The sequence below is a fragment of the Aquamicrobium sp. LC103 genome, assembly GCF_001014615.2.
Lineage (GTDB): Bacteria > Pseudomonadota > Alphaproteobacteria > Rhizobiales > Rhizobiaceae > LBCQ02.
In genome coordinates this window covers 284,108-396,568 of sequence record NZ_LBCQ02000002.1, presented here as the reverse complement: position 1 = coordinate 396,568, position 112,461 = coordinate 284,108, and the positions used below count along the sequence as shown (strand labels likewise).

The following is a 112,461-nucleotide window of genomic DNA, read 5'->3' as shown; positions in this document are numbered from 1 at the left end:
TCCATGGCCGGATCGGCCTACGCGAACGCCAGGGTACGCGATCTCCTCGACATGACCGTCGACCTCGATTTCGACGAGGCCTATCTCGACGCCGGCGGCGCCTTCGACCGCTACCGGCGGGCAATGCTCTGGAATCCCGAGCGCGGGGATTCCCCGCCGGAGACGATGGAGCAGTTTCTCGCCACGCTCGCCACCCGGGGCGGCGGACATGGCGAGCGCTTCTACTACGCCTCTCCCGACACCGATCTGCTCGGCATCGTCGTCGAGCGGGCGACCGGCACGCGCTATCACGCCTACCTCGCCGAAAAGCTCTGGCGCCCGATGGGCGCCAGGGGTGCGGCCTATGTGACGGTCGAACGCGTCGGCAGCGCCAGGGCCGCCGGCGGTGTCTGCGTGACGACGCGCGATCTCGCGCGCATGGGGCAGCTCGTGCTCGACGGCGGCCGCAACCGGAGCGGCGAAAAGGTCGTTCCCGTCGAATGGCTGCGCGACCTGCACGCGAACGGCGACAGGCAGGCCTGGATCGACGGGAATTTCGCCGACATGTTCGCGAACGGCCGCTACCGGTCGTGCTGGTACGATGTCGGCGACGGGCGCGGCAGCTTCTGCGGCGTCGGCATCCACGGCCAGTGGCTGTGGGCCGATCCGCAAAGCCGGGTCGTCCTCGCCAAGACCTCCTCGCGGCCCGATCCGAGCGACGACGCGGCGACCGCGGTGGAGATATCCATGCTCGGCCAGATCGCACGGGCCTACCAGGCTCGCTGACGCTTCGGGCGAGGTTCCATCTTCCATCCGGAGCCGCGCGAGGCTAATCCTCCTTCGACAAACCGCTCATACGGCCGAACCGACATGTCCAAGCGTCCTTCCCTCACGCCCCTCGCCCAGTCGCTTCCCGCCAGCGTGCCCTTCGTCGGGCCCGAGGCGCAGGAAAGGGCGCGCGGCGGCGCCTTCCGCGCCCGCATCGGCGCCAATGAGAGCGGTTTCGGCCCTTCTCCCCGCGTGCGCGAGGCGATCGCGGCGGCGGCCGGGGACGTCTGGAAATATTGCGATCCCGAAAATTTCGAGCTGAAGCAGGCGCTGGCCGCCCATCTCGACGTCGCGCCGGAAAACATCGTCGTCGGCGAAGGCATCGACGGGCTGCTCGGCCTGATCGTGCGGCTCCATATCGAGCCGGGAAAGCCGGTGGTCACCTCGCTCGGCGCCTATCCGACCTTCAACTATCACGTCGCGGGCTTCGGCGGCGAACTGGCCACCACACCCTATGTCGACGACCGGGAAGACCTGGAGGGCCTCATCGCCTTGGTCCGGCGTACCGATGCGCCGCTCGTCTATCTCGCCAATCCCGACAACCCGATGGGAAGCTGGTGGGAGGCGGGCGAGATCGGCCGCTTCATCGAGGCGCTGCCCGAAACGACGATGCTCATCCTCGACGAAGCCTATGGCGAGACCGCGCCGGCCTCGGCCATTCCGCCGCTCGACGTGTCGCGCCCCAACGTGCTCAGGATGCGCACCTTCTCCAAGGCATACGGGCTGGCGGGCCTCCGATGCGGCTACGCCATCGGCGAGACGGAGACGATCCGGGCCTTCGACAAGGTCCGCAACCATTTCGGCGTCAGCCGCATGGCGCAGGCGGCGGGGCTCGCCGCGCTCGGGGACCAGGCCTATCTCGCGGAAGTGGTCGACAGGGTCGCGGCCTGTCGCGACCGGATCGGCGCGATCGCCGACGCCAACGGGCTGACGCATCTCCCCTCCGCCACCAATTTCGTCGCCATCGACTGCGGCGGCGACGGCGCCTTCGCGATGAAGGTGATGCAGGCGCTCATCGAGCGCGACATCTTCGTGCGCAAGCCGATGGCGCCGGTGCTCGACCGCGGCATCCGGGTCAGCGCCGGCCTGCCGGGCGAAATCGACCTCTTCGAGGAGATGCTGCCCGAGGCGCTGGCCGCAGCACGCGCGGCTTGACCGCCACCTAGCGATCGCCGGCCGGCACACCGGACTTATCGTGCGCCCTTCGAGGCTCGCTTCGCTCGTAGCTCAGGATGAGGGCGGTCATGCATCGAGTTCACGGCCGGTGGGTTCGACAAACCACCGCCCTCATCCTGAGGTGCTCCCCGAAGGGGAGCCTCGAAGGACGCACCTAGTCACCCCCTGCCCCACAAGAGGAGCGCGATCCACGCCCTCCTCCGCGCGTCCTTCACCCCGCTCCGCAGGAGAGAAGCCGGCGCCGAACAGGCCTTGATTTGTAATGTTATTACATTTAATAGCGATTCAAATCCCTGGAGAGCCTAGCCCATGACCCCATCCGCCCGCCTTCCCGTCACCGTGCTTTCGGGCTTTCTCGGAGCCGGCAAGACCACCCTTCTCAACCACGTGCTCAACAATCGCGAGAGCCGGCGCGTCGCGGTCATCGTCAACGACATGAGCGAGGTGAACATCGACGCGGCCCTCGTGCGCGACGGCGGCGCGAACCTTTCGCGCACCGAGGAACAGCTCGTGGAGATGACCAATGGCTGCATCTGCTGCACGCTGCGCGACGATTTGCTGAAGGAGGTGCGGGAACTGTCGCGGGAAGGCCGCTTCGACCATCTGCTGATCGAGGGAACCGGCATCGCCGAGCCGCTGCCGGTGGCGACCACCTTCGATTTCCGCGACGAGAGCGGCGAAAGCCTGTCCGACGTGGCCCGCCTCGACACCATGGTCACCGTGGTCGACGCCGCCAATCTCCTCAAGGACTACTCCTCGCGGGATTTCCTGCGCGACCGCGGCGAGGTCGCCGGCGACGGCGACGACCGCGCGCTGGTCGACCTTTTGGTCGAGCAGATCGAATTCGCCAATGTCGTCGTGCTCAACAAGGTGTCCGACACCTCCCCGGCCGACCTCGATCTCGCGCGCAAGATCGTCCGCTCGCTGAACCCCGACGCGGAGCTGGTGGAGACCGATTTCGGCCGCGTGCCGCTGGCCAAGGTCCTCGACACGGGGCTCTTCGACTTCGAGAAGGCGCAGCGGCATCCGCTCTGGTTCAAGGAACTGAACGGCTTCAGGGACCATGTGCCGGAGACCGAGGAGTACGGCATCCGTTCCTTCGTCTATCGCGAAAGGCGGCCCTTCGACCCGACGAGGCTCCACGCCTTCGTCAACCGCGCCTGGCCGGGCGTGGTCAGGGCGAAAGGGTTCTTCTGGCTGGCGACACGGCCTCACCATGTCGGCGAGATCAGCCAGGCGGGCGCGCTGGTCCGCACCGGCAAGCGCGGGCTCTGGTGGGCGTCGGTTCCCAGATATCGATGGCCGGACCACCCTGAATGGAAGGCCGCCATGAAACCCTATCTCGACCCGATCTGGGGCGACCGGCGGCAGGAGATCGTCTTCATCGGCTGCGACCCCATGGACGAAGCAAGGACCCGCGCCGAACTGGACGCCTGCCTCGTCCGCGAGACGGATTTCATGCCCGGGCGCTGGCGCGACCTGCCCGACCCGTTCCCGCGCTGGGAAAGATAGCGGCATGAAGCTCGACGACATCAGATGGGCCGTGCGGATATTGTTTTCGCCGGCCGCCCACGGCCCGGATTGCGGTTGCCCGCGCCATGTGCGCCTCGCCGACAAGCCGCGCGACGGCGTCGGACAAAGCGGTTTTCCGGCATGCGACGAGCCGGAGCCGCGTGTCCCGATGCCGCCCGGCCGCGTCACCTCATAGCGCGTGGCGCGGGGAATTCCGGCGGCGAGATCCCGCGAAGCCGATCGTTGACGGCGGCGGCGTCCTCGATCACACTCGCAGACGGGAATTTCTGCAAGCGATGATGGCTTCGCCTTGAATTAATTGAACGTTCGTTTTATTAATGCGGCAGGAGGATCCGCATGGCTCGGACGGTCGGCTCGGACGGTGAGAAGACGCATGCCGCGATACGCGAGGCGGCTGTGAACCTCATCGCGCGCCACGGCTTCGAGGCCGTGACGATGCGGCAGCTCGCCGGCGAGGTCGGCGTGCAGGCGGCCGCCCTCTACCGTTATTTTCCGACCAAGGAAGACCTGCTCTTCGTGCTGATGCGCGAGCACATGGAAGCCCTGGCGGAAAGCTGGTCGACGGCGAGGCCGTCGAGCGCCGATGCGGCGGTCCGGCTGGCCGCCTTCGTGCGCAACCACATCGAATTCCACGTCGAGCGCCGCCACGCGACCCATGTCAGCAACATGGAGCTGCGCAGTCTCTCGGCCGGGCGCCTCACGCAGATCCTGCGCCTGCGCGGTGGCTATGAGAAGGAACTGCGCCAGATTCTCAGGGATGGCGCCGAAAGCGGCGATTTCCTCGTCGAGGACGTCACGCTGACGGCGATGGCGATCATCCAGATGATCACCGGCGTGATCGTCTGGTTCCGGCCCGACGAAAGGCTGTCGGTCGCCGAGGTGACCGACACCTATCACAAGATGACCATGCGCCTCGTCGGCGCCAGCGAGAACAGGGAGGAACGCAATGTACGTCCACACGATGAATTTCGGACTTGGTGAGGACGTCGACGCGCTGAGGGAGACGGTGCGCCGCTTCGCCAAGGAGCGGATCGCGCCGCTGGCGGCCGAGATCGACCGCTCCAACGAATTTCCCGCGCATTTGTGGAAGGAAATGGGCGAGCTCGGCCTGCTCGGCATGACGGCGGACCCCGATCATGGCGGCACCGGCATGGGTTATCTCGCCCATGTCGTCGCCATGGAGGAGATCAGCCGCGCCTCCGCCTCGGTCGGGCTTTCCTACGGTGCCCATTCCAATCTGTGCGTCAACCAGATCAATCGCTGGGGCACGCCCGGGCAGAAGACAAGATATCTGCCCGCGCTCTGTTCCGGCGAGGCGGTGGGCGCGCTGGCCATGTCGGAACCCGGCGCCGGGTCCGACGTCGTCTCGATGCGGCTGCGCGCCGACAAGAGGAACGACCGCTACGTCCTCAACGGCTCCAAGATGTGGATCACCAACGGCCCCGCGGCGGACACGCTGGTCGTCTACGCCAAGACGGAGCCGACGATGGGATCGCGCGGCATCACCGCCTTCCTCATCGAGCGCGGGATGAAGGGCTTCTCGGTCGCGCAGAAGCTGGACAAGCTGGGCATGCGCGGCTCCGACACCGGCGAACTGGTCTTCGAGGACGTCGAGGTGCCTTTCGCGAACGTGCTCTACGAGGAAGGCAAGGGCGTCGAGGTGCTGATGTCCGGGCTCGACTACGAGCGGGTCGTGCTTTCCGGCGGGCCGCTCGGCATCATGGCCGCCGCCCTCGACGTCGCCGTGCCCTACACCCAGGAGCGGCGACAGTTCGGCCATGCGATCGGCGAGTTCCAGCTCGTCCAGGGCAAGCTCGCCGACATGTACACCACGATGAATGCCTGCCGCGCCTATGTCTACGCGGTCGCGGCGGCCTGCGACCGCAAGGAGACGACGCGCAAGGATGCCGCCGGCTGCATCCTCTATTCCGCCGAGAAGGCGACGCAGATCGCCCTCGACGCGATCCAGCTTCTCGGCGGCAACGGCTACGTCAACGAATATCCCGCCGGCCGCCTGCTGCGCGACGCCAAGCTCTACGAGATCGGCGCCGGCACCAGCGAGATCCGGCGCTGGCTAATCGGGCGCGAGATGATGGGTGAAAGCGTTTGAATGTCATTGATTGGCAGATTTGCCATGTTTTTCCGCTTATGGCATTATCTTCCCTTCAGCCATACGAAGGACGAGTTCCATGAGCCGGGCACGGGAACGGAAGGGCTTCGCGGAGCAGCCGCAACATTCTTATAGCGCGGAACTGCGCGACGAACTGTTGCGCAAACTGCCGCGCCGCGAGAAGCTGAAGCTGGCGGATGGAGGACGGATCGTCATACCCGCCGCCATGCGCGAGGAGATGGGCGTCAAGCCCGGCGATACGCTGGTGGCGCATGTTGAGAATGGGGAGTTGCGGCTGATTTCCCGCAGGATGGCGCTGCGACGGGTGCAGGAGAAGGCAAGGCAGCGAAAGGAACCGGGAGAAAGCGTGGTCGACGAGTTCCTGGCGGAACGCCGGGCCATGTGGGGTGAATCGTGATCGTCGCCGATTCTTCAGCGATCCTCGCGCATATCTTCAGCGAGCAGGGAGGCGAGTGGTTCGACACGGAAGACCGTGACATCGTCATCTCCACGGTGAATGTCACGGAGGTCGTTTCCAAGTTGCTCGAAAGAGGCTGGGCGCTTCAGGAAGCCGTCGACGACCTCGAAATGCTCGGCTTGCGCGCAGCGGAACACTCGGTGCATCACGCCTATGGCGCGGCTGCGTTGCAAGCGGTCACCCGCCACAAAGGTCTGTCACTGGGGGACCGTGCCTGCCTCGCCCTGGCGATTCGCGAAAACGCCACCGTGTTCACCGCGGACCGCGACTGGGCCGACCTCGACGTCGGCTGCACGATAGAACTCATCCGCTAAGGGAGAAGAAATGCCTGTCATCCGTTCCCAGATCTCCCCCTCCTCCGACGCTTTCAAGGCCAATGCGCAGCGCATGCGCGAGCTCGTCGGGGACATCGCCGAGAAGGCCGCGCTGGTCGAGCAAGGCGGCACGGAGGAAGCGCGCCAGCGTCACGTCTCGCGCGGCAAGCTCCTGCCGCGCGAGCGCCTGGCCCAGCTTCTCGACACCGGTGCGCCCTTCCTGGAGATCGGCCAGTTCGCGGCCTGGGGCATGTATGGCGACGAGGTGCCCGGCGCCGGCATGATCGCCGGCATCGGCCGCATCGAGGGCCAGGAATGCGTGATCGTGGTCAACGACGCCACCGTCAAGGGCGGCACCTATTTCCCGCTCACGGTGAAGAAGCATCTGCGCGCTCAGGAAATCGCGATGCAGAACGACCTGCCCTGCATCTACCTGGTCGATTCCGGCGGCGCCAACCTGCCCAACCAGGACGAGGTCTTTCCCGACCGGGAGCATTTCGGCCGCATCTTCTACAATCAGGCGAACATGTCGGCGGCCGGCATTCCGCAGATCGCCTGCGTCATGGGTTCCTGCACGGCGGGCGGCGCCTATGTGCCGGCCATGTCCGACGAGGCGATCATGGTGCGCAAGCAGGCCACCATCTTCCTGGGCGGACCCCCGCTGGTGAAGGCGGCCACCGGCGAGGAGGTGACGGCGGAGGAGCTCGGCGGCGCCGACCTCCACACGCGCGAATCGGGCGTCGCCGACCATTACGCGATGGACGACGAGCACGCGCTGGCGATCGTCCGGCGCATCGTCAGGAACCTGAATCGAAACAAGACCATAGGCCTGAAGCTTCAGAAACCGATTCCGCCGCTCTATGCGCCGGAGGAAATCTACGGCGTCGTGCCGACCGACCTGCGCCAGCCCTATGACGTGCGCGAGGTGATCGCCCGCGTCGTCGACGGCTCCGAATTCGACGAGTTCAAGCAGAACTACGGCACCACGCTCGTCACCGGCTTCGCGCATCTCTACGGCATGCCGGTCGGCATCATCGGCAACAACGGCGTGCTGTTTTCCGAGAGCGCGCTGAAGGGCGCGCATTTCATCGAGCTCTGCTGCCAGCGCGGGATCCCGCTCGTCTTTCTGCAGAACATCACCGGCTTCATGGTCGGCCGCAAATACGAGGCGGGCGGCATCGCCAGGGACGGCGCCAAGCTGGTGACGGCGGTCGCCACCGCGCAGGTGCCGAAGGTGACGATGATCATCGGCGGCTCCTTCGGCGCCGGCAATTACGGCATGTGCGGACGCGCCTACGCACCGCGTTTCCTGTGGATGTGGCCCAATGCGCGCATCTCGGTGATGGGCGGCGAGCAGGCCGCCACCGTGCTCGCCATGGTCAAGCGCGAGGGCATCGAGCGTCGCGGCGAGACCTGGCCGGCGGAGGAGGAGGCGAAGTTCAAGAAGCCGATCCTCATGAAATACGATCACGAGGGCCACCCGCTCTATTCCTCCGCCCGGCTCTGGGACGACGGCATCATCGATCCGGCGAGAACCCGCGACGTCCTCGCCCTCAGCCTGTCGGCGGCGCTCAACGCGGAGGTCAGGGAAACGAAGTTCGGCGTGTTCAGGATGTAGTGTTCATCGAGCCATGGCCGTCCGGAGGAGCTTGGGCATGCCCGCGAATTCTGAACCGACCGCCAAGGCGCTCGAAAAATTCCTCGTGCACCAGGAAAAATACCAGGCCGCGGTGCGCCGGCAGCACGTTCCCACCGCAAATCGCGAAATCCTCAAGGTCGGGGCAGCGCTGGGCCAGTTGACCGCCACGCCGGAGGGGCGCGACATCCTCGAGAACATGCTGCGGAACCCTTCCGCCTATTTGCGGCTTCGCGCCGCAGGGAAGGTCCTGGCGTGGGCGCCCGACAGGGCCCTCCCCGTCCTGGGCAAGCTGCTGGTCGAGAGCCTCGGCGAAGAGACCAGCGTGGATGAGCGCATCGGCATACGCGTCGAGGCGGAAGGCTGGCTCTTCCAGCATTTCGGCATCCGGAATTTCGACCCCGACAGGCTGATCGAACCGATGCGCGCCTACGGCGTCGAGCTTCCGCGCCGCAAGCAGTGGGAGACATGATAAGGATCGTGAGGGAAACCGCGTTCAGCTTGAGGGATCAGCCATGGCTCGACGAATTTCCAGCCTTTCCACCGACGAGCTGATCGCGGTCTATATCGACCACCTGGAACTGCGCATGGAAGCCGTTTGCAATCTGTACGTGGGCGGTGCCAATCGCCACTTTCTGAAGGCCCACCGCGCCAGGGACAAGCTGGTCGCCACGGCGGAAGGACGGTCGGCGCTCGAAGGATTGCTGTCTCATCCGACCCTCCACGTCCGCGTCAGCGCCGCGGCCGCGGTCATGACCTGGGATGCCGAGCGGGTCATCCCCTTCCTGGGAGGCCTGCTCGACGCCGATCTCTCGGCAATCCCCTCGGTCGACGAGCGCCTGGAAATACGCATCACGGCCATGGACCTGCTCTACATGCATTTCGACGTTCGCAGCTCCGACCGCAACGACCTGATCGAGCCATTGCGCGCCTATGGCGTCGAGCTTTCCTACCGCGACCACTCGCTATGGCAGTAGCGCTAGCTCCGGGCTTGCCTTTCTCCCGCCGCGAGGGCATCGAGACAGCCGGATCGTTTTCGGAGCTTATTCATGGCCGCTTCCCAGACCAGACTTCGCATCGCCGTGCTCTTCGGCGGGCGCTCCGCCGAGCATGACGTCTCGGTGCTTTCGGCGACCAATGTCATGCGCGCGCTCGATCCGGCGAAATACGACGCCATCCCGGTCTTCGTCACCCGGGACGGGCGATGGCTCTTGGCCGGGTTCGAGGACGGAGCGCTGGCGAGGCCTTCGGCCGGCACGGAAGTCTGCCTGGTGCCGGGCGGGCGCGGACGGATGCTGGCGATCCCCGCCGAAGGCGCCGGCGGTGGCGGCGGCGCGCCCCGTGAATTGCCGGCGATCGACATCCTGTTCCCGGTCCTGCATGGCCTCCATGGCGAGGACGGCGCGGTTCAGGGGCTCGCCGAGGTGGCGGGCGTGCCGCTCGCCGGCTGCGGCGTCCTCGGTTCCGCGGCCGCGCTCGACAAGGACGTCGCCAAGCGCCTGTTGAAGGAGGCCGGCCTGCCGGTCGCGCGCGCGATCACCATCCAGCCGAACGCCGCGCCGGCCTTCGCCGAGCTGCAGAGCGCGCTGGGATCGCCGGTCTTCGTCAAGCCGGCCCGGCAGGGCTCCTCCGTCGGCGTCAGCAAGGTCTCGACCGAACGGGACTACAAGACCGCGCTCGAGGAAGGTTTCCGGCATGACCGCAAGCTGATAGCCGAGGAATTCGTCGACGGCCGCGAGATCGAACTGAGCGTGCTGGAAGACCCGCAGGGCGGCCTCTTCGTGTCCCGTCCGGGCGAGATCGTGCCGGCGCAAAGCCACGGCTTCTACAGCTACGACGCCAAATATGTCGACGAGGACGGCGCGGCGCTGAAGGTGCCCGCCGAGCTGCCGCGGGAGGTGGAGGACCGCATCCGCGACGCCGCCGCGAAGGCCTTCCGGGCGGTTGGCTGCGACGGCATGGCGCGCGTCGACTTCTTCGTCACCGCCGACATGCGCTTCCTCGTCAACGAGCTCAACACCATTCCCGGCTTCACCGACATCAGCATGTATGCCAAGGCGATGGCGGCGAGCGGCGTAAGCTATCCCGAAGTGATCGACCGGCTGGTCGCGCACGGCCTCGCCCGCGCCGCCCGGGAGGCCTGACGGCCGGAGAAGCACCCCGGACGAAACCTGCAACGACCAAGGGCGTTTCCAGATGAACCACGCTGTCCTTCAGGGCGAGCCGCTTGTCTGGCCCGTCCTTCGCCACCCGCTCCGCGGGGGAGGTGGCCCGAAGGGCCGGAGGGGGCCTTTCAGTGATTGCCCGGAAACGACCTAGCCGCTCGCCGCCAGCGGCGCGCCGGGCAGGTAGAGCAGGATCGGCCGGATCTCATAGCTCGCGGTCGGATTGGCGCGTTGCAGGTCGCGTGCCGCGGCGACGGCCTCGTCGAGCGTCGGAAAATCGACGACGTAGAAGCCCAGCAACTGCTCCTTGATCTCGGCGAACGGGCCGTCGGTGACCGCGCCGGCGCCCTTCCCGCGCAGCGTCACCGCCCCCTTGGTCGGGCCGAGGCGGGCCGCCGGGCCCATATGCCGCGCCTCGACGAGGCGGTCGTTGACCGCGAGCAGGTCGTCCATCAGCGCCGCGTCCTCCTCCTCGCTCCAGGATTCGACTATTCCCTCCTCGTGATAGGCAAGGATGGCGAAATGCATGGGATCGTTCCTCCTCTTGGATCATCGGCGGAGCGAAATTCACCGCAGATGGCTCCCGATGTCCAGCGCCAATCGTCCGCGCTTCCCATCGACCGGCGGCGCCTGGCGGCAGCCTCCCAGCCCGTGCGAACGGAGCGGCCCCGATCAGCCGTCCGCGTGACCGAGCACCCAGCGGGCGTAGCGGCGGACATGCGGTTTCGGGCTCGACAGGCATGCCGTCCCGGCTTCGGCCGCCCTGCCGGGATCGAGCTGCATCGCAAGGCGCAGCTGGTCCTTGAACTGTTCCGAGAACGCGCCCGTCGAAAGCCGCCGCAGGATGCAGGCCACCAGCAGGTCGCGGTGGGCGCGGCCGAGCCCGTGATGCTTCAGCCGCCGGCAGATCTTGGCGCGGGCGCGCCCGTGCCAGAGGCCCCGCGTCTCGGCGAGCACGAAGCGGACGCTCCGGTCGACGACGACGGGATCGGGATCGCCAAGCAGTTCGTCGGCGAGCCTGCGCAGCTCAAGCCTGCCGATGCGCTCGAACTCCGCGTGAACTTCCATCGAAACGTGGCTCGCCGCATGCATGGCATCTCTCCTTGACGCGGGGTCGTCAGCCGGACCGCCAGAACCGGGCGAGGCGATCGTCGGCCGCGGGCAGGCCATCCGCCGGCGCCGCGTCCTCGGAACCCGCCGACCGCTCCCTCGCGGCCGGCCGGATGCATAAAGCCCGGAACGTCTCTCCTCCCGGCCCCGGGGCGAGATTCAGCGCAGAACGCATGCGCTGTCCAGACCCGATGCGAAAATCGCGTTCCGGCCGCGAAGCGGAAGGTGCGCCGGCATGCAATCGACAAGCGGCCGTCCGCTCGCGACCCCATTGCTGCCGTTCGGGGTTCTACTTTCGCTGCCCGAAACCTGCCACTTGTTCGGCACCACATGGACGGGAAAGCCGGGGCCGAAGACTGCTTTCAGCGAATTTCAACAGCGGCGGAGTATGACGTGCGGATGCTAGCTAGACGGGCGTCATCGTTGGCAGATGATGGACAATGGCCTCAACCACTCCCGGTGCCATCCTATTCCGCAATGTCCGCGTTAGCCAACTTTCGAAGTCCTTCTGCCGACAGGACTTCAGCTTTGATGCCGCAAGAGCAATTAAGCCCTTGTTATCATAGAGGGTCAGCAATCGCGAAAGATCACGTTCCACAATTGCTCGCCTGATCTCGTCTTTGAACCGTTCGGTAAGTCCGCGAACGTCAAGTTCTCCTGTTCTATGCTTGTATTCATTCTCGATCTCATCGGTCGTCCGAGCGCCGCTCAAATCGAGCTTCTTCAAAATCCTATCAATGCGCCGCTTGGCATACCTGACAGCAACTTTTTCGATTGCCTCGTCGGAGTCGACACTCTTGAAAATATCATCAGCAAGCGCCGCGATTCGTTGTTTCAACTCCTCTCCGCTGAACCCTTCAGACTGAGCTATGGCCATGCTTACTTCCGGCAACAGGATGACATTCTCAATCTCCGAGACTGGCAGGGTTTCGATTCCGAGTTCGCGCAAATAGCTCCTGTCGTCCTCGTCGTAGTGATCTGCATCGACGATACCCGAGCAAGTTATGCGGGTGAGATCGGCGTTGGCGCGCATTGTGACGACTGCGTGAATTACTTCAGTGCACGAGGAACGAGGAACCACCGTCCATTCTGGATAGCAGCATCTATACAGCGCCAAATCCAAACTGGATCGGTCGCCTTCGACGAACAAAATTGGTCGCCGACTGCCTAAGATTAAGGTGGCCAGTTCTTCGTCGAAGCCGGTATCTTCTGGAACATCGTCGATGGCCCAACGAGGAGCGGGATCGTAGTCCCGAATGACATATTTTCTTGCTGCACGCGCGGCTGCAAAGTCAAGATCATGGGTGATGAATACGAACGCACAATCAGCCCTGGCGGCTTCAAGTTCGTCCCAAAGCTTTGACATGATCGAACGATGAACATGCAACTCAGGCTCATCCACGATCAGTAATTGATCTGCTTCAGCCACAAGGGCCTGCCCTATCATGTAGAATATTGCACGCTCCCCATCGCTCATATCAGATGCTTTATAATTAGCGTCTGACTCCGGAACGGAAACAAGTATGTCATCTCCAGAGATATTTAATATCCTGTGCGGGAGAAGACGACTCCAAATATCTTTCAATCTATCAAATTTTGTAAGCTCAAACTCTTCTTTCGACTCTTCCGATCCCGGCTTATGTTGATTATATGCCTTCAGAGACGTGTTGGATTGCTCAGCAAATAGTGCCTGAATTAAGAAATCGAAATCATTTAGAAGCATTACCGCTGCATTTTGACCCCAGCGATGAATTTCACGTTGATTGATTGGCGCATCTTCTTTCGCATTTCCAGTTCGAAGACCTGCAAGCGCCTTCTTCTCACTAATCTTTGCGACGTCAGCATTTAATTTAAGAGCGCGGTGTGCGGAAATGCGGTGGGCAGAAATGCCCAGTTTCTTCTCTATCTGGACAGCTAGCCTTGTTTTGTCGCCACCGTTTGCGCCAACAAAAATTACTGCGGTCCCCGGCTCAACATCAAACTGTCTCTCGCCTTCCATGCACGGAATTGAAAACTTGAATGCCAACTTGTCCCCCTTGCTACTTTCTATCGAGTTAGCCACGCAGACTTTACCACAACCGGGGCATTCTTGGGCAGGGTTGCCGACGCCTTCACCTTCGCGCCGGTCCAAATTGGCCGTGACAAGCCCGTGACGGCCATGCCGTAGATGACGTAATCCAGCGACTCGGACCGACGCCCGGGAATCCGTTCCCATAGGCGGACGGGCGCACCGCGCACATAGCGCATGATCAGCCATTCGGATGCCGGTTCCCCATAGACGGGGTTTCCAGTGTGTCGCTGAAGGTCGCCACATGAATGGCCGCTTTCCCTACTCAACCGCCCAAAAGCGGTCCGGCGAGAATCCACCCCAACGCTGCCGTTCTGATCCGGCCAGCGGCACGATTGCAACCGAACAACTCGCGACCTGGCGCGACAAAACTCACCCACCCCCCAAAATTCTTTATCCACACCCCTCTCCGCCTGCCTTACCCTCGTCCCTGCCCTTTCTGCGGGAACGCCGGTCATGACGGTGATCTGCGGGGATGGGACGACGTCGGCGGGCGGGCCCGAACGTGGGGCAAGACCGTCGACCGGGACAGACCCGCGAAGGGGGTCGCTGAATGTGAGGCTGGGTCGTTCGGTAACGCGGCGCTCCGGCTGAACCTCCGCCCCGACAGGGATGGAGGGCGACCCCCGGTGACCGCGCGCCGCAAGGCGCGCATTCACCAGGAAGACGGCCACTTGCCTGCGGGACCCGGAAAAAGCGTCGGCGGGGCGCGAGGTTCGCGCCGCGTATATCATACCCGGAAGGCACGGCCCTCGCGCCCCGCTTCCCGATCCCTCACAATGGCCAGACCGGCAAACGGGGCGTGGCAACGGTGAAGCGCGAGCGACGAGGAGCCGATGGCCGCGCGACGAGGAACGAAAAGCCCGCCGGCGGACATGGAGGTTCCCGGAGCGCCCTCGGGCTTCCACCGTCTCGCCGGCATCGGGCCGCCGGCGCGGCCGGCGCCGCCCTCACCCGCCATTCACCAGCGCCAGCACGAGCTGGTGCACGTTGCCGCCGTCGGAGAGTTCGACGCGGTCGAATTCGCGGCTCTTGCGGCGCTGCTCCTGCGACAGCGCGCCGAGACGGGTCTGGAGCTCGGCGCGCACCTTGTTGCAGTCGGGATCGTTCGGCGCGGTCAGGCCTATCGAGGTCGCCTCGATCGCCTTCACCATCTCGACGATGATCTCGCCATGCACCTTCTCGTGCGCCGTCACGCCGGCGATGAAGGTCCGCCAGTTGCCGCGCACGGGCTCGGGCATGTCGCCGGACGCCTTCGGCAGGCGGTAGGTGATGGTCAGGCTCGGCCGCGCGCCGGCGAGCACGCAGGAGCCGTCGGCCTGCGGGCGGTAGTCGCGCGACCACAGGAGCTTGAAGTCGGTGAAGGCGATGGCGCGTCCGACGCCCGCCTTCGGGCCGTTCTCGCCGATCGAGCGGTAGAGCTCGATGCCGGAGCGGCCGGAAACGCGGTAGTGCTCGATCTTCTCGACCGGCTGCCAGTCGGCCAGCGCCGGCAGCGGAACGGCCGCCGCCAGCGCAAGCGCCAGCGTGGTCAGGGTTCGTCTCATCATGGCTCCCGGCGGTTTCGTCGCGACGCGACGATAGGTGCAAAGCGTGTCGCATTTCAACCGCCGGCACGCCGCGCAAGGGGCGAAAACCGGCAGAATATGATGGCCAAAATCCGCGCCGGATGCTCTAAGGATGAAGCATTCGAGGAGGTGTTGAATGTTTGCAAGGATCCTGATCGCCAATCGCGGCGAGATCGCGTGCCGGGTCATCCGCACCGCGCGCAAGATGGGCGTGCGGACCGTCGCGGTCTATTCCGACGCCGACCGCGGCGCGCTGCATGTCGCCATGGCCGACGAGGCGGTGCATATCGGCCCCTCCCCGGTCGGCGAAAGCTATCTCCTCGGCGACCGCATCATCGCCGCCGCGAAGGCGACCGGGGCCGAGGCCATCCATCCGGGCTACGGCTTTCTCTCCGAGAATCCCGGCTTCGTCGACGCGGTCGAGGCGGCGGGGCTGGTCTTCATCGGCCCCTCGGCCAAGGCGATCCGCGCGATGGGGCTGAAGGACGCGGCCAAGCGGCTGATGGAGAAGGCCGGCGTGCCGGTGGTGCCCGGCTATCACGGCGAGGCCCAGGAGATCGTCATCCTCGCCTCCAAGTCGCGCGAGATCGGCTATCCCGTGCTGATCAAGGCGCGCGCCGGCGGCGGCGGCAAGGGCATGCGCAGGGTCGACCATCCCGACGATTTTCCCGAGGCGCTGGCGGCGGCCAGGCGCGAGGCCAAGGCCGCTTTCGGCGACGACCGCGTGCTCGTCGAAAAATATGTCGAGAAGCCGCGCCATATCGAGGTGCAGGTGTTCGGCGACAATCACGGCAACGCCGTCCATCTGTTCGAGCGCGACTGCTCGGCCCAGCGCCGCCACCAGAAGGTGATCGAGGAGGCTCCCGCCCCCGGCATGACGCCGGAAATGCGCGAGGCGATGACCGGCGCCGCGGTGACGGCGGCGCGCGCCATCGGCTATTCGGGCGCCGGCACGATCGAGTTCATCGTCGACGCCTCGGAAGGCCTGCGGCCGGACCGCTTCTGGTTCATGGAGATGAACACGCGGCTCCAGGTCGAGCATCCGGTGACCGAGATGGTGACCGGCATCGATCTGGTCGAGTGGCAGTTGCGCGTCGCCGCCGGCGAGGAACTGCCGAGGACGCAAGCCGGGATCGAGCTCGACGGCCACGCCTTCGAGGCGCGCATCTATGCCGAGGATCCGACCCGCGATTTCCTGCCGGCGATCGGCACGCTGCACCATCTGCGCTTTCCGGAGACGGCGCCGAGGGGCGCCGAGATCCGCGTCGAGACCGGAGTTCGCGCCGGCGATGCGATCTCGCCCTATTACGATCCGATGATCGCCAAGCTGGTGGTCAGGTCGGGCGACCGGCAGGCCGCGCTCGGTGCGCTCGTCGACGCGCTCGGCCGCACGCAGGTGGCGGGCTCGGTGGTCAACACGGCGTTTCTCGCCGCCCTCGCCGCCGATCCGGATTTCGCCGCCGGCGACGTCGACACCGGTTTGATCGCGCGCAAGCAGACCGAATTGACGGCGACCGTGTTGCCGGATGCGGAGGTGGTCGGCGCGGCCGTGCTCGGCGCGGCCGACGTCGCGCCGGTCCGCGATCCCGACGATCCATGGTCGGCGATCGCCGGCTACGGCCATTTCCACCGGCTGTCGAAGCGGGTGTCGCTCGGCTATGGCGAGGAAAGGATCGTCGCCCGCCTCAGGACGGCGGCCAACGGCAACATGGAGGTGAGCGTCGGCGACGTCGCGCTTCCCGCCGGCAGCGGTGCCGCGACGGCGCGCTGGCCCGGCCACGTCACGGTGTTTTCCGGCGTGCGCAGCCACACCTTCACCGTCGCCGATCCGTTCGAGAAGGCGGAGGAAGCGGCCGGCGGCGGCGACGCGTTGCGCGCGCCGATGCCCGGCCTCGTCAAGGTCGTGCGCGCGAGCGTCGGCGACACGGTGGTGAAGGGCCAGCCGCTGCTGGTGCTCGAGGCGATGAAGATGGAGCATACGATCACCGCGCCGCACGACGGCCTCATTGCCGAGATCGCTCCGGAGGGCGCGCAGGTCACCGACGGCACGGTGCTCGTCCGCTTCGAGGAAGGCGCGCAGTAGCGTGGGGCGGATCGGCAAAAGGAAAAGCCGCGCCGGCCTTATGATGGCTGGTCGCGGCTTTCCTGCCTTTTGGCAAAGCCCCCGATGCCCCCGCACCGGCTTCGCCTTCCCTGTTTGCTGCCGGCGGCTCTAGCGGCCGCTCGGTCCCCTCAGTGTGTCGTCATCCATTCGCGCGCTTCGCGCAGCGCCTTGGCGATCTCCGTCTTCGGCATCGTGGCCGAGAGTTCGGCGCGAAGCCTTGCGGCCCGGTCGGAACCGCGGATCGCGGCGATGTTGAACCATTTGTGGGCGGCAACCAGGTCGACGTCGCAGTCGCGGCCGGTGGCATACATCATGCCGAGTTCGAACAGAATTTCCGCCTGGGCGGACGAGCCGATGCCGGCTTCGAGCATTTCAAAACGCGCCATTTTCAAGTCCCCTGTTTCAGTCCCGAGAGCCGGTGTCCGGCGTTGCTTTCTATGCTTCCGAGAATGCCGGGGAGCCTTGAATCCGCCGTTAAGCGGCTTGCTTAATTTGAGCCAAACAAAGTTCAAACATTCGGTAAACCACGGATTTTGTTAAGGATACGATCGCCGGAATTCCAAGGGCTCCAGGAAAAATTCGATGAAAATTCTATCGGCGCAAGGAAAGCTTTCGCTAACCACGAAAACGTAACGCCGCGCTTCTTCCCGACGTAAATATACCGCGATCTCCCGCCGAAACCCGCCTCAAACACCCGCTTTCGTTTTCCCCGCGGCTGAGTTACGCTTACGTTTGCGTAAGGCAAGCGGCGGCACAGCCGCCGGTACGCACAAGGGAGGATCTTGAATGTTTCTGAAAGCGACGGTCGCGCTTGGCGCGATCCTGATGATGGCGGGCTCCGCACTGGCGGCCGAACCGATCGAAGGCACCTGGAAGCGCAGCAATGGCACGGTGATCAAATACGCGGCCGCCGGCAGCGGCAAGTTCTGCGGCACGGTGCTGAACGGCGAATACAAGGGCCAGTCGATCGGCTGCATGAGCGGATCGGGCAAGTCCTACAAGGGGCAGGTCAACAAGCTGGACGAGGGAAAGACCTATTCCGGCAATGCGAGCGTGAACGGCAACTCGATGAAACTCGCCGGCTGCGTGGCGATGGTGCTCTGCAAGTCGGAGACGCTGACGCGCCAGTAGCGGCCTCCGGATACCCCATGAAAGAGGGCGCCGCGGCGATCACGCGGCGCCCTTTGTCGTTCAATCCCTGGCGCGCTGGCCGAACAGCACCTTCTGGGCGTCCTTGTCCTCGGCGATGTTGCGGCGATGTTCCTGGCCGACCTGGAGCGCCCTGTCGACCGCGGGGCGGGCAAGCATCGTCTCGAACCAGCGCTTGAGATTGGGGAATTCGTCCAGATCCTGGCCCTGGTTCTTGTAGGGCTTGACCCAGCCGATGCAGGCCATGTCGGCGATCGAATAGTCGCCGGCCAAAAACTCGCGGTCGGCGAGACGCTTGTTCATGACGCCGTAGAGACGGTTGACCTCGTTGGTGTAGCGGTCGATGCCGTAGGCGATCTTCTCGGGCGCATATTGGCGGAAGTGGTGCGCCTGCCCGGCCATCGGGCCCAGGCCGCCCATCTGCCAGAACAGCCATTGCTCGACCTCGACGCGGGCGCGCTCGTCGCTCGGATAGAACCTTGCGAACTTGCGGCCGAGATATTGCAGGATGGCGCCGGATTCGAAGACGGAGATCGGCTCGCCGCCCGGCCCTTCGGGGTCGACGATCGCGGGCATGCGGTTGTTCGGGGAAATCTTCAGGAACGAGGGCTCGAACTGCTCGCCCTTGCCGATGTTGACGTATTTCACCTCGTAGGGAACGCCGAGCTCCTCGAGCATGATGGTGATCTTCCAGCCGTTCGGCGTCGGCCAGTAGTGAAGTTCGATAGGTTTGGTCTGGCTGGTCATTCGCGACTCCTTGGTGAGGCAGGCGAGGAAAGCACATCGCGCCGGCCACGCCAACTCGTCCGGCCCGTTAACCTGGCTGAACGCCCGATGAATGCCCCCATCAGAAGCGGTTCAGCGGCGATGTTGCATTGTCTGCCCACGATCGAGGGAGACACGAAATGCTTGCCCGCCGCTTCACCATAGTTTGCCTTCTGACCATGATCTTCGGAATGGTTCTCGCGACCGTCGTCGCGCAGGAAGGCAGGACGAAGCGGAGCGCGGATTTCGATGGCTCGCCCTTCATGCAGCACCGCCTGAACTAACCGCAACCGGCAACCGTCAAGGAAAACGACGATGACCCGCCAGTCCTTCAGCCTTCGAGCCTTCGTCCGCGCGCTTCCCCGCATCGCGCTGCTGGTGGCCGTGCTCGGCGCCCCGCTGCTCGCGGTCCAGAAGGTCGAGGCGGGCGCCACTTCGATCATCGAGGGCGTCCACAAGCGTTCGAGCGGCGCCGGACTGGTGATCGTGGTCAGCCTGCAGCGTGCCTGAGGCGCCACCCGGAATCCTGAACGCCCCTCTCGAAACGGCCCGGACAAATCCCTATAATGAGTCATGGAAAAGAGAATCTACCCAGAACCCATAGAATCGGTCTCCACGCCGGAGCCGTTTTCGCGTCAGAGCTTCACTGACGCGCGCGAAGCAGTGGAAGCGCTCAAGGCGCTCTACGAGCGCAATACGAGTTTCCTGCGGGACGCCTTCGCCCATGTCGCCAAGGGCGCCGACCGCCAGCAGCGCTACCGCGCCTACTATCCGGAAGTCGGCGTCTCGACCTCCTCCTTCACGCAGATCGATTCCCGCCTGGCCTACGGCCACATGCCCGCGCCGGGCCATTACGCGACGACGATCACCAGGCCCGATCTCTTCGAAAGCTACCTGACCGAGCAGCTCGCGCTGATCATGCGCAATCACGGCGTGCCGGTCACCGTCGGTGAATCGGAAACGCCGATCCCGCTGCATTTCGCCTTTCTCGAAGGCACCTATGTGGAGGCCTCGGCCGCCGACCGCATCAAGCGCCCCTTGCGCGACATGTTCGACGTGCCGGACTTGAACGCCACCGACGACCACATCGTCAACGGCACGTTCGAGGCCGCGCCCGGCGAGCCGATGCCGCTGGCGCCCTTCACCGCGCAGCGCATCGACTATTCGCTGCACCGGCTGTCCCACTACACCGCGACGAGCCCGCAGCATTTCCAGAACTTCGTCCTGTTCACCAACTACCAGTTCTATATCGACGAGTTCGCCGCCCATGCCCGTAACCTGATGGCGGAAGGCGGCGGCGGGTATGACAGCTTCGTGGAGCCGGGCAACATCGTCACCCGCGCAGGTGAAACGGCGCCGCTCGACGGCGTGACGCTCACCCGCCTGCCGCAGATGCCGGCCTACCACCTCACAAAGCCCGACCATGGCGGCATCACCATGATCAATATCGGCGTCGGCCCGTCCAACGCCAAGACGATCACCGACCATGTGGCGGTGCTGCGGCCGCACGCCTGGCTGATGCTCGGCCATTGCGCCGGCCTGCGCAACACGCAGGCGCTGGGCGACTACGTGCTCGCCCACGCCTATATGCGCCAGGACCACGTCCTCGACGACGACCTGCCGATCTGGGTGCCGCTGCCGGCGCTCGCCGAAATCCAGGTGGCGCTGCAGGAGGCGGTCGCCGAGGTCACCGGCTTTTCCGGCTACGACCTGAAGCGCATCATGCGCACGGGAACCGTCGCGACGATCGACAACCGAAACTGGGAGCTGCGCGACCAGCGCGGGCCGGTGCAGCGGCTTTCGCAATCGCGCGCCATCGCGCTCGACATGGAATCGGCGACGATCGCGGCCAACGGCTTCCGCTTCCGCGTGCCCTACGGGACGCTGCTGTGCGTTTCCGACAAGCCGCTGCACGGCGAATTGAAGCTCCCGGGCATGGCGACCGATTTCTACAAACGGCAGGTGGCCCAGCATCTCACCATCGGCATACGCGCCGTCGAGAAGCTCGCGGCGATGCCGGCGGAGCGGCTGCACTCGCGCAAGCTGCGCAGCTTTTCGGAAACCGCGTTCCTTTAGGAGGCCGGGTCTGTCGTTTGGCCGAAGGATCGTCCGAATTCGTTAATCGGACGGACGTATCATCGTCTTGATCGCGCCCCATTCGTGCGGCTAGAGGTTCGGCCATGATGAAAATTCGGGGTCTACTGCTTCTGCGGCTTGCCGCGCTCGCCGTGCTGCTCGGCGGCGCGGCCGCGCTCTCCTTCGGTTATCTCGGCTGGGCCCATCCCGCCTTCGATTCCTTCTCGCATTTCCGCGTCCATCTCGGCGTGCTGATGGCACTGTTCGCCCTGCCGCTGCTGCTGCTGCGCTTCTGGGGCGAAGCCGTCTTCGCGCTTGCGGTCGGCGCGGCCGCCGTGGTCGGCACGGTCGGCCCGGGCTTCGGCCCGGCGCTGACGACGATGAGCGCCGAGGCAAGCAACGAAAGCCCCGCGAACGGCGCGGTCTACCGGCTGCTCCACCTCAACCTGCGCTACAACAACGCGCAGCCTGAGCTCGCCCTCTCGCAGATCGGCCGGATCAAGCCGGACGTGATCACGCTCAACGAGGTCTCGGAGCACTGGGTCCCCCGGCTGGAAGTACTGAAGAGCGCATACCCCTATGGCATCTACTGCCCGCTCGACGCCGTGATCGGCGGCGTGGCGATATTGTCGCGGCGGCCGCTGGCTCCCGGCACCGAGCCCTCCTGCGGCGATCGGGGCTCGTTTGCGACCGCCATGATCGACTTCTCGGGCCGCCCCGTCGAGATCGCCACGGTCCATCTCGGCTGGCCCTGGCCGTTCGATCAGCAATGGCAGGTGCCGATCGTGGCGCCGCTGGCGGCGAAGCTTTCCGACACGGCCATTCTCGCCGGAGACTTCAACGCCGCGCCATGGAGCAACACGGTGCGAAGCATTGCCGACGCCGGCCAGCTCAGAGTGGTGCGCGGCATCGGGCCGACCTATCTGGACGGCGCTTTCCCCGACGGCCTGCGCCGCTCGATCGGCCTGCCGATCGACAATGTCCTGGTGAAGGGCGGCGTTCTCACCGGCAATATCGCGACGATGGAGGATGCCGGATCGGACCATCTGCCGGTTCTCTACGAATTCTCGGTCCTGCCGGCGGAAAAGCCGGCCGCGGTGCAGCAGGCGTCGCTGCCGTAGAGACGGCGGACATGATCGAGGCTGGAAACCGGGGCCGGAAACCGGATCCGACTTGAAAAGCGTCCTAAATCGTGATGCTCGTCAGGACGAGATAGAGAAATCCGCCGACCACCCCGGCGATCAGCAGGACATGCATCCAGGCCGACGAATTTGCGCGACGCGGTTTCAAGTCGGGAACCTCCCTATGATTTTCTATGATTTGGCGCGGGGGCGATTGCGCGTCGCGGGTTCCTTTACGGGCGCGGCGACGTTGTCGTTCGATTCTTTCTGCAGGCGCGCGCGGCGAAGCCTCGCCGTCTTCGCTTCCCTCGATGCCACTTCCGCGTCGATTATCGATCGCGCGACCTTGGTGGTGACGTCGGCCTTGGCCTCGATCCGTGACGGCGCCGGCTTGAAGACGTTCTCCTTGGTAGGAATGCTGGCCATGGCAATGACTCCTTCCTGAAAAGAAAAAGGCCGGGGGATCCCCGACCTTCTCACAGACTGCCTCAACGGTCAGTGCCAGTACATCCGTGGTCAAAGACCGAAGGCAACCGATTATGCAATCTGCAGGTTCTCCGCAGCGCTCTTGCCCGAGCGATTGTCCTTCACGACATCGAAGCTCACCTTCTGACCCTCGGCGAGCGTGCGCAGACCTGCGCGCTCCACCGCAGAGATGTGGACGAAGACGTCGGGATTGCCGTTGTCCGGCGCGATGAAGCCATAGCCCTTGGTGGCGTTGAAGAACTTCACGGTTCCAGTGTTCATGACGATTTCCTTTTCGATCGACATAAGTATTCATGACTTCGTGCCGAATGCACGACGCCTCAGTTCATCGATTTTGAAAGAGAAGATCGTCGGATGCGCTTTGGCGCAGAAACAAGTTCGACAAGCAAGATCGATATCAACCATATAGGCGCTGGCTGTGTTCAAAACAAGGCTCGTCGGTTTCTTTTTTCCCAGATTCCAGAGCGCCGCGACAGCGGCGTTTTATGCCGGCATCGGGGAACCAAGTAGCGCCAGGGGAATTACCAAAATACCTTTTAGGCGAGCACCGCAGTGCATGGACAGATTCAGCAGCGATGAAATGTCGAGACTCGATGACATCGAGGCGCTGCTCCTTACCGCACGCGGCTTGATTCACCGGCTGGCCCGTTCGGAACTCGCCGAGGCCAGAAGGTCGATCAACAAATCGATCGCAGCCGTCGAAGCGGCAAAGCGTCTGGGCAAGTCCGACTGACCCATTTCGCCATTCAAGGGCATACCGGCGATTTCCTTTGATACCACGCAGGTTCGTCGGTTCGCGCCATCAGCTCACGCTGAAGAAAGGCAGCCATGCCGATCAAAAGCCTCATAGAGAAATTCCGCATCGATCCCGCGGATGCCGTCGTGCTCGAGAGCCTCTACAATCAGGGCACGATAGCGGGCGAAACGCGCCAGGCGCGCCGCGACAGGGCGAGAATGCTGGTCGAGCTGTTCGCCTCCGGGATCAGGGACCGCGAGGCCCTGATAAGGGCATTGACCCGGAGAACCGAGAAACACAATGAAGGGGCGTGATTGCGGCCTGCCACGCTGATGGCCATGGCCAGCGCTTACCGCTCCCCTGCGGAAGCGATGAAGCCCGCGATCTCCTCGACGACCTTTGTGTCCAGCGGCAGGTTCGGATCGGAATAGGTGGCGAAAGGCTGCCCCGGCACGTCCTGCTTGAGCAGGTGCGTGACGCCCGGCAGCAGCTTCAGCCGGGCACGGGGCGCGGCCCCGGCGAGCAGTTCGGCGTCCACGGACGTGACCTGAGCGTCCCTGTCACCCTGAAGGATGAGGATGGGCAGCATCACGTCCTTTGCGATCTCCACCGGATCATAGGCGAAAAGCTGAATCATGTAGCGTTGCAGGCCGATCCGAAAGAACGGCCGCAGCGGCGCGCTGATCGTCTCGGGATCGCGGGTCTCGCCCGCTTCGAGGGCCGCGACCAGCCCGTCCAGTTCATCGAGAAAGGGAGCGTTCGCCGGATTGCGCCGGAACTGCTCGCGCATGAGATCGCCGATGCGCCGTCCCGGCGTCGAAAGCAGGATCAGCCCGCAGGGCGAAGCGCCGCGGGCGGCCGCGACCAGCGCCACCAGCCCGCCCTCGCTGTGGCCGGCAAGCCAGACGCAGTCCGTTCCGATCCGTTGCGAAAACGCCGAGAGCCAGAGGTCAACGTCCTCGGCATAGTTCCGGATCGTCACGTCCTCCGGGTCGGAGACGGCTTTGGCGCTGCCGAAAAAGCCGCGCTTGTCGATCCTGAGCGTGCTCACGCCGGCCTCGGACAAACCCTCGGCCAGAAGCTTGTAGCTGTCGCTGCGCAGTCCCTCGGGGCTGTTGCCGTCCCGGTCCGTCGGTCCGGAGCCCGGCACGATCACGATGCCGGCCCTGGCGTCCGGCACCAGGATCATCTCGCCTTCGAGAGGGCCGCTCGGGCCCGGCACCGTCAGCGGTTCAGCGGCGGCGGGCTGCGCCATGAGGGTCAGCAGCATCGCCAGAAAGGGAAAGGCGATCCGGGCCGGCGGCCGGTTCAGGCGGAATGGTGCCTTCAGGGATGCCATGCCCGTCACAAGTTCGGATAGACCGGTCCTTCGCCGCCCTGCGGCGGCACCCAGTTGATGTTCTGGTTGGGGTCCTTGATGTCGCAGGTCTTGCAGTGGACGCAGTTCTGCGCGTTGATGACGAAGCGCGCGTCGACATCCGGCCGATCGGCGGCGGCGTTTCCGTCCGCATCCACCCATTCGTAGACGCCGGCCGGGCAGTAGCGCGAGGACGGTCCGGCATAGACGTCGTGTTCGGAGCGCTTCTGGAGCTCCATGTCCTTGACCTGGAGATGGATCGGCTGATCCTCCTCGTGGTTGGTGTTGGACAGAAACACCGAGGAAAGGCGGTCGAAGGTGAGCACGCCGTCGGGCTTCGGATAGTCGATGCGCCGGTGCTTGTCCGCCGGCTCGAGCGCGGCGGCGTCGGTCTTGCCGTGCTTCAGCGTGCCGAAGGGCGAGAAGCCGAACAGCGTGTTGAGCCACATGTCGATGCCGCCGATGCCCACGCCGATTATCGTGCCGAAGCGCGACCAGAGCGGCTTGACGTTGCGGACCTTCTTCAGATCCTTGCCGATGTCGCTGTCGCGCCAGGCGGCTTCATAGGCGGCGAGCTCGTCATTGGTGCGGCCGGCGGCGAGCGCGTCCGCCACATGTTCGGCCGCCATCATGCCGGAGAGCACGGCATTGTGCGATCCCTTGATGCGCGGGACGTTGACGAAGCCCGCCGAGCAGCCGATCAGCGCGCCGCCGGGGAAGGAGAGCTTCGGAACCGACTGCCAGCCGCCCTCGGTGATGGCGCGCGCGCCGTAGGAGATGCGCTTGGCGCCCTCGAAGGTGCCGCGGATCGCCGGATGCGTCTTGAAGCGCTGGAACTCCTCGAAGGGCGAGAGATACGGGTTCTTGTAATTCAGGTGCACCACGAAGCCGACGGCCACCTGATTGTCCTCCAGATGGTAGAGGAAGGAGCCGCCGCCGGTTCTGGTGTCGAGCGGCCAGCCGAAGGAATGCTGGACGAGGCCGGGCTTGTGGTTTTCGGGCTTGACCTGCCACAGCTCCTTGAGCCCGATGCCGAACTTCTGCGGCTCGCGGCCGTTCGAAAGCCCGTATTTGGCGATGAGCTGCTTTGCGAGGGAGCCGCGTACGCCCTCGCCGATCAGCACGTATTTGCCGAGAAGCGCCATGCCCGGCGCGTAGTTCGGTCCATGCGAGCCGTCGCGCTCGACGCCCATGTCGCCGGTGACGACGCCGGTGACGGCGCCTTCGTCATTGTAGATGAGGTCGGCGGCGGCGAAGCCCGGGTAGATCTCGACGCCGAGCGCCTCGGCATGGCCGGCGAGCCAGCGGCAGACGTTACCGAGCGACACGATGTAGTTGCCGTGATTGTTCATCAGCGGCGGCATCAGGAAGTTGGGCATGCGAAGCGAGCCCGCCGGTCCGAGCACGAGGAAATGGTCGTCGGTGACGGGCGTCTTGAAGGGGTGATCGCTTTCGGAACGCCAGTCGGGCAGCAGGCGGTCGATGCCGATCGGATCGACGACCGCGCCCGAAAGGATATGCGCTCCGACCTCGGCACCCTTTTCCAGAACGACCACGGAGAGCTCGGGATTCAACTGCTTGAGGCGTATCGCGGCGGCAAGACCGGCGGGACCGGCGCCGACGATCACCACATCGAATTCCATGCTCTCGCGTTCAATCTCGCTCATACCATCCTCCGCGCCCGCTCTCGAGATCATTCTAGACTGCAGCGCTCTTAGCGTATCGAAAGACGGTTAGAAACCGCCCCGCGACGTATCACCTCACCCTGCACGAAAAAAACCGCACCTTTGCCGGGTACATAACGTTGACGTAAACGTCAACATACCATCGTTCACGCGAAATCTGCTGCGGCAACGACATCAATTTCGCGCGGGAGATGCTTCTATTGAGGCGGCAAAAGCTTTACCTTTCGCTAAAAGATGGGAACGCTGCCTTGGCCAGGATGATCCCGCTTGCCCTGCTCGTGATGACCATGCCGGTCTCGGCGCCAGCCCAGCCGGTGGACGATCTGGGACGGTGGCACGCCGGGGCCTATTCCTACTCCCATGAGCTCGGCGGCTTCGCGATCGTCGGAATCTCCGGCGAAGGAACCGAGAGCGACCCCGTCGTGCTCACCCAGGAATTCCTTTCCGCCAGTCCCGTCACGCTGGTGATCCGCGCCGAAAGGCCAATACGGTCGCCGCTCTTCGGCAGCGGCTTCGCCAACGGCAACATCCATATCCGCGTCGTCGCCATCAACAACAGCAACCTTCCATGGCTCGAATTCGAGTTCGAACTGCAGGAACATCTCGGCGAACCGAGCACTTTCGGGGACGGTCTCTCCTTCGACCAGCGCAAGACGGCCTCCAGCTACATCGCCTCCGACACATATGCCGAGTACAGCCGCGACTACGAGCCCTATGACCGGCTGCGCTTCTTCAACGGCTATACCGATGCGCGGAAAACCTCGACATTCGACTTCCTCATCACCGATTTCACGCCTAGAAGTGTGTTCTATCTCGTGCAGGATCCACGGATTCCGTCATCCTGAGGAAAAGACGCGGAAAAGGAGACGATCGGGTTTTGACCGACATCAGGGACATTCTCCGCTTCTATGCCGATGCGGGCGCCGACGAGGCGTTGCTGGACCAGCCGGTCAACCGGTTTGTCGAAGCGGAATCCGCGCCGAGGCGGATGAGCGCGCCGGAAGAGGCGATGCGCCCTGACGGAAATTCCGCGCCGCCGCCTGCCCGCAACGCTCCCGCAGCCCCGCCGCCGCGCGCGACGCAACCGACCGCCGCCGTCCCCGACGAGGCGCAGGCGGCCCGCGCGCGCGAGCTTGCCCGCCAGGCAGGCTCGCTCGAGGAATTGCGGGAAATCCTCGACGGTTTCGACGGCTGCAACCTGAAATTCACCGCCAAGCAGACGGTGTTCGCCGACGGAGATCCGGAAGCCGACGTGATGTTCGTCGGCGAGGCGCCGGGCCGAGACGAGGACATAGCGGGACTGCCCTTCGTCGGCCGGTCGGGACAATTGCTCGACCGGATGCTGTCGGCGATCGGCCTCGACCGCACCGGCGCATATATCGCCAACGTCATCGCATGGAGGCCGCCGGGCAACCGCACGCCGACGCCGCTGGAAACGGAAATCTGCCGCCCGTTCATCGAGCGGCAGATAGAACTCGCGAATCCGAAGGTGCTCGTCACGCTCGGCGGTCCTTCGGCGAAGGTGCTGCTGCATGCCACCGAGGGCGTGTTGCGGCTGCGCGGCAACTGGAAGACGCACACCACCGCGGCGGGAACGGTGATTCCGGCAATGCCCACGCTTCACCCGGCCTATCTGTTGAGAAATCCCGCCCACAAGAAGCTTGCATGGCGGGATTTCCTGGAGATCAAGGCGAAGCTGATCGAGATCAGAGGCTGATCAGGCCGCAGCCTCCGCGCCGGCCGCACGCAGGCCCGAGAACTGGAGCGCGGCGAAGAGCGCGACCGTCAGCGCCTGGGCCGAGATGAAGACGACGCCGAGCACGTTCGGCGAGACGATGCCGGCGATCATGATCGCGAAGCTCGCCGCCACCCACAGCACGTTGATCAGCACGATGTCGAGGAGGACGAGCCGGGGCGCCGTCTCGCGCCGCGCCATGACGACGAGCAGGCCGACGAAGGGAAACAGCGCGATCCCCGCCCAGAAGAGCAGCGACACCGGAAGGTCGAGAAGCGGACCGAGCAGGCCGGCGCCGGCGGCCATGAGCACGGCGGCCGCGCCGCTGACGGCGGCGTCGAGAAGCAGGGTCTTCTTCAGGAAGGGTGTGATCGCTACGGTCATGGTCTTTCTCCTTGTTGAAACGAAAGCCGCCCGTTGATGCTGTTTCGCGGCCCGATGAGCGGACCATGCCGTGATCGGAGAATGATTGCGATTACGCCGGAGGTAATAGGAATGACGAATTCGGCCGGCTAGATTTGTGGCGGTCGCAAAACATGGAGACAGGCCGATGAACGACGTCGCGCCACCCGCAGCCGGCACTCTGATACGCGAATGGCGCCTGCGCCGCCGCATGAGCCAGCTGGACCTGGCGCTCGACGCCGAGATATCGCAGAGGCATCTGAGCTTCGTGGAGAGCGGCCGTTCCGCCCCCTCGCGCGAGATGGTGCTGCGGCTCGCGGAGCGCCTGTCGGTGCCGCTGCGCCAGCGCAATCAGCTTCTCGTCGCCGCCGGCTTCGCGCCGAGCTTCGGCGAGCGCAAGCTGGACGACCCGACGCTGAAGCCGGCGATGGGCGCGGTCGAGGCCGTGCTGAAGGGCCACGAACCCTACCCCGCGATCGCCGTCGACCGGCATTGGAACATGGTGGCGGCAAACGGCGCGATGGCGCCCTTCCTCGAGGGCATAGAGGAGGCGAGCCTGCTCGCGCCGCCCATCAACGTGCTCAGGCTGAGCCTGCACCCGAGGGGACTCGCGCCGCGCATCGTCAATATCGAGGAATGGCGAACGCACCTGATCGAGCGCCTGAGGCTGCAGATCGACGCGGTTCCCGATCCGGCGCTGGAGGCGCTCGAGGAGGAGCTTTCATCCTATCCGGGTCGGCCACGCGGCTCCGGCCAGACCTATGACGCTGCGGCGGCGATCGCCGTGCCGCTGCGTATCAGGATGGGCGGCCGCACGCTCTCCTTCATCAGCACCATCACCGTGTTCGGCACGCCGCTCGACGTCACGCTTTCCGAACTCGCGATCGAATCCTTCTTTCCGGCGGACACGGAGACGGGAGAGGCGCTTCGCGGCGGATTGGCGGCGGGGTAGCGGATCGCCGCCCGTTATCCGGTACGCCCCCTCCGCCGCCTACGGCGGTCCCTTGCCGGGGCGAGCCGGCGATGCGGCCGTCCGCCACTTCGGCTCCTCCCCTGCGAAACGGGGGTTTCGGTGAAAACCTGAACTGCCCTAAATCCTCCCCTGCAAGGGAGGAGAAATGCGAAGCATGGCGGAGGGCAACGCGACAGCCCTTGCAGGCTACTGCGGCGGCGTGATCTTGCGCGCCTTGCCGCGCTCCAGCCCCAGCGCGCGCTCGCGCAGGATGATGAAGATGCCGGCCGAAATCACGATCGCGCCGCCGACGAGCGTGTACACCGTGGGCAGATCGCCGAAGACGAAGTAGCCCACCAGGATACCGAGGATCATCGAGGAATATTCGAACGGCGCCACGGTCGAGGCTTCGGCGTGGCGATAGGCCTCGGTCATGAAGATCTGCGCGATGCCGCCGCAGATGCCCGCCGCGACAAGCAAGGCCGCCTGCTCGGCCGTCAGCGGCGCCCAGCCGAAGGGGATCGTCACCAGGGATATGACGGTCGCGGAAATGGAGAACCACAGCACGATCGTCGCGGATTTCTCGGTGTGGACGAGGTTTCGCACCAGCAGCATCGCGACAGCCGAACAGGACGCGGCAAGCAGGGCGGCGACGGCGCCGATCGCCTCCTTGTCGCCCATGCTTCCGCCGCTGGAAAAGAGGGTCAGCTTCGGCCAGGAAACGATGACGACGCCGACGAGGCCGACGGTGACGGCGATCCAGCGATAGGCGCGGACGGTCTCGCCGAGGAACAACGCGCTGAAGAGCACGACCAGCAGCGGCTGCGCGTAGTTGAGCGTGATCGCCTCGGGCAGCGGCAGGCGCGTGAGGGCGAAGAAGGTGAACCACATGGAGCCGACGCCGATGAGGCCGCGCATGACGTGGCTCATGGGGCGCGTGGTGTGGAACGCCGTGCTCAACTCGCGCCAGCAGGCCAGCATGACGAGGATCGGGAAGATCGCGAAGAAGGAGCGGAAGAAGACGATCTGCCCGGCCGGCAATTCGCCCGCCGCCTTGATGCAGGACGACATCGCCACGAACACGGCGACCGAGATGACCTTGAGCGCGATGCCCCTCAGCGGATTGCCGGTCGCGACACCCTGCAACTGGCTGCTCATTGCGTCTCACCAATGCCTGCCGGCGCGACGAAGCGCCGGCTCACGGGTATGGCACTATGCTGGTTCACTTGGGGACCGGGCTTCCTCGATCGCCTGCCAGATGCGGGAAGGCGTGGCCGGCATTTCGATATGGCCGATTCCATAGGCCCTGTGAAGGGCATCGGTGACGGCGTTGAGCGCGGCCGGCGTCGCGCCGATCGTGCCCGCCTCGCCCGCCCCCTTGATGCCGAGCGCATTGGTGGTGGAGGGAACGTTGCGCGTCTCGAAATGGAAGGACGGAATGTCGTCGGCGCGCGGCATGCCGTAGTCCATGAAGCTCGCGGTGAGAAGCTGGCCGTCGTCGGAGTAGACGGTGTTCTCCGTCAGCGCCTGGCCCACCCCCTGCACCACGCCGCCATGCACCTGGCCGGCAAGCAGGATCGGATTCACGGTCGCGCCGAAATCGTCGACGATCGTATAGCCGACGATGGAAGTGCGCCCGGTCTGCGGATCGATCTCGACCTCGCAGATATGGGTGCCGTTGGGATAGGTCGCCTCGTCCTGGACGAACTCGCCGAAGCCCTTGATATCGTCGGGAGACTTCGCCGCCCTGGCGACCTCGGCGAAGTCGATCCGCCGGTCCGTGCCGACGATGCGCGCGGTGCCTTCGACGAGCTCGATATCGGCGGCAGATGCCTCCAGCTCGTCGGCGGCGATGCGCCTGATCTTCTCGGCGAGGTCCTCGCCGGCGCGCGCCGCCGAGACGCCGCCCAGCGGGATCGAGCGCGAGCCGCCGGTTCCGCCGCCGCTCGCCAGCCGGTCGGTGTCGCCCTGGTGGACGTTCACCCTGGCGATGTCGATACCGAGCTTCTCGGCCACGAACTGCGCGTAGGCGGTGGCGTGGCCCTGACCGTTCGACTGGGTGCCGATCAGCACGGTCACCGTGCCGTCCTCGTTGAGTTCGACATGGGCGGGCTCCGAGCCCGCGAAGGCGCAGGCCTCGATATAGGTCGCCATGCCGATGCCGCGCAGCTTGCCCTCGGCCTTCGACGCGGCCCGGCGCTCCTCGAAGCCGCCCCAGCCGGCGCGCTCCATGGCCAGCTCCATGTGGCCGGCGAACTCACCGACATCGTAGCTGCGGCCGGTCTGCGTCACATAGGGAAACTGCTCGGGCCGGATGAAATTGCGGCGACGGATCTCGTCGGGCCCGATGCCGAGATCGCGGGCGCAGGCGTCGACCAGCTTCTCGAGCAGGAAGGCCGCTTCGGGACGTCCCGCGCCGCGGTAGGCATCCACCGGACAGGTGTTGGTGTAGACGCCGGTGATGTGCACGTCGAGCGCATCGATGTCGTAGACGCCGGTCGACATCGACGCGCCGACATAGGGGATGAACGGGCCGTATTGCGAAATATAGGCACCGAGATTGGCGAGGAGGCGCACGCGCAGGGCGAGGAACCGGCCGTTCTCGTCCATCGCCATCTCGGCCTCGACGACATTGTCGCGGCCTTGCGCGTCGGTCAGGAAATGCTCGGTGCGGTCGCCGGTCCACTTGACCGGCCGGCCGATCCGCTTCGCGGCCTCCAGAACCAGCGGATACTCGCGGTAGACGAAGGTCTTGGGGCCGAAGCCGCCGCCGACGTCCGGCGTGACGACGCGCAGCTTCTCCTGCGGCATCTCGAAGACCTGCTCGGCGATGATGCGGCGCATCGAGTGGACGCCCTGCGAGCCGGTGGTCAGCACGAAACGGTCCTCGTCCCCGCGCCACTCGCCGATCGCCGATCGCGGCTCCATATAGTTGCAGACGAGCCGGTTGTTGATGAACTCTACGCGGGTGACGCGGGACGCCTTGTCGAAGGCCGCCGCCGTCTTTCCCGCATCGCCTATCCGATATTCGAACGCCTTGTTGGAGCCGAGCTCCGGCCAGACCAGATCGGCGCCCTCTTCGAGCGCGACGGCAGTGCCGGCGACGGCATCCTCGGCATCGAAATCGATCTCGATCAGCTCGGCGGCGTCCTGGGCAAGCGCGCGCGTGTCGGCCACGACGAAGGCGACGGCGTCGCCGACATAGTTGACCCGGTCGCGGCAGAGGATCGGGATGTCGCGGGTCGGCGCGCGGCTTCCGTCGGGTTGCTTCTGCATCGCGCCCGATTTGAGATCACCGAGATGGGCGAGATCGGCGCCCGTCAGCACGAGATGGACGCCCGGCGCCGCGCGCGCGGCTTCGGTCGAGGCGATGCTGAACGTGCCCTTGGCGACCGGCGAGCGCAGGACGTAGCCGTGCAGCGTTCCCGCCGGGGCGATGTCGTCGGTGTAGCGGCCCCTGCCCGTGATGAAGGCGTCGTCCTCCTTACGGAGCACGGAGGCGCCCATTCCGAATTTCGGCGTCATAACGTTCATGGCGATGTCCCGGAGACGATTGCGATGGTGCCAGATGGTAAGAACAGTTTTGTCGAGCGTTCGTATCCTGTAAAGACCACGCACTCATATTTGATGTGCCAATCGGCTCCGCTTCACGCCATCATCAGGAAAGTCACGGAATGCGCAGAGACACAGGACAGATCTTCCGCCTCGAAGACTACCGGCCGACCGATTTCCTGATACCCGAGCTGAAGCTGGATTTCGTTCTCTCGCCGGACGCGACGAAGGTCACCGCCGAGCTGACGGTCGAAAGGCGCGAAGGCGTGGCGGAGGACGCTCCGCTGGTGCTGGACGGCGACGAGCTGCGCCTGACGGAGCTGCTGCTCGACGGCGAGGCCCTGCCGGTGGAGCGGTACGAGGTTTCGCCGGACAGGCTGACGATCGGCGCGCTTCCGAAAAACGGGAAATTCCGCCTGACGATCGTCACCGAGCTAAACCCCGCCGACAACGAGGCGCTGATGGGGCTCTACCGGTCGAGCGACGTCTACTGCACGCAATGCGAGGCGGAGGGCTTTCGCCGCATCACCTATTTCCTCGACCGTCCCGACATGCTGTCTGTCTACACGGTGCGCATCGAGGCCGGGCGCGGGCAAGCCCCGATCCTGCTTTCCAACGGCAACCTGGTGGAAAGCGGCGAGCTCGACGGCGGACGGCACTATGCCGTCTGGCACGACCCGTTCCCGAAACCCTCCTATCTCTTCGCCCTAGTCGCCGGCGACCTCGGCTCGATCAAGGACGGCTTCACCACCGCATCCGGCAAAAAGGTCGAGCTCGGCATCTATGTGGAGCACGGCAAGGAAGCGCGTGCGGCCTATGCGATGGATGCGCTGAAGCGCTCGATGAAATGGGACGAGGAGGTGTTCGGCCGCGAATACGATCTCGACGTGTTCAACATCGTCGCCGTCTCGGACTTCAACATGGGCGCGATGGAGAACAAGGGCCTCAACATCTTCAACGACAAATATGTGCTGGCCGACGAGGACACCGCGACCGACGTGGACTTCGCCAATATCGAGGCGATCATCGCGCACGAGTATTTCCACAATTGGACTGGAAACAGAATCACTTGCCGCGACTGGTTCCAGCTCTGCCTCAAGGAAGGGCTGACCGTTTACCGCGACCACGAGTTCTCGGCCGACCAGCGCTCGCGCGCGGTCAAGCGCATCGCCGAGGTGCGTACGCTGCGGGCGCAGCAGTTTCCCGAGGATCAGGGCCCCCTCGCCCATCCGGTGCGGCCGCGGCGCTATCGCGAGATCAACAATTTCTACACGGCGACGGTCTACGAGAAGGGCTCGGAGGTCGCGCGCATGATCCGCACGATCCTGGGCGGCGAGCTCTTCCGCCAGGGCATGAACCTCTATTTCGAGCGCCATGACGGCGAGGCGGCGACGATCGAGGATTTCCTGAAAGCGTTCGAGGACGCGTCGGGACGCGATCTGTCGCAATTCGCGCTGTGGTATCACCAGGCCGGAACGCCGAACCTGACGATCACCACCTCGCACGACAAGGCGGCGAAGGAATTCGTCATGGAGATCGAGCAGTCGGTGCCACCGACGCCGTCCGAAAGCCGCAAGCGGCTGATGCACATCCCCCTCTCCTTCGGGCTGGTCGGAAAGGACGGCAACGATATCGAGGTCGGGGCAGTGGACGGCGCGACCGTGGAGGACGGCGTGCTGCATGTACGCAAGCGCAAGCACACGGTGCGCTTCGAGGGCGTGGCCGAGCGGCCGGTGGTCTCGCTCAATCGCGGTTTCTCGGCGCCGATCACCCTCAGCTTTGCGCAGAAACCGCAGGACCTGTTGTTCCTCGCCCGACACGACGGCGACCTCTTCTCGCGCTGGCAGGCCCTGAACACGCTCTTCACCGAGGCGCTCATCAAGGCGTTTCGCGGCATACGCGGGCAGAAAACGTCCGAATTCGACCCCGCGCTGGTCGAACAGGCGGGGCTGACGGCGGCCGACGGCGAGCTTGAGCCCGCCTACCGGGCGCTCGCCCTCACCCTGCCGAGCGAGGCCGACATCGCCCGCGAGATCGGCTCGAACATCGATCCCGACGCGACCTTCGCCGCGCGGGAAGCGCTTTCCATCGCGATCGGAAAGGCGCATGGCGAGAAATTTTCCTCGCTTTATCGGGAACTTGACGGCTGCGCTTCATTCAATCCCGACGCCGCGAGCGCCGGACGACGCGCGCTGCGCAACGTGCTTCTCGATTACGTCTCGGTTGCCGGCGACGATCCGGAACCGGCGGCAAGGCAGTTCGCGGGCGCGACGAACATGACCGACCGTGCGGCAGCGCTGATGATCCTCGCGCACCGCTTCGCCGGCAGCACGGAGGCGAAACAGGCGCTCGCCGACTTCGAGGAAAGGTACAGCGACAATCCGCTCGTGCTCGACAAATGGTTCCAGATCCAGGCGACCGCGCCCGGCGCCGGCACGGTGGACGTGGTGCGCTCGCTGATGTCGCACAAGGCCTTTTCGCTCGCGAACCCGAACCGCGTCCGCTCGCTGATCGGCACCTTCGCCACCGCCAACCAGACCGGCTTCAACCGCGCCGACGGCGAGGGCTATCGCTTCTTCGCCGAGATCGTGCTCGCCGTCGAAAAGCGCAACCCGCAAGTGGCGGCGCGTCTGGCGACGGCGCTGCGCTCGTGGCGGTCGCTGGAGCCGGTCAGGCAGGCTGCGGCGCGGGAGGCGCTGCTTTCAATCGCCGCCCAGCCGGACCTGTCGAGCGACCTGCGCGACATCGTCGAGCGCACGCTGGCCTGATCGATCGGGCCGGCCGACGATTCGAATTTTAATCATTTTGTAAGTTCCCGCTGGACACGGCGAATCACCTCTGATTCCTTATGGATGATTCGGACGTGCGGCGTTGCCGGATCAATTCGAGGGATTTAGCACCGGGGAGCCATAAGATGGCATGGACGGACGCGTGGGGCGCGCCCGGAGGAAGTTTTTTTGCCCGGCAGACCGCCAGCAAGCGGACCGGGCTCGCCGGTCATGCACGCGTGATCGCCGAGCCGGCCTACAAGCGCCTGCTCGCCGCGGAACCCTGGCTGAAGCGCTCGATCCCCGTGCTCATCGTCATCTTCCTGATGGTCATCGCGGCGATGAAGTTCCTGTCGCTCCTGGCGTGGCGCGAGGATGTCGAGCGCTCGGCCCGCAGCATGCTGGGGCTCGCCGCGGGGCAGATGGTGACCGCCATGGCCGTCACGCCCGGCGAAGGCGCCGGCCCCGGCGTTCACGAGACGATCATCCGCGACACCGCGCAGCAGGGTTCGCTCGGCTCGGCCTACACGCTGCTTCTCGCCGACCGTTCCTTCAGGGTGGTCGCCGCCTCCTCCACCGCCGGCGACCTCGTCGGCAGGAATCTCGACCAGTTCATCGCCGGCGGCCAGCCGCTCTTCCTGTTCGGCGAGCGCGCAGGCGTCATGGAAGTGACGATCGACGGGAGACCCTGGTATGCGGCCATGGCCATCTCCAGCGACCGCGCCGACGTCGCGACAGCCCTCATCCCGATGGACGCGGTGCTCGCCGAGTGGCGCAGCTCGGTGACGCTGAACGTCACGCTGTTCGTTCTCACCGCGACCGTCCTTATCGTCATCCTCTATGCCTATTTCGCACAGGCGAGCCGCGCGCAGGCGGCCGACCGCATCTATCTGGAGGCCCACCAGCGGGTGGACCTGGCGCTGGTGCGCGGCCGCTGCGGTCTGTGGGACTGGGACATGGTGCGCGGCAAGATGTACTGGTCACGCTCGATGTACGAGATGCTGGGCTACGAGCCGAGCGAGGCGATGCTTTCCTTCGGCGTGATCGCCGACATCATCCATCCCGACGACGCCGACCTGTTCGAGCTCGCCAACCGCGTCGTCTCGCGCGAGGTCGACCAGATCGACCAGATCTTCCGCATGCGCAAGGCCGACGGGCAATGGGTCTGGATCAGGGCCAAGGCGCAGGTGAACGATCCCGACGCCTCCGAAATCCACCTGATCGGCATCGCCGTCGACATCACCGAACAGCGTCACCTCGCCCAGCGCTCCGAAGCGGCCGACATGCGGCTCAGGACCGCGATCGAGAACATCTCGGAATCCTTCGTGCTCTGGGACGCATCGCAGTCGCTGGTGATGTGCAATTCCAAATACCAGCACGACAACGGCCTTTCCGATCTGGACGTGGTGCCGGGCAGCCGGCGCGCGACCATCGAGGCGCGGATGAAGGCGCCGGCATTCGAGCGGCGGCTGGCCAATGCCAGCGGGCTTGCCGGCGGCGTCACCTACGAACGGCAGCTCGCGGACGGGCGCTGGCTCCAGGTCAACGAATTGCGGACCCGCGACGGCGGCATGGTCTCGGTCGGCTCCGACATCACCCAGCTCAAGCTCAACCAGGAAAAGCTGGTCGACAGCGAGCGCCGCCTGATGGCGACGATCCACGACCTGAGCCTGGCCCGCAAGGCCGAGGGCGAGCGCACCCGCGAGCTGGTCGAGCTGAACCGCAAATACATGAAGGAAACCGAGCGCGCCGAGGCGGCCAATCGCGCCAAGTCGGAATTCCTGGCCAACATGTCGCACGAGCTGCGCACGCCGCTCAATGCGATCATCGGCTTTTCGGAGCTGATGCAGCAATCGCTGTTCGGTCCGCTCGGTTCGGAGAAATACACCGAATATGTCGACGACATCCACGGCAGCGGCACCTATCTGCTCGGCGTCATCAACGACATTCTCGACATGTCGAAGATCGAGGCCGGCCAGTTCTCGATCGACCGCGAGAGCATCGACCTTTGTCCGCTGATCAACGAGACGGTGCGCGTGCTCTCGCTGCAGGCGCAGCAGAAGTCGATCTCGCTGGAAACGAAGATTTCCGACTCCATCGAGCTCTACGCCGACAGGCGCGCGATCAAGCAGATCACGCTCAACCTCCTGTCGAACGCGGTGAAGTTCACCGGCGTGGGCGGGCGCATATCACTGCGGGCCCGCAAGGTCTCGGGCGCGGTCATGCTGACGATCGAGGATACGGGCTGCGGCATCCCGAAGGCTGCGCTGAAGAAGCTCGGCAGGCCTTTCGAACAGGTGCAGAACCAGTTCTCGAAGAACCACACCGGCTCCGGTCTCGGCCTCGCCATCTCCCGTTCGCTGGCCGAACTGCATGGCGGCGCGTTGAAAATCCGTTCCACACACGGGGTCGGAACCATCGTTTCCGTGCGCATCCCGGTGAACAAGAGGTTCAAGAGCGCGGCCTGAGCGGATTTTTCCCTAGCCGCGCTTGCCGGCGAGCAGTCCGTCGAAGTGTCTCCCGACACGCCCGGCCGTTTCCTTCAGATGCGCTTCGAGCACTTTCATGTCCGGCAGGTCCGTGCTCCGCAGCAGAAGATCGGCCAGGCCGGGCGGGACGTCCTGCGGCTCGAACGGGCCGGTGAGGCAGACGCGCATGATCTGCGTGAGGTCGAGATAGAGCCGATAGGCGTCGAGAAGTTCCTGCCTGGCCTGCGGATCGCAGAAATCCGCTGACAGACGGCCAAGGACACGGCCGGTGGCCGTCGTCCGCTCGCCCTCGGCCTTGCCGGTCAGAACGGCGCACTGGGCGATGAATTCGAGGTCGATCTGCCCGCCTCGAACCAGCTTCAGATCCCATGCGTCGCGCGGCGGCTTTTCCTCGGCGATCAGCCGCCGCATCTCGACGGCGTCCTTGAAGATCTTCTGGCGGTCGCGCCGCAGCGAAAGAACCCCTTCGACCTCCTTTTCCACGGCGACGCAGAATTCCTCCGCGCCGGCCACCGGCCGCGCGCGCGTCAGCGCCATGTGCTCCCATGTCCAGGCGTTCTCGCGCTGATACTTGCGGAAGGCCTCGATATGGGTCGCGACCGGCCCCTTGTTTCCGGAGGGACGCAGCCGCAAATCGAGCTCATAGAGCACGCCCTCGGCAGTGGGCGCGGAGACGGCCGCGATCAGGCGCTGGGTCAGGCGTGCATAGTAATGCGAAGGGGCAAGCGGCTTCTCCCCATCGGATTCGTCCGCGCCCGGATCATGATCGTAGAGCAGGATCAGGTCGACGTCCGAACCCGCGGTCAGCTCGCGGCTGCCGAGCTTGCCCATGCCGAGCACGCAGACCGAGCCGCCCGTCACCTTGCCGTGGCGGCGGGCGAATTCGGCGATGACCGCATCGAGCACCCGGCCGATACAGAGGTCGGCGAGATCGGAAAACGCCTTGCCGGCCCGCTCGGCGTCGATCGCGCCCGTCAGCAGGCGCACGCCGATCAGGAACTTCTGCTCGGCGGCGAAGATGCGCAGCCGGTCGAGAATGTCTTCGTGCAGCTCGACACCCTGCAGGAACGCCTCGATGCGCGCCGAGAGATAGGCCCTTGTGGGCAGTTCGGAGAGCAGGCCGGGGTCGAGCAGCCCATCGAAGACATGCGGCCGCCTGGTGATGATTTCCGCCAGGCGCGGTGCCGCCCCCATGATGTTGGCGAGCAGCTTCAGCAGCGCCGGATTGGATTGGAGGAGCGAAAAGAGCTGGATGCCCGCCGGCAGGCCGGAGAGGAACCCGTCGAAGCGCATGATCGCCTCGTCGGCCCGACGCGTCTTGCCGAACGCCTCCAGCAGCGCCGGCGTCAGCTCGGTCAACCGCTCACGCGCCTCGGCCGAACGCGTCGCCCGGTAGCGCCCGAAATGCCAGATGCGGATCACCCGCGATATGTCGCTCGGCCGCTGGAATCCGAGTTCGGAAAGCGTGTGCAGCGTGTCGGGATCGTCGACATCGCCCGTGAAGACGAGATTGCCGACGCCGGCCGAAAGCTGCGGCGCGGTCTCGAACAGCGCGGCATAGTGCCTTTCCACCGTCTGCAGAGATTTCTGGAAAGTCTCGGAGAAGGCGGCCGCGCTCTCGAAGGCGAGCATGTGCGCGATGCGTTCGAGCCCCTCGTCGTCTTCCGGCAGGATATGGGTCTGCTCGTCGGCGACCATCTGGATCGCATGCTCGACATCGCGCAGGAACCAGTATTGCGCGATCAGCGCGTCGCTCACCTCCTCGGTGATCCAGCCGCGCCCGGCGAGCATGCGCAGCATCGGCACCGTCTGACGCCCGCGCAGCTCGTGGAAGCGGCCGCCGGCGATCAGTTGCTGCGTCTGGACGAAGAACTCGATCTCGCGGATTCCGCCGCGGCCGAGCTTGACGTTGTGGCCCCGGACCGCGATCTCGCCATGGCCCTTGTGGGCATGTATCTGGCGCTTGATCGAATGCACGTCGGCGATCGCCGCGAAATCCATGTATTTGCGCCAGACATAGGGCTTCAACTCGTCGAGCAGCGCCTCGCCGGCCTTCATGTCGCCGGCCACCGGCCGCGCCTTGATCATGGCGGCGCGCTCCCAGTTCTGGCCCCGGCTTTCGTAATAGTTGAGCGCGGCCTCGACCGGAATCGCGAGCGGCGTCGAACCGGGGTCGGGGCGCAGCCTGAGATCGGTGCGGAAGACGTAGCCGTGTTCCGTACGGTCCTGCAGGATACGCACGAGCCGCTTGGTCAGCCGCGAGAAGAGGTCCGTCGCCTCCATCGGGTCTAGGATGGCTGGCGCGTTCAAGTCGATGAAGACGATCAAGTCGATGTCGGAGGAGAAATTTAGCTCGTGCGCGCCGAGCTTGCCCATGCCGAGCACGATCCAGCCGGAGCCTTTCATGGGATCGTCCGGATCGGGAAGCTTCAGCTTGCCGCTCGCATGCGCGTCCTTCAGCAGGAAGGAGACCGCCGCGGCGATGCAGGCGTCCGCGAGATTGCTCAGCCTTCGGACCGTTCGCTCGGCATCCCCCTCGCCGGCAAGGCTTGCGAGCGCGATGAGAAAATGCGCCTCGCCCTTCATCTGCCGAAGCACGCGCATGAGCATGGCTTCGGTCATTTCCGGAACGTCGCCCTGGCTTCGGATTTCTCCGATCAGCCCTGTCAGGCGCTTGTCGAGCGGCACGTCGAACAATGCTTCGAGGACCGCCGGACGGCGGCGCGCGAAATCGCGCAGGAAAGGCGAGAGATCGAGCACGGCCGCGAGGAAGGAGGCGAGCGGCGACGAGCCGCCGGCCAGCTTCGCGAGCCGGGACGCGCCCTCCCCCGCAGCCGCCTCGGCGAGCTCGTTCAGCTCCTCGGCGGCGTTTTCGGCATCGAGCGGCTGCAAACTCCGCGCCGGCGCCTCGAACCAGGTCGTACCGTCTTCCTGCTTGCCGGGCCGCTTGCTCGTGCTCATCATCCCCCACTGACTGTCGGAAACACCATCAAGACAGATAATCCAGGCTTGCCGTCCGCCATTTCAAGCCTGCCCTTGTGAAATTTCATGATTGCCTTGGCCTGGCTGAGGCCGAGGCCCGAGCCCGGCTGGCTCCTGCTGCGCTCAAGCCGCACGAAACGCTCGGTGGCGCGCTGCATGTCCTCCTCGGGAATGCCGGGACCGTTGTCGGTCACCTTCAACACGGCTTCGTCGCCGATCTGCGAAAGCGAGACGACGACTTTCGGCATTTCGGAGCTGCCGGAAGAATATTTGATCGCGTTGTCGACCACGTTGGAAAGCGCCTGGCCGATAAGCTCGCGGTTGCCCTGGATCGACACCGGCGCACCGAGCTCTGCGGAAAGCAGGACCCCCACCTCCTCGGCCGCCGGCTCGTAGAGCTCGACCACATCCGACACGACGGCGGCCAGATCGACCGGTTCCATATGCTCGGAGGAATAGCCCGCTTCGAGCCTGGAGATCATCAGGATGGCGTTGAAGGTGCGGATGAGCTGCTCGGATTCCGCAATCGCCGTCTCCAGCGCCTGCCGGTAGGCATCGCTGTCCGGGTCGCCGGAAAGCGCGGCCTCGGCGCGGTTCCGCAGCCTCGTCAGCGGCGTCTTCAGATCATGGGCTATGTTGTCGGAGACCTGCTTGAGGCCTTCGTTCAGCGTGCCGATGCGGGCGAGCATGGCATTCAGGATTTCGGAGAGCCGGTCGAATTCGTCGCCCGCTCCGCTCACCGGCAGGCGACCGGTGAGGTCGCCGCCCATGATGCGCCTGCTGGCGTCGGAGACGCTGTCGATGCGCTTCAGGGCGCTGCGGCCGACGAAGAACCAGATCAGGAAGGCGCCAAGCCCCATCATGCCGAAGGCGAGCATGAGCGCGCGCTGCACGATGGCACGGAAACGTTCGGGCTCGCCTAGATCGCGTCCGACGAGCAGGATCATCTGGTTGGGCAGGCGCAGTACGAAGGCGGCCGCCGTGTGCGCCGGGCCGTCGTTCACCGCGGGTGCCGCGTCGCCGGGCAGGCGCATGCCTCTTTCCGCGTCGCCCTCGCCGAAGCGCTGATAGGCGAATGGCCGCGTCGTCCAGCCCTCGGTCTCCAGTACGCCCGGCTGCAGGCTCTGCACGTTGCCGGAGAGGATGCGCCCGTTGGAATCCGCCAGCAGATAGAGATTGGCGCCCGGCTGGCGCGATCGTTGCTCGACGAACCGCACCAGCAGGGGCAAGCCGCCGCGCTGATAGGCTCGGCCCAGATTCTGGACCTCGTCGGCGATCAGCTCCTGGGTCTGGCCCGTCAGCATGCGGACGGAAAGCGAAGTCATGTAGATGACCAGAACGGTCGCGCAAAGCGCGAACAGCACCAGGTAAAGCGTCGAAAGCCGCGCCGCTGTCGTCTTCATCACGGCCGGCATGTTCACCTTCAACCGGCCCGCAGCATGTAGCCGGCGCCGCGTACCGTGTGGAGAACCGGCGTATCGAAGCCTTTTTCGATTTTCGAGCGAAGTCGGGAGACGTGGACGTCGATCACATTGGTCTGCGGATCGAAATGGTAGTCCCACACGTTCTCGAGAAGCATCGTGCGGGTCACCACCTGTCCGGCATGGCGCATCAGATATTCGAGCAGGCGGAACTCGCGCGGCTGCAGCACGATCTCGCGGCCCGCGCGCCTGACGGAGTGCGACAGGCGATCGAGTTCGAGGTCGCCGGCGCGATAGACGGTCTCGATATCCTTGGATCCGGTGCGGCGGCTCAGCACCTCGACGCGGGCGAGCAGTTCGGAAAATGCATAGGGCTTGGTGAGATAGTCGTCGCTGCCGGCCCTGAGGCCGGTCACACGGTCGTCGACCTCGCCGAGGGCGGAAAGGATCAGCACCGGCGTGTCGATGCCCTTGGCCCGCAGGCCGGCAATGACCGACAGACCGTCGCGGCGGGGCAGCATACGGTCGACGACGAGCACGTCGTACTCCCCCGTGCTCGCAAGCGCGTATCCCGTTTCTCCGTCGCCCGCCAGATGCACGTTGTGGCCGGCTTCGTCGAAAGCCTTCTCCAGATACTCGGCTGCCTCGCGGTCGTCTTCGATCACAAGAATCTTCATTGCCTGCTTATACGCGATTTGCGGATCGGCTACCGAGGGAATCATGGTGTTTCTCCCACTAAATACAACGGCAGCGGGTGGTGGAACCCGCTGCCGCCGGAGCCGGAAGCCAATATTCGCCCACCAAGCCGGCTCCGAATTTCGAACCTCCGGCGGCGCTTTGCATGCCGCCGGATGCTAATTGTCGAAAAAGCCTCAGCCCTGCTGGATGGGCAGCGCCACAAAGCGGCTGGCATCGTCGCGGGTGACCTGCACCAGGACCGCCTTACGGCCGGCCTTGGATGCCTGCTCGATCGCCTTCGAAACATCCTCGCTGCCGTTGATGATCTGCGAGTTGACCGCGACGATCACGTCGCCGGGCTGGATGCCGCGCTCGGCGGCCGGGCTGTCCGGGTCGACATCGGTGACCACCAGACCCTTGCCGCTGTCGGCGGGAGCGATCGTGAGGCCGAAATCCTCCAGCGTGCTCGTCGGGGCGGCAGGCGCGGAGGAGTCCGCGCTCGCCTGCTGCTGGTCACGCGGCAGTTCGCCAAGCTTGACCTCGACGTTCTCCGCCTTGCCGTTGCGCCACAGCGAGACATCGACGGTCTTGCCGGGGGCGATCGAACCGATCGCGCGGGCAAGCTCGCGGGGCGAAGCCACCTCGCTGCCGTCCACCGCTGTGATCACGTCGCCGGCCTTGATGCCGGCCGCGTTGCTCGGTCCGTCGCCCTGTGCATCGGTGACGAGCGCGCCTTTCGCCTCGGACAGGCCGATCGATTCGGCGATGTCCTTGTTGACCGGCTGGATCTGGACGCCCAGCCAGCCGCGCAACACCTGGCCGTTGTCGATCAGGCTCTGCACCACGTCCTTGGCCGTCGAGGCCGGAATGGCGAAGGCGATGCCGACATTGCCGCCCGAGGGCGAGAAGATGGCGGTGTTGATGCCGACGACCTGGCCCTTCATGTTGAAGGCGGGGCCGCCGGAGTTGCCGCGATTGACGGCCGCGTCGATCTGGATGAAATCGTCGTAGGGGCCGGCACCGATGTCACGGCCACGCGCCGAAACGATGCCCGCCGTCACCGTACCGCCGAGACCGAACGGGTTGCCGACGGCCACGACCCAGTCGCCGACGCGCACGTCGCTGTTCTCGTCGAACGCGACATAAGTGAACTTGCGGCTGTTGTCGTCGACCTTGAGGACGGCAAGATCGGTGCGCGGATCGGTACCGATGAGCTTGGCATCGAGTTCGCTTCCGTCGTCCATCACGACGGTGAAATTCGAGCCGCCTTCGACGACGTGGTTGTTGGTCACCAGATAGCCGTCTTCGGAAATGAAGAAGCCGGAGCCTTGCGCGACCGGACGGGGTGCCCGCTCGCGTCCGCCCCTGTCACCACGAAATTCGCGATTGCCGCGGAATTCCCGGTCGCCGCGAAACTCGCGGAAGAAGCGCTTCAGCGGATGGTCGTCGGGGAGGTTGTCGAAGCCCGGATCGTCGAAGAACGAACCGGGGCCGCTGCCGCGATCGGAAGCCGGCTCAACCTTGGCCTGGACGCGAACGCTCACGACGGCCGGGGAAACCTTGTCGACGACGTCGGCAAAGCCCTGCGCCTGCACGCCTTCCACCCGCACCGCGTCGGCCCGGACGGGGCTCGTTCCGGTCGCGACCGCGCCGAGGCCGATCGCACCCGCCACCGCGATGGATACGCCGGCTGCAAGCAGGCGGTTGCGGGCCTTCGAATAGTTGCTGGTCGTATTCTGCATCTCTGTGATCCTTGTGAAATCGCACTGGACGCTGTTTCCGCATCCGTGCCCACAGAGATAGAGTTTGCGACCTTACGGCACCATTTCCGCCCGATGAAACTTTCGTAATGTTGACGAAAAGTCGCGCGTCAGCCGCGACCGTCGAGGATGTCGCGCAGTTTGCGGTCCTCCTCCGCGCTGAGGGCCGGCGTGGCCGCACGACGTCGACGGGCGTTCAGGAAGACGAACGCTCCTCCGATGATGATGAGGATTACCGGAGAGGCCCAAAGCAGGGCGTTGCGCGCATTGAACCGCGGACGCAGAAGCACGAACTCCCCATAGCGGGATACGACATAGGAGATGACCTCTTCGTTGCTGTCGCCGCCGGCGACCCTCTCACGCACGATCTTGCGCAGGTCGCGGGCGAGTTCCGCATCGGAATCGTCGATCGACTGGTTCTGGCAGACCATGCAGCGCAGGCCCGCCGTCAACTGCCGTGCACGTTGTTCGAGGGCAGGATCGTCCAGCATCTCGGAGGGGTCGACCGCATGGGCGAAGGCGATGCTTGCAAGCAGGATGCCCGCGGCAGCAGCGATCCGGGCAACCCAGCTCATGACGGCAGCGCCTTGGCCTCTCCGACCGCGGCCGAGCGCCGGGCGGCGGGCGCGCCGATCCGCAGCCTTCGATCGAGCAGCGAGACCGTGCCGCCGATCATCATCAGCACGCCACCCAGCCAGATCAGGAGAACGAGCGGCTTCCACCAGATGCGGACAACGATGCCGCCGTCCACTGTCGGATCCCCCAGCGAGATATAGAGCTGGCTCAGACCGCGCGTCCTGATGCCGGCCTCCGTGGTCGGCATCTGGCGCGCCGGATAAAGGCGCTTCGAGGAAAAGAGCTCGCCCAATTCGCGACCCGCCGAATTCAGGAAGGTGAAATGGCCGCGGTCCTCGGTGTAGTTCGGCCCCTGGAACGGGCTGATGCCGTCGAAGCGTATGGTGTAGTCCGCCACCTGAACCGTCTCGCCGGGCTTCATCGATGTGAATTTCTCCGTCTCCAGCGTGACGACCGACACGATGCCGAGCGTCGTCAAGCCGAGGCCGGCGTGGGCGAGCGCGGTGCCGAACACCGATCGCGGCAGGCCGAAAAGCCGGCTCAAGGCCACGCTCGGCGACACCTTGCCGAAGCCGGCCTTCAGCGCGAGATCAGTGAACGCACCGGCGACCAGCCAGACGGAAAGCCCGATGCCGAGTGCCGCGAACACCGAGACGCGATCGATGAACACGAATGCGCCGAGCGTGGCGAGCAGGGCAATACCGAACGCGAAGAACAGCCGCTGCGAGACCGCCGCGATGTCGCCGCGCTTCCAGGCGAGCAGCGGGCCGAACGGAACGACGGCGAGCAGCGGCACGACCAACGGGCCGAAGGTCATGTTGAAGAAGGGCGGGCCGACGGAAATCTTGTCGCCGGTGACCGCCTCGACGAGCAGCGGATAGAGCGTGCCGATCAGCACCGTCGCGGTGGCCGTCGTCAGGAAGAGGTTGTTGAGAACGAGCGCGCCCTCCCGCGATATCGGCTGGAAAAGTCCACCGGCCGTCAGCAGATGCGCCCGGATCGCGAACAGCGCCAGCGAACCGCCGATGAACACCATCAGGATGGCGAGGATGAAGACGCCGCGCGTGGGATCGGTGGCGAACGCATGGACCGAGGTGAGTACGCCGGAGCGAACAAGGAAGGTCCCCAGCAGCGACAGCGAAAAAGTCAGGATGGCGAGCAGGAGCGTCCATATCTTCAGCGCCGAGCGCTTTTCCATGACGATGGCCGAATGCAGGAGCGCCGTGCCCGAAAGCCAGGGCAGGAAGGACGCGTTCTCGACCGGATCCCAGAACCAGAATCCGCCCCATCCAAGCTCGTAATAAGCCCAGTACGAGCCCATAGCGATTCCGCCGGTGAGAAAAACCCAGGCGGCAAGCGTCCAGGGGCGCACCCAGCGCGCCCAGGCAGCGTCGATCTTGCCGTCGATCAGCGCAGCGACCGCGAAGGAGAAGGAAATCGAAAAGCCGACATAGCCGAGATAGAGCAGCGGCGGATGGATCGCGAGCCCGATGTCCTGCAGGAGGGGATTGAGGTCGCGGCCTTCGAACGGCGCCGGGTCGAGGCGCGCGAACGGGTTTGATGTCGCGAGTATGAAGAGAAAGAAGGCCGCGCCGATCATCCCCTGCACCGCGAGCACGTTGGCCCGCAAGGTCGCCGGCAGATTGCCGCTGAAGACCGTGACGAGCGCGCCGAAAGCGGCGAGGATCAGCACCCACAGGAGCATCGAGCCCTCGTGGTTGCCCCACGTGCCGGTCACCTTGTAGATCATCGGCTTCAGCGAATGGGAGTTCTCCCACACATTCACGACCGAGAAGTCGGACTGGATGTAGGAGACCGTAAGCACGGCGAAGGCGAAGGCGGTGAGAACGAAGCCGGCAATCGTCACCGGGCCCGCCACCGCCATCATGCGCTGGTTGCCCGAGCGCGCGCCGATCAGCGGCACGGTCGACTGGACCAGCGCCAGCGCAAAAGCGAGAACCAGCGCGAAATGGCCAAGCTCGACGATCATCGCACCTCACCCACGGTCATCAATCCTCTTCCTGCCACACGCCCTTGGCCTTGAGACCATCGGCGACTTCCCGCGGCATGTAATTCTCGTCATGCTTGGCGAGCACGCTGTCGGCGACGAACACGCCATCCGTGCCGAACGTGCCCTCGGTCACCACTCCCTGATCCTCGCGAAAGAGGTCGGGGAGGATGCCGTTATAGGCCACCTTCACCGAGTTTTCATGATCCGTCACCTGGAATGAGACGTTCGTGCCCTGCCCGCGCTCGATCGTGCCCTTCTCGACCAAACCGCCGAGCCTGATTCTTTGGCCAGGCGTAAGCTCGGCGGCGACGAGATCTCCCGGCATGTAGAAATAGGACGTGCGCTGGCCGAGCGCATAGAATGTAAGCGCGGCCGCCAGCCCCAGAAAGGCCAGCCCGCCGCCGATAACCGCCAGCCTCTTCTTCTTCCGCGTCATTCCTTCTCCGGCTCCCCGGGTTTGAGGCCGAGCGAAGCGCCGAACGCTTCGAGCTCCGCGCCCTTGTCGCTGTCGGACCCCATCGCGACGATGCCGCGGCCGAGCGCTTCGACGGCGTCAGCTTCCCGGCCCAACACCACATAGGATTGGATGAGGCGCTGCCAACCGGCCGGATCGTCGGGATTCGCGCGCAGCTTCTCGTCAAGCGACGAGACCATGCCCTCGATCATGGCCGCCCTGTCGGCATCGTCCATGCCCGCGGCGTCCTGGACCTGTTCGCGCGTGGGGCCGGTCGCGGTCTGTTCGCGCTCGACCTCAGCATTGACGCTCCGCATCGCCTGCTGCGCCACGTCGCGCCAGGGTGATTCCTCCGGCAATCCTTCCATCATCCTCTGCAGTTCGGCGACGGCCTGATCGGGTTTGCCATCCTGCATGAAGGCGGCGGCAAGCAGGTATCTTGCCTTGGGGAATTGCGGATCGAGCGCCAGCGCACGCTCGAAGGCTGCCTGTGCGTCCGAGGTGATCAGGCCGCCGGAGGACGCGGCCAGCGCCTCTCCCAGCCCTGTCTCCCGCGCGGCGGACACTCCGGAAAGACGGATGGCGTTACGATAGGCGGTTACCGCATCCTGATGGCGCCCCATGCGATAGTAGATCGGCGCAAGCACGTCCCAACCCCGGCCGTCGGACGGATTCTCCGCCAGATGCGCCTCAGCGCGCGCCACGAGCTCGTCGACGGTATTCTTCTCCGGATCCTGCTCTATGCGGGCCTGCAAAGGCATCGCCGGCAGATCGGGTGAGCCGATGGTTGCGTAGACACCCCAGCTCAGGAGCGGGATCGACAGCACCGCGGCGGTTCCCGCAAAACGCGTGAACCTGCCACCGGACGAAGACGCCTGGTCGGACTGCTGGTCGGCCAGGCGCAGGATGCGCCGGCCGATCTCCGCCCGCGCCTCGGCCGCTTCGGATTCCCCGATCGATCCGCGCGCGGCTTCCCGATCGAGTTCGGCAAGCTGGTCGCGATAGACCTCGATATCGTGATCGCGATCGGCGTCGCGTCCTGCCTGGGTTCGCGTCAGGGGCACGAGAACCGCGAGGCAAGCTCCAAGCGTCAGGACAGCGGCGGCGATCCAGAAAAACATACAGACCTCTTAGCCTCTTCGGGCAAGGCCTGCCAATAATCTGCGAGTGCGGCTTTTTGGCGGGCCGGCGGTCGCTCGCGGGATCGTGATGGTCAAACCGTCAAACGAGCGGCGTCCAGCTTCCGTCGACATTGCGGCATGCGGCGCCCCGCGCGCTCTGCGACACGCCACGCGTATAGACCGTATGGGTGTACTGGCGGCAATCCTGCGATCCGACCCTGTAGGGCGAGCCCGCGACGACCTCGCCATACTGCCGGCTACCCGTCTTTCCCCAGGTCACGCGCTGCCCGGATGGCGTGTATTCCAGCGCGCGATATTCCGCCTCCAGCGCCCGGCGGCGTTCGCTCCGGTCGAGGTCTTCGCCGATCGACTGTCCGATCAAACCGCCGGCCATCGCTTCGACGATGGAAGCAGCGACAGGTTGATCCTTGTCTCCCGGACTGCCGGCAAAAGCGCCGATGAGAGAACCCGAAGTGGAGCCGCTGCTGGATGCGCAGCCCGCCAGTCCAACGCTGAACACTACGACGACTGCTCGCCAATTCATTCTTTTCACCAAGAAAAAAGCACGAAGCTTCGGCGCGAATACATACACTATCTGGCTGAAATTTGGCGCAGTGAAATGCATTTGCCCGCTCACATGGTTACTCGTGCACCCTACGCAGCGTCACGACGGCCCTCAGGCCGCCCAATTCCGATCTGTCGAGCTGGAGTTTCCCGCCATATTCGCTGACCAGATCGGAAACGATGGCGAGTCCCAGGCCGGTGCCGGGCTTCGATTCGTCGAGGCGCCGGCCGCGCTTGAGCGCTTCTCGGGCCTTGTCCTCGGGGATGCCGGGCCCGTCATCCTCGATGGTCAGGTCGAACAGTCGCTGCTTCTCGTCCTGAGCCTGCAGCGCGACGATAGAAACGATGGCGCGGCTCCTGCCCCATTTCATCGCGTTTTCCAGGAGATTGCCGGCTATCTCCTCGAGATCCTCGCGTTCGCCCGCGAAGATCACTTCCTCCGTCGGTGCGTTCAAAAGAACGTGCATTTCGGGATTGAGCTTCTCGATCACCCGGATCATGCGCCGCATCGTGGCGACCACCGGCGTGCGAAAGACGATCGTATCGCGCTGGGCGGCCATGCGCGCGCGCTGGAGATAGTGCTCCACCTGCTGGCCCATTGCCGCCGCCTGCTCGGCAATAAGCGTCCCCTTTGCGCCGCCGATCGCCCTGCTCTCGTTCGTCAGCACCGCGAGCGGGGTTTTCAGCGAGTGCGCCAGATTGCCGACCTGTGTGCGCGATCGCTCCACGATTCGACGGTTGCCCTCGATCAGTGCGTTCGTCTCCTCCGCCAGCGGAGCGATCTCGGTCGGGAAATTGCCGTCGAGACGCTGCGCCACCCCTGCCCTGATCTCCGCAAGCGCGCGCCTCACCCTGCCGAGCGGCTCAAGACCGACGAGGATGGCCACCGCGTTGATCGCGATCATCCCGATGCCGAATATCCCGAGATAGAGATAGAGCTGCTGATCGAAGAGCGCGATGTCGTGCTCGAGTTCCGTTCGATTGCCCATCACGCGGAAGCGCGCGATGCGGTCGGGCGTATCGAGAGCGAATTCGCTCTCGAACACCTCCACGACCTCGCCGGCGAGGCCGTCGGCGATATAGCTTCGCTGGAACTCGCTGTTGAACGGCACCTCGCTGGTGGGTGGCGACGGTATCGGCTCGACCAGCGAAAGCGATTGAAGCCGACCCGTGACCGCGTCCGATTCCGGCTCGACAGTCCAGTACCAGCCGGACCGGGGAACGGTGAACCGCAGATCGCCCAGATTGGGCGAGCCCTGCAGCACGCCGCGTTCGCCGACGCCCACGGAACTGATGAGGTTGAACAGGTGCGCCGTCAGCAGGCTCTCGAAGCCCCGTTCGCTCGCCTGCCGGAAGAGTGTCGATATGATGGTCGCGATCACAACGAGCGCGACCACCGCCCAGATCGTCGAAAATGCGATGACGCGAAAGGCGAGCGAGTTCAGCCGTCGTCTCAGGAAGTCCATGCTTCCTCCGGGAGGGAACCTGCGTTCTTCGCCTTCAATCCCGCGGCTCGCGCATCCTGTACCCCATGCCGCGGACGGTCTCGATCAGGTCGACGCCCATCTTCCTGCGCAGCCGTCCGACGAAGACCTCGATCGTATTGGAATCGCGATCGAAATCCTGGTCGTAGAGATGCTCGACCAACTCCGTTCGTGAGACCACCTCGTCCATGTGGTGCATCAGATAGGCCAGCAGCCGGAACTCATGCGAGGTGAGCTTCAGCGGCACGCCGTTGACGTCCGCCTTCGAGGATTTCGTGTCCAATCGCAGCGGACCGCAGGAAAGTTCGGACGAGGCATGCCCGGCCGCACGGCGGATTAACGCGCGCACGCGGGCAAGCACTTCCTCGATATGGAAAGGCTTGGTCACGTAGTCGTCGGCGCCAGCATCGATGCCGGCCACCTTGTCGCTCCACCTGTCGCGCGCCGTCAGGATCAGCACCGGCATCTTGCGGCCGTCGCGGCGCCAGCGTTCGACGACGCTGATCCCGTCCATCTGCGGCAGACCGATGTCCAGGACCACGGCGTCGTATGGCTCGGTATCGCCGAGGAAGTGCCCTTCCTCGCCGTCATAGGCGCGATCGACCACATATCCGGCATCTACCAGGGCATCGGAGACCTGCCGGTTCAGATCCTTGTCGTCCTCGACCACGAGTATGCGCATGAAGAGGGTTCCGTTTGAATGTCGATGGCGGATATTGCCGGATTCGCGACGCTAGGAAAATCGATTCAGTTCAGTGGAACGACGATCTCGTTGCGTCTGGGGCGCTCTCCGTCCCTGCCCGGAACCAGCACCACGATGACGCAGACCGTCCTGCCGCCACGCGTCTCGGGCGTTGCCTTGGCGAGCTGCCCGCCTACCTGCCTCGCCTGTTGCATGCCTATCGCATAGCAGTCGTCGGCCACGTAGACGACGTTCCCCGGCGCATTCGGACTGACGAGCGGCAGTGCCGAAGCCGGAGTGCTCACGCTCGACACGGCCGCGCCGAGCGCGACCAGGAGACGGGCGAATTTGAGAACCTGTTTCATGCTGCCTTCTTAACGCGGAGGTGCTGAACGCCAAATGAACATGACAGCGATTTCCGCGCCGCGCCACCCCGTCGGGCAACATAGTTCATTGTCTTTGCTTGGAAATAACGCCTATCCGATGCGTGTTCTGGCCATCAGCCGCCCTGCGATAGCGGCAATGCCGGCTGCGGCCGCAACTCCTTGGAGGATGAGTTCCACGAGCTCCGCCTGCTCGCCATCGTCCAGCGGCAACCCGAATGCGCCGGCAAACACGGCCATTACTGTTATGATGGATGCCCAGATGGTACGCGAAGTGTACCAGGGTTTTTCCGTTTCCATGCTTTTCGCCTCTTTCTCGACTTCACGTCACCATCACGATTTTTTTGGCCGGCAATCCCGCCCCCACCGCCGTGCTGATCTGACGGATGGTGATTTCCATCCGGGCCGGTCTCTCGCCGAAGTCCTGATCGATCAGCGCGGCACCGTAGAGCCAGCGTGGCTCCGCTGTTTCCACGTTGCGCAACGGCGTTCCTCCCGGCACGCCGATCTCGATCCGGTATCGTTCGAAATCCTCGCCGAGCGGAATTTCCTCCGCCATCCAGCTATCGGCATCGATACGACCCCGCCTCGTCCACGAGAAATGGAGGTCTCCCACTGCCGTCGGCTTTGAGCGAATATGAACCGGGCTCAGCGGCAGTCTCGCGCGCATGCCGCCGGTCGCTCGGACCTCGGCGAAATGTGCGCCGTCGAAATCATAGCCGGCAGGCCCGACACGCCAGTTGAGGAGCAGCCCGGCCTGGGCCGGCGAAAGACCGGCCTTCTCCACCGCCGAATCCAGGAGAACGAACGGCGCTCCGATCGAAAATCCCGCTTTCATGGCATCGCCGGTGCCGAGCTGGCCACGCAGGAGCGTGGAGAGCCTCCACGAGGATGGACCGATTTCTTCCGCCCTGCCGAATTGCAGCACTTCCCATTCGCCAGAATCCGCGCGCAGCGCGGCGGCATTGGCGCCGTTCAGCAATTGCAGCCGGGAAACGCTCGCAAGCTCGCCGTCGAGGAGTTCGACGATGATGGAGTTTAGTTTGTCCAACCTTCCTTCCACACCTCTTGGCGCGGCCTCCACGAGCATCCCGATCGTCGCGCGGGACTGCATGGTGGCTTTCGCCTCGAAGCCGGTCGCCTCGGGGGAGGAATAGACAGCCTGGCTTCGCCACGGCAGCGCATGCGCCGCGATCCGGAACTGGTCTTCCGGGGGGCCTGCCGAGGGTCCCATCGGCAGGTCGAGCATCAACGCGTGCGGCGCGCCGGGGATAAGCACGGGAGCACCGCTGCTCGACGAAAGCGTGGCACGCCACGGCGCCGGCGCGCGCCTGACGATCCTGCGGGCGGCGACGGTTCTCGTCAGTCCGTCCTCGACCTCCTCGACAAGATATTCGTTCGGCTCGTCGCCGATGCGTACCACCGCGCCGGGCGTGACTTCCAGCACCGTCGGCGGCAGGGAGAACGAGATCGTCTCGCGGGAAACCCACTTCCTTTCGAGCCAGTCGGTGAGCAGGGATTCGGCCTCGCCTGCCTCCAGCACACCCGGAAAGCTCAATGCCCGCGCGGCACCCGAACCTGCTCCGCTCCGCACGGTCCGCGAAGCGGAGACCTGATAGTCCTTGAAGGGATCGCGGAAGGTCAGCTCGCATTCGCCCGGCACGCTGTCCTCCGGCGCCCGCGTTCTGGTCACCGCGGCACGATTTTCGTCGATGACGAATTCCGTCACCTCGACCGGTCCGGCGGACGATCGCCCTTCCATGGAAAAGCACAGGCTTCCGTTTTCCTCGCGCGCGGCTATGCGAAAGAGCTCGGCAAGTGGTTCGAGCGCGGCGCGCGCCGTCGTCGGCTCCTCGACCAGATAGCCATGCACGCTGCCTTCGACCGACGTTGTTTCGGCGGCGGGAAGGTCGTGGTCGTGCAGGATCGCGTTAATCAACTCTCCAGCCGAGAAGCCGGAGATGCGACCATTGAGCCAATGGCCGCTCTGCCAGTTGCTACCGTCCTTCCACAATTGGCCCTGGATGGGAAAGGCCGGAAACGGCCGTGCATCCCAAGCCCACAGATAGAAGCGCGAGACGTCCACCATCCGCCCACCATAGATGGGCGAGAGCGGATTCGCGTCCGACGTGGCATCGTCCTGGGCACCCCAATGTTCGAACTGCGCCTCCAGATAGGCGAGCTGGGCGAGATCGGAACGCCCGCGATCCGAGAAGTACGGATAGGCATTTTCCGATGATTTCGGATCGGGAAAGACGTTCGGCTGGTTCGGTCCCTTGTCGACCGCCGGACATCCCAGCTCGGTGAACCAGATCGGCTTCGATTCCGGAACCCATGATGTCGGCATCGCCGCCTCCACGCCGCCGGGCCGATCGAAGTGCCGGTTGGACCACCAGCTCCTGATATCCTTGTAGCGATAGACCCACGGCTTGCCGTGAGCGCCGTCGGTGATCGGGCTGCGTTCCCTCGCCACGCGCTTGGCGGCGTTCTCGTAGTACCAGTCATGGCCCTCGCCCGACGCAACCTGGCTGCGCAATCCTTCCGCGTCATATGGGCCGGCGAACCCATCCGGGTTTCCACCGCCATAGTCCGCGTCGCGCCAATCCGACAGCGGCATGTAATTATCGATGCCGACCGCGCTGATCGCCTCGTGGCTCCACAACGCGTCGAGATGGAAGAACACGTCGCCGCTGCCATCCGCCGGATGGTGACCGAAATACTCGGTCCAGTCAGCTCCATAGGCGATGGCGACCGCCGGCCCCAGAACCGCCCGCACCTCGGAGGCCAGTTCGCACAATTGCTCGACGAAGGGAAAACGGTTCGCGTGGTCGCGAAGCGTTGTCATACCGCGCATCTCCGAACCCAGCAGGAACCCGTCCACGCCGCCCGCAACACTCGCAAGATGCGCGTAGTGGAGAACAAGGCGGCGATACCCCCAATCGTCGGCGGTGCCGGTGAACCGCACGGCGCCCTGGACGACCGAAAAGTCCTGCCGCCGCGCGCTCCCGCAGAAGGCTGCGACCTGCGTCCTAGCGACGGCACTCTTGTCGGGCGTGCCGGCCAGGCCGGGTGCCGGATGGCAGGTGACGCGGCCGCGCCAGGGATAGCTCGGCTGCTGCGGCCCGCCGTACGGATCGGGAAGGCCGTTCGAATTCGGCACGTCCATCATGACGAACGGGTAGAGCGTGACGCGCAGCCCGCGCCGGCGGATTTCCCTGATCGCCTCGACGACGGATTTGTCGGTGGGCGTTCCGCCGTAGGCAGCGCCGCCATTAACATAGGAGACGATCGGCGCGCTCACGCGATCGAGGCCCGCCACCATCCAGGGCTCGGAAATGCCGGAAGCAATTCCATGCGTCACCGACGGCTTCATGGCGCAGTGGGCGGCACGAAGATCCCGGCCGAACCATGTCACCACGAGCGCGACGTCTTCCACGTTCGGGCAGATCATCTGCAGTTCGTCGAGCGAGGCGACGAAATCCGAGGCGCCGTGAAGCATGTTCCGGTTCAGATATTCGGTTTCGCCGGGCCGGGCGGTCCGGGTCACCGGCGTCGGCGAAAGGCCGTATTCCGTCGCTCCCGGGATCATCGCCACGGCGCGGATCAGCGAGTTCAGCCCCTTCGGCGCCCGGATCACCTCGAACTGGAATTGCGGGATGCGGTTGCCGTATTCATCGAGCGGAAACCGGTCGAACACGACATAGGCGACGCCGCGATAGGCGGGCGTGTTGTGCTCACCCTGCTTAGCCGCGATCAGTGTATCCGCGCTCTGGTCCTCGCCACCGGTGTGGATACGAATGTTGAAGCGCTCGATGTCGAGCTCGCGCCCATCCGCCCAGATCCGTCTCACTCCGGATATATCGCCCTCGCATATCGCGAAGGCCGCGTTACAGTAATAGCTGTAGGTGGTGACGCGCGGCCCGCCCTTGGCGCCCTGCCGCTTCGTCTGACTGCTTTCCTCGAAACGCGTCGCCCAGATCAGGTTTCCGCCGAGCCGCACGGTGCCGTAGACGCGTGCCAGTGCCGCGCCCTCCTCGGCCACGAACGGGCGCATCGCATTGAGGCGCGGACCTTCCAGTCGGCGCGTGCCCTCGAGGAGGCTGCGATCGAGAAAGTAGCCGGCCATTGCGCCGGCAGCCGAGCCGATCGCCGCGCCCGCGGTTCCAAGCATGCCACCCAGATAGGCGCCGGCGGCCTGCAGCACGATTGTAGCCATATCGTCGACCCTTCAGGAGATTTCGGCCAGGCGCCGATCGGGAAAAGCGAATGCGCCGGCGATCTTGCGACGCCATTGAGGAACGAGCGGCGAAATCAGCACCGAATGCCCCTGATACGCGTGGATGAAGCTGTCTGACGTGAACAATATTCCCAGATGCTTGGCCGCATGCGGCGGTTTCCAGCGAAACAGGATCAGGTCGCCCGGCTCCATTTCGCCTATGGGCTTTTCGATGCAATGCCGCCGGGCGGCTTCGAGAAGCGGCTCGCCTGTCCCTGCTTCTGCCCAGTCCGGCGCGTAGCTCCCCGACGTTTCGGGCTCGCGGCCATAGATTTCGCGCCAAACGCCGCGCACGAGCCCAAGGCAATCGCATCCGACGCCTCTCATCGCCCCTTGGTGCCTGTAAGGCGTGCCGAGCCAACGCATGGCTTCCGCCACCACCTCCTCCGATATGTCGGTCGGCGGGCTCATTCGACCAGCACTCCGCCGTCGAACACGCCGCCTTCGGTCACATAACGGTATGCCGCGTCATTGCCGGGCAGATGCGGAAAGCCGCGAAAGTTGACTGAATTGCCGAACTTGGACCTGCAGGTGGCGAACTGTTTGTCGCATCCCGCCCTGATATCGAAGCCGTCGCCGGGCCGTGCGTCGGCAAACTCCACCGGCAGCACCAGTACGATCCCGCCGAGTTCGAACTTATGGTCGGCAACGAGGGATACACGCCCCGAATATCTGCCACTGGTCCAATATAGGCCGCCGAAGGAAAACCAACCGGCCGAGAACCCGTCGAGGCCATCCACGCGATAGCTGCACGGCGCGGATACGGAGAGGACGGATCCCGACGCGCGGAACTCGGGCTTGTCGATATTCGCCCGGCATCGCGCATCCCCAAGCTCGGCGTCGCAGACGCGCCGGAGATATCTCCCGTTCGGCCGGTCGAGACTGCGCGTCAGGCTCTCCAGCTCGGCAACGAAGCGGCCGTCGATCCGCTCGATCTTGCCGACTATGGATTTGCGGAGAAGCGCGCGTTCCTCCGGTTTGCGCCAATTGACGAGATAGGTCTCGATCTCAGCTCCATCGAAGAGCCCTGCCTCGATATCGTTCTCGGCAAGGCTCGGCGAAGATAGCGCACCTTCCACATCGCTCGTGTCGATCGAAAAGCCGAGCGACATTCGCGCTTCGCTCTGTGAGAAGCCGGATCTCGGCTCGTAGCTGTTTCCCTCGAATTGGATCCTGCGGTCGTGGTCGGTAAAGCCGTCCATGCTTCCGTCGCGGCGCGTCAGCTTCCAGCAATGGCAGAGCGTGGTGACTTCGCGACGCAGATGCGTGGCGAACTCGTCCGAATGGCCGGTCATGGCTCGATCTCGACAAGGGGAATGCTGGGTATCTGGCCTGCGCGAAACGCGCTCAGGCTTATCGACAGCCTCTCGGCGTCGAAGCGCACCGGTACGTCGAACTGGAAACCGGTGGTCACCGCCGCGCCCGATACCGGAACGGCGGAGTGCGTGAATGTCACGGTCCCGGTCAGGTGATCGACGGTGAAATCCGCCGGATTCGCCTTGGCTACGCCGGCCACCGCCACCAACACGCTTCCGGCGACGGGCTTGCGGATCGGGCGGATGTGCGCATCCTCCCCGTCACCGTAGCGCTTGGCGAGCTGGAACGAGGCGTTACTTCCATCGCCCGTTCCGATGAACTGATCGAGCGGCGTCGGACTTGCGCCGGGATTGCAGGATTTCATGTCGAACGGATCACGGAACCGGAATCCGTGCAGCGATCCTCTCCGAGCCTCGAAGAAGGCGACGATCTCCTGCAGATCCTCCAGCGAGCGCACGCCCGTGCCGGCATCGTAATGCCGCCTGGAATGCTCGAACCGGAGGTTGCGTCGCTCGCGTCCGGAGGTCAGTGCTACGATCTCGTTGCGGCGTTCCGGCCCGCCGGTGGCGCCGAACGAAACCGCGCCGGGAAATCGGACTTCATGAAAGCTGTCCATTGCCGATGCCTCGTCAGAACGTCCGCGAGCCGCGCGAGACGGCACGCGCGAGCATTCCGGTCACCTGCGCCTCGGATTTGCGGAACGATTGCGCATCCGGCGTGGTCACGTTGAAGACGATGTTGACAGGTGCCGCTCCGCCGCCGGTCGCCACGCCCAGCCGACCGTCGGCGCCGCGGCTCAGGGGCAGGATCGCCTCGGCGCCGGCTTCTCCCATCAGCCCCAGGCCCGATCCAAGCGGAAACAAGGTCGGCGAAGAGACGACCCCGCCCGCCGCGAAGGAAGAAACCACGCCCCCCTTCTCGAACGGCAATGCGCGCTTCAGCAAATCGGCGAAACTTGAAAACATCGACGAACCCAGTTCCTGCATCGGGGCCAGTCCCGTGCTCAGGGCCATTCCGGCGAGGCTTATGCCGATCCTGCGCAGAACATCGTCCAGCGACCGGCCGCTCATCGCGGCACTCTTCATCGCGCCTGTGAGCTGGGCGCCAAAGGCGTCCGACAATTGCTTGAGATCATCAAGAGCCGCTTCGAATGGCCGCGTATCCGCTTCCACTTCAACCTGAATCTTCGTCAAATCCGTTCACTCCCGTCGGGAAACAGCGCCATCAACGCCTCGAATTCCGAGCGCGGTGGCGCTCCGGTTGCCGCGCGCGCATGGAAGCCGAGCGCGAATTCCAGCTCGCGTGGCGTCATCGACCAGAAGATGTTGGGGGGCAGCCGCATAAGGCCGAGGCCCGTGGACATTATCTCGTCCCAGGGAAACCGGCTTTCCCCGCCCGATGCGGCGTTCAAGGGTTTGTGGCCGGCGTCTCTTTCTTCGCCGTGCCGAATGTCGCGGCGAGCAGATCCGCGACGATTTCCGCGAAGCCGGCGGCTCCTCCCGCGCACCGCATGGCGGCGACCTCCGCGTCGGTCACGACCGCTTCCGCGCCGCGCAGGCCCGCGCCGATGATGCGTGTCATGTCCGAGGCCGAAAGACGTCCGGACCGGAAGCGCTCGACGAGCGCCCCGAGATCGCCGACGGCGAATGCCGCCTCGAGCTCAGCCAGCGCTCCCAGTGTCAGGCAAAGCCGGAATGGCCGACCGTCCAGTTCGGCCTCTATCTCTCCACGTCTCGCATTGGCCGGCATCATACCACCGCGAAGCTGATCGCGCCGGCCGATTCCAGCGCGATTTCGAAGGTTACCTCGCCGTCATGGCTGCCGGTGTATTCCAGCGCCGTCACCTGAAACGGCCCGGCAACGGTTCCGAAATGCGGGATCGCCATCTGCCAATTGGAGATGTCGGCGGCGAAGAAGCGGGAGCGGATCATCTCGTCCGATTGCGCGTCCTTGAAGATGCCGGAGCCGCTGAGGCTCGCCCGCTGCACGCCGCTGCCGGCAAGCAATTCGCGCCAGCGTCCCGCCGAATCTGCGTCCGTCACGTCGACCGTCTCGCTGTTGAAGGCCAGGCGCTTCGTCCGCAGGCCCGCCACGGTCACATAGTTTCCGGTTCCCTCTCCCTCGATCTTAAGGAGAAGGTCCTTGCCCTTCTGAGCGACCATATCGCCCTCCTGTTTTTCGAAAATTGAACGACCGCCTGGCGGTCGCGATCAGGCTGCCGGCTCGATGACGGCGCGGAACCTCAGGATTCCGCGATAGACCGACAGGTCGTCGTCGAACCGCGTTTCCTCGAATTCGGCGCGCAGATTGACCAGCGCATGGCCCGGCATTTCCAGCATGGTATCGTGGAGCCTCGTCCGCGCCAGTTCCATGATTTTCAACGCTTCGGCCTTGCCCTTCGCCTTCGACCACACATGCAGGGTGAAGAGATGCTCGGTCCCTGATTCGGTCGACGTGCTCCAGTCGTAAACGCTCGTATGCCCGAAGCTGATATAGGGGAAGGCGACGTTTGCCGGCGCGTGGTCGAATATCCTCACGCCGCCCATTGCCTCGGCCAGCGCGGCATCGGTGCTGAGCGCGGCGAATATCGTCTTCTGCAGTTCAATCGCCGGAGAAGTCATCGTCGTTCTCCGTTGGCTTCGGGTGGCGTTTGATGGATCGAGGCACTTCGGGCAGCCCACTGCCCGCCCCGCGAGGATAGCGCTCTTCCTTCTGCTCCGCCATCGCATGCGCGGTCATCCGCAACCCTTTCAGCAAGCCGTCGAGCGTCAGTCTCATGGTGATGTTCATCGCCCATCCTCTCGCACCCTGCACACAAGATAGCGCCCGGTCTCGTCGGGATCGTGAACGGTGAGAATATCGAATACCCTCTCCTGCCGGACGAGCCGCATCCCGCTTTCTATGTCGGGCCGGTGACGCATCGTGACGCGGTGCGTCACCGTCTCCAGCATCTGGCCCGCCCCGAAGCGCGAGGCGGCGGAGATCGGCTCGATTCTTGCGAAGAATGCCGCCGTTTCGGTCCAGCTCTCCTGATGACCACCCCCACCGTCGGGCATAAGCGAGACGCGTTGCAGGGTGAACTCGGTTCGAAACTCGCCCGGATCGATGAATTCGCTCCGCATCAGAGGCCCCGCATTCGGAACGGTGCGATCAGCCGATCGTAGCCCGCCGGGAACGACACCGGTTGCTGGCGGGCGCCGAATGAAGCCCGGAACTCGTACCAATGCGCGACCAGCAGCAGCATGGCACGTTTCAGGAGATCGGGCACGTCCGCGCCGCTCTCGCCGAAGCCGGCGGTGAAGTCTATCTCGATGCCGTTCATCGCCCGCTTCGCCTCGACCGGCGCGAGGAACACCAGCCGGGCCGGGCGCGACAAGGCGTCGAGCTGATAGCCCGCCGGATCGAGCAAGGCGGCCTCGCCGTCCGGCCCGTAGAGCGTTATCGCGCTGATTTCCCTGATCGGGTGCCGGCGCAGCGGCACGCAGAGCGAGGCCGGCACGCGGTCCAGCACACAGCGCCACGCCTGATCCATCAATGCAAGTCCGGTGGAGTTCTCGACCTCTTGCCGCGCGGCGCGCACCAGGCCTTCCAGCAACTCGTCCTCACTGTCGTGCGACAGTCGAAGATGCTGCTTCACCTCCACGAGCGTCACCGGCTCGTGCTCCGGCTCCACGGTTCGAAAAAGCGTCATGAAACGATCCGCTGTGATTGGAATGAAAAAACGGCCCCGGCAATTTCTGCCGGGGCCGCATCGGCGCCAGGGCGGGCGGGAGGTGGGCCCGCCGGGGTAAGGCTATGCGGCGCCGAATTTCAGAAGCTTGATGGCATCGAAGTCCTGCACGCCGCCGCCGACGCGCTTGGTCGTGTAGAACAGCACATAGGGTTTGGCCGAATACGGGTCGCGGAGAATGCGCACGCCGGTGCGGTCGACGATCAGGTAACCCCTGCCGAAATCGCCGAACGCGATCGCAGTCGCACCTGCCGAGATATCCGGCATCTCCTCCGCCTCGACCAGCGGAAAGCCCATCAGCATCGCACGGCTGCCGGGGGCGGCCGGCGGCTGCCACATATAATTGCCGTCCGCATCCTTCAGCTTGCGGATCGCGGCCTGGGTCTTCCGATTCATCACCCAGCTCGCATTCTGACGATAGCCGGCCTTGAGCGCATAGACTGTGTCGATCAGCACGTCGGAAGGCCCCGTTTCCGGAAGTTCTCCTTCCTCGCCGGTGACGACATAGCCGATCCTGCCCCACTGCCAGCTTCCATCGGCAACCTGCTCGTAGTCGAGGAAGCCGCGCGGCTTGTTCGCCCCGTCACCGTTGACGAAGGCCGCGCCCTCCTGCTCGGCGAATGCCGCTTCGACCTCGCTCGCGATCCACTGGTCGAGGTCGACGACGCTGTCTTCCAGCAGCGAAGCGGTTGCCGCCGGCATCGCATAGAGTTCCGCCGTCGGAAACTGCAGCTCGTCCAGCGTCGGGCTGGCGGTCTGAGGCCTCGCGGCAGTCTCGCCGACCCAGCCGACGGCCGGCCCGCTCACCGCGAAAGGCTTCTTCAGCACGGCGCCGGAAACCTGGCGCACCGAGGCGATCGAACGTATCGGCGAGATCGCCGTCAGCCGGCGACCGATTTCGGCCTCCACCTCGTCCGGCACGAGATAACCGCCGTCCGGTCCGGAGCCGTAGGACATCGCCTTGGCCTCGATCGAGCGCAGCGCGCGTTCGTCGCCCGATCGCACATAGGCCTCGAAGGCCTGCTTGTGCTCGATGCCGACGAGGTTTCCGCCGCCCCTGCCAAGCGCCGGGCGCGCCTGCTTGAGCACGAGGCCGTCGATCGCACGTTTCTGCTCGTCCAGAGCGTCTGAAATGCGCTCGACCTTCTCATGCGTCACCACGTCCGCCGACATGCGGCGTTCGATCTGCGCGAGGCGCGAGTCGTTTGCCTCGCGAAAATCGCTGAAGGTCGTCATGAACTCGTCGAAAGCGTCGGAAAGTCCGTCCGCCGCGCTCTTGGTTTCGAGTTGCACCTGTTCCATCTTCATCGCAATTCTTCCCTGGTTTTGAGCATTCGCGTGGCCCGGCGGATTTGCGCCGCCAACCCGTTTTCGGTTTGCATGGCGGCATCCCGCTCGCGTCTCAAAGTGGAAAAGCCCTTGGCGATCACCATGCGGGCCTCGCTTCTGGTCAGGCACGCATCCCGCGTCAGCCACCGTTCGAATTCGCGCGTCGTCGGAAACGGCTTCAGGCGCCCGCCCTTCACGGTCTCCACCCTCGCCTCGGGCAGCATGGGAAAAGTCACCACGGAAATCTCCCACAGGTCGGCCTCGACGATCCTGCGCGTTCCCGATTGCGGATCACTCCTCGACTTGACCGTCCGGAAACCGATCGAAAGCCCGTCGAGCGCCCGCATCCGCATCAGCTCGAGCACTTCCCTGCCCCGCGCGGTGCGCGTCGAAAGCTGGCCGCGCACGAACAGGCCCCGCGCATCCTCGCGCAGCTCGGTCCAGCTTCCGATCGGCTCGTTGGCATCGTGCTGGTAGAGCATGCGGACGCCGTCGACGCCGCGTTTGCGCAGCGAGGCGGCGAAAGCGCCGCGCTCCACGACGTCGCGGCCGAGATCGGCATGACCGAAGAGGCTCGCATAGCCCGAGAACGTCCCGTCGGGCACGACTTCGTCGACCACGAGATCCACGAATTTCCGCTCGCTAGTCGAGCTTGCCACCGCAAGCGTCATTTCCGCTCCTCCGTATGTTTGAAAAGCTTCGTGTCCCTGCCCATCCGCTCGAAAAGCCTCGAACCGAGCCCCAATGCCCACCATGCGCAGAGGCTCGCTGCGGCCGACCCCATCAGCATCAGCTCACCCGGGTTCAGCATCTTGTCGATGCCGAGTTCGGAGGCGATCTTCAGGCCGGCGGTGCCGCCGAAGACCAGGCCGCTTACGATGCCGACGGCGAAGCGTATCCCCGCTTCACGCCGTCCGTTCGGCAGGATGTAGGCAAGCGAAATGGCCGACCCGGCCACGGCGCCCGCCGCCTTTGCCGCCCACAGCCAGGCGGCTTCCGCAAACTCGCTCATTCTTGGTTTCCCTGGAAAAGTCAGCGGTCGCCGCGCGGCTGATAACCCACGGCCTCGCGTTTCTCGTCGTCGCTCAGGAAGGAAGCGCCTTCGAGCCTCGACCACAGCGCGTCGCGCTCGGCGGCTAGCCCTTCGACGCGATCGGCATCGAATTCCAGGCGCAGCGCGCGCCCGAATGCCGGCGCCAGCCAGTTGGTGAACTCCGTCGCGGTTCTCGAAACCAGCGGCAGAACCGTCGAGCGGTAGAAGGCCCGGTTCGCCTCCTGGTAGTTCGCATAGGTATTGTCGCCCGGGATGCCGAGGATCATCGGCGGCACGCCGAAGGCGAGCGCTATGTCGCGGCTCGCCGAATTCTTCGCCTGGATAAAGTCCATGTCCTTTGGCGTCAGGCCCATCGCCTTCCAGTCGAGCCCGCCTTCGAGGAGCAGCGGGCGCCCCGCCCGCGTCGCGCCCGAATAGCCCTCCTCGAGCTCCGCCTTCAGCCGTTCATATTGCTCGTCGGTCAGGTTGCCGCCTTCCTTCGGCGCATAGACGAGGGCGCCGGAGGGCCGCGCCGAATTGTCCAGCAGCGCCTTGTTCCAGCGTCCGGCTGCGTTGTGTATGTCGAGAGCCATCAATGCCGCCCGCAGTGGCGGGAAGCCGTAGTGGTCGTCCAGCGGATGGAAGAGCGTGATGTGCAGCGCGCCGCCCGCTTCACCGGCGAGCGCGATCCTGCGCTTCGTCGTTCCCTCGCGATAGTCGAGAGCGACCGGCCAACCCTGTGCATCCGCGACAACCGCGACCCGGTCCGGGCGCAGAAGGTGCAGTTCCTTCAACTCGCCCGCGTCGAGCAGCTCGACATAGGCGTTTCCCGACATCAGGAGATGTCCATAGAACGTCTCCAGGAAGCTCGGGCCAGCCTGGCGCTGGTTTGGCCTCGCCAGAAGTTCGAGCAGCGGATGCGTGTCGAGTTCGCGCCGGCCGTCATAGAGCAGCCACGGCACGGCCGATGCCGCCTCGACTATCATCCGCACCGCGCGATGCACCACCGGATTGCGCATGAAGCCTTCGCGCGCCAGCGCCGCATAGTCCGGTCGCGTCCAGATCGCATCGCCCTGCATGTGGAGCGCCACGAACCCATATCCCGCGCCGGACTTCCGTTCGACGCGCGCGCCGTCATCCTCCGGGCTGCGCGCCCAGGGCCAGTTCCAAGCCATGATCAAATCCGTTCAGATGAGGTTTCGAATTCGCGGATTGCCGGCTTCGCTCAGAAGCAGTTCGCTGATAGCCCAAACCAGCGCGTCCAGCCGATCCGGCGAGCGGCCGTTCGACAGCCCGTTCGGGCCGAAGTCGCACATTTCGTCTTCGAGTTCTGGAAAACGCTCCGCATGGACGACCCGGCCCTGATGATAGAGTGCGGCCACCGGTTCGGCCCGCAGCCATTTCCCGCGGCTGGCCCGCACTTCCTTCACCGGCAGGGTCGGCGCTACGGTTCGCAATACGGCCGCTACCATCTCGCCTCCCTGGTTGACCTCGGCCACGACACAGTCGGCCTCATAGCGTTTGAAGAGCGTCGCCACCCGTGCCGCCCAATCCTGCGGCCGCGCCTGGCGCATGGATCCGTCGCAAAGCACCACCGCCCGATGATCGCCATCCAACCCGGCCACGACGATGCCGCAGGCGTCCGACGTTCTTCGAGCGCTGGCTGGCGGATCGACGGCCACCACGATCCGGCGAAGCTCGCCATTCGCAAGGCCATGCGCTTTCTCCAGTTCCGCTCTCGACCACAGCGCGCCCTCGCGATCCTCCAGCAGTTCGCCGTCCAGTTCCTGCCTGCCGAGCCGCGAACCCGCATAGCGCCGCGTGACCGCCTCCAGAAAACCCTTCGCGAGATTGGCGCGGTTCTCCTCGGTGCGCATCCGCGTCACCGTAAAGGTCGTGTCGGCCAGCAGGCGCTTGACGATCGGCACGGCTTTCGGCGTCGTCGTCACGATCTGCCGTGGTTCCTCGCCCAGCCTCAGGCCGAACTGCAGCATGTCGAAACAATCCTGCGCATTCTTCCACTTGGCGACTTCGTCGCACCAGGCCGCCTCGAATTGCGGGCCGCGCAGGCTTTCCGGATCCTCGGAGGAGAATGCCTGCGCCACGGCCCCGCTGTCCCACAAGAGCCGCCGCCGCGATGCCTCGTAGCGCGGCCGGTGGCCGCGCGAGATCGGTACGATTCCCGAAGGGCCTTCCACCATCACCTCGCGCACGTCGCCGAGCGTCTCGCCCACCAGCGCGATGCGCATGTGGCGGTGCCACGCGAATGGCGGAAAACCTCTCACGAGGCTGTTGACCCATTCGGCACCGAGCCTTGTCTTTCCCGAGCCACGCCCGCCCATGATCAGCCAGTTTGGCCTGACCATGCCCGGCCGGTATTGCAGGCCACGGGCCGAACCGGCCCATTCACGCAGTATCCGGGCGGCCTCCTCGCCGCTGAAGTTCCTCCGCGACCAGCCCCCTTGCATATTCGTGAGCAAGCTCGACGATGCGTTCGTCGAGCCGGCGAAGAAGTATCGCTGTTTCGGCATCGTTCTTTGTCTGCTTTTCTTTCGCGACATCCTCGTCGCGTGTGATTTCGCCGATTCTCTCGAGCGTGCGCGCTATCGCTGAAATTTCTGCAATGCTCGCCTTGTCGCCGGCGGCGTCCGCTTGCTCTTCCCGCAGCCCGATCCGTTCTATCCTGTCGAGCAGCCGGTCATAGATGCGACGCAAACGCCGGTCGCGCCGGACCTGCGCGTTCGAATTCGATTTCCAGCCCTCTCTCGTGGCACGGGTGACCACGGTGGCCGGCCTCCTGCCCGCGGCAACGGCCAGCCGCTCGACCGTCGGCTCTCCGCCCTCGAACAGAGCGCGAATCGCCGTCCACAGGGCTACGTTGCGCGCCGACATGGTTCAAACCTTCCGCTTGTCTGCTGAAAAGCCGGTTGCGTGAAAACAACGCTGCGCTGAACGCAATTTTCCGACTGTACCCAAAACCTATCAGAGCACCGTCACGCAGTCAAGAATAAATTCCTATATCTCGCATTTTAACGATCTCTGCGGATTTCCCGCGCCGGACCTTGTCCAATAAGGTGAAATCGGAGAAAATATCGGTAATTGGCCGGGCACCGGCAACGCCGAGATCACCGTTTCCGATCGAGGCCATGTCCCGAGCCGAGGGCGTGGGCTGAGTATGACGAAACATCCTGTCAAGGAACGGAAATCCAAGGGTCCCCGCGCGACGGTTTTGCTCGATCTGGACGCATGGATCGATTCGTCCCTCTACGAGGCAGGCTTCAAGCTCCGCGAATTCTGGGAAAACGTCACCATCTTCTCCCGGCGTTTCCGCGTCAGCGGCTGGCGCCGTGCCTTCTTCGAGGTCGCCAGCGAGGGTTTCACCTTCGCCGCCGCCGGCTCGGTCGTCATGCTGGCGCTCGCCATGCCTGCCTTCGAGGAAACCGAGAAGGACTGGCGTTCCCAAGGCGACTACGCCGTCACCTTCCTCGACCGCTACGGCAACGAGATCGGTCAGCGCGGCATCATCCAGCGTGATTCGGTTCCGGTCGACGAAATTCCCGACCACGTCATCAAGGCCGTTCTGGCAACGGAAGACAGGCGCTTCTTCGAGCATTTCGGCATCGACTTCGTCGGACTCGCCCGCGCGTTGGCCGAGAACATGCGGGCGAACTCCGTCGTGCAGGGCGGTTCCACCATCACCCAGCAGCTCGCCAAGAACCTGTTTCTCACCAATGAGCGCTCGATGGAGCGCAAGGTCAAGGAAGCCTTCCTCTCCGTCTGGCTGGAGATGAACCTGACGAAGAAGGAGATCCTGCAGCTCTATCTCGACCGCGCCTATATGGGCGGCGGCACTTTCGGCATTACGGCGGCCGCCGATTTCTACTTCAACAAGGGCATCAAGGAGGTCAATCTGGCCGAAGCCGCGATGCTCGCCGGTCTCTTCAAGGCGCCGGGCAACTACGCGCCGCACATCAATCTGCCGGCCGCGCGCGGCCGTGCGAACGTGGTCTTGAGCAACCTCGTCGAAAGCGGCTTCATGACCGAGGGCCAGGTTCTTTCGGCGCGGCTCCATCCGGCTACCTCCGTCGATCGGGGCGGCAAGGACAGTCCCGATTACTTCCTCGACTGGGCGTTCGAGGAGGTCAAGCGCATCGCGCCGAGGCGGAGCACCCATTCGCTCGTCGCGCGCACGACCATCGACCTCAACCTGCAGAAGGCGGCTGAAGAGGCCGTCGACTTCATGCTCAAGCAGCACGGCCAGGCCTATCGCGTGACGGAAGGTGCCGTCGTGCTCCTGGAGAACAACGGCGCCGTGCGTGCCATCGTCGGCGGACGGGACTATGCCCGCAGCCAGTTCAATCGCGCCACGCGCGCGCTGCGTCAGACCGGCTCGTCCTTCAAGCCCTATGTCTACACCGCCGCCATGGAGAATGGCTTCACGCCCGACTCGGTGATCTCCGACGCGCCGATCACCTGGAACGGCTGGTCGCCCAAGAACTATTCGCGCGGCTTTTCGGGGCGCATGACGCTCACTTCCGCACTCGTCAGGTCGATCAACACCGTGCCTGTACGCCTCGCCAGGGATCACCTCACCACCAAGCCGATCAAGGAGATCGCCGAGGCGATGGGCGTGGAATCGGAGATCAGCTCGCACAAGACCATGGTGCTCGGCACGTCCGGAATGACGGTCATGGATCAGGCGACCGGCTATTTCACCCTCGCCAATGGCGGTTTCGCCGGCAGGCGCCACGGCATCACCCAGCTGCTCAGCCGCTCCGGAGATATCGTCTACGATTTCGAACGCGACGCTCCGCCGCCGCGCCGCGTGGTTTCCGAGCCGGCGGTCGCGGCGATGAACTCCATCCTCGTCCAGGTGCCGGAGGCGGGAACCGGGCGCCGCGCAGCCCTCGACGGCATCCGCTCGGCGGGCAAAACCGGCACCACGCAAGCCTATCGCGACGCCTGGTATGTCGGCTACACCGGCAACTACACGGCCGCCGTCTGGCTCGGCAATGACGATTTCACGCCCACCCGCGACATGACCGGCGGCACCTTGCCGGCGATGGTCTGGCAGCGGATGATGACCTACGCCCACCAGAATATCGAGTTGAGACCCATTCCCGGCATCGAGAACCCGTTCGTAACGCCGAAGAAGCAGGCTCCGGCCGTCGCGGCTGCCGGTCAGGCACCGGATGGGCCCGAATCTCGGTCCCTCGAGCGCCCCGCCATCCTCTCGGCCAAAACGACCAGGCTTCTGGAGGACATGTCGGATCAGTTTCGCGACGCGCGCAAGCTGGAAGTGCCGCCACGCTCCGAAACCCTTTCCTCCCTGTGATCCGTTTCGATTCGGCTTGACTTTGGCATCCAGGACCGCGACCGCTAGCCACTCAATCCGGTAGATCTTCCAGCCGAGCCCTCCCCGCCATCATGTTCAAATTCGTGTTTCTGACAGCCCTGACCCTCGCCATCGCCATCGGCGGCGGTGCGGGCAGCGTCTGGCTTCTGATGGACACCGATGCGGGCTTCGGCACGATAAATGTGGGAAACTGGACGGCCTTTCCGAAAATGGGAACGAACGACGCCGACCCTTATTCGAAAGCCCGCTTCGCGCGGGAGGCCGATCTCGCATTGGGCCAGGCCGAAGGGATCGCCTTCACCGCCCGGCGCGATTCCGGCGGCCAGCTCCTTCGCGCCGATTGCGCCTATTCCGTCGAAGGCACATTCCCGGCCGCGCGCTTCTGGACGCTGTATGCGCAGGATCTCGATCACAAGCCCCTGCCTGCGGCGGGCGGCCGCGCGCCGGCGCTGCATTCCACGGGTCTGCTGCGCGCGCAGGACGGCAAGGTGCGGATTTCCGTCTCGCGCCGTCCGTCGCCGGGAAACTGGCTCGCTATTTCGGGAACGGAGCCGTTCATTCTCGCACTCACGCTCTACGATACCGCCACGGCCAGCAACAGCCACGTCTCCGACATCGAGCTTCCCCGCATCACGCGGACTTCCTGCAATGGGTAGGCTGCTGCAGGCGATCATACTGGGGCTGATCGGCGCGGCGGCGGTCCACATCGCCGTCCTGCTCATGCTTCCGGGCTATTCCGAACGCGACGCCTGGTCGAGACTCAAGGAGATGACCGACATGTACGAGACCGTGCGCATCGACAGTCGCTCCGGCGGTGAAGCCGCCATCAAGTCGCTCGATCCGCTTTTTGACGCGGTCGCCTGCCGTTTCGACCTGCGCGACGGCGTGACGCGCGTCAGCGCGGCAGCGCATCCGGAATTCTGGTCGATCTCGATCTACGATCGCATGGGCCAGAACGTGTTCAGCTTCAACGACCGCGCCGCTCCCGACGGCGTCGTCGACTTCGTCGTCGCCACGCCCACGCAGATGATCGAGCTCAGGAACGAGCTGCCGGCCGAGTTCGACAAATCGGTTTTCGTGGAGACCGACATCAACGAGGGAATTGCCGTGGTGCGCAGCTTCGTTCCCGATGAAACCTGGGAACCGACCGTTTCGCGCTACCTGCGCGAGATCGACTGCGTGCCGCACTGAGGCGGCCGCGCGCTTCCCTTCATCCGTCCCCTGCCCGTGACGAGGCTCAGGCCTCTTCCTTATGTCGCTTGATGACGGGTACGCGGCTTCCGATCAGGGACGTCTTGGGCACCCGTTCGTATCTGACGCCGGGGAAGATGATTATCGAGGCATCGCCGCGCTGTTTGCGAGGCGATGTTCTCGCGGCGCGCGGCACGAATGTGAGTATGGTAGCCATGACATTGCGCTCTCTTCTCATACTGGATGGAGCAACACATACGCCTACGCTTCTATGAAGCACTTCACACGGTTAACAACTTGTTGACGAAAAACGGAAAAACGACCTCCGCTCCTTCGAGTTGGGGGCTGCCCGGCCTTCACCGCCACCCGGCTCCCATCCCGCTGCTTAGTATTTGAAATCACTTAAAGAACGCAGTTAACAGGCTGCTAACGGATTCGTTCTAATATGAACTGTCGAAGCCACTCACCGCTTTCGACATGTTCGCGTATTCGAGTCCCGGAAGTATCGACAGTGTTTGCTCCTGAATTCCGACAGATTGCGGCCGGCACCGCGACCGGGAAATCGGAAAGGCTTTTCCGGGCGGCCATATCCGCCTTCTGTTCGCTGCCTCGCCCGTCCCGCCGCGAAATCGCGCAATTGGACGATCTCGCCCTGCCGCTCTACGGCTGCGTTTCCGCCGAGGCGCGCCGCTTCGCCGCCGCCGCGCTTTCGGAAGTTCCTCACGCCCCCGTCGGTCTCGCGCGGCGCCTGGCCAACGAGCCGGTCGAGATCTCCGCACCGCTGCTCGTGCGCGGCGAATTCCTGACCGACATCGATCTCGTGGCGCTGATCGGACGCCACGGCATGGCGCATGCGCGCGTGATTGCCAGGCGACGCCGTCTCAATCCCCGGATCGCGGAGTTGATCCGCGCTCTCGAGGCCGCATCGGTTGCGATAGGGCCGGACGGCGTGAACAGGAAAAGCGCTTCCGGGGAGGAAAGCCCCGTCGTCACGCAAACCCGCCATCGTCTGCTCGCCATGATGCGTCCAGCCGGCGATCCCGTTCAGGACGATGCCGCAAATGCGGGTGCGCCGGGAAATGAGGACGTCTATCCGAGGCTGCGCGCGACGGCCCTCACCGGTTCGCGGCCGCTGTTCCATACGGCCTTGGCGGAAGCCTTGGAGATCGACCCGGCGAAGGCGCACGAGGTGTTGGAAGCAGACGAATATTCCAACCTTGCCGCCGCCTTGCGCTCGCTGTCCTTGAGCGAGGAGCAGGCTTTCCTGCTGGCCATGTGCGCGCGCCCGCTGCGGTTCGGCAACGGCAAGGCGATCGGGCGCTTCATCGAAACCTATCGCGCGGTCGATTTCGAGCAGGCAAGCCGAACCGTCTGCCAATGGCGACGACCCTCTTCCGCCTCCGGCTCGACCCCGTCTGCCGCCGACCTCAACCGTCGGGCTTCGTGATCTCGATCAGTTCGGCAACCCGACCGGGCTCGGCTTCGATCTCCACGATCCAGGCATCCGGATCGAACCGAAGTTCCTTTTCGAGCCGCGCCGAAATTCTCCCGCCCGCCTCGTCTCCGGCGATGCCGTCGTCCCGCATGAGCTGCGTGAAAAGCCGTTCGTCCGGCCTGCTGCCTTCATAGCTTGCCTGGGGAGCCGGTCCGTAGAGATCCGTTTCCCCGAAGCGCGAGCGCACGACGATGAAAATGGCACCGGCTTCCGTCGAGCCCCGTTTCTCTATCGCCGCGAAATCGCCCCCGGCAAACACCCGCCGCACCAGGGCGGATACCCAAAGATCGCTTGTGACTCGCACTTCATGCACCCGATCAGTTGGTCAGGCCGATTTCCTGCATCTTGGCGTAGAGCCTTTCATCGGGTTCCCCGGTTTCCGGCAGGCCGAACAGCGACTGGAATTCGCGTATCGCCGCCCGGGTCTTCCCACCGACGACGCCGTCCACTTCTATGCCGTCATTGCCGAAGGCCTTGAGGCCCGCCTGGATGCGGAGCACCATCGGATCCGGCTTCTGAACCGCCGACGACGTCGGCATGGCGTCGGTTCCAGGTACGGGCGCGGACGCCGTCTTCTGGATGATGTCGGCCACGGTCGGCGCCGGGGTCGGCGCTTCGTCCGGCAATGAGACCTGCTCGGCGGGTGCGCTGCTCCCCAGTTGTTCGAGAAGCCTGCCGTCGATTCCGCCCGTTATCTCGAGCCCCACCATCTTCTGGTAGGCGCCGATCGCGGCCTTGGTCTGCGGGCCGGTGAGCCCATCGACAGGCCCGCTGTAGAGCTTCAGGTCGGAGAGGATACGCTGGACGGTTCTCACCGTCGGGTCGCCGGGGACGGGAACGGCGGCGGCCGCTTCTGGGGCGGATTCTTCCCCTTCCTTCTCGATCCTTATGATCGTCTCGGTCGCGGCCGCCTCTTGGGAAGCGACGCCGCTTTCCATGGTCGGCATCGCGGCCGGCTGCGACCGGGTGGGAAAGAAGACGCCCGGATGCGCGTAGGGCTGATACCAGACCGCGTTCGCGCCGACATAGGAAAAGGCCACGGCGAAGGCCGTCAGCCCGCCGACCATCATCCGCTGGCGCGAAAACAATCCGCCTCCCTCGTCATCGACAAGATCGTCGACCCGCTTGCGCTGTCTAGGCGATCTTCCGGAGCCTGTTGCCATCCCTTTCCCCTGTATGCCCTTGCCTTGCCTCGAACGCGGCCGGCTTCGGCCCGATGTCCCTGCTCTTTCCGGCAACCGGAAGGCTGAACGTCACGGTAGTGCCGAGCCCGGGCGCGCTTTCGATGCTCATCGCGCCGTTGTGGAGCTTCACCAGCCCCTTCACCAGCGAAAGGCCGAGGCCCGTTCCCTGGAACTGGCGTGTATAGTCATTTTGCACCTGCATGAAAGGCTTGCCGATCTCGCGGAGATCGCATTCCTCGATCCCTATGCCCGTGTCGCTGACATGGATCTGCACCGTCTCCCCGGTCTGGACCGCATTCATCGCGACACTGCCGCCTTCGGGAGTGAACTTCACCGCGTTGGAAAGCAGGTTCAGCAATATCTGCTGCACGGCACGCTGGTCGCCGACCACCTCTCCGAGGGTCGGAGGAACTTTCGCCGACAGCGCCACGCCCTTCGAATTCGCCTGCGGCTCCATCATCGAGTGGCAGAGGCCCATCGCCGTCCCGAGGTCGAAGGGCTCGGGCGTGATGTGATAGGTTCCCGATTCGATCTTCGATACGTCGAGAATGGAATTGACCACCGACAGGAGATGATTTCCGGCCTCGCGGACGAGCGCGATCTGCTCTGCCTGCTTGGCGGAAAGCGGCCCGGAGATTTCCTTGTGCAGCAGCATGTCGGAAAAGCCGATGATCGCGTTGAGCGGCGTGCGAAGCTCGTGGCTGACGGCAGCCAGGAAACGTCCCTTCGCGATTTCGAGCGCACCCATTTTCTCCCGGGCCTGCGCAAGCGCCTCGCGCAGCTCGGCCGCCTCGCCGCCGTCACGAACAACGGCGAGCGTCGCCTCCGCGCCGGCGTTCAGTAATTCCATGTCGAACCAGCCGTAGGGACCCGCCGCATGTCCTGCCGGCAAGCGCAGCCGCAGGCTCAGCTTCTGCGCGCTCTCGCCGGAGCGTAGCTTCGAAAGCGCGCACAGATAATGCACCCGATCGGCGACATGAACGCGCTGGAACAGCTCGTTTCCCGAAAGCAGTTCGGGCGACAGGCCGAGAATGGCGTTGGACTGTTCGCTCACCGCCTGAACGTCGCCGGCCTTGTTCATCGTAATGGTCACGGCGGGCATAAGTTCAGCCAGCGGAATGAGGCCGGGCGTCACCGCCTCGCGTTCCGAAGCAAGCTCGCCGCGCCCGTAACGCAGCCAGAGCGTGGCGGCATAAAATATCGGGGCGAACCAGCCGAACGCGGACCTTGCGGCTTCGGCGGAAGCGATTCCGGAAAATGGAAGCGAAATCGCCAGCCCCAGCGCGGCCATCGCGCCGGCCAGCTTTGCAGCCTTGGCCTTGCGAGCGATCCAATAGGCTTCCAGCGGCAAGGCAAGCGCCAGTACCGCCAATGGAGAGGAAACTCCGCCGGCAAGGTGAAGGACGGCGGCCAGGGCAACGGCGCCGCCCGACAGCGCGACGAGTTCCGCGATGCGCGAGCGACCGGTCAGCATGACCGTAATCGCCAGCGCCCAGGCCGCGCCGAAGATCGTGCAGGCCGCCGCCAGCGTCATGGCCGTGCCGGCCTGCATCGCAAGCGCGGGAACCATCGCCACCGCGGCGATGAACGGAGACAGGAGCAGAACGCCTATCAGGCGACCCTGCCTTTCCCGCTCGCCGTCATCGGCAACCGATGGACGGACCAGGCGTTCGAAACTGGCCGCCAGCTCGGCATGCCAATTGCCCGATTTCCGCGTCTCTTTGCTCAACTCAACGCACTCGCACTCTGTCCGCTTGGCGGATCGATCTGATTGAGAACGACCCTCGCATCCTCCGTTTAAGGAAAGGATAAAACCACGTCGCCGAACCCCCTTCGAGCGCTACGAACACTAGTGGCGAAGCGGTTTTTCCCCGGCAATTCGCGTCATGGTAAACAGAAGGTAAGGGCTGGAAGCACTCGCGAGAGACCAGAAACGACGTTCCCCTTCGGTCGTCCGGGAGCAGGAATTCTGATGCTTCGTCAACAAGTTGGCGCTTCAACGCGCATTTGCCGGAGCACCCGCACGTTACCTGAAAACGCGCGCGTCCGACGGATAGCTAAAATTTGAACTGAATTTTCTGCAAATTCGACTCTCATCTTCAAGGCGCCGTTCGCAGCTCCCTGTCATTATGGCTTGCGAACGACGCGGTTGGTACGCCGCGCAAGATCGAGGGTTGCAAAATGGGGTTCATTATCCGCTCAGTTTTCTGGCTGTCGCTGGTGCTTCTCATCATACCTTTCGGCGGCGCCTCCAACGGTGAGGACGGCACGACGGTAGGCCCGATCGAGGCCTTCTTCGCCGCCCGCGAAGCCGTCGGCGACGTTGCCGGCATTTGCGAGCGAAAGCCGGAAGTCTGCGACGTCGGAAGGTCGGCGCTGGAGACGATCGGCATCCGCGCCAGGGAAAGCGCGCGCATCGCCTATGACGTTCTCGACGAGCATTTCAGCAAGACCGACGCGCCGGCGCAGCTCGATGAATCCATCAAGACCGGTACCGTGGCCGTTGAGGAGCCGAAGGCGGAAGTACCCGCGCCGAACGCGGCGCACGACTGATATCGCAACCGAACCAAGGTCCGAACTGGCCTCGGCGGCGAGGCGGGGAACTTCCCGTTTTGCCGCCACTTTTTTAGTGACGCTGGCCGGCCGCCACACTATATCCTGGTCATGACTTCGATCGACGACATCAAGGACGATTTCGCCTTCCTGGACGACTGGGAAGACCGCTATCGCTACGTGATCGAACTGGGAAACGACCTGCCGCCGTTCCCGGAAGCCGCGCGCGACGATGCCCACAAGGTTCCCGGCTGCGTCAGCCAGGTCTGGCTGGACACCGCCAGATCCGACGGCCCCGATCCCGTTCTGATCTTCGTCGGTGATTCCGATGCCCACATCGTCCGCGGCCTCGTGGCAATCCTGCTTGCGCTCTTTTCCGGCAGGAAGGCGAGCGAAATCCTCGCCACCGACGCCGAATCCCTGCTGCGCTCGCTAGGATTGGATGAGCACCTGACGCCACAGCGCGCCAACGGCCTGCGCTCCATGATTCGGCGCATCCGCCAGACCGCCGAGGCCGCGCTCGCACCTGCCTGATGTCTACACGAGCGTCGGGCGATAGTTCTCTGCGCCCCAATGCAGGATCGCATGCGGACGCTGCCTTTCGCCGCCCGCCGGCTCATAGTGGCGCGCAAGGGCGCCGAGCGCCGATTTGAGGACGATCTTCGCCGAACGCACGGGCCATCCGCGCTCGCTCTCCACCGTTTCCAGCCCTTTCAGAAAACAGCAGATGTCGACCAGGACACCTGAAAGCTCCGGCCCCACGGCTTCCAGCGCGCAGTTTACCCGCTGGCGCGCGGCCAACGCCGCATCCGTCAGTTCGGCGATGCCGTTGTCGTTGCCTCCTCGTGGGCCGGAGGAAACCGTCGCCTGCCAGTTTGCGCCCATGCGCGGCATCAACTGCCCGCGCGTATAGTCGGAGCGCAGCCTCTCACCCGCCATGAACTCCCTCGCCGACAGGAACTTCCGCCCGTCCCGGTCGCGCCGGCGCGCCAGCAACGCCAACGGCGATTCGGTGTCGTTCACCGTCACCTTCTCCCAAACCGCATCCCGTTCGATGAGGCGCTCGCCGAGTTCGCGGTGCTGGGCCTGAAAGGCCTCCTTGCCGGTCAGCACCCGCTTGAGCAGGCCGGCGCCGATCTCGGTCCGCTCTATCTGCGATGCCCGGACCTCGACGAGTTCACGGCCGCACATTTCATCGAGCGTCTCGGTGTCCAGGGAAATCGAGCCGCGATCACCGGCATCGAGCAGCAGCCGGCCGGGCAGGCCCGCCTCGCCGACCCTCGCCGGCCCCATGGACAGGAACCGCAAGGCGCGGATTATGGCTTTGTTTTGCATTATGACGATTAATCTCCCGAAGCAACGCCGAATGCGGCCTTCGTCACCCGCTCGGCCATGACGACGATGCGGTCGAAATCCTCGTCGTCGCGCAGATCCTCGATCAGATGGCAGGCATGCAGCACCGTCGTCCGGTCGCGATTGAAGCCGCGTCCGATATCTCCCATCGTCAGGCCGAGCACGACGTGGCAGATATACATGGCGATCTGCCGGACGCGCGCGACGCCGAGAGGGGAACGTCCCGGCAGGCGCAATTCTCGCCCGGAAACGTTGAACAGCGCCGCCGAAAGATCGATCACCGCCTCGCAAACGGCCATTTTGCGTTCGTCGCCGGCCATTCCCGCAAACGGTTCCGGCCGGCGGGAGCGCCTGCCGTCGCGACCTTGCGGCGGGGGAGCTTCATCTTTGGGAATGGTTGCTGGCAAGACACTTACCCCATTTGGTCTAGGAATAAGTTCTTATATCCGACCCGTCGCCGAACGTGAACAAACAGAGTACAAATATCCGTTCGACCTGGGCACATCCGATTGTTTTCGTTGGAATTTTATTTTTTTACGCAGCGCATGCGTCAGCCTTTTGTCCCCATCCGCCGCAGGCGGCCGATGATCCCGGGAAATCAATCTGCGGGAAAGTCGAATGTCCGAGCTTCATGAGGAAATTGCCGAGTTCCGGAAACGCCGCGAGAACGAGCAGTCGAGCGCGAGGCAGATGGCCGCGCTGTTCCTGTCGGCGGGGATCGAGATTTCGCAAGCGCTGGAGGCGCCGGCCGCCGAGCGCGGCCGAATCGTGCTGAGGATAGAGCGTCTTCTGGAACGCGAGCGCCTGAGGGGCGCAAGACGGCACTGGACCTACGATCTCAACCGTCACATAGCCTTGAAGCAAGCCCGCGACCACCTGCGTGCCACGCTCGACTGAGCTTCCGCCCAAAAAGAAAGCGGCGCCCGAGGCGCCGCAATTCTATACGCACAGTAGAATTCGGGAGCTTATCTGCCCTTGCGCTTGCGGCCGAGGCCCATCTTCTTCGCAAGCTGCGAGCGGGCGGCGGCATAATTCGGCGCCACCATCGGATAGTTCGCGTCCAGGCCCCACTTCTCGCGGTATTGATCCGGCGTCAGATTGTAGTGGGTCATCAGGTGGCGCTTGAGCGACTTGAACTTCTTTCCGTCCTCGAGGCAGATGATGTAGTCGTCATGCACCGACTTCTTCGGGTTGACCGCAGGCTTCTGCTTGTCGACGGGGGCCTGCTCCGCGACGCCACCCACACGACCGAGAGCCGCATGGACATCGGCGATAAGATTGGGCAGCTCGCCGACCGGAACCGGATTGTTGCTGACATAGGCAGCGACAACATCCGCAGTCAGCTCAATTAGCGTATCGTCATTTCTTACAGGATTATCGGTGATGTCCATGTCGTGTGGCCCCAAACATTAACTGTCAAATTTGGTTGATCTGGCTTGGTATCCAGCGCCCTAACGCCGCCGCGCATTGTACCGCGTCTTGCGATTCACGTTAGGCTTTCCATAAATGGACCTTGCAGTAAAACAAGTCAAATCATTATTTCTATTTCAAAGAAGCACGACGTGAATATTTAACGCAGTTCTTCTCTATCTTACGGCTATTCGCGGCGACGTGTATTCAACGTGAAACGCGGCGACATTATGTTCTCGTAACGGTTACGCGTCCGCTGTCACCTGCTTATGCCTAGAGCATATCGTCGCACGGCGCCTTCGGCCGAAGTTCTGTATCCGCCCGATCGGGATTTGCCAATGCCTCTACACCATGGCATCGGGTAGTTGGAATCGCCTTTCGGCATCTCGCTATCCGATGAACAACATTTTCGACAGGCTGCCCGCATGACACCGAAACATATCTTTCCAGCCCGCCCGGCGCCGACAGCCGAGCGCCGTCCTCACAGCGACACCCGGCACGGGATCACCCGCAAGGACGACTATGCCTGGCTGCGCGCTAAAAACTGGCAGGAGATGTTCAAGGATTCGTCCTCGCTCGATCCGGCCATCCGGCAGCATCTGGAGGCGGAAAACACATATCAGACGGAGCTGATGCAGGATACGCAAGAATTGCGGAAGGTTCTGTTCGCCGAGATGAAGGGGCGCATCAAGGAGGACGATTCCAGCGTCCCCATGAAGGACGGCCCCTACGCCTACGGCTCCTCCTTCCGCAAGGGTGGAGAGCAACCCCGCTTCTTCCGTGTCCCGCGCGAGGGCGGCCGCGAGGAAATGCTGCTCGACGGTGACAAGGAAGCGGAGGGCAAGGCTTACTTCCGGCTCGCCGACATAGACCACTCCAGTGATCACAAGCGCCTGATATGGGGCTTCGACGACAAGGGATCGGAATTCTACACGCTCAAGGTTCGCGACATCGCGAGTTCCGGCGACACCGCCGATCTCATCGCCGATACCGGCGGCGGCGGCGTCTGGGACGCGTCCAACGAAGGCTTCTTCTATACCCGCCTCGATGAGAACCACAGGCCGTCGCGCATCTTCCACCACGAGATCGGCTCTCCAACGGAAGAAGACCGGCTCATCTACGAGGAAACCGATCCCGGCTTCTTCATGAATGTCGGCGGCACCAGGACGAACGACTGGATCATGATCTCGATCAGCGATCATGAGACCTCCGAATACATGCTCCTGCCCGCGAACGATCCCCATGCCGAGCCGAAGCTGGTCAAGGCGCGCGAAGTCGGCATCCAGTATGATCTGGAGGAAGGCGGCGACGTCTTCTTCATTCTCACCAATTCCGGCGGCGCGAAGGATTTCCGCATCATGACCGCGCCCGTCGCCGACCCGCGCGAGGAGAATTGGCAGGAACTGGTGCCTCACCAACCCGGCAGGCTCATTCTGTCGGTCATGGCGTTCAGCGGCTTCCTCGTCCGCCTCGAGCGGCTCGACGGCCTGCCCCGCATCGTCGTGCGCGACCGCAGCAGCGGCGAGGAGCACGTCGTCGCCTTCGAGGAGGAAGCCTATTCGCTCGGCCTTTCGGGCTCGCTCGAATACGACACCGACGTCATCCGCTTTTCCTATTCGTCGATGACGACGCCGGGCCAGGTCTTCGACTACGATATGCGCACTCGCGAGCGCATCCTATTGAAGACACAGGAAGTCCCCTCCGGCCACGATCCGGAAAACTACGTCACCAGGCGACTGATGGCTCCTGCCCCCGACGGCGAGCTCGTCCCGGTCTCGCTCCTCTACCGCAAGGACACCCCGCTCGACGGGTCGGCTCCGTGCCTGCTTTACGGCTACGGCTCCTACGGGATCACCATCCCCGCCTCGTTCAACACCAACTGCCTTTCGCTGGCGGACCGCGGCTTCGTCTACGCCCTCGCCCATATTCGCGGCGGCAAGGACAAGGGCTATGCCTGGTACGAGGACGGCAAGAAGGCGAAAAAGCAGAACACCTTCACCGATTTCCTCGCCGTCGCCCACCATCTGGTCGCCGAAAGCTTCACGAGCCACGACCGAATCGTAGCGCAGGGCGGATCGGCCGGCGGGATGCTCATGGGTGCGGTCGCCAACATGGCGCCGGGCGACTTCGGCGGCATCATCGCCGAGGTGCCGTTCGTGGACGTGCTTGCGACGATGCTCGACGAGACCTTGCCGCTGACGCCGCCCGAATGGCCGGAATGGGGCAATCCCATCGTGTCGAAGGAAGATTATCTGACGATCGCGGCCTATTCGCCCTACGACAACGTCACCGCGCAGGACTATCCGCCTATCCTCGCGGTCGCCGGCCTCACCGATCCGCGCGTCACCTATTGGGAGCCCGCGAAATGGGTGGCCAGGCTGCGTGAGCTGAAGACCGGCGACAACCCGGTCCTCTTCAAGATCAACATGGAGGCGGGGCATGCCGGCGCGTCGGGCCGCTTCTCGCGGCTGGAGGAGATCGCCTTCTCCTACGCTTTCGCGCTCAAGGTGACGGGCAAGGCTTGAGCCCGAAACGCTTCTGTCCGAAGGCGGCAGCGATCCAGGATCCCATCGACATTCACGGCACGAATGCCGATGGGGCCTAATATCCGTTGGAAAGCGGCGGCACGGCTTTGAGATAGGCCGCGATGGCTTCACGGTCGTCCGCCGAAAGCTCGGCGATGTTCCTGACGACGGAAGCCATGCTGCCGCCCGCCGAATCGAAGTCCGGCGTGAAGCCGGTTTCGAGGAAATTGGTCAGATCCATATCGCTCCAGTCGCCGAGACCGCCCTCGCCGGTGGTGATGTTCGGCACGTTGCCGGTGCCCTCGGCGGCCACCGCGCCGGAAAGCCACTCTGCGTTTTCCAGGCCGCCGAACGCGCTTCGCGGCGTGTGGCACTCGCCGCAATGGCCCGGTCCTTCGACGAGATATTGTCCGCGCTTGACCAGATCGGACGGCGCATCGAGCGCGACCGCCGGCCGCTCGTCGAGATAGAGGAGCTTCCAGAGCCCTATCCCGCGGCGCATTGTGAACGGGAAGGAAAGATCGTGTCCCGGCGCGCGGCCCTCCACCGAAGGCAAGGTCTTCATGAAGGCATAGAGGTCCGCCACGTCTCCCGGCGTCATGCGGGCATAGGAGGTGTAGGGAAAAGCCGGATAGTAATGTTCGCCCGAGGGCGAGACGCCGCGAAGCATCGCATTGGCGAAGTCTTCCAGCGGCCAGTTTCCGATCCCGTCCTGCGGATGCTGCGAGATGTTGGGCGCCACGAAGCTGCCGAACTCGGTCTTGAGTTGCACGCCGCCGCCAAGCTCCAGGCGGGCCTCGCCCTGGGCACCGCTCGCCGCATGGCAGGAGGCGCACCCGCCCGCCCAGAAGACGCCTTCCCCGCGGGCCGCATCGCCCTCAGGCAAGGTGGCGATGGTTTGCGCGTCAACGCGCTGCGGAGAGGTGATGAACCATCCGGCTATGCCGCCCGCCGCGATGAGGGCGAGCACGGCAAGTGCGATCTTTCGCCTTTTAGGCATGCGTCAGCTTGAACGGAGCCGGAAGGTCTCGTGGCAGGTGCCGCAGTTCTGCGACATCGGGCCGAAGACGGCCTGGAACGACTGGAGGTCCTGCGGACTGGCGGCCACCGCTGCCGCCGCATCGGCGGCGAACTTGTCGGAAGCCGCCTTGAAGCCCGCCTTGTCTTCCCAGATCTTGGGCGCCGACTTGGTGTCGCCGCCCTCGGTGCCGTCGGGCCACAGCGCCTCGACGTCGGTGGTCTTCTGGGCGTTGTCGTTCATCTTCTGCAATGCGTCCATCACCACCGCCGCATCGAAGGGCTGCTGCCCCTGCGCGATCGGCGCGAGCACTCGCATCAGCGGACCACGCTCCTTCATCAGTTCCTGGCGCTCCGCGAGGGGGTCGGCAACCGCGCCGGTCATCATCACCGCGAGCAAGGGGAGCGTATAGGCAAGAACTTTCATCACTGTCTCCGAGGCTGGCCGAAAGCTGGCTTGAACGTTCCGATCTTGGCTAAATCGAACGTCCACGGAAGTCAAAACTGGTGTCCACGCCGTCACGCTTGCGTGATTCACGCAACATTGCAAGGAACGACACATGAAAAGGCCCCGCCGCGAGGCGGAGCCTTTCCCGGAACCGACGAAAGGAGCAAGCGCCGGTTCGATATCCCTGGGCGGGATTACTTGCTCGCCTTCTCGTAGAGTTCGAGCACGTAGTCCCAGTTGATAAGGTTATCGACGAAGGCCTCGAGATATTTCGGCCGCGCGTTGCGGTAGTCGATGTAGTAGGAATGCTCCCAGACGTCGACGCCGAGGATCGGCGTGCCGCCGTGCACGAGCGGGTTCTCGCCGTTCGGGGTCTTGCTGATCTCGAGCTTGCCGTTCTTGACGCCGAGCCAGGCCCAGCCGGAGCCGAACTGGGTGGTGCCGGCATTGATGAAGTCGGCGCGGAACTTGTCGTATCCGCCGAGATCGCTGTCGACCGCCTTCTGGAGCGCGCCCGGCAGCTTGTTGCCGCCGCCATCCTTCTTCATCCATTTCCAGAAATGGACGTGGTTGTAGTGCTGGGCGGCGTTGTTGAAGAGGCCCGGATTCTTGCCGAAGGACTGCTTGACGACCTCCTCGAGAGAAAGGCCGTCCATGCCTGCCTCGGCTGCCAGCTTGTTGCCGTTGTCGACATATGCCTTGTGATGCTTGTCGTGATGGTACTCAAGCGTCTCCTTGGACATATAGGGCTGCAGCGCCTCGTAGTCGTAAGGCAGTTCCGGCAGTTCAAAAGCCATGGGTAATTCTCCCTCGATAAAAATGATTGGTACGGCACTTAACTACATAGGCGCCGAAGCCGCGGCCACAACTCCCGTAACCGAGATTGTTTCCGCGTCAGCCGGCGCGAGTCGAATGTGCCCACTCCCAATAGAGTTCCCGCGCCTTCTTGGCTACAGGTCCTGGTTGAAGGTCCCGATCCTCGATGCGCGTGATGGGAACCACCTTGGAATGGTTGCCGGTGGAGAAGATTTCATCCGCCTCCAGGAAATCGCCCACGGTCAGCGTCTTCTGGGTCGTCTTGAAGCCGTAATCCGCCAGAAGCGACATGGTCCGCGAGCGCGTTATCCCGGAAAGGAAGGTGCCGTTCGGCGCCGGTGTGAAGACGTGGCCGTCCTTGACCATGAAGATGTTGGAGCTGCCGGTCTCGGCGACGTTGCCGAGCATGTCCAGCACCAGCGCATTGTCGAAGCCGCGCTTCTTCGCCTCTAATATGGCGCGGCCGTTGTTGGGATAGAGGCAGCCCGCCTTCGCGTTGGTCGGCATCGTCTCGAATGTCGGGCGGCGGAAGGGCGAGACCGTGACCGAGAAGCCCGACGGTGCGATCATCTCAGCCTCGTAGAGGCAGAGGCAGAAGCGCGTCGATTCCGGATCGGCCGGCACGCCCATGTAACCGCCCTGCTCGGCCCAATACATCGGTCGGATATAGACCGCCGTCTCGCCGTCGAATTTCTTCAGGCCTTCCCATGTGAGGCCGACGATCTCCTCCACCGTCATCGTCGGCTTGAGGCCCAGCGCGACGGCGGAAGCGTTGACCCGCGCCGCATGGCCCTCGAGATCCGGCGCGACGCCCTCGAACCAGCGAGCCCCGTCGAAGACGCTCGATCCCAGCCACATGACATGGCTGCGCGGGCCTACGATGGCGACGTTGCCCTCATGCCAATCACCATCCACATAGGTCCAGGTTGTCGAATCCGCCGCCGATGTCATGGCCATCGCTGAAGCTCCACTTCTTGTTTCGGCCTCATCGAAAGAGCTTTGGCATTGGGCGTCAACCGACACAGCCGCCCTTTCCTTCGGTCCAGTCCGTTCCTGTGCTTGACCGTAAACCACGACTGCGGTCAAGTCGCGTTGAAAGGTTACGCATTCGATGAACCATCCTGCCTATGTCTTCGACGCCTACGGGACGCTGTTCGACGTCCACGCGGCGGTTCGTAGGCATGCAAGCGAAATCGGTCCGGACGGCCAGCTCCTCTCCGAGATTTGGCGCGCGAAGCAGCTCGAATATTCGTGGATCCGCACGCTCATGGGCAGCTACCGCGATTTCTGGCAGCTCACCGAGGAAGCACTCGATTATGCCTTGAAGAAAGTTCCATCCGCCGACCCCGCGCTGCGCGCCAGGCTGCTGGACGCGTACTGGCATCTCGACTGCTACCCGGAGGTGCCCGCCGTCCTGAAGGCGCTGAAGACACACGGCGCCCGCCTTGCCATCCTGTCCAACGGCTCGCCGCAGATGCTCGAGGCGGCCGTGCGGTCGGCAGCTCTCGACAACGTCATCGACGAGGTCTTCTCCGTCGACGCCATCGCCCGTTTCAAGACCGATCCGGCGGTCTACGACATCGTCACCCTCGCCTGGCGGCTCTACCCCGATGCGATCTCGTTCCAGTCCTCGAATCGCTGGGACATCGCGGGCGCGGCCAAATTCGGTTTCCGCACCGTCTGGATCAATCGCACCGGCCAGCCGGACGAATATTTCGATCATGCTCCCGGCCTCATCCTGCCCAGTCTCGACGGCCTTCTCGTTGGCCAATAACGGAAATTTCACTTGCGGCGTCTGTGGCAAAAGAACAACAGTCGCAGCGCCGTCACATATTTGCCACGTAATCTCCATGTTTGACGCAAGTTAGATCGTTTATTCGCATTACTGAAAAAGATGGGTTCGTCCGTTGCAAAACAGCGCGCCAGATCTTGCAATCCTAATTCAACAAATTTGCTTGATGGAGCATCCGTGTCCGCCTCCCGCAATACGATGATTTCACGACGGTCTCTGCTGACGGCAGCTTCGGTCTCGCTGGCTTCGGCCGCTCTGGCCGGCTGCACGACGACGAGGTCGTCGACGCCACCGCCGCCGCGCCGCGACTATCCCGTCGCTTGGCCGACCATCACGCCCACCCCGACTTTCGACACTCCCGAACTCATGTACGCCTCGGTCGAGGATGGTGGACATTCGATCCCGGCGGTTCCCTTCAGCAAGATCGATCCCCGTTATCTGCGCCAGGTCGTCAGCGATCCGACGGGGGAGGCGCCGGGTACGGTCGTGGTCGATACCGGCAATCATTTTCTCTATGTCGTCCTCCCCAACAGGCAGGCCGTCCGCTATGGCGTCGGTCTCGGCCGCGCCGGCTTCGAATGGTCGGGACGCGCGGAAGTCGAGTGGAAGCAGCACTGGCCGCGCTGGTTTCCGCCGGAGGAGATGATCGCGCGCCAGCGCGAGCTCGAAAAATACCGCGCCATCTACGACCGCGCGACCAACACCTGGAACGGCGGCATGCCGGCGGGCATCGGCAATCCGCTCGGTGCCCGCGCGCTCTACATCTACCAGGACGGCAAGGATACACTTTACCGGCTCCACGGCTCGCCGGAATGGTGGTCGATCGGCAAGTCGGTCTCCTCCGGCTGCGTGCGCCTGATAAACCAGGACGTCATCGACCTTTACGAGCGCGTTCCCGAGAAATCGCCGATTGTCGTGACCTCCGGCCTGGCCACGTCCTGAGGCTGAAAATCGGCCCGCGTGGCAAAACGCGCGCGGGCCATTTCCATCTTTCCTATCTCTTGAGACTTCCGAGGATGCCGCGCACCAGCGCGCGTCCGAGCGAAGACCCGACCGACCGAACGACCGATTTCATCGCCGCCTCGGCGACCGTCTGGCGGTTCGAGCCACGACGCGCGGGAGCCTTTCCACGGCTGGAGCCACCGCCGAAATCCGGCAGCGACCAGGTTGTGCCACCCCCCGACGCATCGGCCTGCGCCGCCTCCTGCTGCGCCTTGGCGGTGTCCGCCGCCCGCTTCTGCAGGATTTCGTAGGCGGATTCGCGATCGATCGTCTGGTCGTATTGCCCCGCGACCGGGCTCTGCGCCATCAGGCTCTTGCGCTCCTCGACCGTGATCGGCCCCATCCGGCCCGCAGGCGGCCTGACCAGCGTGCGCTGCACCATGGACGGAATGCCCTTCTCCTCCAGGGTCGAGACCAGCGCCTCGCCGGTTCCAAGCTGGGTGATCGCCTTGAAACAGTCGAAATCCGGATTGGGCCTGAAGGTTTCGGCAGCGGTCTTCACGGCCTTCTGCTCGCGCGGCGTATAGGCTCGAAGGGCGTGCTGGATGCGGTTGCCAAGCTGGGCGAGAACGGTTTCGGGCACGTCCAGCGGGTTCTGCGTCACGAAATAGACACCGACGCCCTTGGAGCGAATCAGCCTGACGACCTGTTCGACGCGGTCCACCAACGCTTTCGGCGCTCCGTCGAAAAGCAGATGCGCCTCGTCGAAGAAGAAGACCAGCTTCGGCTTCTCGGGGTCGCCGACCTCCGGAAGCTCCTCGAACAGTTCCGACATCAGCCAGAGCAGAAAGGTCGCGTAGAGTCGCGGGTTCATCATCAGCTTGTCGGCCGCGAGCACGTTGATCGCGCCCCTGCCGTCGCGCGAGTTGCGCATCAGGTCCGCGATCTTCAGCGCCGGCTCGCCGAAGAAGAAGGTGCCGCCCTGCTGCTCCAGAATCAGCAGGGAACGCTGGATCGCGCCGATCGACTGGCGCGTCACGTTGCCGTAGCGCTTGCCGATCTCGCTCGTCCGCTCGGCCATGTTGGAGAGCATCGCCTGCAGATCCTTCATGTCGAGCAGCAGCATGCCCTCCTCGTCGGAGAGCCTGAACGCGATGTTGAGCACGCCTTCCTGCGCCTCGGACAGGTTCATCAGCCGTGAAAGGAGCAGCGGCCCCATTTCCGATACCGTGGCGCGAATCGGGTGTCCCTGCTCGCCGAAGAGATCCCAGAAGACGACTGGCGATTCGGAGAATTCGTAGGGGTCCAGCTTGATGGTCTCTGCGCGCTTCAGCAGAAAATCCTGGGCCTCGCCCTTCATGGCGATGCCTGACAGATCGCCCTTTATATCGGCGCAGAACACCGGAACGCCGGCCTTGGAGAAGCCCTCGGCGAGGATCTGCAGGGTGACCGTCTTGCCGGTGCCCGTCGCTCCCGTCACCAGCCCGTGCCGGTTCCCGTATTTCAGGAGCAGTTGTTCCGGCTTCTGATAGCTGTCGTCGGGCTTGCGGCTCGCGCCGAGGAAGATGCTGTCGTCCTGCAACATGGTCGGGTTCTCTCCAGTGTCCAGCGTTCGCGGCAAATTTGGACCTGCAAAGGTATAATGTGGCTTACCGGGCGTCACAATGCCGTTAATCCTCAGGTGATAGGGTATGAATCTTAGGGCGAAGCCCCGCAGGAAATAGTCCAACGAGAGTTTCGTTGGACTATTCCGTGCCCCAAGCTACAATGCCGTAACATGACGCGAGAAAAAGTCCCGTGATGCGCATATGATGCATTGCGGTATGGGGTTATGACCCTTAAGTTCGCGGGCGCAGCTTAACCCTTTTGGCAACGACGGGAGGCTAAATGGAAGCGGCGAGCATCAGCAGGTGCAGTTTTCCGCCGATAGACCGTTCTGAGTGGCTCGGCCTTGGACCGCATGGGTCGGCATTCGCGCGAAGCGGCACGCCGGTTTCGCCTTCCTATTCCGACCTGCAGTTCGAACGGAACCGGCAGAACCTGGCCGATCTCCACGCCCGTCCCGGCGCGCGGTGGAACATTGTCCAACGGGTCGATGATCCCGACGCCAAGCGCGCCAACGCGCAGGCCCAGGAGGACATCGCCAATGGCGCAACCGGTCTCGCCATCGTCTTCGAGGGCGCGCCGAACGCATTCGGCTATGGCCTGCCGGCGCGGCCGGAGGCGCTTGCGGCCGCGCTTCACGCCATCACGCTGAACAAGATCTACCTGCGCATCGACGTCCATCCGGCAAGTCGCGCATCGGTCGACTGGATTGTCGAGATCATGCGGCGCAAGCGCGTCGATCCCGCACGGCTCAGCCTTTCCTTCGGCATAGACCCGGCCGCGATCTTTGCCGGAAACGGCCGTCTGCGCATGTCCATCGAAGCACTTCACGCTTCGATGCCGCAGTCGCTCGCCCACTTCTTCGCCATGGGCATTCCGGCGGTTCTTCTGGAAGCCGATGGCCGTGTAATGCACAATGCCGGAGCGACCGAAGCGCAGGAGCTGGGCGTCATGCTCGCCTCGGCCGTGTCGCATCTGCGCATGTTCCAGGAAGCCCGCCAGCCGCTCATCTATGCGATGCCGCATATCGGCTTCGCACTCTCGGTCGATCAGGATCAGTTCCTGTCGATGGCCAAGATTCAGGGCATGCGCAGGCTGTGGGCGAAGGTGCAGGATGCCTGCGGCGTCGCGCCGGCGCCAGCGAAGATCCATGCAGAGACGTCCTATCGCATGATGACGGTCCGCGATCCGGAAACCAACATCCTGCGTGCGTCGATGGCCGCGTTCGCGGCGGCGGCGGGCGGTGCCGACACCATAACCGTCCTTCCGCATACGCTGCCGCATGGCTTGGCCGAGCGCCGCGCCCGGCGGCTGGCGAGAAATTCGCAGCTCGTTCTGGCCAATGAGAGCCATCTGAGCTTCCTCGGCAATCCAGCCGCCGGATCGGAAGACCTCGACATATTGACCGCGTCGCTGTGCGAAGCGGCCTGGGAGGAGTTCCGGCTGATCGAATCGGAGGGCGGCCTGCTGACCAGCCTGGCCCAGGGCCATCTGCAAAAGCGTGTCCTGGAGGCACGGGCGCATCGCGCCCAGCACCTCGCCGAGGACGCGCAGAAGATCATCGGCACCACCACCTACCCGCTCCAGGAAGAGCCGAAGGTGGCGACGCTCAAGGCCGAGCGACGCGGCGTCCCGCAGGATGGCGTCGTCTTCTGCGAGAGCCTGCCGGCCCACCGGCTGGACGAGTCCCCGGGGCTGACGCAGTAGACAGTCGGGTCACCGACGAAGTTCGATTGCGATCGGCGCCATGCGTCGGTCGCTTTTCCGTTCCGCGTTTTCTCGTTCGAATAAGGATGTACTGCCGCGCCTGTCCGGGCTCGCGGCTCACGCTCAGCCCTCGGTACCGATCGCCGCGATCTCCCAGTCCTTGTCGTTCACGGTGATGACCTCTCCGACGCCCCTGCCGAAAAGCGCCTGCGCCACCGGTGAGACATGGGAGATCTTGCCGGCGCTTACATCGGCCTCGTCCTCCCCGACGATCTTCCAGCGGTGAACGACGTCGTCGTCATTGACGATCTCCACATTCATGCCGAAACGGACGACCTTGCTGTCCTTGTCCGGAACGGAGAGCTCCGCCGTCTCGCGCCGCGCGTTCCAATAGCGCAGGTCACGCGAGACCAGTCCGATCCTCTCCCTGTCGCCCTCGCCCTCGGCGATGGCCAGTTGCGCGCGCAGTTCCGCGACCTGGGCGTCTATCATCGCCAGGCCTTCAGGCGTCACGAGGTTCCTGTGCTGGCTGACGGGCCGCTCGCCGATATCGGCGGGTGAAGCGTCGCCATCCTGTTCCTTGGTAAAGGCTCTGCTCATACAATGAACTTAGGTCTCGTTCCGCTTCAGAACAAGCCTCGTCATCCGGTCAGCCGGCTACGCCTTTCGCGCCGGTGCAGGGCGCAACGATCAATCGACGGTAGCGGCCGGCTGCAGTCTTCCCACCTTGATGCCGTTCCAGTTGGTCAATTGCGGGTTTGCCAGGTCCCCGAGCTCCCCGACCAGCGGGTCGCCGGCGGGAAGCAGCCTCGCCAGCACCGATGCCACCATCACCTCGGCCGCACGCGCGGCGCCGTCGTCGCATTTCAACGCAATACCGAAACCGAGTTCGGGAATGGCGGCGCAATAGACGCCTTCCGCCCCGACCTTTGCGAACAGCCGCCCTTTCGCGGCCTGCATCAGCCTCGTGTCGAAGCGATCGGTTCCCGCCACGTAGAATGGTTCGGCCATGCAGGCGGAAAGGATACGCTTCGCGGCTTTCGCCTTTTCAGGCGCCAGCCCCGCGCCGGTGGCCATGCGCGCGAAGCCGAGCGCGAGGTTCCTGAGCGGCACCGCATAGGTCGGGATCGAGCAGCCGTCCGTGCCGCAGGCAGCGGCTGCATGGGCCGCGCCGGTCACCGCTTCCATCGCCTCGCGCACGAATTCCTGCGACTTATGCCCGGCCTTCACATAGCCGGTCGGGTCGATGCCGAGATGGCGGCATGTGCAAACGAAGCCCGAATGCTTGCCGGAACAATTGTTGTGCAGAGCAGAAGGCCGACCGCCCTTCCGGGCAAGATCGAGCGCCGCGTCCTGCCGGGTGGGCCAATGCGCACCGCATTCCAGGGCGGTTTCGTCCATGCCGGCCCGCTTCAGCATGGAAAGCGCAAGCTCGGCATGTTCCGGCTGGCCCGAATGGGAGGCGCCGGCAAGCGCGATATGCCGCTCCTCGAAGCCATAGGCGTCCGCGGCACCCGATTCCACGAAAGGCAGCGCCTGGATCGCCTTCACCGCCGAGCGCGGGAACACCGGGCGATCGACGTCGCCCGTCTCCAGGACCACCTTGCCGTCGCCGTCGACCACCGCAACGGAGCCGCGATGGACACTCTCCACCGTCTCGCCGCGAAACACTTCAACCAGTATCGGATTTGCCATGGCGCCACCAAAAATCCCAGATCGCCTGCAGTTAGTAGTTCTCGGTCTTGAAGGCAAAGGCTTTTCCCCGAATGCGGTTCGTCAGGCACGTCTCGATCTTCATCGCGGTCGTTTTCCTTCTCCCGGCGCTGGCTTCGCTCGCCGCTTGGTCGCTCCAGGAGCATCCGCAAAGCTGGCGCGAGGCGAATTGGAGCTCGAGCGGCCTGCTGCCGGTCGCGTCCGATGACGGGGCGGCGGCGATCTACGTCCTTTCCGCGCGAACCGGCGGCCTGAAGGGCGCGCTTTCGTCACATAGCTGGATCGTCATGAAACGTCGCGGCGCCGGCGAGTACGAGCGTTATGACAAGGTCGGATGGGGAAATCCGGTGCGCCGCAATGGCTATCCGGCCGATGCCTACTGGTACTCGAACATGCCGGAAATCGTGCACGAGGTGCATGGCGAAGCCGCGGAGCGGCTGATTCCCGAGTTCGATGCGGCGATCGCCAGCTATCCCTACGCAATGCGCGGCGGCTACCGGATCTGGCCGGGGCCGAATTCCAACTCCTTCGTCGCCTATGTCCTCAACGCCGTCCCAGGCTTCGGCGGACGCTTGCCGTCGACAGCCGTCGGGCGGGACTATGCACCGGGCATGGGCTTCATCGGCCTCTCGCCCGACGGGCTCGACCTGCGCGTCACGCTCGGAGGGTTGACCGGCTTCACGATCGGTTGGGCGAGCGGACTCGAATTCCATCTCGGCGGCCTCGTCGCCGGCATAGACGTCCGCCATCCTTCGCTCAAGATACCTGGATTCGGCCGAATCGGGCTCTTTCCGTCCGTGCCTACGACGAGCGCATCAGCCCCGTCGACATGAAGCCGCCGTCGACGACGAGCGTATGGCCGGTGATATAGCTCGCCTCGGGAGACAGCAGGAAAGCGATCGCCGCTGCCACCTCGTCTGGGGTGCCGTAACGCCGCTGCGGCACGCGCTCCATCCACCGTCTTCGATCCTCGTCACCATGCAGTCGCGCGGAAAGCGGGGTGTCGACGACGCCGGGCGCGACGCAATTCACCCGCACCTCGTGCTCCGCCCACTCCAGCGCCAACGCTTCCGTCATCAGCTTCACGCCGGCCTTGGAGGCGCCGTAGGCGACACGTCCGTGATTGGCTTTCAGCCCGGACACCGAGGCGACGTTCACGATCGCCAGCGTATCGGCCATGCGCTCCAGCGCCGCCCTGGCGGTGATGAAGGAGCCGACGAGATTGACGTCCAGCATCTCGCGAAAGAGTTCGCTCGTGGTCTCCTCCGCCGGCATGTCGCGTGCGACGCCGGCGGAATTGACGAGACCGCCGAGCGGCCCCAGCACATCGACCGCCCGGTCGAAGGCTTCCGCGATTTCCTCCTCGTCGGTCACGTCGGCATTGATGAATGCAATGTTCTCGCCCGAGAAGATATCCTCGGCCTCGGCCAGCTTCTCCATATCGGTATCGATCACCGTCACCGGCCAGCCGTCGTCGAGAAGGCGTTCGACAGCGGCAAGGCCGATGCCGGAAGCGCCCCCGGTGACGACGGCCGATGGCTTCATTTGATCCTTTCGAGGATGGAGACGTAGTTGGCGACCGCGGCGCCGCCCATGTTGAAGATGCCGCCGAGCTTGGCGTTTTCCACCTGGATGCCGCCAGCCTCGCCGGTGAGCTGCATCGCCGTCAGCGCATGCATGGAAACGCCGGTGGCGCCGATCGGGTGGCCCTTCGCCTTGAGGCCTCCGGACGGGTTGACCGGCAACCGGCCGCCCTTCTGCGTTTGCCCCTCCAGCGCGATGCGCGCGCCCTCGCCGCGCTTGGCAAGGCCCATCGCCTCATATTCGATCAGCTCGGCGATCGTGAAGCAGTCATGCGTCTCCACGAAGGAGAGGTCGTCCAGCGCAACGCCCGCCCCGGCGAGCGCGCGGCTCCATGCCTCCTCGCAGCCTTCGAACAGCAGGATGTCGCGTTTCGACATCGGCAGGAAATCCTGCACGTGCTCGTTGGCGCGGAAGGCCACGGCCCTGCGCATGCGAAGCGCGGTCTCCGTGTCGGCAAGCACGATCGCGGCCGCGCCGTCCGAAACCAGCGAGCAGTCGGTGCGCTTCAGCGGCCCGGCGACGTAGGGATTCTTCTCGCTTTCATGACGGCAGAAATCGAAGCCGAAATCCTTGCGCATCTGCGCGTAAGGGTTGTCGACACCGTTCTTGTGGTTCTTGGCGGCGATATAGGCGAGCGCGTCGGACTGGTCGCCGTGGCGCTGGAAATAGGCAGCCGCGATCTTGCCGAAGAGACCGGCGAAACCCGCCGGCGTGTCGCCCTCTTCCGGCAGGTAGGAAGCCTTTACGAGGTTCTTCTGTATCTCCGGACCCGGCGTTGCCGTCATCTGTTCCGCGCCGACGACGAGCACGATGCGCGCCGCGCGCGCCTCGATCGCCCGGATGCCCTGACGCACGGCGGCCGAACCGGTCGCACAGGCGTTTTCTACCCGCGTCGCCGGCTTGAAGCGGAACCGGTCGTCGGCCTGCAGCACGAGGCTGGCGGTGAAATCCTGGGGCGAGAAGCCGGCATTGAAATGGCCGAACACGATTTCGTCGACATCGTCCGGGCCTATGCCCGCATGATCTAGCGCTTCCAGCGTCACCTTGACGATCAGGCTCTCGAGCGTCTCATCGGTCAGCTTTCCGAACGGTGAATGGGCCCAGCCCACGATGCATGCGGTCATTTTCTTCTCCCTGGAATCCAACTCTATCACGACGGCGGCCATGCCGCTCGCCTCAATATTGTTCAAGAATGAACTTTTTGTGCAGCGCAGTAAAGCCGTTTTGCATCGGCGTGCGAAAGTTTTTATTGAGTGATCAGTCAATTAAAAATAACCTTGCCGCATGCCCAAGATCGGAATGGAACCACTGCGCCGCAAAGCGCTCATCGATGCCGCCATCCTCGCCATAGGCGAGCGCGGGTCGCTCGACGTCACCATGTCGGACATTGCCGGACGCGCCGGCGTCTCGCCCGCGCTGGCGCATCATTATTTCGGCGGCAAGGAGGACCTTCTCGAAGCCACCATGCGCCATATATTGCGCGAACTCGGCGCCGACGCCGTCAGGGCGCTGCGCCAGGCACCGGACGCGCGCTCACGCGTCAGCGCCGTGGTTTCGCTCAACTTCTCCGCCGAGCAGTTTCGTCCAAGCACGATCGCGGCCTGGCTCGCCTTCTACGTGGAAGCGCAGAGATCGGCGCCGATGCGTCGCCTGCTACAGGTCTATGCGCACCGACTGCATTCGAACCTGATGAGCGGGCTGCGGCCGCTGCTTCCGCCGGAGGAAGCCCTCCGCGTGGCCGAGGGCGCGGCCGCCCTCATCGACGGGCTCTATATCCGCCAGGCCTTGAAGGACGGGGCCCCGGACAGGCGCTCCGCGATCGCGCTGATCGAGGACTATCTCGAAACGAAGCTGGCGGGCGGGGGCCGGAAACGATGAACCAGACCCGGAAAAACCGCGTCCCTTCGCACGCCCCTCTGTCCTGCCGGACAGGCCTGAAGCAACCGAAAAAACAGCAACCTTCCCGTGAGGCGCACGATGCTCGAAGCTGATTTCGTCATCGTTGGCTCGGGCTCGGCCGGCGCGGCGATGGCCTATCGCCTGTCCGAGGATGGCAGGAATTCCGTCATCGTCATCGAATATGGCGGCACGGATATCGGCCCGTTCATTCAGATGCCGGCCGCGCTTTCCTTTCCCATGAACATGTCGCGCTACGACTGGGGCTTTTCCAGCGAGCCCGAGCCGCATCTCGGCGGCCGTATACTTGCAACGCCGCGCGGCAAGGTCATCGGCGGCTCTTCCTCCATCAACGGCATGGTCTATGTGCGCGGCCACGCTCGCGACTTCGACCACTGGGCGGAGGCCGGCGCCAGCGGCTGGGCCTCTGCGGACGTGCTGCCCTATTTCAAGCGGATGGAGCATTCGCATGGCGGCGAGGCCGGATGGCGTGGCACCTCGGGGCCCCTGCACGTGCAGCGCGGCTCGCGCGCCAACCCGCTCTATCACGCATTCGCGGAAGCCGGCAGGCAGGCCGGTTTCGAGCTGACCGACGACTATAACGGCTCCAAGCAGGAAGGTTTCGGAGCGATGGAGCAGACGATCCATCTCGGGCGGCGCTGGTCGGCCGCCAATGCCTATCTGCGGCCGGCGTTGAAGCGGAAAAATGTGAGTCTCGTCAACGGCTTCGCGCGGCGCGTGATCATCGAGAATCAACGCGCCGTCGGGGTGGAGATCGAAGCTCGCAAACAGATTCAAGTCGTTAAGGCGCGACGTGAGGTCGTCGTCGCCGCCTCGTCGATCAACTCGCCGAAACTGCTGATGCTGTCGGGTATCGGACCCGCCGCCCATCTTGCAAGCCACGGCATAGAAGTGGCCGCCGACCGTCCCGGCGTCGGCCGGAACCTGCAGGACCATATGGAGCTCTACATCCAGCAGGAGTCCGTCAAGCCGATCACGCTCTATTCGAAGCTGAACCTCTTTTCCAAGGCGCTGATCGGCGCCGAATGGCTGCTGTTCAAATCGGGGCTCGGCGCCAGCAATCATTTCGAGGCGGCCGCCTTCGTGCGCTCCGCCGCCGGGGTCAACTACCCCGACATCCAGTATCACTTCATTCCGGTCGCGATCCGCTATGACGGCAAGGCCGCCGCCAGGTCGCATGGCTTCCAGGCGCATGTCGGGCCGATGCGGTCGAAGTCGCGCGGCTCCGTCACGCTGCGCTCGCCCGACCCTTGGGAACGGCCAGCCATCCGCTTCAACTACATGTCGCACGAGGAAGACTGGACCGACTTCCGGCGCTGCATCAGGCTGACGCGCGAGATATTCTCCCAGCCCGCCTTCGACGAATTTCGCGGGCGCGAAATTTCGCCGGGCGCACATGTGCAGAGCGACGAGGAGCTCGACGACTTCATTCGCGCGCACGCCGAAAGCGCCTATCATCCTTGCGGCACCTGCCGCATGGGCCGCGCCGACGATCCGACGAGCGTGGTCGACCCCGAATGCCGCGTTATCGGCGTGGAAGGCTTGCGCGTCGCGGATTCCTCCATCTTTCCGCGCATCACCAACGGCAATCTCAACGCACCGTCGATCATGGTGGGCGAGAAGGCCTCCGACCATATTCTCGGCAAGCAGCCGCTCGCGCCGTCCAACCAGCGGCCGTGGATCAATCCGCGCTGGCGTGAGTCCGACCGCTGAGCGGTGGCCGGTTCGCATCTTCGAGAATTCGGCTATAGATCGACCAATTGGCTTTGAAAAAGGACAGTCGATGAAACAGAACCAGCTCTATCTCTTGATCGGCGCGCTGCTCGTGGCGGTGATCGTGCTGGGCGCCTATGTGTGGCGCCAGGAATCGAAGCCGGAAGGCGTCGAAATCAGGCTCGACGAGAGCGGCATCTCGGTGGAACAGAACTGACGCGCGAGTTCAATCACGGCGCGTCACCAGGGAGAACCCCATGAAAGCCCAGCCGAAAGCCTCCCACTACATCAACGGCCGGTTCGTGGAAGACGAACAGGGCGCGGCCATTCAGGTCATCTATCCGGCGACCGGCGAGACGATCGCGACGCTGCACTCGGCGACCCCCAATGTCGTCGAACTGGCGGTCGAGGCGGCGCGCGCGGCACAAGTCGCATGGGCACGGATGAAACCGGTCGAGCGCGGCCGCATCCTGCGTCGCGCCGCCGACATTCTGCGCGTCCGCAACGAGGAGCTCGGCCGGCTGGAAACGCTGGACACGGGCAAGGCGATACAGGAAACACTGGTCGCCGATGCGCCTTCCGCCGCGGACTGTCTCGAATATTTCGGCGGTGCGGTGGCAGCCTACAATGGCGAATTCATCGAACTCGGCGGCCCCTTCGCTTATACGCGGCGCGAAGCACTCGGCGTGTGCGTGGGCATCGGGGCATGGAACTACCCTATTCAGATCGCCGGCTGGAAGTCGGCTCCGGCGCTCGCCATGGGCAATGCCATGGTGTTCAAGCCATCGGAAAACACGCCGCTTTCCGCCCTGGCGCTGGCCGAGATTTATACCGAAGCGGGCCTTCCCGACGGGCTCTTCAACGTCGTGCAAGGCTATGGCGACGTCGGAGCCGCCCTCGTCGAGCATGACGTCGTGGCCAAGGTTTCCGTGACCGGTTCGGTGCCGACCGGCCGCAAGGTGCTGTCGCTCGCCGGCTCCAGGATGAAGCATGCGACGATGGAGCTTGGCGGAAAGTCGCCTCTCATCGTCTTCGAGGACGCCGATCTCGAAAATGCGATCGGCGGCGCAATGCTCGGTAATTTCTATTCCACCGGCCAGGTCTGCTCCAACGGCACGCGCGTCTTCGTCCACAAGGGCCTGCACGACCGTTTCATCGACCGCCTGGTCGAGCGGACGAAGAATATCCGCATCGGCGACCCGCTCGATCCCGATACGCAGATGGGACCGCTCATCAACAAGGCGCAACACGAGAAGGTCGCCGCATACATTGAAACCGGCAGACAGGAAGGCGCCACGCTCGCCTGCGGCGGCGGAGCACCGTCCCTGCAAGGCTTCGAGGATGGCTTTTTCGTCGAACCCACCGTCTTCACCGGCGTGAGGGACGGGATGCGCATCGCCCGGGAGGAAATTTTCGGGCCGGTGATGAGCGTGCTTTCCTTCGACAGCGAGGACGAAGTGATCGAGCGCGCCAACGCGACCGAATTCGGCCTTGCAGCCGGCGTCTTCACACGGGATCTGCCGCGCGCGCATCGCGTGATCGGCGAGTTGCAGGCCGGCACCTGCTGGATCAACGCCTACAATCTCACGCCCGTAGAAATGCCCTTCGGCGGCTACAAGCAATCCGGCATCGGCCGCGAGAACGCGCTCGAGGCGCTCGCCCACTACTCGCAGGTCAAGTCGGTCTATGTCGAGACGGGGAACGTCGAAAGCCCCTACTGAGCCGGCCTCGTGTGATCGAGATAGCCGGTCATCGCGCCGACTAGGTGATAGAGGATGCTTGCCGGCGCGTTGGGCGCGCAGACACGTCCCTTCTCGTCCAGCCGGTCGATCCACATGCCCGGCGGCGCGGGATCGAGGTGCCAACGAAACAGCCGCGCCACGCGCGTTTCTATCCTGCGTTCGAACTGGGGGAAGCCGGCGCGATCCATTGCTATCGCCGCCTTTATCGCCTCGCATTGCGGCCATGACCGCGAGATGGGCACGAACGGTCGTCCATGCCGCGATACCGCGCCGTAGGCGAGGTCGTTCAGCGGGTTAAGCCCCTGCTGACGCGCAACCATCTCCACCTTCTTCGCCAAGCCATCGAGGCTGGCGCGGCCGGTTCTCGTGGCGAACTCGACAAGCAGGGACGACCATTCGAAATGATGGCCCGGCTCCGTCCACTCACCTTCGTCCCCCGGCAACGGCAGCCAATCGGTGTCGAAGAACTCGCCCACCGTCAGCGTCTCCGTATCGTACAGCCGGGTTTCGAAGAGCTCGACGATCAACGCCGCCTGATCGAGCGCCGTCGCGTCGCTGGTGGCGCGGTGCCAAGCCAGGAACGCCTCCAGCATGTGCATCTGCGCATTGCTGGCGCGGATTTCCGCATCGGTCCCTGTTGGGAGCCGGGCCTCCCGTCCCGCTCCGAAACGTTCCGTCATGAAGTCGAAAGTTTTCCCGCCCAACGCCAAGGCATCCGGATGGCCGGCCAGATGCGCCTGCGCAAGCGCGAGCAGCATGCAGGCATGGTCATAGGCGTCTTCCGTTGCATCGAGCACCGTTCCGTCGGCCCTCAGCGTCCTTGCCCAACCGCCGCCTGGCCGACGCCCGCGTCTCGTCGCAAACTCCAGCCCCTGCGAAATTATTTCGCTCGCCGGCCCCGCCCATCCATGCGTGGCGGCAAGCGCGAAGGAATAGATCTGCCGCGCCGTGGTGCGCATCCGCTTCGGCAGCGGAACCGGCGCGCCGTCGAAATTCAGCGCCTCGTGAAAGCCACCGAAGTCGCGGTCCACTCCCTCATGCGCCCAGCGAGGCAGCGCCTGCTCGAACAGCCAATGGCGTACCCGCTCGCGAAAAGCGCCCGGCTCGGCCTGGCATTTCGGGAAAGGCGTGAACCTCGCCTCGGCGCGGCCCCTTCGCTCCAGTTCGTCGACGATCATGGTCACCTTCTGCGCATGCGCGATGGGTGCCACGAAGACGGCATCCTCGGTCGCCACCACCGCCATGTCCTCGAGCCCGACCGCCGAGACCAGCCTGCCCTGGCCGCGCAAATAGGAGCCGCGGCAGTCCACCGACACGACGTCGCCGATCGTCACGTTTCCCTGTGCGTCCTTCGCCCCCGCCTCGCGAAGAGCTCCCCACGAACCGAGATCGCTCCAGGAAAACCGTATCGGCACCATCGCGAGATTGTCCGCCTTCTCTATCACCCCTCGGTCCACCGAGACCGAGGGCAGGCCGGCATAGGCTTCCGGAGCCAACCGAATGCCGCCGCCGATGGCGGTGGCGTTTTGATGGGCTTGGCAGGCGCCCTCCCAGATCGCCAGCTGATGCGCGAGGAAGGCCCTCCGCATCGTGCCCGGTCGAAACAGGAAGATGCCCGTGTTCCAGAAATGGCGGCCGCGTTCGAGAAAGCCCGATGCGGTTGCGACATCCGGCTTTTCGACGAAACCCGTAACCACATGAGCGGAATCGGCAGGGCCGGAGGTCTCGATATAGCCGTAAGCCGTTTCGGCGCGCGACGGTGCTGCTCCGAAGAGTACGATACGGCCTTTCCCCGCCTCTTCGATCCCCTCCTCCACCGTTTCCCAGAAGGCCACGGCATCTGCGATCTCATGGTCGGAAGGCACGACCAGCACGGGAGCGTCACCGAAGATCTTCTCCGCGTGGATGGCGGCGACAGCGACCGCCGCGGCCGTGTCGCGCGCAGACGGCTCGAGGATCAGCGTTCCGCCTTCGATTCCCGCATCCTTGAATTCAGCCTCGACCTTGCCGGCATGGCGTTCCGCCGCAATCACGCAGATGTCGACCGCGCCGGCAGGGCGGCGTGTCATTCGCCTCAAGGTTGCAGCCAGCAGGGCGCCGCCCGAAAACAGTTCGTGGAACTGCTTCGGGCAATCCTGGCGCGAGAGCGGCCAGAGGCGTGCGCCCGCGCCGCCGCTCATCACGAAGACGGCAATCCTCCCAACCATGTCGGCTTAGCCCCCGCTTCACCCACGATCCTATCTCGCCCCAATTCCGGCGCTCTTGCAAGCGCCGATTGCAGGCGCGCGAACGCGCCACGGTAAATATTCTTCTTCAGAAACCGGCGAAGCCGCTCAATCGCACTTGCGGGATGGCGAAGCGGCGGCTATAAGCCCGCCCGACTGGTCACGGAGTGTAGCGCAGCCTGGTAGCGCACCTCGTTCGGGACGAGGGGGTCGCAGGTTCAAATCCTGCCACTCCGACCAGAATTCCAAGGCTTCCCGGGCCTTCCAAAACTCCTCAGGTTCAGCGCCGTTTCGCGCCAGCCGAAGTCGCCGGCTACATCACCTCGCAATATCGGCGGTTCCGCGGCGCGGCAATTCACGCTCGATTTACGCGCGTCGGCTACATCTCGACAGAACGATTCGGAGGCGAGCGCCATGTCCAGAGCCATCACCACTTTCCTGCTCGTTGCGGCGCTCACCGCGCTGCTGACCGCCTTGAGCCTGGCGGTGGCGAGGCACGGCTATCCGTTCGGCGCGGTCGGCGTCAGGCGGCTCGACGGGATCGCCGACGCATCCGTCTTCATGCCGCTCGCCGCGCTCTACTTCGTCTCGGCCGCGCTCTTGATGTTCCTGCCGCTTCGGGCTGCAAGCTTCGTCCTCGCCAATGCGACGGACGTGCTGTTCTGGACCGTGGTCGTGCTTTTCGCGAGTATCGTCGGGTGGCTCGCCGCCCGCTGGGCGTTCGGCCAATCCGATGCGCTGTGGGCGCTCTTAGACTGGCGTTTCCTTTTTGTCGCCGCGACCGTCGGCGCGCACCTGACGCTGAACGAGCTCAGACGAAACGTGCTGATGCGCACCGTCTTCTTCATCGTCTTCGTCGCCGCCACGCTCGCTTGCCTGTTCTGGTCTTTCGAGATCTGAGCGGGCGGCTATCCATTTGGATTAAGCCGCTTTCCGCATGCGGGTGTCCCGTACCTAAGTAGGTAAGTGCAGGTAAGCCGAGCTCGGCGGCCTTTCGGAGCAGTCGGGGCTCCATAGGGCATAGGCCGGCGCCCCGGAACGCGCCTTTGCGCGCAATTGACGCCTCCGCGAAGGGCGACTACCACGGCGAAAGACTTGAACCGGCGGGGTGCCCCACTTGAAGATCGCGATCATATTCGGAACGCGGCCCGAGGCCATCAAGATGGCGCCCATCGTGCACGAGGCGCGCCGCGTGGCCGAACCCCTCATCGTCTCCACCGGCCAGCACCGGGAGATGGTCGCGCCGATCCTCGACTGGTTCGGCATCCGCCCCGACCGGGATCTCGCGCTGATGAAGCAGGGGCAGACCCCGCAGGACCTTCTCGCCCGCGCCATGGTCGCCCTGGGCGAGCTCCTCGAAAAAGAAAAGCCCGACGCGGTGCTCGTGCAGGGCGACACGTCGACCGCGCTCGCCGGCGCGCTGGCGGCCTTTCACCTGAAGATTCCCGTCGGGCATGTCGAGGCCGGTCTGCGCACCGGCGACATCCGGTCCCCCTTCCCCGAGGAAGCGAACCGGCAGCTCATCTCGCGCCTCGCCACCTGGCATTTCGCGCCCACCGCCCGGCAGGCGAGGCTACTCGCCAACGAGCGGGTATCCGGCAGCATCGACGAGGTCGGCAACACGGTGGTCGACGCCCTGCAATGGACATCGCAGCGTCTCGGCCCAGTCCACATGCCGGAGCGCCCGATCATCCTCGTTACGGCGCATCGCCGCGAGAGCTTCGGCGAACCGATGCGCCAATCCTTCTCGGCGCTTGCCGATCTCGCCCGCTTTTATCCGGCCTTCGATTTCATCTATCCGGTGCATCGCAACCCGAACGTCTTGCAGCCGGCGCACGAGATTCTCGGCCACATCGACAATTTCCATCTCGTCGAACCCCTCGAATATCCAGCCCTGATCGACCTCCTTCGCCGGTCCTATCTCGTCATATCGGATTCCGGCGGCATCCAGGAAGAAGCGCCCTCCTTCGGCGTTCCGGTGCTGATCCTGCGTGAATCGACCGAGCGCCCCGAGGTCATCGAGGCCGGCATCGGCCAGCTGGTCGGAACGAGCCGCGAGCTCATCCTGGAGAAAGCCGCGCATTTTCTCGACAGCCCCACCAATCGAAAAGCGGTGGCCGCGATCCCGAACCCGTTCGGCGACGGGCGTACCGCGCAACGTATCCTCGCGCGGGTGGTCTCCGGCTGATTCCTTAAGTTTTCGATCCGGATCGTTCTTTTTTCGATTCAGAAACGCAGCTCCGAAGTATGCGAAGTTTCAGTCGGGGAATACTTAGGATTTACATGCACCCATAAAGTGCCAAGTATAATGTTTAAACTCTTTTAAGTTGTATGTGTTGTCATTACACCTATGAGAACGCATCGTCCATATCGTTCGTTGTCGTATCTTCTGCTCGGTGATCGCACCGGTACCGCAGCCATCGAGTTTGCTATCCTCAGCCCCCTTTATCTGATGCTCTTGTTGGGCATGACCGCCTACGGGCTCTATTTCGGCGCCGCCCACTCGGTGCAGCAGATCGCCGCCGACGCGGCGAGGCTCGCCGTCTCCGGCATCGACGACGCCGACCGGCGCGACATCGTCAGCCGCTTCGTCCAGCAGAATGCCGGACAATACGTCCTCATCAATCCGGCCAAGGTAAATTTCAACGTCTCCGAGACCGAGGGCGGCAGCCGCTTCCTCGTCGAGATCCGATACGACGCCAGCGGGCTTCCCATCTGGGGCCTGTTCGAGGCGCTGCCCAAGCCGGAAATGACTATTTCCCGTCGTTCGACCATCCGTATCGGAGGGCTGTGAACATGTCAGGCAATTGGCTTCCACACGGCTTCCGCCGCTTCTTCGGCGACCGGCAGGGCAGCTTCGCGACCATGACGGCGATCATGGCGCCGGTAGCGCTGACGCTCGCCGCCTTCGCCGTCGACATTGGCTCGCTCCATCTGCAGAAGCGGGAGGCACAATCGCTCGTCGATCTCGCCGCGATCTCCGCCGCCGCCAATATCGGCAAGGCGCAGGAAGCAGCGCTCCTCACGATGACGGACAACGGCATCCGCGGCCTGACGATCGTGCAGGCAGGCTCCGACGGCAGCGTGAAATTCTCCGAAAGCAGTCTGTCCGGGCAGATGTCGGTCATCCCGGGCGTTTATTCGAGAAACATACAGCTTCCGCCGTCGCAGCGGTTCCGGGCCACCACACAATCCCCCAACGCGGTGAAGGTCGTCTACACCCTGAAGGGAAACCGGTATTTTGCCGGCGCGCTGATGCCTCCTCCCGACATTGTCGCTTCGGCAGTCGCGAGCACGTCGAGCTATGCCGCCTTCAGCATCGGCTCTAGGCTCGCCTCGCTTGACGGCGGCATCGCGAATGCGCTTCTGAGCGCCCTTCTCGGCTCCAAGGTTTCCCTGAGCGTGATGGATTACAACGCGCTCCTCAATACCGACATCAACCTTTTGAGCTTCCTGAAGGTTCTGGCGACCGACATCAATCTCACCGCGGGCACCTACGACACGCTGCTGAAGACCGACATCGCCATCGGTCAGTTGTCCCGCAGCCTCGCCAATACCGAGGGCCTCAGCGGAACCGCCAAAGCGGCGCTCGGCCGCCTCGCCAATGCCGCCAGCGGCAGCAGGGAGAAGGTGAGGCTCGAGAACTCGCTCGATCTCGGCGATATGGCCCTGCTGCCGATCTCGGCTGAAATCAAGGAGCTGTCGGCCAAGCTCAACATCATGGAATTCCTCACGACCAGCCTGATGACCGGGGGCAAAAACCAGATCAAGCTCGATCTCGGCGTAGCGCTCCCCGGCGTCGCCGACGTCACGGTCGATCTCGCGATCGGCGAACCGCCGCAGCATTCGAAGCCCTTCGCCGTCGGCAAGGGCGGAGAGATCGTCAGGACGGCTCAGACACGGCTTTGGATACTGGTCGAGGTCGGCGGGCTTCTCGGCGGGCTGGTGCGCCTGCCGATCTATGTCGAACTCGCCTTCGCCGAAGCGCAACTGGATTCGATCACCTGCCCGACCGGCCGGCCCGAGAGCATCAGGGTCAATATCAGCGGACGCCCGGGCGTAGTCGATCTCTATGTCGCCGACATCGACCGCAACCGTCTGAAGGATTTCGGTCGTCCGGTGCCGAAGGACCCCGGCCGCATACTGAACGTCCTTGGCCTCGTCACCGTCACCAGCAAGGCCCATGCGGAGATAGCAAACATCTCTCCCACGAAAATCCAGTTTACGCGTGCCGACATCGACGCAGGCGTCGTGAAATCGGTCCACACCAAGAATCTGACCGGGGCACTCGTCCCTTCGTTGCTGGGAAACCTCAAGCTGGACGTCAACATCCTTGGACTCAATCTGCTGCTGGGTGACGTGGCCAAACTGGTGGGCAACCTCATTACCCCACTGACGCCGGCGATCGACAATTTGGTTGTCGGCCTGCTCTCGCTGCTGGGGGTCAAGCTCGGCGAAGCCGATATCCGCGTGCACGAGGCAAGCTGCAGCCGCTCCACGCTCGTCATGTAGGCGCGGCTACGGCCACGGCGGCTCCGCAAAACCATCGCCGCGGTCGCGCAAGGAACGGCCGCTTCATCCCTCCACGTCAGGTGATGACGCTCGGCACCTTCATGCCGGTGCGCTCGGCTATTCCGGCAATCTCGCCGGCCGCGGCGATCAGGTCGCGCAGGGCTTCCTGTGTCTCCGCACCGTGTCCCGCGGGATCGGGTTCGAAGCGCTCGATATAGACGCGGATCGTCGCCCCGGTCGTGCCGGTTCCCGACAGGCGGAACACGACGCGCGAGCCGCCCTCGAAGAGGACACGGACGCCCTGGTTGCGGCTGATCGAGCCGTCGACGGGATCGGTATAGGAGAAATCGTCGGCGGCGGCGATCTTCAGCCCCCCGACCGTCGTGCCAGGAAGCTTCTCGAGCTTGGCACGCAGAGCGCCGATGAGATCGTCGGCCACCTTGGCGTCGACGCCCTCATAGTCGTGGCGCGAATAATAGTTGCGCCCGTAGGTCGTCCAATGCTCCCTGACGATATCCTTCACGCCTTGCTGGCGCGCGGCCAGTATGTTGAGCCAGAGCAGCACCGCCCAGAGCCCGTCCTTCTCGCGGACATGGTTGGAGCCGGTTCCGGCGCTTTCCTCGCCGCAGATGGTGGCGAGACCCGCATCCAGCAGGTTGCCGAAAAACTTCCAGCCGGTCGGCGTCTCGTAGATGCCGATGCCGAGCCTTTCCGCCACGCGGTCGGCCGCGCCGCTGGTCGGCATCGAGCGGGCGATTCCTTTCAACCCATCCCTGTAGCCCGGCGCGAGATGCGCGTTCGCCGCCAAGAGCGCCAGCGAATCCGACGGGGTGACGAATACCCCCTTGCCGATGATGAGATTGCGGTCGCCGTCGCCGTCCGAAGCCGCGCCGAAATCGGGCGCCCCGTCGGACATCATCAGTTCGTAGAGATCATGGGCATGGACCAGATTGGGGTCGGGGTGGTGGCCGCCGAAATCCGGCAGAGGAACCGCGTTGCGCGCCGTGCCCGGCTCGGCGCCGAGACGTTTTTCCAGGATTTCCACTGCATAGGGACCGGTCACGGCATGCATGGCGTCGAACACCATTTTGAACCCGGACGCGAACATCGACCTGATCGCGTCGAAGTCGAACAGCGCTTCCATCAGATCCGCATAATCGGCGACGGGATCGACGACCTCCACCGTCATGTCGCCGGCCTTCGCGGTGCCCAGCCGGTCGAGATCGATATCCGCGATATCGGCGATCGCGTAGCGGTCGATCGCCTGCGTTCGGAGATAGATCGCCTCGGTGATTTTCTCGGGGGCGGGTCCGCCATTCCCGATATTGTACTTGATGCCGAAATCTTCCGCCGGTCCGCCGGGATTGTGGCTTGCCGACAGCACCAGCCCGCCGAATGCCTCGTTCTTGCGAATGAGATGCGAGGCTGCCGGCGTGGAAAGCAGGCCGCCGCGGCCGACCATGACACGACCGAAGCCGTTCGCAGCCGCCATCTTTATCGCGGTCTGGATCGCCTCCCGGTTGAAGTAGCGTCCGTCGCCGCCGATCACCAGCGTCTGGCCGCGATAACCCGCGACCGAATCGAAGATCGACTGGATGAAATTCTCCACATAGCCTGGCTGCTGGAAGACAGGCACCTTCTTGCGCAGGCCGGAAGTGCCCGGCTTCTGGTCGTTGAAGGGCGTCGTGCTGACGATGGAAATCATTCTGAAAAGTTCCTCAAGCTCCAATCAGGGCCGAGGCGGCGGGAAACCTTCCCGCGCCCCGTCCCACGACAATCGGACTTCGCCTGTTCCCATCATGGCTCAAACCGCGCCACACGCGAAGAGCTGCTTCATCCTTAAAACCGCATAAATCAGGAAAATGCCGGGAATCCAGCGCGTTGAATCCGGCCGCGACCTTAACCGAAAGATCGGCGGACCCGACATCAAATACCATGTCCGCGGTATCGGTTATTCGTGAAGCAGGCAGAGCGCATGCGTCATTTAAACGTCATTTTATGCTGCAAACGCCGAAAGCTGCGTCGAACAACGATTCTCACACTGGCGCTGGCGTGTTGCCGATCAAGAAGGCGCCGTCGGCAAAAAGTTACGCCGCCAGCGCTTCCTGTGGCGGTTTCTTCGCACCGGTCATGAAGGCGACGGCGTCGGACATCGAATGTTCCTTCGGGTCGATCACGCAGAGGCGGCGGCCCAGGCGGTGGACGTGGATGCGATCGGCCACCTCGAAGACATGCGGCATGTTGTGCGAGATCAGAACGATCGGCATTCCCCGCGCCTTCACGTCGAGGATGAGTTCCAGCACCTTCCGCGATTCCTTGACGCCGAGCGCGGCGGTCGGCTCGTCCATGATGATGACTTTCGACCCGAAGGCGGCCGCCCTCGCCACAGCGACGCCCTGACGCTGACCGCCGGAGAGTGTCTCCACCGCCTGGCTGATGTTCTGGATCGTCATCAGGCCGAGATCGGACAGCTTCTGGCGGGCGATCCTTTCCATCGCCGGCCGGTCCAGGAGCTTGAAATACCTGCCCATGAAGCCGGGCTTGCGGATTTCCCGCCCGAGAAACATGTTGTCGGCGATCGACAGCGCGGGCGAAAGCGCGAGGTTCTGGTAGACCGTCTCGATGCCGGCGTCGCGCGCCTCCATCGGCGAGCGGAAGTTGACCGGTTCGCCGTCGAGCCGGATTTCGCCCTCGTCGGGCCGGATCGCCCCGGATATCGCCTTGATGAGCGAGGATTTCCCCGCGCCATTGTCGCCGATCACGGCGAGTATCTCGCCCGGATAGAGATCGAAATCGGCATTGTCGAGGGCGGTGACGCGACCGTAGCGCTTGACGATGCCGCGTGCGGTCAGAATGGGAGCGGAATTCATGACGAAAGCTTCCTGATCCATTGATCGATTGCGACGGCGATGATGGTGAGCCAGCCAATGGCGAAGAGCTGCCAGAGGACGTCGACGCCGGCGAGGCGAAGCCCCGAATTGAAGATGCCGACGATCAGCGCGCCGACCAGCGGCCCGATGATCGAGCCGCGCCCGCCGAACAGCGATATGCCGCCGATCACTACCGCGGTGATCGACTGGAGATTGGCCTCCTGAAAGCTCTGCGGCGAGACCGAGCCCACCCGGCCGATCGATGCCCAGGCGGCCAGCCCGCAGACGAGCCCGGCGAGAGCGTAGACGGAGAGCAGCGTACGGTTCGTGCGGATGCCGGAAAGCTCGGCCGCTTCCTTGTCGTCGCCGATCGCATAGACGTGGCGGCCCCACGCGGTGCGATTCAGCATGTACCAGAGTACCGCGAATATCAGCACCATCAGAACCGAGCCGTAGGTGAACTGGGCGCTGCCGACACGAAAGCTTTCCCCGAAGATCTTCAGGAGCGGCGCGGCCGCGTCGATGTCCTGGCTACGGATCGACTGCGCGCCCGAAAGCCACAGCGTCAGCGCGAAGAAAATGTTCCAGGTGCCGAGGGTGACGATGAAGGGCGGCAGCTTGAAGCGCGTAACGAACAAGCCGTTCAGAAAGCCGGCCAGGGCGCCGCCGGCAAAGCCGATCGCGATCGCCAGCGGCGTCGGAATGCCGAGCTTCACCGACAGGCTGCCCATGATCACCGACATCAGCACCATGATCGCGCCCACCGACAGATCGATGCCCGCTGTGAGGATCACCAGGCTTTGGGCGGCGGCGAGGATGCCGATGATCGACACCTGCTGCATGATGAGGGAAAGATTGAACGCGCTGAAGAAGTTCGACCCGGCAACGAAACCGAAGGCGATCACGCTGGCGATCAGCACGATCACCGGCACCATCGTCGGGTTTCCGTGCAGGAAGTGCTGCAGCCGGTCGAAGATGTTCTTCTCGTGCCCCTCGAACGCCGCGACATTGCGATCGCTCTGGTCGAGCGCCTGCTCGTAATCCTGCCGTGCAGGCTTGCTGACTGTGGATTCGCTCATTGCGCTTCCTCCCGAAAGGCGAACGGCAGTGAAATTGTGATCCCGATCGCGGATGGCGTCAAACGATGGCTGAAAGGCTTTGCGCCCCCTTCACCACGCTTCGCGTGGCCCCTTCCCCCGCTTCACTGGAGAATTCGACGGACGGCCGCAGTGCCGGCTCCTCTCCCGTTTTCGGGGGAGGAGCCCCGAAGTCGACGGTCAGCCCCAGCACTTCTCCAGACCCGCTGCCGAGTCGACGGATTTCACCCCGTCGACCGGCTTGTCGGTGATCAGGGACACGCCGGTGTCGAAGAAATCCAGGCCCTCGGTAGGCTTGGGCACCTCGCCGGTGTCGGCGAACTTCTTGATCGCCTCGATGCCGAGGGCCGCCATCTGCAGCGGATATTGCTGCGAGGTCGCGCCGATGATGCCTTCCTTGACGTTCTGCACGCCCGGGCAGCCGCCATCGACCGAAACGAGAACGATCCCCTCCGTCTTGCCGAAGGATTTCAGCGTCTCGTAGGCGCCCGCAGCGGCCGGCTCGTTGATGGTGTGCACGACATTGATGTCAGCATCCTTCATGAGAAGGTTTTCCATGGCCTTGCGGCCGCCCTCCTCATTGCCGTTGGTGACGTCGTGGCCGACGATGCGCGGATCATCCTCGTCGCCGATCAGGTTCGCATCCTTGATGTCGATGCCGAAGCCCTTCAGGAAACCCTGGTTGCGCAGCACGTCGACCGAGGGCGCGCTCGGAGTGAGATTGAGCAGGCCGATCTTGGCGTTCGCCGCCTCTTCGCCCAGCGTGGCGGCGGCCCATTGGCCGATCAGCTCGCCAGCCTTGAAATTGTCGGTGGCGAAGGTCGCGTCGGCGGCGTCGATGGGCTCGAGCGGCGTATCGAGGGCGATGACGAGCAGCCCGGCGTCTCGCGCCTTCTTCACCACCGGCACGATCGCCTTGGTGTCCGACGCCGTGATGAGGATGCCCTTCGCGCCCGAGGCGATGCAGGTCTCGATCGCCTGGACCTGGGTCTCGTGGTCGCCGTCGATCTTGCCCGCATAGGTCGAAAGCTTCACGCCAAGCTCGGAAGCCTTGGCGGTCGCGCCCTCCTTCATCTTGACGAAGAACGGGTTGATGTCGGTCTTCGTGATCAGGCACGCGCCGATTTCCTCCTGCGCCGAGGCAGGCGTCGCCAGTGCGGCGACGGAGACGGCGGCGGCGCCAAGCATGAACGATTTCAATAGTTTGGAATAAGTCACGATAGTCCTCCCGGTTGACAGGCCACACCGCAGGCGGTGAGGCAGACACGAACGTCCAGCCCATGACCCAACCTGGACGCCCTGCTGTCAGGAGATACCAAAGAATCCGAGGTGTCAATAATTAAATCACTATGAATTATTATTGACACCTGCAGTCATCGCCCCCATTGTGCTGGCTTCGCGAATGCGCCATGAGGAGGCCGGGGCGGCGGATGCCGTCGTTCTCGGGGTGCCGGGCATGACAAGAAACGACGCAGCGGTGCGGGTCGATCACCCATATCACCGTGGAACCAACCAGAGCGGGATGCGCGACTACAACGAGCGCCTCGTGCTTTCGCTCGTGCGCATTCACGGCGGACTTTCCAAGATAGAGATTTCGCGGATGACCGGGCTTTCCGCGCAGACCGTCTCGGTGATCATGCGCGAATTGGAGGCCGAGGGCCTGCTTCTGCGCGGCGAGCCCGTGCGCGGCAGGATCGGCCAGCCATCGGTCCCCATGTCGCTCAATCCGGACGGTGCCTTCTTTCTGGGATTGAAGGTCGGCCGGCGCAGTTCCGAGCTCGTGCTTCTCGATTTCCTGGGAAAGCTGCGTTCGATGCGCCACAACGCCTACGCCTACCCCACGCCTTCGGGAACCATAGATTTCGTGCTCGAAGGCATCGAGAGGATAAGCGAAAGCCTGACGCCTGAACAGAATGCGCGCATCGCAGGGCTCGGCATCGCCATCCCCTTCGAACTCTGGAACTGGGCAGACGCCAGCGGCGCGCCGCGGGAGGTGATGGATCGCTGGCGCGACACCGACATTGCCGCCGAGATCACGGCGCGCTGCCCCTTCCCCGTCTATCTGCAGAACGACGCGACGTCGGCCTGCGGGGCGGAGCTCGTCTTCGGCACGTCGGGCGCGCATCGCGACTTCCTCTATTTCTACATCGGCGCCTTCGTCGGTGGCGGCATCGTGCTCAACCGCGGCCTCTATGGCGGCGCAACCGGAAATGCCGGCGCATTGGGTTCGATGCCCGTTCCAGCGCCGGGCGGCGGGGTCAGGCAGCTCATCGACATCGCCTCGATCACCGTTTTGGAAGCCACGCTTGCCGGGCAAGGGCTGGAGACCGGGAAACTGTGGTCCTCGCCCGAGGAATGGGGAGAGATCGGCAAGCCGTTGGACAAATGGATCGACGAAGCGTCATCCGCCCTCGCCCACGCGATCCTGTCGGCATCGGCGGTCGTGGATTTCGAGGCGGCGATCATCGAGGGCTGGATGCCGCTCTCCGTCCGCAAACGGCTGGTGGAGACGACAAGCGGCAGGCTCGCCAGGCTCGATTCGGAAGGTCTGAAGCCGCCGATCGTCAAGGAAGGAACCGTCGGCATCCACGCGCGCGCGCTCGGCGGCGCCAGCTTGCCCTTGTCGGACCGGTTCCTGATCGGCTCCGGTGCCGCGATGAAGAACATCTGAACGAGAGCTACTGGCACCGCTTCGGCGATGCAGGAACACTTATGGAGAACCCATGATCCTTTGCTGCGGCGAAGCGCTGATCGACATGCTGCCACGCGAGACGACGGTTGGGGAGCGAGCATTCGCGCCCTATGTCGGCGGCGCGGTGTTCAACACGGCAATCGCGCTCGGCCGGCTCGGGGCACCTGTCGCGTTCTTCTCCGGCATCTCCACCGACCTTTTCGGCAAGCAGCTCACCGACGCCTTGACGCAGAGCAATGTCGACCTTCGCCACGTCAGCTATTCCGCGCGCCCGACGACGCTCGCCTTCGTCCATCTCAATGACGGCCACGCCGCCTACACCTTCTACGACGAGAACAGTGCCGGCCGCATGCTCACCGAGGCCGACCTGCCTGACATCGGCACAGAGGTGGAAGCACTGCATTTCAGTTGCATCAGCCTCGTTTCCGAGCCCTGCGGTTCCGCCTACGAAGCACTGATGCGACGCGAGCACGGATCCCGCGTCACCATGCTCGATCCCAACATCCGCGCCGCCTTCATCACCGACAAGGAGGCGCATCGCCGACGCATGCTGAGGATGATCGCCATGGCCGACATCGTAAAGCTTTCGGACGAAGACCTCGTCTGGTTCGACGAAACCGGCTCGCAGGACGAGATCGCCGAACGCTGGCTGGCGATGGGGCCGAAGCTGCTGGTGCTCACGCGCGGAAGCCAGGGCGCGACGGGCTACACGAAACACGGCTCGGTGCGCGTTTCCGCGCCCAGTGTTGCGGTCGCAGACACGGTCGGCGCGGGCGACACGTTCAGCGCGGGTCTGCTTAGCTCACTGCACCAGACAGGCCTGATCACCAAATCGGCGATCGCGGCGCTTTGCGAGGGT

Annotated in this window: 111 protein-coding genes and 1 tRNA gene (2 of these 112 only partly in view); 48 read left to right on the top strand and 64 right to left on the bottom strand. The window is 64.3% G+C overall.

The annotated features are described in order from the left end of the window. The 12 genes from XW59_RS05300 to XW59_RS05245 all read left to right on the top strand — a co-directional run. On the top strand, positions 1-765 hold the 3' portion of the coding sequence (locus XW59_RS05300; protein WP_047143694.1) for a serine hydrolase. It extends 411 nt beyond the left edge of the window; the window shows 765 of its 1,176 coding nt (coding positions 412-1,176); the start codon falls outside the window, past its left edge; the stop codon is at positions 763-765. A gap of 84 nt (positions 766-849) precedes the next feature. Continuing rightward, entirely contained in the window at positions 850-1,962 is a 1,113-nt protein-coding gene (locus XW59_RS05295) for a pyridoxal phosphate-dependent aminotransferase (RefSeq protein WP_047143693.1), read from the top strand. A gap of 330 nt (positions 1,963-2,292) precedes the next feature. Beyond that, positions 2,293-3,495, top strand: coding sequence for a zinc metallochaperone GTPase ZigA (gene zigA, locus XW59_RS05290; RefSeq protein WP_047143692.1), 1,203 nt, complete (start codon positions 2,293-2,295; stop codon positions 3,493-3,495). Between the two features lie 4 nt (positions 3,496-3,499). Continuing rightward, positions 3,500-3,691 (top strand): hypothetical protein, encoded by a 192-nt coding sequence (locus tag XW59_RS05285; protein WP_047143691.1) that lies wholly within the window; start codon positions 3,500-3,502, stop codon positions 3,689-3,691. A gap of 161 nt (positions 3,692-3,852) precedes the next feature. Then, on the top strand, positions 3,853-4,497 hold the full coding sequence (locus tag XW59_RS05280; protein WP_047143690.1) for a TetR/AcrR family transcriptional regulator: 645 nt from the start codon (positions 3,853-3,855) through the stop codon (positions 4,495-4,497). After that, positions 4,463-5,626, top strand: coding sequence for an isovaleryl-CoA dehydrogenase (locus XW59_RS05275; RefSeq protein WP_047143689.1), 1,164 nt, complete (start codon positions 4,463-4,465; stop codon positions 5,624-5,626). Before XW59_RS05280 ends, XW59_RS05275 begins: the two co-directional genes overlap by 35 nt. A 79-nt stretch (positions 5,627-5,705) precedes the next feature. Beyond that, positions 5,706-6,044 (top strand): AbrB/MazE/SpoVT family DNA-binding domain-containing protein, encoded by a 339-nt coding sequence (locus tag XW59_RS05270; RefSeq protein ID WP_047143688.1) that lies wholly within the window; start codon positions 5,706-5,708, stop codon positions 6,042-6,044. Beyond that, positions 6,041-6,418, top strand: a complete 378-nt coding sequence (locus tag XW59_RS05265) for a type II toxin-antitoxin system VapC family toxin (protein WP_246666004.1) — start codon at positions 6,041-6,043, stop codon at positions 6,416-6,418. The genes XW59_RS05270 and XW59_RS05265 overlap by 4 nt, the downstream gene beginning before the upstream one ends. A gap of 10 nt (positions 6,419-6,428) precedes the next feature. After that, positions 6,429-8,036, top strand: a complete 1,608-nt coding sequence (locus XW59_RS05260; protein ID WP_047143686.1) for a carboxyl transferase domain-containing protein — start codon at positions 6,429-6,431, stop codon at positions 8,034-8,036. Positions 8,037-8,073: 37 nt separating this feature from the next. Continuing rightward, a complete protein-coding gene (locus tag XW59_RS05255; protein WP_047143685.1) occupies positions 8,074-8,526 on the top strand; it encodes a hypothetical protein in 453 nt (150 codons plus the stop codon). A gap of 43 nt (positions 8,527-8,569) precedes the next feature. After that, positions 8,570-9,031: a hypothetical protein gene (locus tag XW59_RS05250; RefSeq protein WP_047143684.1), complete on the top strand. Its 462-nt coding sequence runs from the start codon at positions 8,570-8,572 to the stop codon at positions 9,029-9,031. A 72-nt stretch (positions 9,032-9,103) separates the two neighbouring features. Then, positions 9,104-10,198, top strand: a complete 1,095-nt coding sequence (locus tag XW59_RS05245) for a D-alanine--D-alanine ligase family protein (protein WP_047143683.1) — start codon at positions 9,104-9,106, stop codon at positions 10,196-10,198. Positions 10,199-10,369: 171 nt separating this feature from the next. On the opposite strand, the gene XW59_RS05240 is transcribed toward XW59_RS05245, so the two are convergent. The 4 genes from XW59_RS05240 to XW59_RS05220 all read right to left on the bottom strand — a co-directional run bounded on the left by XW59_RS05240 (position 10,370) and on the right by XW59_RS05220 (position 14,947). Then, the gene (locus XW59_RS05240; protein WP_047143682.1) at positions 10,370-10,747 is read right to left on the bottom strand and encodes a YciI family protein; all 378 of its coding nucleotides are present in this window, start codon (positions 10,745-10,747) and stop codon (positions 10,370-10,372) included. Between the two features lie 144 nt (positions 10,748-10,891). Continuing rightward, complete coding sequence (locus XW59_RS05235) at positions 10,892-11,311, bottom strand: hypothetical protein (RefSeq protein ID WP_052957983.1); 420 nt, start codon at positions 11,309-11,311, stop codon at positions 10,892-10,894. Between the two features lie 424 nt (positions 11,312-11,735). Next, positions 11,736-13,355 carry an AAA family ATPase gene (locus tag XW59_RS05230; RefSeq protein WP_047143907.1) on the bottom strand — a complete coding sequence of 540 codons (1,620 nt, stop codon included), beginning with the start codon at positions 13,353-13,355 and terminating at the stop codon, positions 11,736-11,738. Between the two features lie 992 nt (positions 13,356-14,347). After that, positions 14,348-14,947, bottom strand: coding sequence for a DUF922 domain-containing protein (locus tag XW59_RS05220; RefSeq protein ID WP_047143906.1), 600 nt, complete (start codon positions 14,945-14,947; stop codon positions 14,348-14,350). Positions 14,948-15,101: 154 nt separating this feature from the next. On the opposite strand from XW59_RS05220, the gene XW59_RS05215 reads away from it, so the two are divergent. Beyond that, a complete protein-coding gene (locus XW59_RS05215; protein WP_047143681.1) occupies positions 15,102-17,048 on the top strand; it encodes an acetyl/propionyl/methylcrotonyl-CoA carboxylase subunit alpha in 1,947 nt (648 codons plus the stop codon). Between the two features lie 149 nt (positions 17,049-17,197). Here the strand turns inward: XW59_RS05215 and XW59_RS05210 are convergent, their stop codons facing one another. Beyond that, complete coding sequence (locus XW59_RS05210) at positions 17,198-17,455, bottom strand: sel1 repeat family protein (RefSeq protein ID WP_047143680.1); 258 nt, start codon at positions 17,453-17,455, stop codon at positions 17,198-17,200. 400 nt (positions 17,456-17,855) lie between these two features. On the opposite strand from XW59_RS05210, the gene XW59_RS05205 reads away from it, so the two are divergent. Continuing rightward, positions 17,856-18,200 (top strand): DUF2147 domain-containing protein, encoded by a 345-nt coding sequence (locus XW59_RS05205; RefSeq protein WP_047143679.1) that lies wholly within the window; start codon positions 17,856-17,858, stop codon positions 18,198-18,200. A 60-nt stretch (positions 18,201-18,260) separates the two neighbouring features. On the opposite strand, the gene XW59_RS05200 is transcribed toward XW59_RS05205, so the two are convergent. Further along, positions 18,261-18,965 (bottom strand): glutathione S-transferase N-terminal domain-containing protein, encoded by a 705-nt coding sequence (locus XW59_RS05200; protein ID WP_047143678.1) that lies wholly within the window; start codon positions 18,963-18,965, stop codon positions 18,261-18,263. 158 nt (positions 18,966-19,123) lie between these two features. On the opposite strand from XW59_RS05200, the gene XW59_RS29275 reads away from it, so the two are divergent. From XW59_RS29275 to XW59_RS05185, 4 genes are all read left to right on the top strand, one after another. After that, positions 19,124-19,267, top strand: a complete 144-nt coding sequence (locus tag XW59_RS29275; RefSeq protein WP_170990097.1) for a hypothetical protein — start codon at positions 19,124-19,126, stop codon at positions 19,265-19,267. Between the two features lie 31 nt (positions 19,268-19,298). Beyond that, positions 19,299-19,493 (top strand): hypothetical protein, encoded by a 195-nt coding sequence (locus XW59_RS05195; RefSeq protein WP_047143677.1) that lies wholly within the window; start codon positions 19,299-19,301, stop codon positions 19,491-19,493. Between the two features lie 63 nt (positions 19,494-19,556). After that, positions 19,557-21,059 (top strand): AMP nucleosidase, encoded by a 1,503-nt coding sequence (locus XW59_RS05190; protein WP_047143676.1) that lies wholly within the window; start codon positions 19,557-19,559, stop codon positions 21,057-21,059. A 104-nt stretch (positions 21,060-21,163) separates the two neighbouring features. Continuing rightward, on the top strand, positions 21,164-22,180 hold the full coding sequence (locus XW59_RS05185; RefSeq protein ID WP_047143675.1) for an endonuclease/exonuclease/phosphatase family protein: 1,017 nt from the start codon (positions 21,164-21,166) through the stop codon (positions 22,178-22,180). 192 nt (positions 22,181-22,372) lie between these two features. Here XW59_RS05185 and XW59_RS05180 read toward each other — a convergent pair whose 3' ends face one another. Together XW59_RS05180 and XW59_RS05175 are read right to left on the bottom strand one after the other, a co-directional pair. Then, a complete protein-coding gene (locus XW59_RS05180; RefSeq protein ID WP_047143674.1) occupies positions 22,373-22,606 on the bottom strand; it encodes a hypothetical protein in 234 nt (77 codons plus the stop codon). 111 nt (positions 22,607-22,717) lie between these two features. Then, on the bottom strand, positions 22,718-22,927 hold the full coding sequence (locus XW59_RS05175; RefSeq protein WP_047143905.1) for a cold-shock protein: 210 nt from the start codon (positions 22,925-22,927) through the stop codon (positions 22,718-22,720). A 319-nt stretch (positions 22,928-23,246) separates the two neighbouring features. Between XW59_RS05175 and XW59_RS29270 the strand changes: the two genes are divergently transcribed. Together XW59_RS29270 and XW59_RS05170 are read left to right on the top strand one after the other, a co-directional pair. After that, positions 23,247-23,399, top strand: coding sequence for a hypothetical protein (locus XW59_RS29270; RefSeq protein ID WP_170990096.1), 153 nt, complete (start codon positions 23,247-23,249; stop codon positions 23,397-23,399). 95 nt (positions 23,400-23,494) lie between these two features. Next, on the top strand, positions 23,495-23,716 hold the full coding sequence (locus XW59_RS05170; protein WP_047143673.1) for a hypothetical protein: 222 nt from the start codon (positions 23,495-23,497) through the stop codon (positions 23,714-23,716). A gap of 35 nt (positions 23,717-23,751) precedes the next feature. On the opposite strand, the gene XW59_RS05165 is transcribed toward XW59_RS05170, so the two are convergent. Both XW59_RS05165 and XW59_RS05160 read right to left on the bottom strand, forming a co-directional pair. Then, positions 23,752-24,741 (bottom strand): alpha/beta fold hydrolase, encoded by a 990-nt coding sequence (locus tag XW59_RS05165; RefSeq protein WP_082137405.1) that lies wholly within the window; start codon positions 24,739-24,741, stop codon positions 23,752-23,754. Positions 24,742-24,746: 5 nt separating this feature from the next. Next, the gene (locus tag XW59_RS05160) at positions 24,747-26,426 is read right to left on the bottom strand and encodes an electron transfer flavoprotein-ubiquinone oxidoreductase (protein WP_047143903.1); all 1,680 of its coding nucleotides are present in this window, start codon (positions 26,424-26,426) and stop codon (positions 24,747-24,749) included. 275 nt (positions 26,427-26,701) lie between these two features. Between XW59_RS05160 and XW59_RS05155 the strand changes: the two genes are divergently transcribed. After that, positions 26,702-27,289, top strand: a complete 588-nt coding sequence (locus XW59_RS05155) for a hypothetical protein (RefSeq protein ID WP_047143672.1) — start codon at positions 26,702-26,704, stop codon at positions 27,287-27,289. Between the two features lie 32 nt (positions 27,290-27,321). Next, positions 27,322-28,161, top strand: coding sequence for a uracil-DNA glycosylase (locus XW59_RS05150; RefSeq protein WP_047143671.1), 840 nt, complete (start codon positions 27,322-27,324; stop codon positions 28,159-28,161). Here XW59_RS05150 and XW59_RS05145 read toward each other — a convergent pair whose 3' ends face one another. Beyond that, positions 28,162-28,563 (bottom strand): hypothetical protein, encoded by a 402-nt coding sequence (locus tag XW59_RS05145; protein WP_047143670.1) that lies wholly within the window; start codon positions 28,561-28,563, stop codon positions 28,162-28,164. It lies immediately after the preceding gene. A gap of 166 nt (positions 28,564-28,729) precedes the next feature. Between XW59_RS05145 and XW59_RS05140 the strand changes: the two genes are divergently transcribed. Then, a complete protein-coding gene (locus XW59_RS05140; protein ID WP_047143669.1) occupies positions 28,730-29,533 on the top strand; it encodes a helix-turn-helix transcriptional regulator in 804 nt (267 codons plus the stop codon). A gap of 207 nt (positions 29,534-29,740) precedes the next feature. Here XW59_RS05140 and XW59_RS05135 read toward each other — a convergent pair whose 3' ends face one another. Next, a complete protein-coding gene (locus tag XW59_RS05135; protein ID WP_047143668.1) occupies positions 29,741-30,691 on the bottom strand; it encodes a DMT family transporter in 951 nt (316 codons plus the stop codon). 54 nt (positions 30,692-30,745) lie between these two features. Continuing rightward, the gene (locus XW59_RS05130) at positions 30,746-33,067 is read right to left on the bottom strand and encodes a xanthine dehydrogenase family protein molybdopterin-binding subunit (RefSeq protein ID WP_047143667.1); all 2,322 of its coding nucleotides are present in this window, start codon (positions 33,065-33,067) and stop codon (positions 30,746-30,748) included. Between the two features lie 140 nt (positions 33,068-33,207). Here XW59_RS05130 and pepN point away from each other — a divergent pair, with 140 nt between their 5' ends. Both pepN and XW59_RS05120 read left to right on the top strand, forming a co-directional pair. Beyond that, positions 33,208-35,853, top strand: a complete 2,646-nt coding sequence (gene pepN, locus XW59_RS05125; RefSeq protein ID WP_047143666.1) for an aminopeptidase N — start codon at positions 33,208-33,210, stop codon at positions 35,851-35,853. Between the two features lie 146 nt (positions 35,854-35,999). Then, the gene (locus XW59_RS05120) at positions 36,000-38,321 is read left to right on the top strand and encodes an ATP-binding protein (protein WP_047143665.1); all 2,322 of its coding nucleotides are present in this window, start codon (positions 36,000-36,002) and stop codon (positions 38,319-38,321) included. Positions 38,322-38,333: 12 nt separating this feature from the next. Here XW59_RS05120 and XW59_RS05115 read toward each other — a convergent pair whose 3' ends face one another. The 31 genes from XW59_RS05115 to XW59_RS04965 all read right to left on the bottom strand — a co-directional run bounded on the left by XW59_RS05115 (position 38,334) and on the right by XW59_RS04965 (position 67,035). Beyond that, entirely contained in the window at positions 38,334-41,303 is a 2,970-nt protein-coding gene (locus XW59_RS05115; protein WP_136067946.1) for a bifunctional [glutamine synthetase] adenylyltransferase/[glutamine synthetase]-adenylyl-L-tyrosine phosphorylase, read from the bottom strand. Continuing rightward, a complete protein-coding gene (locus XW59_RS05110; protein ID WP_047143663.1) occupies positions 41,303-42,751 on the bottom strand; it encodes a HAMP domain-containing sensor histidine kinase in 1,449 nt (482 codons plus the stop codon). Before XW59_RS05110 ends, XW59_RS05115 begins: the two co-directional genes overlap by 1 nt. After that, positions 42,748-43,422: a response regulator transcription factor gene (locus tag XW59_RS05105; RefSeq protein WP_047143662.1), complete on the bottom strand. Its 675-nt coding sequence runs from the start codon at positions 43,420-43,422 to the stop codon at positions 42,748-42,750. The genes XW59_RS05110 and XW59_RS05105 overlap by 4 nt, the downstream gene beginning before the upstream one ends. 195 nt (positions 43,423-43,617) lie before the next feature. After that, positions 43,618-45,165 carry a Do family serine endopeptidase gene (locus tag XW59_RS05100; protein WP_047143661.1) on the bottom strand — a complete coding sequence of 516 codons (1,548 nt, stop codon included), beginning with the start codon at positions 45,163-45,165 and terminating at the stop codon, positions 43,618-43,620. Positions 45,166-45,293: 128 nt separating this feature from the next. Beyond that, positions 45,294-45,758: a cytochrome c-type biogenesis protein gene (locus XW59_RS05095; protein ID WP_047143660.1), complete on the bottom strand. Its 465-nt coding sequence runs from the start codon at positions 45,756-45,758 to the stop codon at positions 45,294-45,296. Next, positions 45,755-47,746, bottom strand: coding sequence for a heme lyase CcmF/NrfE family subunit (locus XW59_RS05090; protein ID WP_047143902.1), 1,992 nt, complete (start codon positions 47,744-47,746; stop codon positions 45,755-45,757). The genes XW59_RS05095 and XW59_RS05090 overlap by 4 nt, the downstream gene beginning before the upstream one ends. A 22-nt stretch (positions 47,747-47,768) precedes the next feature. Continuing rightward, entirely contained in the window at positions 47,769-48,206 is a 438-nt protein-coding gene (gene ccmE, locus XW59_RS05085; protein ID WP_047143659.1) for a cytochrome c maturation protein CcmE, read from the bottom strand. After that, complete coding sequence (ccmI, locus tag XW59_RS05080) at positions 48,203-49,345, bottom strand: c-type cytochrome biogenesis protein CcmI (protein ID WP_047143658.1); 1,143 nt, start codon at positions 49,343-49,345, stop codon at positions 48,203-48,205. Before ccmI ends, ccmE begins: the two co-directional genes overlap by 4 nt. 100 nt (positions 49,346-49,445) lie before the next feature. Beyond that, a complete protein-coding gene (locus XW59_RS05075; protein WP_047143901.1) occupies positions 49,446-49,889 on the bottom strand; it encodes a hypothetical protein in 444 nt (147 codons plus the stop codon). A 97-nt stretch (positions 49,890-49,986) separates the two neighbouring features. Then, positions 49,987-51,375 (bottom strand): ATP-binding protein, encoded by a 1,389-nt coding sequence (locus XW59_RS05070; protein ID WP_047143657.1) that lies wholly within the window; start codon positions 51,373-51,375, stop codon positions 49,987-49,989. A 34-nt stretch (positions 51,376-51,409) separates the two neighbouring features. After that, positions 51,410-52,075, bottom strand: a complete 666-nt coding sequence (locus XW59_RS05065; RefSeq protein WP_047143656.1) for a response regulator transcription factor — start codon at positions 52,073-52,075, stop codon at positions 51,410-51,412. Positions 52,076-52,140: 65 nt separating this feature from the next. After that, complete coding sequence (locus XW59_RS05060) at positions 52,141-52,440, bottom strand: hypothetical protein (protein ID WP_047143655.1); 300 nt, start codon at positions 52,438-52,440, stop codon at positions 52,141-52,143. Between the two features lie 111 nt (positions 52,441-52,551). Then, entirely contained in the window at positions 52,552-52,758 is a 207-nt protein-coding gene (locus XW59_RS05055) for a hypothetical protein (protein ID WP_047143654.1), read from the bottom strand. Positions 52,759-52,780: 22 nt separating this feature from the next. Beyond that, a complete protein-coding gene (locus XW59_RS05050) occupies positions 52,781-56,674 on the bottom strand; it encodes a glycoside hydrolase/phage tail family protein (protein WP_047143653.1) in 3,894 nt (1,297 codons plus the stop codon). 12 nt (positions 56,675-56,686) lie between these two features. Continuing rightward, entirely contained in the window at positions 56,687-57,145 is a 459-nt protein-coding gene (locus XW59_RS05045) for an NlpC/P60 family protein (protein ID WP_047143652.1), read from the bottom strand. Then, complete coding sequence (locus tag XW59_RS05040) at positions 57,142-58,029, bottom strand: DUF2163 domain-containing protein (protein ID WP_047143651.1); 888 nt, start codon at positions 58,027-58,029, stop codon at positions 57,142-57,144. The genes XW59_RS05045 and XW59_RS05040 overlap by 4 nt, the downstream gene beginning before the upstream one ends. Continuing rightward, on the bottom strand, positions 58,026-58,667 hold the full coding sequence (locus tag XW59_RS05035; protein WP_047143650.1) for a DUF2460 domain-containing protein: 642 nt from the start codon (positions 58,665-58,667) through the stop codon (positions 58,026-58,028). The genes XW59_RS05040 and XW59_RS05035 overlap by 4 nt, the downstream gene beginning before the upstream one ends. A 13-nt stretch (positions 58,668-58,680) precedes the next feature. Beyond that, positions 58,681-59,244, bottom strand: a complete 564-nt coding sequence (locus XW59_RS05030) for a phage tail tape measure protein (RefSeq protein WP_047143649.1) — start codon at positions 59,242-59,244, stop codon at positions 58,681-58,683. Further along, entirely contained in the window at positions 59,241-59,414 is a 174-nt protein-coding gene (locus tag XW59_RS05025; RefSeq protein WP_246666003.1) for a phage tail assembly chaperone, read from the bottom strand. The genes XW59_RS05030 and XW59_RS05025 overlap by 4 nt, the downstream gene beginning before the upstream one ends. A gap of 44 nt (positions 59,415-59,458) precedes the next feature. After that, on the bottom strand, positions 59,459-59,803 hold the full coding sequence (locus tag XW59_RS05020; RefSeq protein ID WP_047143648.1) for a gene transfer agent family protein: 345 nt from the start codon (positions 59,801-59,803) through the stop codon (positions 59,459-59,461). Further along, the gene (locus tag XW59_RS05015; RefSeq protein ID WP_047143647.1) at positions 59,800-60,213 is read right to left on the bottom strand and encodes a phage major tail protein, TP901-1 family; all 414 of its coding nucleotides are present in this window, start codon (positions 60,211-60,213) and stop codon (positions 59,800-59,802) included. The genes XW59_RS05020 and XW59_RS05015 overlap by 4 nt, the downstream gene beginning before the upstream one ends. 48 nt (positions 60,214-60,261) lie before the next feature. Beyond that, positions 60,262-60,672: a DUF3168 domain-containing protein gene (locus XW59_RS05010; protein WP_047143646.1), complete on the bottom strand. Its 411-nt coding sequence runs from the start codon at positions 60,670-60,672 to the stop codon at positions 60,262-60,264. Further along, positions 60,653-60,841, bottom strand: a complete 189-nt coding sequence (locus tag XW59_RS05005) for a hypothetical protein (protein ID WP_047143645.1) — start codon at positions 60,839-60,841, stop codon at positions 60,653-60,655. The genes XW59_RS05010 and XW59_RS05005 overlap by 20 nt, the downstream gene beginning before the upstream one ends. Then, positions 60,838-61,173 carry a phage head closure protein gene (locus tag XW59_RS05000; protein WP_047143644.1) on the bottom strand — a complete coding sequence of 112 codons (336 nt, stop codon included), beginning with the start codon at positions 61,171-61,173 and terminating at the stop codon, positions 60,838-60,840. Before XW59_RS05000 ends, XW59_RS05005 begins: the two co-directional genes overlap by 4 nt. Next, positions 61,173-61,742: a head-tail connector protein gene (locus XW59_RS04995; protein WP_047143643.1), complete on the bottom strand. Its 570-nt coding sequence runs from the start codon at positions 61,740-61,742 to the stop codon at positions 61,173-61,175. The genes XW59_RS05000 and XW59_RS04995 overlap by 1 nt, the downstream gene beginning before the upstream one ends. Before the next feature lie 102 nt (positions 61,743-61,844). Then, positions 61,845-63,089: a phage major capsid protein gene (locus tag XW59_RS04990; RefSeq protein WP_047143642.1), complete on the bottom strand. Its 1,245-nt coding sequence runs from the start codon at positions 63,087-63,089 to the stop codon at positions 61,845-61,847. Continuing rightward, positions 63,086-63,781: an HK97 family phage prohead protease gene (locus XW59_RS04985; RefSeq protein WP_047143641.1), complete on the bottom strand. Its 696-nt coding sequence runs from the start codon at positions 63,779-63,781 to the stop codon at positions 63,086-63,088. Before XW59_RS04985 ends, XW59_RS04990 begins: the two co-directional genes overlap by 4 nt. Beyond that, a complete protein-coding gene (locus tag XW59_RS04980; protein ID WP_047143640.1) occupies positions 63,778-64,122 on the bottom strand; it encodes a DUF6107 family protein in 345 nt (114 codons plus the stop codon). Before XW59_RS04980 ends, XW59_RS04985 begins: the two co-directional genes overlap by 4 nt. Positions 64,123-64,142: 20 nt before the next feature. Further along, positions 64,143-65,318 (bottom strand): phage portal protein, encoded by a 1,176-nt coding sequence (locus XW59_RS04975; RefSeq protein WP_047143900.1) that lies wholly within the window; start codon positions 65,316-65,318, stop codon positions 64,143-64,145. 12 nt (positions 65,319-65,330) lie between these two features. Beyond that, positions 65,331-66,509 carry a terminase family protein gene (locus tag XW59_RS04970; RefSeq protein WP_246666002.1) on the bottom strand — a complete coding sequence of 393 codons (1,179 nt, stop codon included), beginning with the start codon at positions 66,507-66,509 and terminating at the stop codon, positions 65,331-65,333. 40 nt (positions 66,510-66,549) lie between these two features. Continuing rightward, positions 66,550-67,035 carry a hypothetical protein gene (locus XW59_RS04965; RefSeq protein ID WP_052957982.1) on the bottom strand — a complete coding sequence of 162 codons (486 nt, stop codon included), beginning with the start codon at positions 67,033-67,035 and terminating at the stop codon, positions 66,550-66,552. A gap of 283 nt (positions 67,036-67,318) precedes the next feature. Here XW59_RS04965 and XW59_RS04960 point away from each other — a divergent pair, with 283 nt between their 5' ends. The 4 genes from XW59_RS04960 to XW59_RS04945 all read left to right on the top strand — a co-directional run bounded on the left by XW59_RS04960 (position 67,319) and on the right by XW59_RS04945 (position 72,137). Then, on the top strand, positions 67,319-69,478 hold the full coding sequence (locus XW59_RS04960) for a penicillin-binding protein 1A (RefSeq protein ID WP_047143638.1): 2,160 nt from the start codon (positions 67,319-67,321) through the stop codon (positions 69,476-69,478). Between the two features lie 92 nt (positions 69,479-69,570). Next, positions 69,571-70,155: a DUF1214 domain-containing protein gene (locus XW59_RS04955; RefSeq protein WP_047143637.1), complete on the top strand. Its 585-nt coding sequence runs from the start codon at positions 69,571-69,573 to the stop codon at positions 70,153-70,155. Continuing rightward, on the top strand, positions 70,148-70,690 hold the full coding sequence (locus XW59_RS04950) for a DUF1254 domain-containing protein (RefSeq protein WP_047143636.1): 543 nt from the start codon (positions 70,148-70,150) through the stop codon (positions 70,688-70,690). Before XW59_RS04955 ends, XW59_RS04950 begins: the two co-directional genes overlap by 8 nt. 637 nt (positions 70,691-71,327) lie before the next feature. Next, a complete protein-coding gene (locus XW59_RS04945; protein WP_246666001.1) occupies positions 71,328-72,137 on the top strand; it encodes a hypothetical protein in 810 nt (269 codons plus the stop codon). Here the strand turns inward: XW59_RS04945 and XW59_RS04940 are convergent. The 3 genes from XW59_RS04940 to XW59_RS04930 are packed head-to-tail and all read right to left on the bottom strand — an operon-like array spanning position 72,118 to position 75,098. Further along, positions 72,118-72,489 carry a DUF1491 family protein gene (locus XW59_RS04940; RefSeq protein WP_047143898.1) on the bottom strand — a complete coding sequence of 124 codons (372 nt, stop codon included), beginning with the start codon at positions 72,487-72,489 and terminating at the stop codon, positions 72,118-72,120. The genes XW59_RS04945 and XW59_RS04940 overlap by 20 nt on opposite strands. Before the next feature lie 13 nt (positions 72,490-72,502). After that, positions 72,503-73,348 carry a peptidoglycan-binding protein gene (locus XW59_RS04935; RefSeq protein ID WP_047143634.1) on the bottom strand — a complete coding sequence of 282 codons (846 nt, stop codon included), beginning with the start codon at positions 73,346-73,348 and terminating at the stop codon, positions 72,503-72,505. Next, positions 73,320-75,098, bottom strand: a complete 1,779-nt coding sequence (locus XW59_RS04930; protein ID WP_052957980.1) for a PAS domain-containing sensor histidine kinase — start codon at positions 75,096-75,098, stop codon at positions 73,320-73,322. The genes XW59_RS04935 and XW59_RS04930 overlap by 29 nt, the downstream gene beginning before the upstream one ends. Positions 75,099-75,550: 452 nt before the next feature. Between XW59_RS04930 and XW59_RS04925 the strand changes: the two genes are divergently transcribed. Continuing rightward, positions 75,551-75,922 carry a DUF5330 domain-containing protein gene (locus tag XW59_RS04925; protein ID WP_047143633.1) on the top strand — a complete coding sequence of 124 codons (372 nt, stop codon included), beginning with the start codon at positions 75,551-75,553 and terminating at the stop codon, positions 75,920-75,922. Between the two features lie 111 nt (positions 75,923-76,033). After that, a complete protein-coding gene (locus XW59_RS04920; protein WP_047143632.1) occupies positions 76,034-76,456 on the top strand; it encodes a SufE family protein in 423 nt (140 codons plus the stop codon). A gap of 3 nt (positions 76,457-76,459) precedes the next feature. Here the strand turns inward: XW59_RS04920 and XW59_RS04915 are convergent, their stop codons facing one another. Both XW59_RS04915 and XW59_RS04910 read right to left on the bottom strand, forming a co-directional pair. Beyond that, on the bottom strand, positions 76,460-77,257 hold the full coding sequence (locus tag XW59_RS04915) for a DUF6456 domain-containing protein (protein WP_047143631.1): 798 nt from the start codon (positions 77,255-77,257) through the stop codon (positions 76,460-76,462). An 8-nt stretch (positions 77,258-77,265) separates the two neighbouring features. Next, complete coding sequence (locus XW59_RS04910) at positions 77,266-77,595, bottom strand: helix-turn-helix domain-containing protein (RefSeq protein ID WP_047143630.1); 330 nt, start codon at positions 77,593-77,595, stop codon at positions 77,266-77,268. A gap of 298 nt (positions 77,596-77,893) precedes the next feature. Here XW59_RS04910 and XW59_RS04905 point away from each other — a divergent pair, with 298 nt between their 5' ends. Continuing rightward, positions 77,894-78,172 (top strand): hypothetical protein, encoded by a 279-nt coding sequence (locus XW59_RS04905; protein ID WP_047143629.1) that lies wholly within the window; start codon positions 77,894-77,896, stop codon positions 78,170-78,172. 68 nt (positions 78,173-78,240) lie between these two features. Here the strand turns inward: XW59_RS04905 and XW59_RS04900 are convergent, their stop codons facing one another. Beyond that, a complete protein-coding gene (locus XW59_RS04900; protein WP_047143628.1) occupies positions 78,241-78,666 on the bottom strand; it encodes a MucR family transcriptional regulator in 426 nt (141 codons plus the stop codon). 444 nt (positions 78,667-79,110) lie between these two features. Here XW59_RS04900 and XW59_RS04895 point away from each other — a divergent pair, with 444 nt between their 5' ends. Then, positions 79,111-81,210, top strand: coding sequence for a S9 family peptidase (locus XW59_RS04895; RefSeq protein ID WP_047143627.1), 2,100 nt, complete (start codon positions 79,111-79,113; stop codon positions 81,208-81,210). A 76-nt stretch (positions 81,211-81,286) separates the two neighbouring features. On the opposite strand, the gene XW59_RS04890 is transcribed toward XW59_RS04895, so the two are convergent. The 4 genes from XW59_RS04890 to XW59_RS04875 all read right to left on the bottom strand — a co-directional run bounded on the left by XW59_RS04890 (position 81,287) and on the right by XW59_RS04875 (position 84,448). Then, positions 81,287-82,210, bottom strand: a complete 924-nt coding sequence (locus tag XW59_RS04890; protein ID WP_047143626.1) for a cytochrome c — start codon at positions 82,208-82,210, stop codon at positions 81,287-81,289. A gap of 3 nt (positions 82,211-82,213) precedes the next feature. Further along, positions 82,214-82,654 (bottom strand): cytochrome c, encoded by a 441-nt coding sequence (locus XW59_RS04885; protein ID WP_047143625.1) that lies wholly within the window; start codon positions 82,652-82,654, stop codon positions 82,214-82,216. A 215-nt stretch (positions 82,655-82,869) separates the two neighbouring features. Next, the gene (locus tag XW59_RS04880; protein ID WP_047143624.1) at positions 82,870-83,472 is read right to left on the bottom strand and encodes a superoxide dismutase; all 603 of its coding nucleotides are present in this window, start codon (positions 83,470-83,472) and stop codon (positions 82,870-82,872) included. 97 nt (positions 83,473-83,569) lie between these two features. Beyond that, complete coding sequence (locus XW59_RS04875) at positions 83,570-84,448, bottom strand: branched-chain amino acid aminotransferase (RefSeq protein ID WP_047143623.1); 879 nt, start codon at positions 84,446-84,448, stop codon at positions 83,570-83,572. A gap of 154 nt (positions 84,449-84,602) precedes the next feature. Between XW59_RS04875 and XW59_RS04870 the strand changes: the two genes are divergently transcribed. Beyond that, complete coding sequence (locus XW59_RS04870) at positions 84,603-85,265, top strand: haloacid dehalogenase type II (RefSeq protein WP_047143622.1); 663 nt, start codon at positions 84,603-84,605, stop codon at positions 85,263-85,265. 216 nt (positions 85,266-85,481) lie between these two features. Next, a complete protein-coding gene (locus XW59_RS04865) occupies positions 85,482-86,225 on the top strand; it encodes a L,D-transpeptidase (protein WP_047143621.1) in 744 nt (247 codons plus the stop codon). Positions 86,226-86,277: 52 nt separating this feature from the next. Here the strand turns inward: XW59_RS04865 and XW59_RS04860 are convergent, their stop codons facing one another. After that, positions 86,278-87,810 carry a helicase HerA-like C-terminal domain-containing protein gene (locus XW59_RS04860; RefSeq protein ID WP_047143620.1) on the bottom strand — a complete coding sequence of 511 codons (1,533 nt, stop codon included), beginning with the start codon at positions 87,808-87,810 and terminating at the stop codon, positions 86,278-86,280. 302 nt (positions 87,811-88,112) lie between these two features. On the opposite strand from XW59_RS04860, the gene XW59_RS04855 reads away from it, so the two are divergent. Then, a complete protein-coding gene (locus tag XW59_RS04855) occupies positions 88,113-89,537 on the top strand; it encodes a methylmalonyl-CoA mutase family protein (RefSeq protein WP_047143619.1) in 1,425 nt (474 codons plus the stop codon). Between the two features lie 123 nt (positions 89,538-89,660). Here XW59_RS04855 and XW59_RS04850 read toward each other — a convergent pair whose 3' ends face one another. Continuing rightward, the gene (locus tag XW59_RS04850; protein ID WP_047143618.1) at positions 89,661-90,137 is read right to left on the bottom strand and encodes a GreA/GreB family elongation factor; all 477 of its coding nucleotides are present in this window, start codon (positions 90,135-90,137) and stop codon (positions 89,661-89,663) included. A gap of 90 nt (positions 90,138-90,227) precedes the next feature. After that, positions 90,228-91,232 (bottom strand): asparaginase, encoded by a 1,005-nt coding sequence (locus XW59_RS04845; protein WP_047143617.1) that lies wholly within the window; start codon positions 91,230-91,232, stop codon positions 90,228-90,230. A gap of 71 nt (positions 91,233-91,303) precedes the next feature. On the opposite strand from XW59_RS04845, the gene XW59_RS04840 reads away from it, so the two are divergent. Then, positions 91,304-92,083 carry a DUF3750 domain-containing protein gene (locus XW59_RS04840; RefSeq protein WP_047143616.1) on the top strand — a complete coding sequence of 260 codons (780 nt, stop codon included), beginning with the start codon at positions 91,304-91,306 and terminating at the stop codon, positions 92,081-92,083. Here the strand turns inward: XW59_RS04840 and XW59_RS04835 are convergent. Together XW59_RS04835 and XW59_RS04830 are read right to left on the bottom strand one after the other, a co-directional pair. Further along, a complete protein-coding gene (locus tag XW59_RS04835; protein WP_047143615.1) occupies positions 92,052-92,795 on the bottom strand; it encodes an SDR family oxidoreductase in 744 nt (247 codons plus the stop codon). The two genes, XW59_RS04840 and XW59_RS04835, sit on opposite strands and share 32 nt — an antisense overlap. Then, positions 92,792-93,958, bottom strand: a complete 1,167-nt coding sequence (locus tag XW59_RS04830; RefSeq protein ID WP_047143896.1) for an acetyl-CoA acetyltransferase — start codon at positions 93,956-93,958, stop codon at positions 92,792-92,794. Before XW59_RS04830 ends, XW59_RS04835 begins: the two co-directional genes overlap by 4 nt. Before the next feature lie 160 nt (positions 93,959-94,118). Between XW59_RS04830 and betI the strand changes: the two genes are divergently transcribed. From betI to betB, 4 genes are all read left to right on the top strand, one after another. Continuing rightward, on the top strand, positions 94,119-94,712 hold the full coding sequence (gene betI / locus XW59_RS04825) for a transcriptional regulator BetI (RefSeq protein ID WP_047143614.1): 594 nt from the start codon (positions 94,119-94,121) through the stop codon (positions 94,710-94,712). A 99-nt stretch (positions 94,713-94,811) separates the two neighbouring features. Continuing rightward, positions 94,812-96,464 carry a choline dehydrogenase gene (gene betA, locus XW59_RS04820; RefSeq protein ID WP_047143613.1) on the top strand — a complete coding sequence of 551 codons (1,653 nt, stop codon included), beginning with the start codon at positions 94,812-94,814 and terminating at the stop codon, positions 96,462-96,464. A 70-nt stretch (positions 96,465-96,534) separates the two neighbouring features. Beyond that, positions 96,535-96,681 (top strand): hypothetical protein, encoded by a 147-nt coding sequence (locus XW59_RS29265; RefSeq protein WP_047143612.1) that lies wholly within the window; start codon positions 96,535-96,537, stop codon positions 96,679-96,681. Positions 96,682-96,721: 40 nt separating this feature from the next. Next, positions 96,722-98,185, top strand: coding sequence for a betaine-aldehyde dehydrogenase (gene betB, locus XW59_RS04815; protein WP_047143611.1), 1,464 nt, complete (start codon positions 96,722-96,724; stop codon positions 98,183-98,185). Here betB and XW59_RS04810 read toward each other — a convergent pair. Continuing rightward, the gene (locus tag XW59_RS04810; RefSeq protein WP_047143610.1) at positions 98,179-100,413 is read right to left on the bottom strand and encodes an AGE family epimerase/isomerase; all 2,235 of its coding nucleotides are present in this window, start codon (positions 100,411-100,413) and stop codon (positions 98,179-98,181) included. The genes betB and XW59_RS04810 overlap by 7 nt on opposite strands. Positions 100,414-100,594: 181 nt before the next feature. Between XW59_RS04810 and XW59_RS04805 the strand changes: the two genes are divergently transcribed. From XW59_RS04805 to XW59_RS04785, 5 genes are all read left to right on the top strand, one after another. Beyond that, positions 100,595-100,671: transfer RNA gene (locus XW59_RS04805), tRNA-Pro, on the top strand. A gap of 174 nt (positions 100,672-100,845) precedes the next feature. After that, positions 100,846-101,331, top strand: a complete 486-nt coding sequence (locus XW59_RS04800) for a hypothetical protein (protein WP_047143609.1) — start codon at positions 100,846-100,848, stop codon at positions 101,329-101,331. Positions 101,332-101,548: 217 nt separating this feature from the next. After that, the gene (gene wecB / locus XW59_RS04795; protein ID WP_082137402.1) at positions 101,549-102,619 is read left to right on the top strand and encodes a UDP-N-acetylglucosamine 2-epimerase (non-hydrolyzing); all 1,071 of its coding nucleotides are present in this window, start codon (positions 101,549-101,551) and stop codon (positions 102,617-102,619) included. 189 nt (positions 102,620-102,808) lie between these two features. Beyond that, the gene (locus XW59_RS04790; RefSeq protein ID WP_246666000.1) at positions 102,809-103,225 is read left to right on the top strand and encodes a TadE/TadG family type IV pilus assembly protein; all 417 of its coding nucleotides are present in this window, start codon (positions 102,809-102,811) and stop codon (positions 103,223-103,225) included. A gap of 2 nt (positions 103,226-103,227) precedes the next feature. Then, positions 103,228-104,943 carry a pilus assembly protein TadG-related protein gene (locus XW59_RS04785; protein WP_047143607.1) on the top strand — a complete coding sequence of 572 codons (1,716 nt, stop codon included), beginning with the start codon at positions 103,228-103,230 and terminating at the stop codon, positions 104,941-104,943. Between the two features lie 76 nt (positions 104,944-105,019). Here XW59_RS04785 and XW59_RS04780 read toward each other — a convergent pair whose 3' ends face one another. The 4 genes from XW59_RS04780 to XW59_RS04765 all read right to left on the bottom strand — a co-directional run bounded on the left by XW59_RS04780 (position 105,020) and on the right by XW59_RS04765 (position 110,098). Further along, positions 105,020-106,648, bottom strand: coding sequence for an alpha-D-glucose phosphate-specific phosphoglucomutase (locus XW59_RS04780; RefSeq protein WP_047143894.1), 1,629 nt, complete (start codon positions 106,646-106,648; stop codon positions 105,020-105,022). Positions 106,649-107,030: 382 nt separating this feature from the next. Next, a complete protein-coding gene (locus XW59_RS04775; protein WP_047143893.1) occupies positions 107,031-107,813 on the bottom strand; it encodes an ATP-binding cassette domain-containing protein in 783 nt (260 codons plus the stop codon). Continuing rightward, positions 107,810-108,892 carry an ABC transporter permease gene (locus XW59_RS04770; protein ID WP_047143606.1) on the bottom strand — a complete coding sequence of 361 codons (1,083 nt, stop codon included), beginning with the start codon at positions 108,890-108,892 and terminating at the stop codon, positions 107,810-107,812. Before XW59_RS04770 ends, XW59_RS04775 begins: the two co-directional genes overlap by 4 nt. A gap of 198 nt (positions 108,893-109,090) precedes the next feature. After that, positions 109,091-110,098, bottom strand: coding sequence for a sugar ABC transporter substrate-binding protein (locus XW59_RS04765; protein ID WP_047143892.1), 1,008 nt, complete (start codon positions 110,096-110,098; stop codon positions 109,091-109,093). Between the two features lie 268 nt (positions 110,099-110,366). Between XW59_RS04765 and XW59_RS04760 the strand changes: the two genes are divergently transcribed. Together XW59_RS04760 and XW59_RS04755 are read left to right on the top strand one after the other, a co-directional pair. Beyond that, the gene (locus tag XW59_RS04760; RefSeq protein WP_047143891.1) at positions 110,367-111,581 is read left to right on the top strand and encodes an ROK family transcriptional regulator; all 1,215 of its coding nucleotides are present in this window, start codon (positions 110,367-110,369) and stop codon (positions 111,579-111,581) included. Positions 111,582-111,633: 52 nt separating this feature from the next. Further along, positions 111,634-112,461, top strand: the 5' portion of a protein-coding gene (locus tag XW59_RS04755) for a carbohydrate kinase (protein WP_047143605.1). The gene runs 96 nt beyond the window's last position; the window shows 828 of its 924 coding nt (coding positions 1-828); its start codon is at positions 111,634-111,636; the stop codon falls past the right edge of the window.

Bases quoted from the DNA above. Each gene is read 5' to 3' on its own strand.
- XW59_RS05070 (WP_047143657.1), bottom strand. From the start codon at position 51,375: ATGGACTTCCTGAGACGACGGCTGAACTCGCTCGCCTTTCGCGTCATC.
- XW59_RS04870 (WP_047143622.1), top strand. From the start codon at position 84,603: ATGAACCATCCTGCCTATGTCTTCGACGCCTACGGGACGCTGTTCGAC.
- XW59_RS05295 (WP_047143693.1), top strand. From the start codon at position 850: ATGTCCAAGCGTCCTTCCCTCACGCCCCTCGCCCAGTCGCTTCCCGCC.
- XW59_RS05100 (WP_047143661.1), bottom strand. From the start codon at position 45,165: ATGCAGAATACGACCAGCAACTATTCGAAGGCCCGCAACCGCCTGCTT.
- ccmI (WP_047143658.1), bottom strand. From the start codon at position 49,345: ATGTTTTTCTGGATCGCCGCCGCTGTCCTGACGCTTGGAGCTTGCCTC.
- XW59_RS05175 (WP_047143905.1), bottom strand. From the start codon at position 22,927: ATGAACACTGGAACCGTGAAGTTCTTCAACGCCACCAAGGGCTATGGC.
- XW59_RS04920 (WP_047143632.1), top strand. From the start codon at position 76,034: ATGACTTCGATCGACGACATCAAGGACGATTTCGCCTTCCTGGACGAC.
- XW59_RS04880 (WP_047143624.1), bottom strand. From the start codon at position 83,472: ATGGCTTTTGAACTGCCGGAACTGCCTTACGACTACGAGGCGCTGCAG.
- XW59_RS04925 (WP_047143633.1), top strand. From the start codon at position 75,551: ATGGGGTTCATTATCCGCTCAGTTTTCTGGCTGTCGCTGGTGCTTCTC.
- XW59_RS05190 (WP_047143676.1), top strand. From the start codon at position 19,557: ATGGAAAAGAGAATCTACCCAGAACCCATAGAATCGGTCTCCACGCCG.
- XW59_RS04915 (WP_047143631.1), bottom strand. From the start codon at position 77,257: ATGCAAAACAAAGCCATAATCCGCGCCTTGCGGTTCCTGTCCATGGGG.
- XW59_RS04955 (WP_047143637.1), top strand. From the start codon at position 69,571: ATGTTCAAATTCGTGTTTCTGACAGCCCTGACCCTCGCCATCGCCATC.
- XW59_RS04995 (WP_047143643.1), bottom strand. From the start codon at position 61,742: ATGACGCTTTTTCGAACCGTGGAGCCGGAGCACGAGCCGGTGACGCTC.
- XW59_RS05205 (WP_047143679.1), top strand. From the start codon at position 17,856: ATGTTTCTGAAAGCGACGGTCGCGCTTGGCGCGATCCTGATGATGGCG.
- XW59_RS05270 (WP_047143688.1), top strand. From the start codon at position 5,706: ATGAGCCGGGCACGGGAACGGAAGGGCTTCGCGGAGCAGCCGCAACAT.
- XW59_RS04765 (WP_047143892.1), bottom strand. From the start codon at position 110,098: ATGCTTGGCGCCGCCGCCGTCTCCGTCGCCGCACTGGCGACGCCTGCC.
- XW59_RS04910 (WP_047143630.1), bottom strand. From the start codon at position 77,595: ATGGCCGGCGACGAACGCAAAATGGCCGTTTGCGAGGCGGTGATCGAT.
- XW59_RS05185 (WP_047143675.1), top strand. From the start codon at position 21,164: ATGATGAAAATTCGGGGTCTACTGCTTCTGCGGCTTGCCGCGCTCGCC.
- XW59_RS04950 (WP_047143636.1), top strand. From the start codon at position 70,148: ATGGGTAGGCTGCTGCAGGCGATCATACTGGGGCTGATCGGCGCGGCG.
- betB (WP_047143611.1), top strand. From the start codon at position 96,722: ATGAAAGCCCAGCCGAAAGCCTCCCACTACATCAACGGCCGGTTCGTG.
- XW59_RS05195 (WP_047143677.1), top strand. From the start codon at position 19,299: ATGACCCGCCAGTCCTTCAGCCTTCGAGCCTTCGTCCGCGCGCTTCCC.
- XW59_RS04905 (WP_047143629.1), top strand. From the start codon at position 77,894: ATGTCCGAGCTTCATGAGGAAATTGCCGAGTTCCGGAAACGCCGCGAG.
- XW59_RS05000 (WP_047143644.1), bottom strand. From the start codon at position 61,173: ATGCGGAGCGAATTCATCGATCCGGGCGAGTTTCGAACCGAGTTCACC.
- betA (WP_047143613.1), top strand. From the start codon at position 94,812: ATGCTCGAAGCTGATTTCGTCATCGTTGGCTCGGGCTCGGCCGGCGCG.
- XW59_RS05160 (WP_047143903.1), bottom strand. From the start codon at position 26,426: ATGAGCGAGATTGAACGCGAGAGCATGGAATTCGATGTGGTGATCGTC.
- XW59_RS05120 (WP_047143665.1), top strand. From the start codon at position 36,000: ATGGCATGGACGGACGCGTGGGGCGCGCCCGGAGGAAGTTTTTTTGCC.
- XW59_RS05005 (WP_047143645.1), bottom strand. From the start codon at position 60,841: ATGAACATCACCATGAGACTGACGCTCGACGGCTTGCTGAAAGGGTTG.
- XW59_RS04980 (WP_047143640.1), bottom strand. From the start codon at position 64,122: ATGAGCGAGTTTGCGGAAGCCGCCTGGCTGTGGGCGGCAAAGGCGGCG.
- XW59_RS05130 (WP_047143667.1), bottom strand. From the start codon at position 33,067: ATGAACGTTATGACGCCGAAATTCGGAATGGGCGCCTCCGTGCTCCGT.
- XW59_RS05170 (WP_047143673.1), top strand. From the start codon at position 23,495: ATGCCGATCAAAAGCCTCATAGAGAAATTCCGCATCGATCCCGCGGAT.
- XW59_RS04885 (WP_047143625.1), bottom strand. From the start codon at position 82,654: ATGAAAGTTCTTGCCTATACGCTCCCCTTGCTCGCGGTGATGATGACC.
- XW59_RS04935 (WP_047143634.1), bottom strand. From the start codon at position 73,348: ATGGCAACAGGCTCCGGAAGATCGCCTAGACAGCGCAAGCGGGTCGAC.
- XW59_RS05095 (WP_047143660.1), bottom strand. From the start codon at position 45,758: ATGAGCTGGGTTGCCCGGATCGCTGCTGCCGCGGGCATCCTGCTTGCA.
- XW59_RS05180 (WP_047143674.1), bottom strand. From the start codon at position 22,606: ATGGCCAGCATTCCTACCAAGGAGAACGTCTTCAAGCCGGCGCCGTCA.
- XW59_RS05015 (WP_047143647.1), bottom strand. From the start codon at position 60,213: ATGGTCGCTCAGAAGGGCAAGGACCTTCTCCTTAAGATCGAGGGAGAG.
- betI (WP_047143614.1), top strand. From the start codon at position 94,119: ATGCCCAAGATCGGAATGGAACCACTGCGCCGCAAAGCGCTCATCGAT.
- XW59_RS04855 (WP_047143619.1), top strand. From the start codon at position 88,113: ATGGAAGCGGCGAGCATCAGCAGGTGCAGTTTTCCGCCGATAGACCGT.
- XW59_RS04850 (WP_047143618.1), bottom strand. From the start codon at position 90,137: ATGAGCAGAGCCTTTACCAAGGAACAGGATGGCGACGCTTCACCCGCC.
- XW59_RS05055 (WP_047143654.1), bottom strand. From the start codon at position 52,758: ATGGAAACGGAAAAACCCTGGTACACTTCGCGTACCATCTGGGCATCC.
- XW59_RS05025 (WP_246666003.1), bottom strand. From the start codon at position 59,414: ATGTCCACGGGCCTCGGCCTTATGCGGCTGCCCCCCAACATCTTCTGG.
- XW59_RS04970 (WP_246666002.1), bottom strand. From the start codon at position 66,509: ATGGTCAGGCCAAACTGGCTGATCATGGGCGGGCGTGGCTCGGGAAAG.
- XW59_RS05145 (WP_047143670.1), bottom strand. From the start codon at position 28,563: ATGACCGTAGCGATCACACCCTTCCTGAAGAAGACCCTGCTTCTCGAC.
- XW59_RS05045 (WP_047143652.1), bottom strand. From the start codon at position 57,145: ATGAGCCCGCCGACCGACATATCGGAGGAGGTGGTGGCGGAAGCCATG.
- XW59_RS05220 (WP_047143906.1), bottom strand. From the start codon at position 14,947: ATGATGAGACGAACCCTGACCACGCTGGCGCTTGCGCTGGCGGCGGCC.
- XW59_RS05285 (WP_047143691.1), top strand. From the start codon at position 3,500: ATGAAGCTCGACGACATCAGATGGGCCGTGCGGATATTGTTTTCGCCG.
- XW59_RS05050 (WP_047143653.1), bottom strand. From the start codon at position 56,674: ATGGCTACAATCGTGCTGCAGGCCGCCGGCGCCTATCTGGGTGGCATG.
- XW59_RS04990 (WP_047143642.1), bottom strand. From the start codon at position 63,089: ATGAAGATGGAACAGGTGCAACTCGAAACCAAGAGCGCGGCGGACGGA.
- XW59_RS05280 (WP_047143690.1), top strand. From the start codon at position 3,853: ATGGCTCGGACGGTCGGCTCGGACGGTGAGAAGACGCATGCCGCGATA.
- XW59_RS04775 (WP_047143893.1), bottom strand. From the start codon at position 107,813: ATGAATTCCGCTCCCATTCTGACCGCACGCGGCATCGTCAAGCGCTAC.
- XW59_RS05020 (WP_047143648.1), bottom strand. From the start codon at position 59,803: ATGATGCCGGCCAATGCGAGACGTGGAGAGATAGAGGCCGAACTGGAC.
- XW59_RS04975 (WP_047143900.1), bottom strand. From the start codon at position 65,318: ATGGCTTGGAACTGGCCCTGGGCGCGCAGCCCGGAGGATGACGGCGCG.
- XW59_RS05155 (WP_047143672.1), top strand. From the start codon at position 26,702: ATGATCCCGCTTGCCCTGCTCGTGATGACCATGCCGGTCTCGGCGCCA.
- XW59_RS05245 (WP_047143683.1), top strand. From the start codon at position 9,104: ATGGCCGCTTCCCAGACCAGACTTCGCATCGCCGTGCTCTTCGGCGGG.
- XW59_RS05250 (WP_047143684.1), top strand. From the start codon at position 8,570: ATGGCTCGACGAATTTCCAGCCTTTCCACCGACGAGCTGATCGCGGTC.
- XW59_RS29270 (WP_170990096.1), top strand. From the start codon at position 23,247: ATGTCGAGACTCGATGACATCGAGGCGCTGCTCCTTACCGCACGCGGC.
- XW59_RS04965 (WP_052957982.1), bottom strand. From the start codon at position 67,035: ATGTCGGCGCGCAACGTAGCCCTGTGGACGGCGATTCGCGCTCTGTTC.
- XW59_RS05260 (WP_047143686.1), top strand. From the start codon at position 6,429: ATGCCTGTCATCCGTTCCCAGATCTCCCCCTCCTCCGACGCTTTCAAG.
- XW59_RS05255 (WP_047143685.1), top strand. From the start codon at position 8,074: ATGCCCGCGAATTCTGAACCGACCGCCAAGGCGCTCGAAAAATTCCTC.
- XW59_RS05235 (WP_052957983.1), bottom strand. From the start codon at position 11,311: ATGCATGCGGCGAGCCACGTTTCGATGGAAGTTCACGCGGAGTTCGAG.
- XW59_RS05115 (WP_136067946.1), bottom strand. From the start codon at position 41,303: ATGAGCACGAGCAAGCGGCCCGGCAAGCAGGAAGACGGTACGACCTGG.
- XW59_RS05210 (WP_047143680.1), bottom strand. From the start codon at position 17,455: ATGGCGCGTTTTGAAATGCTCGAAGCCGGCATCGGCTCGTCCGCCCAG.
- zigA (WP_047143692.1), top strand. From the start codon at position 2,293: ATGACCCCATCCGCCCGCCTTCCCGTCACCGTGCTTTCGGGCTTTCTC.
- XW59_RS04760 (WP_047143891.1), top strand. From the start codon at position 110,367: ATGACAAGAAACGACGCAGCGGTGCGGGTCGATCACCCATATCACCGT.
- XW59_RS04810 (WP_047143610.1), bottom strand. From the start codon at position 100,413: ATGGTTGGGAGGATTGCCGTCTTCGTGATGAGCGGCGGCGCGGGCGCA.
- XW59_RS04865 (WP_047143621.1), top strand. From the start codon at position 85,482: ATGATTTCACGACGGTCTCTGCTGACGGCAGCTTCGGTCTCGCTGGCT.
- XW59_RS05060 (WP_047143655.1), bottom strand. From the start codon at position 52,440: ATGAAACAGGTTCTCAAATTCGCCCGTCTCCTGGTCGCGCTCGGCGCG.
- XW59_RS04835 (WP_047143615.1), bottom strand. From the start codon at position 92,795: ATGAAGCCATCGGCCGTCGTCACCGGGGGCGCTTCCGGCATCGGCCTT.
- XW59_RS05200 (WP_047143678.1), bottom strand. From the start codon at position 18,965: ATGACCAGCCAGACCAAACCTATCGAACTTCACTACTGGCCGACGCCG.
- XW59_RS04830 (WP_047143896.1), bottom strand. From the start codon at position 93,958: ATGACCGCATGCATCGTGGGCTGGGCCCATTCACCGTTCGGAAAGCTG.
- XW59_RS05215 (WP_047143681.1), top strand. From the start codon at position 15,102: ATGTTTGCAAGGATCCTGATCGCCAATCGCGGCGAGATCGCGTGCCGG.
- XW59_RS05075 (WP_047143901.1), bottom strand. From the start codon at position 49,889: ATGAATTGGCGAGCAGTCGTCGTAGTGTTCAGCGTTGGACTGGCGGGC.
- XW59_RS04780 (WP_047143894.1), bottom strand. From the start codon at position 106,648: ATGATTTCCATCGTCAGCACGACGCCCTTCAACGACCAGAAGCCGGGC.
- XW59_RS04960 (WP_047143638.1), top strand. From the start codon at position 67,319: ATGACGAAACATCCTGTCAAGGAACGGAAATCCAAGGGTCCCCGCGCG.
- XW59_RS04845 (WP_047143617.1), bottom strand. From the start codon at position 91,232: ATGGCAAATCCGATACTGGTTGAAGTGTTTCGCGGCGAGACGGTGGAG.
- XW59_RS05105 (WP_047143662.1), bottom strand. From the start codon at position 43,422: ATGAAGATTCTTGTGATCGAAGACGACCGCGAGGCAGCCGAGTATCTG.
- XW59_RS05035 (WP_047143650.1), bottom strand. From the start codon at position 58,667: ATGGACAGCTTTCATGAAGTCCGATTTCCCGGCGCGGTTTCGTTCGGC.
- XW59_RS04770 (WP_047143606.1), bottom strand. From the start codon at position 108,892: ATGAGCGAATCCACAGTCAGCAAGCCTGCACGGCAGGATTACGAGCAG.
- XW59_RS05065 (WP_047143656.1), bottom strand. From the start codon at position 52,075: ATGCGCATACTCGTGGTCGAGGACGACAAGGATCTGAACCGGCAGGTC.
- XW59_RS04800 (WP_047143609.1), top strand. From the start codon at position 100,846: ATGTCCAGAGCCATCACCACTTTCCTGCTCGTTGCGGCGCTCACCGCG.
- XW59_RS04840 (WP_047143616.1), top strand. From the start codon at position 91,304: ATGCGGTTCGTCAGGCACGTCTCGATCTTCATCGCGGTCGTTTTCCTT.
- XW59_RS05040 (WP_047143651.1), bottom strand. From the start codon at position 58,029: ATGACCGGCCATTCGGACGAGTTCGCCACGCATCTGCGTCGCGAAGTC.
- pepN (WP_047143666.1), top strand. From the start codon at position 33,208: ATGCGCAGAGACACAGGACAGATCTTCCGCCTCGAAGACTACCGGCCG.
- XW59_RS04875 (WP_047143623.1), bottom strand. From the start codon at position 84,448: ATGGCCATGACATCGGCGGCGGATTCGACAACCTGGACCTATGTGGAT.
- XW59_RS29265 (WP_047143612.1), top strand. From the start codon at position 96,535: ATGAAACAGAACCAGCTCTATCTCTTGATCGGCGCGCTGCTCGTGGCG.
- XW59_RS04860 (WP_047143620.1), bottom strand. From the start codon at position 87,810: ATGTTGCAGGACGACAGCATCTTCCTCGGCGCGAGCCGCAAGCCCGAC.
- XW59_RS29275 (WP_170990097.1), top strand. From the start codon at position 19,124: ATGCTTGCCCGCCGCTTCACCATAGTTTGCCTTCTGACCATGATCTTC.
- XW59_RS04890 (WP_047143626.1), bottom strand. From the start codon at position 82,210: ATGCCTAAAAGGCGAAAGATCGCACTTGCCGTGCTCGCCCTCATCGCG.
- XW59_RS05240 (WP_047143682.1), bottom strand. From the start codon at position 10,747: ATGCATTTCGCCATCCTTGCCTATCACGAGGAGGGAATAGTCGAATCC.
- XW59_RS04985 (WP_047143641.1), bottom strand. From the start codon at position 63,781: ATGACGCTTGCGGTGGCAAGCTCGACTAGCGAGCGGAAATTCGTGGAT.
- ccmE (WP_047143659.1), bottom strand. From the start codon at position 48,206: ATGACGCGGAAGAAGAAGAGGCTGGCGGTTATCGGCGGCGGGCTGGCC.
- XW59_RS04895 (WP_047143627.1), top strand. From the start codon at position 79,111: ATGACACCGAAACATATCTTTCCAGCCCGCCCGGCGCCGACAGCCGAG.
- XW59_RS04900 (WP_047143628.1), bottom strand. From the start codon at position 78,666: ATGGACATCACCGATAATCCTGTAAGAAATGACGATACGCTAATTGAG.
- XW59_RS05165 (WP_082137405.1), bottom strand. From the start codon at position 24,741: ATGGCATCCCTGAAGGCACCATTCCGCCTGAACCGGCCGCCGGCCCGG.
- XW59_RS05140 (WP_047143669.1), top strand. From the start codon at position 28,730: ATGAACGACGTCGCGCCACCCGCAGCCGGCACTCTGATACGCGAATGG.
- XW59_RS05135 (WP_047143668.1), bottom strand. From the start codon at position 30,691: ATGAGCAGCCAGTTGCAGGGTGTCGCGACCGGCAATCCGCTGAGGGGC.
- XW59_RS04785 (WP_047143607.1), top strand. From the start codon at position 103,228: ATGTCAGGCAATTGGCTTCCACACGGCTTCCGCCGCTTCTTCGGCGAC.
- XW59_RS05275 (WP_047143689.1), top strand. From the start codon at position 4,463: ATGTACGTCCACACGATGAATTTCGGACTTGGTGAGGACGTCGACGCG.
- XW59_RS05010 (WP_047143646.1), bottom strand. From the start codon at position 60,672: ATGACTTCTCCGGCGATTGAACTGCAGAAGACGATATTCGCCGCGCTC.